108 protein-coding genes, 1 rRNA gene and 1 pseudogene (1 of these 110 cut by a window edge) are annotated in these 113,461 nt (G+C 60.8%); 56 read left to right on the top strand and 54 right to left on the bottom strand.

The features are described from left to right. Positions 1–881, bottom strand: partial view of a hypothetical protein gene (locus M5J06_RS08910; RefSeq protein WP_250224456.1) — the 5' end (the start) only. It extends 1,273 nt beyond the left edge of the window; 881 of the gene's 2,154 nt are visible here — the first part of the coding sequence; the start codon lies at positions 879–881; the stop codon falls past the left edge of the window. Continuing rightward, positions 878–1,462 (bottom strand): annotated as a pseudogene (locus M5J06_RS08905) (NUDIX hydrolase); the annotation flags it as partial. The gene M5J06_RS08910 and the pseudogene M5J06_RS08905, both read right to left, overlap by 4 nt. A 46-nt stretch (positions 1,463–1,508) precedes the next feature. Between M5J06_RS08905 and M5J06_RS08900 the strand changes: the two are divergent. From M5J06_RS08900 to M5J06_RS08885, 4 genes are read left to right on the top strand one after another with little or no spacing between them, the layout of a single operon-like run. Next, positions 1,509–2,942: a CCA tRNA nucleotidyltransferase gene (locus M5J06_RS08900; protein ID WP_070596428.1), complete on the top strand. Its 1,434-nt coding sequence runs from the start codon at positions 1,509–1,511 to the stop codon at positions 2,940–2,942. A 2-nt stretch (positions 2,943–2,944) separates the two neighbouring features. Next, complete coding sequence (locus M5J06_RS08895; protein WP_250224455.1) at positions 2,945–3,544, top strand: YqgE/AlgH family protein; 600 nt, start codon at positions 2,945–2,947, stop codon at positions 3,542–3,544. A 35-nt stretch (positions 3,545–3,579) separates the two neighbouring features. Continuing rightward, positions 3,580–4,281 carry an AzlC family ABC transporter permease gene (locus M5J06_RS08890; RefSeq protein WP_070565636.1) on the top strand — a complete coding sequence of 234 codons (702 nt, stop codon included), beginning with the start codon at positions 3,580–3,582 and terminating at the stop codon, positions 4,279–4,281. Beyond that, entirely contained in the window at positions 4,281–4,613 is a 333-nt protein-coding gene (locus tag M5J06_RS08885; protein ID WP_070565638.1) for a branched-chain amino acid transporter permease, read from the top strand. Before M5J06_RS08890 ends, M5J06_RS08885 begins: the two co-directional genes overlap by 1 nt. Here M5J06_RS08885 and M5J06_RS08880 read toward each other — a convergent pair. The 5 genes from M5J06_RS08880 to M5J06_RS08860 all read right to left on the bottom strand — a co-directional run bounded on the left by M5J06_RS08880 (position 4,610) and on the right by M5J06_RS08860 (position 7,297). Further along, a complete protein-coding gene (locus M5J06_RS08880) occupies positions 4,610–4,918 on the bottom strand; it encodes a hypothetical protein (protein WP_070521880.1) in 309 nt (102 codons plus the stop codon). The genes M5J06_RS08885 and M5J06_RS08880 overlap by 4 nt on opposite strands. 6 nt (positions 4,919–4,924) lie before the next feature. Continuing rightward, positions 4,925–5,884: a bile acid:sodium symporter family protein gene (locus M5J06_RS08875; protein ID WP_250224454.1), complete on the bottom strand. Its 960-nt coding sequence runs from the start codon at positions 5,882–5,884 to the stop codon at positions 4,925–4,927. 76 nt (positions 5,885–5,960) lie between these two features. After that, positions 5,961–6,332, bottom strand: coding sequence for a Rieske (2Fe-2S) protein (locus tag M5J06_RS08870; protein WP_070521874.1), 372 nt, complete (start codon positions 6,330–6,332; stop codon positions 5,961–5,963). A 52-nt stretch (positions 6,333–6,384) separates the two neighbouring features. Further along, positions 6,385–6,609, bottom strand: a complete 225-nt coding sequence (locus tag M5J06_RS08865) for a hypothetical protein (RefSeq protein WP_070563654.1) — start codon at positions 6,607–6,609, stop codon at positions 6,385–6,387. A gap of 223 nt (positions 6,610–6,832) precedes the next feature. Continuing rightward, the gene (locus M5J06_RS08860; protein ID WP_250224453.1) at positions 6,833–7,297 is read right to left on the bottom strand and encodes an SdpI family protein; all 465 of its coding nucleotides are present in this window, start codon (positions 7,295–7,297) and stop codon (positions 6,833–6,835) included. Positions 7,298–7,454: 157 nt separating this feature from the next. Between M5J06_RS08860 and M5J06_RS08855 the strand changes: the two genes are divergently transcribed. Further along, a complete protein-coding gene (locus M5J06_RS08855; RefSeq protein ID WP_070533630.1) occupies positions 7,455–8,690 on the top strand; it encodes a dicarboxylate/amino acid:cation symporter in 1,236 nt (411 codons plus the stop codon). A gap of 451 nt (positions 8,691–9,141) precedes the next feature. Continuing rightward, a complete protein-coding gene (locus M5J06_RS08850) occupies positions 9,142–10,260 on the top strand; it encodes an HNH endonuclease signature motif containing protein (RefSeq protein ID WP_250224452.1) in 1,119 nt (372 codons plus the stop codon). A gap of 225 nt (positions 10,261–10,485) precedes the next feature. On the opposite strand, the gene trpA is transcribed toward M5J06_RS08850, so the two are convergent. The 8 genes from trpA to M5J06_RS08810 form a co-directional block, all read right to left on the bottom strand. Further along, positions 10,486–11,316 carry a tryptophan synthase subunit alpha gene (gene trpA / locus M5J06_RS08845; protein WP_070563645.1) on the bottom strand — a complete coding sequence of 277 codons (831 nt, stop codon included), beginning with the start codon at positions 11,314–11,316 and terminating at the stop codon, positions 10,486–10,488. Then, on the bottom strand, positions 11,316–12,530 hold the full coding sequence (trpB, locus tag M5J06_RS08840) for a tryptophan synthase subunit beta (protein WP_250224451.1): 1,215 nt from the start codon (positions 12,528–12,530) through the stop codon (positions 11,316–11,318). The genes trpA and trpB overlap by 1 nt, the downstream gene beginning before the upstream one ends. Before the next feature lie 32 nt (positions 12,531–12,562). Continuing rightward, positions 12,563–13,945: a bifunctional indole-3-glycerol-phosphate synthase TrpC/phosphoribosylanthranilate isomerase TrpF gene (trpCF, locus tag M5J06_RS08835; RefSeq protein WP_250224450.1), complete on the bottom strand. Its 1,383-nt coding sequence runs from the start codon at positions 13,943–13,945 to the stop codon at positions 12,563–12,565. Further along, positions 13,923–14,960 (bottom strand): anthranilate phosphoribosyltransferase, encoded by a 1,038-nt coding sequence (gene trpD, locus M5J06_RS08830; RefSeq protein WP_070596446.1) that lies wholly within the window; start codon positions 14,958–14,960, stop codon positions 13,923–13,925. Before trpD ends, trpCF begins: the two co-directional genes overlap by 23 nt. Continuing rightward, the gene (locus M5J06_RS08825; protein WP_070596448.1) at positions 14,960–15,604 is read right to left on the bottom strand and encodes an anthranilate synthase component II; all 645 of its coding nucleotides are present in this window, start codon (positions 15,602–15,604) and stop codon (positions 14,960–14,962) included. Before M5J06_RS08825 ends, trpD begins: the two co-directional genes overlap by 1 nt. Further along, positions 15,601–17,100 (bottom strand): anthranilate synthase component 1, encoded by a 1,500-nt coding sequence (locus M5J06_RS08820; RefSeq protein ID WP_193634773.1) that lies wholly within the window; start codon positions 17,098–17,100, stop codon positions 15,601–15,603. Before M5J06_RS08820 ends, M5J06_RS08825 begins: the two co-directional genes overlap by 4 nt. A gap of 396 nt (positions 17,101–17,496) precedes the next feature. Beyond that, a complete protein-coding gene (locus tag M5J06_RS08815; RefSeq protein WP_239249208.1) occupies positions 17,497–19,347 on the bottom strand; it encodes an FAD-dependent monooxygenase in 1,851 nt (616 codons plus the stop codon). Positions 19,348–19,569: 222 nt separating this feature from the next. Then, positions 19,570–20,934, bottom strand: a complete 1,365-nt coding sequence (locus M5J06_RS08810; RefSeq protein ID WP_070596454.1) for an MFS transporter — start codon at positions 20,932–20,934, stop codon at positions 19,570–19,572. A gap of 124 nt (positions 20,935–21,058) precedes the next feature. On the opposite strand from M5J06_RS08810, the gene M5J06_RS08805 reads away from it, so the two are divergent. From M5J06_RS08805 to M5J06_RS08765, 9 genes are all read left to right on the top strand, one after another. Further along, positions 21,059–22,534 carry a fumarylacetoacetate hydrolase family protein gene (locus M5J06_RS08805; protein WP_250224449.1) on the top strand — a complete coding sequence of 492 codons (1,476 nt, stop codon included), beginning with the start codon at positions 21,059–21,061 and terminating at the stop codon, positions 22,532–22,534. Further along, the gene (locus M5J06_RS08800) at positions 22,531–23,193 is read left to right on the top strand and encodes a GntR family transcriptional regulator (protein WP_250224448.1); all 663 of its coding nucleotides are present in this window, start codon (positions 22,531–22,533) and stop codon (positions 23,191–23,193) included. Before M5J06_RS08805 ends, M5J06_RS08800 begins: the two co-directional genes overlap by 4 nt. 16 nt (positions 23,194–23,209) lie before the next feature. After that, the gene (hpaE, locus tag M5J06_RS08795; protein ID WP_070533651.1) at positions 23,210–24,724 is read left to right on the top strand and encodes a 5-carboxymethyl-2-hydroxymuconate semialdehyde dehydrogenase; all 1,515 of its coding nucleotides are present in this window, start codon (positions 23,210–23,212) and stop codon (positions 24,722–24,724) included. 47 nt (positions 24,725–24,771) lie between these two features. Further along, positions 24,772–25,848, top strand: a complete 1,077-nt coding sequence (gene hpaD, locus M5J06_RS08790; RefSeq protein WP_250224447.1) for a 3,4-dihydroxyphenylacetate 2,3-dioxygenase — start codon at positions 24,772–24,774, stop codon at positions 25,846–25,848. Positions 25,849–26,004: 156 nt separating this feature from the next. Next, the gene (gene hpaH, locus M5J06_RS08785; protein WP_046648741.1) at positions 26,005–26,790 is read left to right on the top strand and encodes a 2-oxo-hept-4-ene-1,7-dioate hydratase; all 786 of its coding nucleotides are present in this window, start codon (positions 26,005–26,007) and stop codon (positions 26,788–26,790) included. After that, entirely contained in the window at positions 26,775–27,560 is a 786-nt protein-coding gene (locus M5J06_RS08780) for an HpcH/HpaI aldolase family protein (protein WP_250224446.1), read from the top strand. The genes hpaH and M5J06_RS08780 overlap by 16 nt, the downstream gene beginning before the upstream one ends. Positions 27,561–27,569: 9 nt before the next feature. After that, positions 27,570–29,057 carry an NAD-dependent succinate-semialdehyde dehydrogenase gene (locus M5J06_RS08775; RefSeq protein WP_158396823.1) on the top strand — a complete coding sequence of 496 codons (1,488 nt, stop codon included), beginning with the start codon at positions 27,570–27,572 and terminating at the stop codon, positions 29,055–29,057. Between the two features lie 239 nt (positions 29,058–29,296). Next, the gene (locus tag M5J06_RS08770; protein WP_250224445.1) at positions 29,297–30,808 is read left to right on the top strand and encodes an APC family permease; all 1,512 of its coding nucleotides are present in this window, start codon (positions 29,297–29,299) and stop codon (positions 30,806–30,808) included. Between the two features lie 18 nt (positions 30,809–30,826). After that, positions 30,827–32,158: an NAD(P)/FAD-dependent oxidoreductase gene (locus M5J06_RS08765; RefSeq protein ID WP_102234305.1), complete on the top strand. Its 1,332-nt coding sequence runs from the start codon at positions 30,827–30,829 to the stop codon at positions 32,156–32,158. Here the strand turns inward: M5J06_RS08765 and M5J06_RS08760 are convergent. Further along, entirely contained in the window at positions 32,155–33,075 is a 921-nt protein-coding gene (locus M5J06_RS08760; RefSeq protein ID WP_102234306.1) for an AraC-like ligand-binding domain-containing protein, read from the bottom strand. The two genes, M5J06_RS08765 and M5J06_RS08760, sit on opposite strands and share 4 nt — an antisense overlap. A 151-nt stretch (positions 33,076–33,226) precedes the next feature. On the opposite strand from M5J06_RS08760, the gene M5J06_RS08755 reads away from it, so the two are divergent. The 3 genes from M5J06_RS08755 to M5J06_RS08745 are packed head-to-tail and all read left to right on the top strand — an operon-like array spanning position 33,227 to position 35,722. Next, a complete protein-coding gene (locus tag M5J06_RS08755) occupies positions 33,227–34,636 on the top strand; it encodes an aldehyde dehydrogenase family protein (protein WP_250224444.1) in 1,410 nt (469 codons plus the stop codon). A 30-nt stretch (positions 34,637–34,666) separates the two neighbouring features. Next, positions 34,667–34,930, top strand: a complete 264-nt coding sequence (locus M5J06_RS08750; protein ID WP_070524133.1) for a hypothetical protein — start codon at positions 34,667–34,669, stop codon at positions 34,928–34,930. A gap of 3 nt (positions 34,931–34,933) precedes the next feature. Then, positions 34,934–35,722, top strand: coding sequence for a zeta toxin family protein (locus M5J06_RS08745; protein WP_250224443.1), 789 nt, complete (start codon positions 34,934–34,936; stop codon positions 35,720–35,722). Positions 35,723–35,876: 154 nt separating this feature from the next. On the opposite strand, the gene M5J06_RS08740 is transcribed toward M5J06_RS08745, so the two are convergent. Next, entirely contained in the window at positions 35,877–37,769 is a 1,893-nt protein-coding gene (locus M5J06_RS08740; RefSeq protein WP_250224442.1) for a heavy metal translocating P-type ATPase, read from the bottom strand. Further along, positions 37,766–38,125, bottom strand: coding sequence for a Cd(II)/Pb(II)-sensing metalloregulatory transcriptional regulator CmtR (cmtR, locus tag M5J06_RS08735; protein ID WP_070510053.1), 360 nt, complete (start codon positions 38,123–38,125; stop codon positions 37,766–37,768). The genes M5J06_RS08740 and cmtR overlap by 4 nt, the downstream gene beginning before the upstream one ends. Before the next feature lie 490 nt (positions 38,126–38,615). Between cmtR and M5J06_RS08730 the strand changes: the two genes are divergently transcribed. Continuing rightward, a complete protein-coding gene (locus M5J06_RS08730; RefSeq protein WP_083279048.1) occupies positions 38,616–38,924 on the top strand; it encodes a HigA family addiction module antitoxin in 309 nt (102 codons plus the stop codon). 54 nt (positions 38,925–38,978) lie between these two features. Here M5J06_RS08730 and arfB read toward each other — a convergent pair whose 3' ends face one another. From arfB to M5J06_RS12525, 4 genes are all read right to left on the bottom strand, one after another. Next, positions 38,979–39,422, bottom strand: a complete 444-nt coding sequence (gene arfB, locus M5J06_RS08725) for an alternative ribosome rescue aminoacyl-tRNA hydrolase ArfB (protein WP_250224441.1) — start codon at positions 39,420–39,422, stop codon at positions 38,979–38,981. 31 nt (positions 39,423–39,453) lie between these two features. Then, the gene (locus M5J06_RS08720; protein ID WP_250224440.1) at positions 39,454–40,044 is read right to left on the bottom strand and encodes a putative glycolipid-binding domain-containing protein; all 591 of its coding nucleotides are present in this window, start codon (positions 40,042–40,044) and stop codon (positions 39,454–39,456) included. After that, positions 39,972–40,430: a Fic family protein gene (locus tag M5J06_RS12530; RefSeq protein ID WP_250224439.1), complete on the bottom strand. Its 459-nt coding sequence runs from the start codon at positions 40,428–40,430 to the stop codon at positions 39,972–39,974. Before M5J06_RS12530 ends, M5J06_RS08720 begins: the two co-directional genes overlap by 73 nt. 61 nt (positions 40,431–40,491) lie before the next feature. Beyond that, positions 40,492–40,779 (bottom strand): Fic/DOC family N-terminal domain-containing protein, encoded by a 288-nt coding sequence (locus tag M5J06_RS12525; protein ID WP_250224438.1) that lies wholly within the window; start codon positions 40,777–40,779, stop codon positions 40,492–40,494. 354 nt (positions 40,780–41,133) lie between these two features. On the opposite strand from M5J06_RS12525, the gene M5J06_RS08705 reads away from it, so the two are divergent. Further along, positions 41,134–42,693 (top strand): ATP-binding protein, encoded by a 1,560-nt coding sequence (locus tag M5J06_RS08705; RefSeq protein ID WP_070533674.1) that lies wholly within the window; start codon positions 41,134–41,136, stop codon positions 42,691–42,693. On the opposite strand, the gene M5J06_RS08700 is transcribed toward M5J06_RS08705, so the two are convergent. Together M5J06_RS08700 and M5J06_RS08695 are read right to left on the bottom strand one after the other, a co-directional pair. Next, on the bottom strand, positions 42,668–43,318 hold the full coding sequence (locus M5J06_RS08700) for an MOSC domain-containing protein (protein ID WP_250224437.1): 651 nt from the start codon (positions 43,316–43,318) through the stop codon (positions 42,668–42,670). The genes M5J06_RS08705 and M5J06_RS08700 overlap by 26 nt on opposite strands. A 29-nt stretch (positions 43,319–43,347) precedes the next feature. Next, entirely contained in the window at positions 43,348–45,879 is a 2,532-nt protein-coding gene (locus M5J06_RS08695; protein WP_250224436.1) for a hypothetical protein, read from the bottom strand. Between the two features lie 115 nt (positions 45,880–45,994). Between M5J06_RS08695 and M5J06_RS08690 the strand changes: the two genes are divergently transcribed. Both M5J06_RS08690 and M5J06_RS08685 read left to right on the top strand, forming a co-directional pair. Further along, on the top strand, positions 45,995–46,711 hold the full coding sequence (locus M5J06_RS08690) for a helix-turn-helix domain-containing protein (RefSeq protein WP_250224435.1): 717 nt from the start codon (positions 45,995–45,997) through the stop codon (positions 46,709–46,711). A gap of 24 nt (positions 46,712–46,735) precedes the next feature. Next, on the top strand, positions 46,736–47,449 hold the full coding sequence (locus tag M5J06_RS08685; RefSeq protein WP_250224434.1) for a Fic family protein: 714 nt from the start codon (positions 46,736–46,738) through the stop codon (positions 47,447–47,449). A 416-nt stretch (positions 47,450–47,865) separates the two neighbouring features. On the opposite strand, the gene M5J06_RS08680 is transcribed toward M5J06_RS08685, so the two are convergent. Next, positions 47,866–48,474, bottom strand: a complete 609-nt coding sequence (locus M5J06_RS08680) for a CueP family metal-binding protein (RefSeq protein WP_250224433.1) — start codon at positions 48,472–48,474, stop codon at positions 47,866–47,868. Between the two features lie 114 nt (positions 48,475–48,588). On the opposite strand from M5J06_RS08680, the gene M5J06_RS08675 reads away from it, so the two are divergent. Then, positions 48,589–48,978 (top strand): zinc ribbon domain-containing protein YjdM, encoded by a 390-nt coding sequence (locus M5J06_RS08675; protein WP_250224432.1) that lies wholly within the window; start codon positions 48,589–48,591, stop codon positions 48,976–48,978. Positions 48,979–49,008: 30 nt separating this feature from the next. On the opposite strand, the gene M5J06_RS08670 is transcribed toward M5J06_RS08675, so the two are convergent. After that, positions 49,009–49,392 carry a type II toxin-antitoxin system VapC family toxin gene (locus M5J06_RS08670; RefSeq protein WP_250224431.1) on the bottom strand — a complete coding sequence of 128 codons (384 nt, stop codon included), beginning with the start codon at positions 49,390–49,392 and terminating at the stop codon, positions 49,009–49,011. Beyond that, positions 49,392–49,664 carry a type II toxin-antitoxin system Phd/YefM family antitoxin gene (locus M5J06_RS08665; protein WP_250224430.1) on the bottom strand — a complete coding sequence of 91 codons (273 nt, stop codon included), beginning with the start codon at positions 49,662–49,664 and terminating at the stop codon, positions 49,392–49,394. Before M5J06_RS08665 ends, M5J06_RS08670 begins: the two co-directional genes overlap by 1 nt. Positions 49,665–49,892: 228 nt before the next feature. Here M5J06_RS08665 and leuS point away from each other — a divergent pair, with 228 nt between their 5' ends. Further along, a complete protein-coding gene (leuS, locus tag M5J06_RS08660) occupies positions 49,893–52,742 on the top strand; it encodes a leucine--tRNA ligase (protein WP_250224429.1) in 2,850 nt (949 codons plus the stop codon). 414 nt (positions 52,743–53,156) lie between these two features. On the opposite strand, the gene M5J06_RS08655 is transcribed toward leuS, so the two are convergent. The 3 genes from M5J06_RS08655 to paaZ all read right to left on the bottom strand — a co-directional run bounded on the left by M5J06_RS08655 (position 53,157) and on the right by paaZ (position 58,305). Continuing rightward, positions 53,157–54,440 carry a hypothetical protein gene (locus M5J06_RS08655; RefSeq protein WP_250224428.1) on the bottom strand — a complete coding sequence of 428 codons (1,284 nt, stop codon included), beginning with the start codon at positions 54,438–54,440 and terminating at the stop codon, positions 53,157–53,159. Positions 54,441–54,467: 27 nt separating this feature from the next. Then, the gene (locus tag M5J06_RS08650; protein ID WP_250224427.1) at positions 54,468–56,168 is read right to left on the bottom strand and encodes an FAD-binding dehydrogenase; all 1,701 of its coding nucleotides are present in this window, start codon (positions 56,166–56,168) and stop codon (positions 54,468–54,470) included. Positions 56,169–56,244: 76 nt separating this feature from the next. After that, positions 56,245–58,305, bottom strand: a complete 2,061-nt coding sequence (gene paaZ / locus M5J06_RS08645) for a phenylacetic acid degradation bifunctional protein PaaZ (RefSeq protein WP_070561863.1) — start codon at positions 58,303–58,305, stop codon at positions 56,245–56,247. 102 nt (positions 58,306–58,407) lie between these two features. Between paaZ and M5J06_RS08640 the strand changes: the two genes are divergently transcribed. The 7 genes from M5J06_RS08640 to M5J06_RS08610 all read left to right on the top strand — a co-directional run bounded on the left by M5J06_RS08640 (position 58,408) and on the right by M5J06_RS08610 (position 66,904). Further along, positions 58,408–58,818, top strand: coding sequence for a PaaI family thioesterase (locus M5J06_RS08640; RefSeq protein ID WP_070510093.1), 411 nt, complete (start codon positions 58,408–58,410; stop codon positions 58,816–58,818). Between the two features lie 276 nt (positions 58,819–59,094). Further along, entirely contained in the window at positions 59,095–59,190 is a 96-nt protein-coding gene (gene kdpF, locus M5J06_RS08635; protein WP_039672809.1) for a K(+)-transporting ATPase subunit F, read from the top strand. Further along, entirely contained in the window at positions 59,190–60,902 is a 1,713-nt protein-coding gene (gene kdpA / locus M5J06_RS08630; RefSeq protein ID WP_437177590.1) for a potassium-transporting ATPase subunit KdpA, read from the top strand. Before kdpF ends, kdpA begins: the two co-directional genes overlap by 1 nt. Beyond that, positions 60,899–62,968, top strand: coding sequence for a potassium-transporting ATPase subunit KdpB (gene kdpB, locus M5J06_RS08625; RefSeq protein WP_437177589.1), 2,070 nt, complete (start codon positions 60,899–60,901; stop codon positions 62,966–62,968). Before kdpA ends, kdpB begins: the two co-directional genes overlap by 4 nt. Positions 62,969–62,997: 29 nt before the next feature. Continuing rightward, positions 62,998–63,549, top strand: a complete 552-nt coding sequence (locus M5J06_RS08620; RefSeq protein ID WP_070561857.1) for a potassium-transporting ATPase subunit C — start codon at positions 62,998–63,000, stop codon at positions 63,547–63,549. Between the two features lie 23 nt (positions 63,550–63,572). Continuing rightward, positions 63,573–66,170, top strand: coding sequence for an ATP-binding protein (locus M5J06_RS08615; RefSeq protein WP_250224425.1), 2,598 nt, complete (start codon positions 63,573–63,575; stop codon positions 66,168–66,170). After that, on the top strand, positions 66,167–66,904 hold the full coding sequence (locus M5J06_RS08610; protein WP_070561854.1) for a response regulator: 738 nt from the start codon (positions 66,167–66,169) through the stop codon (positions 66,902–66,904). Before M5J06_RS08615 ends, M5J06_RS08610 begins: the two co-directional genes overlap by 4 nt. Here M5J06_RS08610 and M5J06_RS08605 read toward each other — a convergent pair. The 10 genes from M5J06_RS08605 to M5J06_RS08560 form a co-directional block, all read right to left on the bottom strand. After that, a complete protein-coding gene (locus M5J06_RS08605; protein ID WP_070561852.1) occupies positions 66,892–67,743 on the bottom strand; it encodes a 3-hydroxyacyl-CoA dehydrogenase family protein in 852 nt (283 codons plus the stop codon). The two genes, M5J06_RS08610 and M5J06_RS08605, sit on opposite strands and share 13 nt — an antisense overlap. Before the next feature lie 28 nt (positions 67,744–67,771). Beyond that, on the bottom strand, positions 67,772–68,539 hold the full coding sequence (locus M5J06_RS08600) for an enoyl-CoA hydratase/isomerase family protein (protein ID WP_250224424.1): 768 nt from the start codon (positions 68,537–68,539) through the stop codon (positions 67,772–67,774). Continuing rightward, positions 68,540–69,736 carry a thiolase family protein gene (locus M5J06_RS08595; protein ID WP_144014793.1) on the bottom strand — a complete coding sequence of 399 codons (1,197 nt, stop codon included), beginning with the start codon at positions 69,734–69,736 and terminating at the stop codon, positions 68,540–68,542. A 50-nt stretch (positions 69,737–69,786) separates the two neighbouring features. Next, complete coding sequence (locus M5J06_RS08590) at positions 69,787–70,563, bottom strand: enoyl-CoA hydratase/isomerase family protein (protein WP_239249183.1); 777 nt, start codon at positions 70,561–70,563, stop codon at positions 69,787–69,789. A gap of 11 nt (positions 70,564–70,574) precedes the next feature. Beyond that, positions 70,575–71,735, bottom strand: a complete 1,161-nt coding sequence (gene paaE / locus M5J06_RS08585; RefSeq protein ID WP_154736135.1) for a 1,2-phenylacetyl-CoA epoxidase subunit PaaE — start codon at positions 71,733–71,735, stop codon at positions 70,575–70,577. Continuing rightward, entirely contained in the window at positions 71,735–72,274 is a 540-nt protein-coding gene (paaD, locus tag M5J06_RS08580) for a 1,2-phenylacetyl-CoA epoxidase subunit PaaD (RefSeq protein ID WP_070561842.1), read from the bottom strand. The genes paaE and paaD overlap by 1 nt, the downstream gene beginning before the upstream one ends. Before the next feature lie 27 nt (positions 72,275–72,301). Then, a complete protein-coding gene (gene paaC / locus M5J06_RS08575; protein ID WP_070561840.1) occupies positions 72,302–73,138 on the bottom strand; it encodes a 1,2-phenylacetyl-CoA epoxidase subunit PaaC in 837 nt (278 codons plus the stop codon). Further along, positions 73,135–73,422, bottom strand: coding sequence for a 1,2-phenylacetyl-CoA epoxidase subunit PaaB (paaB, locus tag M5J06_RS08570; RefSeq protein WP_039672784.1), 288 nt, complete (start codon positions 73,420–73,422; stop codon positions 73,135–73,137). Before paaB ends, paaC begins: the two co-directional genes overlap by 4 nt. Positions 73,423–73,469: 47 nt before the next feature. Next, positions 73,470–74,456: a 1,2-phenylacetyl-CoA epoxidase subunit PaaA gene (paaA, locus tag M5J06_RS08565; protein WP_070561838.1), complete on the bottom strand. Its 987-nt coding sequence runs from the start codon at positions 74,454–74,456 to the stop codon at positions 73,470–73,472. Positions 74,457–74,607: 151 nt separating this feature from the next. After that, the gene (locus M5J06_RS08560) at positions 74,608–75,066 is read right to left on the bottom strand and encodes a hotdog fold thioesterase (protein ID WP_154736134.1); all 459 of its coding nucleotides are present in this window, start codon (positions 75,064–75,066) and stop codon (positions 74,608–74,610) included. Positions 75,067–75,169: 103 nt separating this feature from the next. Between M5J06_RS08560 and M5J06_RS08555 the strand changes: the two genes are divergently transcribed. The 5 genes from M5J06_RS08555 (at position 75,170) to metS (ending at position 80,918) form a co-directional block, all read left to right on the top strand. Then, the gene (locus tag M5J06_RS08555) at positions 75,170–75,799 is read left to right on the top strand and encodes a TetR/AcrR family transcriptional regulator (RefSeq protein WP_070561834.1); all 630 of its coding nucleotides are present in this window, start codon (positions 75,170–75,172) and stop codon (positions 75,797–75,799) included. Between the two features lie 336 nt (positions 75,800–76,135). Further along, positions 76,136–77,401, top strand: coding sequence for an AMP-binding protein (locus M5J06_RS08550; RefSeq protein ID WP_154736235.1), 1,266 nt, complete (start codon positions 76,136–76,138; stop codon positions 77,399–77,401). Between the two features lie 106 nt (positions 77,402–77,507). Next, positions 77,508–78,833: an MFS transporter gene (locus M5J06_RS08545; protein WP_070561830.1), complete on the top strand. Its 1,326-nt coding sequence runs from the start codon at positions 77,508–77,510 to the stop codon at positions 78,831–78,833. A gap of 275 nt (positions 78,834–79,108) precedes the next feature. Then, on the top strand, positions 79,109–80,728 hold the full coding sequence (locus M5J06_RS08540; RefSeq protein ID WP_250224423.1) for a sodium-dependent transporter: 1,620 nt from the start codon (positions 79,109–79,111) through the stop codon (positions 80,726–80,728). Between the two features lie 25 nt (positions 80,729–80,753). Next, positions 80,754–80,918 carry a methionine/alanine import NSS transporter subunit MetS gene (gene metS, locus M5J06_RS08535; RefSeq protein WP_154736132.1) on the top strand — a complete coding sequence of 55 codons (165 nt, stop codon included), beginning with the start codon at positions 80,754–80,756 and terminating at the stop codon, positions 80,916–80,918. A gap of 30 nt (positions 80,919–80,948) precedes the next feature. Here the strand turns inward: metS and M5J06_RS08530 are convergent, their stop codons facing one another. Then, the gene (locus M5J06_RS08530) at positions 80,949–81,914 is read right to left on the bottom strand and encodes an MDR family oxidoreductase (protein ID WP_250224422.1); all 966 of its coding nucleotides are present in this window, start codon (positions 81,912–81,914) and stop codon (positions 80,949–80,951) included. An 86-nt stretch (positions 81,915–82,000) separates the two neighbouring features. On the opposite strand from M5J06_RS08530, the gene M5J06_RS08525 reads away from it, so the two are divergent. Further along, positions 82,001–82,573, top strand: a complete 573-nt coding sequence (locus M5J06_RS08525; protein WP_250224421.1) for a VanZ family protein — start codon at positions 82,001–82,003, stop codon at positions 82,571–82,573. A gap of 3 nt (positions 82,574–82,576) precedes the next feature. On the opposite strand, the gene M5J06_RS08520 is transcribed toward M5J06_RS08525, so the two are convergent. From M5J06_RS08520 to M5J06_RS08510, 3 genes are read right to left on the bottom strand one after another with little or no spacing between them, the layout of a single operon-like run. Continuing rightward, positions 82,577–83,587, bottom strand: a complete 1,011-nt coding sequence (locus M5J06_RS08520) for an NAD(P)-binding domain-containing protein (RefSeq protein WP_250224420.1) — start codon at positions 83,585–83,587, stop codon at positions 82,577–82,579. Then, a complete protein-coding gene (locus tag M5J06_RS08515) occupies positions 83,588–84,208 on the bottom strand; it encodes a response regulator (protein WP_250224419.1) in 621 nt (206 codons plus the stop codon). It abuts the gene before it with no gap. Further along, positions 84,183–85,349, bottom strand: a complete 1,167-nt coding sequence (locus M5J06_RS08510; protein WP_239249165.1) for a sensor histidine kinase — start codon at positions 85,347–85,349, stop codon at positions 84,183–84,185. Before M5J06_RS08510 ends, M5J06_RS08515 begins: the two co-directional genes overlap by 26 nt. Before the next feature lie 115 nt (positions 85,350–85,464). Here M5J06_RS08510 and M5J06_RS08505 point away from each other — a divergent pair, with 115 nt between their 5' ends. Genes M5J06_RS08505 through M5J06_RS08495 form a run of 3 tightly spaced genes read left to right on the top strand, consistent with a single transcriptional unit; the run spans position 85,465 to position 87,985 of the window. Then, the gene (locus M5J06_RS08505) at positions 85,465–86,460 is read left to right on the top strand and encodes an ABC transporter permease (protein WP_250224418.1); all 996 of its coding nucleotides are present in this window, start codon (positions 85,465–85,467) and stop codon (positions 86,458–86,460) included. Continuing rightward, positions 86,460–87,107, top strand: a complete 648-nt coding sequence (locus M5J06_RS08500) for an ABC transporter ATP-binding protein (RefSeq protein WP_070745199.1) — start codon at positions 86,460–86,462, stop codon at positions 87,105–87,107. The genes M5J06_RS08505 and M5J06_RS08500 overlap by 1 nt, the downstream gene beginning before the upstream one ends. A 53-nt stretch (positions 87,108–87,160) precedes the next feature. Continuing rightward, on the top strand, positions 87,161–87,985 hold the full coding sequence (locus M5J06_RS08495; RefSeq protein ID WP_250224417.1) for a YwaF family protein: 825 nt from the start codon (positions 87,161–87,163) through the stop codon (positions 87,983–87,985). Positions 87,986–88,146: 161 nt separating this feature from the next. Here the strand turns inward: M5J06_RS08495 and M5J06_RS08490 are convergent, their stop codons facing one another. Both M5J06_RS08490 and M5J06_RS08485 read right to left on the bottom strand, forming a co-directional pair. Then, a complete protein-coding gene (locus M5J06_RS08490; RefSeq protein WP_250224416.1) occupies positions 88,147–89,745 on the bottom strand; it encodes an NAD(P)H-hydrate epimerase in 1,599 nt (532 codons plus the stop codon). 10 nt (positions 89,746–89,755) lie between these two features. Continuing rightward, positions 89,756–90,571, bottom strand: a complete 816-nt coding sequence (locus M5J06_RS08485; protein ID WP_250224415.1) for an Fpg/Nei family DNA glycosylase — start codon at positions 90,569–90,571, stop codon at positions 89,756–89,758. A 77-nt stretch (positions 90,572–90,648) separates the two neighbouring features. Here M5J06_RS08485 and M5J06_RS08480 point away from each other — a divergent pair, with 77 nt between their 5' ends. Both M5J06_RS08480 and trhO read left to right on the top strand, forming a co-directional pair. Next, positions 90,649–92,145 carry a DUF1846 domain-containing protein gene (locus M5J06_RS08480; RefSeq protein ID WP_070524200.1) on the top strand — a complete coding sequence of 499 codons (1,497 nt, stop codon included), beginning with the start codon at positions 90,649–90,651 and terminating at the stop codon, positions 92,143–92,145. Between the two features lie 53 nt (positions 92,146–92,198). Then, the gene (gene trhO, locus M5J06_RS08475; protein WP_070533722.1) at positions 92,199–93,128 is read left to right on the top strand and encodes an oxygen-dependent tRNA uridine(34) hydroxylase TrhO; all 930 of its coding nucleotides are present in this window, start codon (positions 92,199–92,201) and stop codon (positions 93,126–93,128) included. On the opposite strand, the gene M5J06_RS08470 is transcribed toward trhO, so the two are convergent. The 3 genes from M5J06_RS08470 to M5J06_RS08460 form a co-directional block, all read right to left on the bottom strand. Continuing rightward, positions 93,125–93,607 carry a hypothetical protein gene (locus M5J06_RS08470; protein ID WP_070561807.1) on the bottom strand — a complete coding sequence of 161 codons (483 nt, stop codon included), beginning with the start codon at positions 93,605–93,607 and terminating at the stop codon, positions 93,125–93,127. The two genes, trhO and M5J06_RS08470, sit on opposite strands and share 4 nt — an antisense overlap. 11 nt (positions 93,608–93,618) lie before the next feature. Further along, positions 93,619–94,602, bottom strand: a complete 984-nt coding sequence (locus M5J06_RS08465; RefSeq protein ID WP_154762696.1) for a universal stress protein — start codon at positions 94,600–94,602, stop codon at positions 93,619–93,621. A gap of 84 nt (positions 94,603–94,686) precedes the next feature. Continuing rightward, a complete protein-coding gene (locus M5J06_RS08460; protein ID WP_070524207.1) occupies positions 94,687–95,166 on the bottom strand; it encodes a MarR family winged helix-turn-helix transcriptional regulator in 480 nt (159 codons plus the stop codon). A gap of 170 nt (positions 95,167–95,336) precedes the next feature. Here M5J06_RS08460 and M5J06_RS08455 point away from each other — a divergent pair, with 170 nt between their 5' ends. The 8 genes from M5J06_RS08455 to dnaB all read left to right on the top strand — a co-directional run bounded on the left by M5J06_RS08455 (position 95,337) and on the right by dnaB (position 103,251). Continuing rightward, positions 95,337–95,696: a DUF5318 family protein gene (locus tag M5J06_RS08455; RefSeq protein ID WP_083312559.1), complete on the top strand. Its 360-nt coding sequence runs from the start codon at positions 95,337–95,339 to the stop codon at positions 95,694–95,696. Positions 95,697–95,772: 76 nt separating this feature from the next. Further along, the gene (locus tag M5J06_RS08450) at positions 95,773–97,998 is read left to right on the top strand and encodes a transglycosylase domain-containing protein (RefSeq protein ID WP_250224414.1); all 2,226 of its coding nucleotides are present in this window, start codon (positions 95,773–95,775) and stop codon (positions 97,996–97,998) included. 26 nt (positions 97,999–98,024) lie between these two features. Next, on the top strand, positions 98,025–99,416 hold the full coding sequence (locus tag M5J06_RS08445; protein ID WP_154762698.1) for a glycosyltransferase family 87 protein: 1,392 nt from the start codon (positions 98,025–98,027) through the stop codon (positions 99,414–99,416). Next, on the top strand, positions 99,413–99,595 hold the full coding sequence (locus M5J06_RS08440) for a hypothetical protein (protein WP_250224413.1): 183 nt from the start codon (positions 99,413–99,415) through the stop codon (positions 99,593–99,595). Before M5J06_RS08445 ends, M5J06_RS08440 begins: the two co-directional genes overlap by 4 nt. A 148-nt stretch (positions 99,596–99,743) precedes the next feature. Then, positions 99,744–100,034 (top strand): 30S ribosomal protein S6, encoded by a 291-nt coding sequence (gene rpsF / locus M5J06_RS08435; protein ID WP_180952128.1) that lies wholly within the window; start codon positions 99,744–99,746, stop codon positions 100,032–100,034. Between the two features lie 51 nt (positions 100,035–100,085). Further along, positions 100,086–100,676: a single-stranded DNA-binding protein gene (locus M5J06_RS08430; RefSeq protein ID WP_010187897.1), complete on the top strand. Its 591-nt coding sequence runs from the start codon at positions 100,086–100,088 to the stop codon at positions 100,674–100,676. Between the two features lie 46 nt (positions 100,677–100,722). Beyond that, entirely contained in the window at positions 100,723–101,175 is a 453-nt protein-coding gene (gene rplI, locus M5J06_RS08425) for a 50S ribosomal protein L9 (protein WP_070524218.1), read from the top strand. Between the two features lie 651 nt (positions 101,176–101,826). Beyond that, positions 101,827–103,251 carry a replicative DNA helicase gene (dnaB, locus tag M5J06_RS08420; RefSeq protein ID WP_010187892.1) on the top strand — a complete coding sequence of 475 codons (1,425 nt, stop codon included), beginning with the start codon at positions 101,827–101,829 and terminating at the stop codon, positions 103,249–103,251. Between the two features lies 1 nt (position 103,252). Here dnaB and M5J06_RS08415 read toward each other — a convergent pair whose 3' ends face one another. From M5J06_RS08415 to M5J06_RS08400, 4 genes are read right to left on the bottom strand one after another with little or no spacing between them, the layout of a single operon-like run. Further along, positions 103,253–103,717 carry a VanZ family protein gene (locus tag M5J06_RS08415; protein WP_250224412.1) on the bottom strand — a complete coding sequence of 155 codons (465 nt, stop codon included), beginning with the start codon at positions 103,715–103,717 and terminating at the stop codon, positions 103,253–103,255. Positions 103,718–103,745: 28 nt separating this feature from the next. After that, positions 103,746–105,080 (bottom strand): MFS transporter, encoded by a 1,335-nt coding sequence (locus M5J06_RS08410; RefSeq protein WP_250224411.1) that lies wholly within the window; start codon positions 105,078–105,080, stop codon positions 103,746–103,748. Between the two features lie 5 nt (positions 105,081–105,085). Further along, on the bottom strand, positions 105,086–107,263 hold the full coding sequence (locus M5J06_RS08405; protein ID WP_250224410.1) for a heavy metal translocating P-type ATPase: 2,178 nt from the start codon (positions 107,261–107,263) through the stop codon (positions 105,086–105,088). A gap of 5 nt (positions 107,264–107,268) precedes the next feature. After that, entirely contained in the window at positions 107,269–107,469 is a 201-nt protein-coding gene (locus M5J06_RS08400; protein ID WP_070563962.1) for a heavy-metal-associated domain-containing protein, read from the bottom strand. 147 nt (positions 107,470–107,616) lie between these two features. Between M5J06_RS08400 and trxA the strand changes: the two genes are divergently transcribed. Both trxA and M5J06_RS08390 read left to right on the top strand, forming a co-directional pair. Beyond that, the gene (gene trxA / locus M5J06_RS08395) at positions 107,617–107,982 is read left to right on the top strand and encodes a thioredoxin (RefSeq protein WP_154762700.1); all 366 of its coding nucleotides are present in this window, start codon (positions 107,617–107,619) and stop codon (positions 107,980–107,982) included. Between the two features lie 153 nt (positions 107,983–108,135). Further along, complete coding sequence (locus M5J06_RS08390) at positions 108,136–108,930, top strand: PspA/IM30 family protein (protein WP_230310813.1); 795 nt, start codon at positions 108,136–108,138, stop codon at positions 108,928–108,930. Positions 108,931–109,037: 107 nt separating this feature from the next. Here the strand turns inward: M5J06_RS08390 and M5J06_RS08385 are convergent, their stop codons facing one another. Further along, a complete protein-coding gene (locus M5J06_RS08385; protein WP_143335004.1) occupies positions 109,038–110,276 on the bottom strand; it encodes an NYN domain-containing protein in 1,239 nt (412 codons plus the stop codon). Between the two features lie 226 nt (positions 110,277–110,502). Between M5J06_RS08385 and M5J06_RS08380 the strand changes: the two genes are divergently transcribed. The 4 genes from M5J06_RS08380 to M5J06_RS08365 form a co-directional block, all read left to right on the top strand. Continuing rightward, entirely contained in the window at positions 110,503–110,877 is a 375-nt protein-coding gene (locus M5J06_RS08380; RefSeq protein WP_070533746.1) for a GntR family transcriptional regulator, read from the top strand. Next, complete coding sequence (locus M5J06_RS08375; RefSeq protein ID WP_193628664.1) at positions 110,874–111,674, top strand: ATP-binding cassette domain-containing protein; 801 nt, start codon at positions 110,874–110,876, stop codon at positions 111,672–111,674. The genes M5J06_RS08380 and M5J06_RS08375 overlap by 4 nt, the downstream gene beginning before the upstream one ends. Further along, positions 111,674–112,660: a hypothetical protein gene (locus M5J06_RS08370; protein WP_143335006.1), complete on the top strand. Its 987-nt coding sequence runs from the start codon at positions 111,674–111,676 to the stop codon at positions 112,658–112,660. Before M5J06_RS08375 ends, M5J06_RS08370 begins: the two co-directional genes overlap by 1 nt. Positions 112,661–113,252: 592 nt before the next feature. Beyond that, positions 113,253–113,461 (top strand): 16S ribosomal RNA (locus M5J06_RS08365); the annotation flags it as partial.

Genomic DNA, 113,461 nt, shown 5'->3' with positions numbered 1-113,461 from the left:
TTGCCGCGATCGGAATCGGCGCTGCTAAACCAGGAATCGCGCAGGCGCGTGGGGTGTTTGGCAGTAGAGGGGCGGGTCTCGTTGACGGTGTAGCCGGCGGACATGCGGTCGGCGGCGTCGACAAGCGCGGGGTCCAGGGCCACGCAGCCTGAACCGTGAAGATCATGCTGCAGGTAGGCGTCGAGCAGCTGATCGAGGCGCCCGCCCGGTGAGAGCTGTTCAGCGAGCTGCTCGCTTTCTAAGATGAGCTCCTCGCCGCCGGTATCTCCCGGCACGACGTCGACCTGGGCGGTCACGGGATAGATCAGTGAGAACTCGTGTTTGCTGTCGTCTTCTGCGTCGGGCGTCGGATCCTGATTTTCGCCCCTGAAATCCAGGATCGTCCGCTCTTCCGCAAAGCTCGCGGCCTGGCCGTCGCGGGTGCCAGTGAGAGTGAACAGCAGCGGGTAGGCGCCGGGATCGGTGATGGCCAGCGTGGAGTCATCTCCCAACGCGGTGGGGACCTCCACGGTTACGTCGCGGCTCTCCCCCGGCTCCAGTGCTCCTGCGCCGAGCGAAGTCCCATAATAAGGAAAGGATCCCGCAGCGAGCTCTTGGCGGGCCTCCGTCGTGGAGTTCACAGCATTGCTGCGCCGGGAGGTTATCTGCAAATCATCAACGGCGCTGTCCGTCGGGTTGTGGATGCGCAGCTGGACTTTAAGTGTCTCACCTACTCGCGCCTCCGTCGCGCTGAGCAAGCTGAGTTCGAGCTCATCGGGGCCGCGGGAGCCGAGCCAATAGTGGGAGTCGTTGCTCTCGGCGTCGGGAGTTTGTGCCTGGGCCACGGGGACGGCGCAGCCCACCGCCAGCGCCGTGATGGCAACCGCTGCGCGCCAACTCACCGCGGAGTCGCCTTTCCTGCGGCAGCTTCCTTTCGCGCGAGATCAGGGAGGAGGTCGTGGGCGATGCGCGCCAGCTTGCGCTCGTCGGCATAGGCCAGGTGCTCGATGAGCTCGGAGACCGGGATCCAGGACACCTCGGTGACCTCCGGGTCCTCGTCATTCATGATGCCGTCCACGAAACGCAGCAGGTGGTGGTGCACGGTCTTGTGAATGCGCACGCCATCGGAGACGAACCAATAATCAATCATGCCCAGGTCCGCGAAGACCTTGCCGTGGATTCCGGTTTCCTCCCATACTTCGCGCTCGGCGGTGAGTTCCTTGGCCTCGCCGTTTTCCACATGGCCCTTCGGCATGGACCACAGCAGGCGCCCGCGGCGGTCCAACCTGCCGATGAGTGCCACATAGATTTGGGACAGGTCGACGTTGCTGTCTTCGTCGACGGCCTCCGCCAATCCGGACACGACGAGTCCGCCTGCGGACGTCTCATCCCGCGTGGTCATGCGGTTGGTGGACGTGCGCTGGGGGCGTCCCGTGCGGTGGTTCCGGTGGCCCGCGCCCCGCCGGCGGCGGCGCTTGGACCCTGGCGTGTTCTTAGTCATCCCTGCTAATCGTAGTAGACTTCGATCCGTGAATTTTCAGGACACTCAGCTAATCGGCGTTCTTGCTCGCGCGGACGCCACCGTCGCCCAGCTCAGTGGCCTCCTCAGTGGCCTGGTGGAACGCTTCGCGCTTCACGACGCCCCCCTCTACCTCGTCGGCGGCTCCGTCCGCGATGCCCTGCTCGGCCGCCTGGGCAATGATCTCGACTTCACCACCCCGGCCCGGCCCGACGTGGTGTATTCGATTCTGGAGGAGTGGGCGGAAACCGTGTGGGATACCGGCATCGACTTCGGTACTGTCTCGGCGGCTTATAAGGGCCAGCAGATTGAGATCACCACCTTCCGCTCTGATAGCTACGACGGCGATTCCCGCAACCCCGAGGTGGTCTACGGTGACACGCTCGAGGGCGATCTCGTGCGCCGCGATTTCAAGGTCAACGCCATGGCCATCGAGCTGCGCCCGGACGGTACCCGCGAATTCCACGATCCGATGGGCGGGCTCGATGACCTGGCGAATCGCATCCTTGATACCCCGGATGCGCCGGAGATTTCCTTCCACGATGATCCTCTTCGCATGCTCCGCGCTGCGCGATTCGCGGCGCAGTTGGAGTTTGACGTCGCCCAGCGCGTGCGCGATGCCATGACAGACATGGCCGCTGAAATCCAGCGCATCACCGTGGAGCGCGTGCAGGTGGAGCTCAACAAGCTCATCTGCGGCACCGCGCCCTGGAAGGGTATTGACCTGCTCGTTGACTCAGGTATTGCGGACTATGTGTTTCCGGAGATCCCGGCATTGCGCATGGCCCCCGACGAGCACGCGCAGCACAAGGACGTGTACGCGCACTCGCTCACCGTGTTGCGCCAGGCCATGGAGCAGGAAGAGGACGGCCCCGACCTGATCCTGCGGTGGGCTGCCCTGCTTCATGACATTGGCAAGCCGGATACCCGCGACACTACCGACGGCAAGGTCAGCTTCCACCACCACGAGGTTGTTGGTGCGAAGCTCACCCGCAAGCGCCTGCGCAAGCTGAAGTTCCCCAAGGCCACGACCGAAGATATCGGCCAGCTGGTCTACCTGCACATGCGTTTCCACGGTTTCGGCGATGGTCAGTGGACCGATTCCGCCGTGCGCCGCTATGTCACCGATGCCGGCGATCTTCTCCCGCGCCTGCACAAACTTGTGCGCGCCGATTGCACCACCCGCAATGAGCGCAAGGCCCGCCGCCTCCAGCGCACGTATGACCAGCTGGAGGAACGCATCGCGGATATCGCGGCCAAGGAAGACCTCGCTCGCGTACGCCCTGATCTCGACGGCAACGAGATCATGGAGATCCTCGGCCTTGAACCCGGCCCGGAGGTCGGCCAGGCCTGGTCTTACCTCAAGGAGCTGCGCCTCGAAGAAGGCCCCTTGGAGCGCGAAGTTGCTATTGCGAAGCTGCGCGAGTGGTGGAATTCTAGATAGGGATGTACGCAGACAGACTTTTCAACGCCCTTGAGCGCAATGATCCCGCCCCTGGCCAGCTCCTCGTGGCGGCTCCCGACGTCCTCGCGCCCCAGTACAATCGCTCCGTCATCCTCATCACCGAGCAACATGCCGGGCGCACGTATGGAGTGGATCTGACCAAGCGTTCCGAGGTCGCGGTCTTCAACGTCATGCCGGAGTGGCTGCCTGTGGTGGCTAAGCCGCAGGCCCTCTACATCGGTGGTCCGCACGACCAGCAGGCGGCCATCGGCGTGGCGCTGACCAAGCAGGGCGTCGACATCGAGAAGCAGTCTTCGCTGAGCCGCCTCGCCCCACGTGTGGCACTCGTCGATCTGCGCGTGGGTCCCGATGCCGTCACCGAACTGGTTGAAGGTATGCGTTTTTTCGCCGGTCATTTCGAGTGGGGCCCGGGCGAACTCGATGAGGAAATCGATCGTGGTGAGTGGTACGTGGCCCCTGCGCTGCCCCAGGACGTGGTCTCCTCCGGATCGACAGATACGTGGTCAGACGTCATGCGCCGCCAAGCCATGCCCCTGCCGTTGTTTGCTACTTTCCCGCGTTATATCGATGAAGATAATTAGAGTTCCTCTCCGCCCTCTGCGCTAACATCTCTGCCATGCGTGCGGAGATCATCAAGGCAATACGGACCTGCATGCCCATCGCCGTGGGGGTGGTGCCGCTGGGCCTCGCCTTCGGCGTGCTCATGGTCCAGACCGGTTTCGACTGGTGGTGGACCCCCATCTTTTCCATCGTTATTTACGCTGGTTCGATGGAGTTCCTCGCCATTTCCATGGTGACCGGCGGCGTGACGCCCGCCGTTGCCGCGGTGACGGGTTTCATGGTGAACTTCCGCCACATCTTCTACGGGTTAACCTTTCCGCGCGATGAGATTCGGAATCGTTTCGGCCGCGCCTATTCCACGTACGCGCTGACCGACGAATCCTATGCCGTCCTTTCTGCCTTCCCCCGTGTTTCGCGCCCGAGTGGTGCATTTGTCTTCACCGTGCAGCTTTTCTGCCAGGTGCTGTGGGTTGTCTCGGGCATCATTGGTGCGCTGGCAGGCCAGGCTATTCCGCCCTCGGTGAAGGGTCTGGATTTCGCCCTCGTTGCCTTGTTCATTGTCCTAGCGATTGATTCCTTCCAGAACAACATGGATTACTCGCTTCCGCTGTCTGCTGCGGTCCTGGGTGTCCTCGCGGGCTGTCTGTTTCCAGGGCAGCTACTCATGGTGGCGCTGAGCGCCTACTTCCTGCTCTTGGTGGTGCGCTACCTCTCTCCTCGTGTCGACAGCGCGATGATTCTACGCAGGGAGTCCTAATGCCAGCTGGAGTAACCCTGCTCAGCATCCTCGCCGTGCTTATCCCCGTCGGGGTGGTGACGGTTGTTTTGCGCTGGCTTCCCTTCGCCTTTGTGAAGGCCCTAAAGGATGGCCAATTCATCAGCATGCTGGGCTTCACTATGCCCGTGGGTGTGATGACGGTCCTGGTGGTTTACACCTTGTTTAGTCAGACCCAAGACACGGGAAGCTTTGTGGCTCCCCTTGTAGGTGCCGCGGCTACTGCCCTGTTGCACCTGTGGCGCCGCAACTCCGGCTTGTCCATCTTCGGAGGCACCGCCGTGTACATGCTGTTGATGAACGTGGTGCTTTAAAAGTCCCCGTAGAGGGCGATGGCCTCTGTCCACAAGGAGTGGAACTGGAAGGCGTCGATAAGCTCGGCATTGATGTCGGGGAATGCGTCGTAGGTGTCGGGGTGTGGAACCACGCGCTGTGGGACCTCGGCATTGCCCACTGAGGTCTCCGGTGTCGCAGCGCCGACGATGGAGTCATTCGGAGCGAGGGCGATCATGCGCAGCATGGAGCAGGCCTCAGCGTTGATTTCCTCAAGCTCCGCGATGTGTGTGGCGGTGCCGACCTCCGGGATGGTCATGGTGGTGCGAACATAAAGCTTTTTCATGTGCTCTCACTCTACCCGGGCGTAGCGTGCCGCCATAGACGCGCAGATCATCAATTGGACCTGGTGGTAAATCATGAGAGGAAGGATGAGCAGCCCCAACGAGGTGCCGCCGGAGGCAAAAATCACCGAGGCCATGGGTAATCCGGTGGCCAGGGATTTCTTTGACCCGCAGAACTGAATAGCAATGGTGTCTTCTCTGTTGAACCCCAGCTTCTGGCTGACCGCCTTGGTGAGCCAGAGCATAAAGAAGACGAATGCTGTTGAGAAGACAATCTGAAACAGAATCTGCCATACGCTAATCGACGCCCAGATCCCGTCCACCATTCCCTTAGAAAAGGCCGCATAGACGACCATCGCGATGGAGCCTCGGTCCACCACTTTCGTGGCTTTGCTTGCCGCGAGTTTGCCCACCCATTTTCTGGTGAGCTGGCCGAGCACGAAAGGTAGGAGCAGAAGAACAGAAATCTCAAAGAAAACAGAGCTATCGATATGGATTCCGTTTCCTGCGCCCATCAGCGCCATGACTAGCAATGGTGTAAGCAAAACTCCAGCGAGGTTTGACGCAGACGCGGAGACGATTGCTCCTGGGACGTTTCCGCGGGCGATTGAGGTAAAGGCTACCGACGATTGCACTGTGGACGGTACAAGCGTGAGGTAGAGAATTCCCAAGTAAAGATCGTTTGGGATGAACGCGGTGAGCGGCCTGAGTGCGAGGCCGATGATTGGGTAGACCACAAAGGTAAACGCCAGAATAGTGAGATGGAGCTTCCAGTGTTTGATCCCGTTGATGGCTTCGCGCGTTGAGAGTCGGGCGCCGTAGAGGAAGAAGAGAAGGGCGATCGCTATATTCGTGAGGACATCGAAGCTGTCCGCAAAGCTTCCCCGCGCGGGAAAAACAATAGCGATTGCGACGGCGCACAGGATGAGGACGATGAGGGGGTCGAGTCGTTTAAGGCGCTCAATCATAGAAGAGAGTCTAGACGCCCCTCACGGTTTCACGTGAAACATCTTTTCAAACCCCCTGAGTCTCCGGGGATATCCATTAGGCGGAGACGTTTTTGACTGTTCCCCCGTTGTTTTCCACTCCGTACTCAGTGAGCGGTTTAGGGCTGGGGCCGCCGGTGACTTCGCCGCTGCTGAGGTCAAAGCTTGAGTAGTGGCTCGTGCACGTGGCGGTCAAGCCTTCAATCTTCGTGATGAGGGATCCCTGGTGTGGGCAGGTCTGTGAATATGCCTTGAACTCTCCCTCGGTGGGTTGAGCGAAGATCACCTTGTCCACAATGATGGCGGAGCCAACGGGGATTTCCGTCGCTGCGACTTCCGCGGAAGGCTCCTTGCCACAGGCGGCGAGGTAGGCCCCAGCAAAGGTAGTCGCAGTACCGAGCAGGAAAAGGCGGCGTGAACACGTAGTCATGTGGATTACTCTATCTGATTCAGCGGCTGTGTAGGGAGAGGACAATGTGCCGTTAGCTAAGTTTGCCGTCCCACACGGGAAGCTCCTCTTCCCTGCTGCCGCTGAAATCGTAGGCACCGTATGATGTGCCGACATCGCTATAGATCGTCCCAGCTTCGTTGTGTGCTCCGCGACGTTCTCCGGCGAGTGCATACGTGGCCCCCGCGCCGAGGATGCTGAGGCTGAGCGCTGTTGCAGCGACGAGCCGTAGCGCTTTAGTTTTGGTGCTCTTGGTCATGAACACGATCGTGCGCCGCCCGACTCCTGTTGTCACGTCACACTGCCGTGTTCCCACGTAATTGATGTTTAGCTCTCAGCGCTCGCACAGGACAAAGAAAGGTGGCCACACCAATGATCGGGTCTACCCGATGTTGTGCTGGCCATCTAAAATATAGTTTGTGATGAAATCATATGGGGACTTCTGTCTGCCCAGAATACGTCACTGTGCTTAAAAAGCCGCTCTAGTCTCGGCCCGTCTTGTCGGCGTGTTGTGCCGCGGCACGGATCGCGGAGACGTCGACAGCCGGCGCCTCTCCCCCGCAGCCGCCGTCGCCACAGTTGCAGGAATCGCCGCAACCATCGTCGTCTTTATGGGCTTGGTCCCACAGGTAGGCCGCGCGGGCACCCATGTTGGAGCCGATGGAGAGCGCGAGGATAGCTACGACGGCTGTGAGTGCGGGGATTAGCCACATCCAACCTTCGGCGCGAAGCGCGATAACGCCACCGAAAACGAGAGCGATGCCTCCCAGGAACCAGAACGGGCCCGCAATAGCGTGGGCGTTGTCCCATGCCTCCCGGGTTTTGCGGATCTCCGCGAGACGCAATCCAACAACACTGTTGCCGGGGAGTTTACGGAGTGTGGCAAGGACGCCGACGATGATGAGGACCGCGGCAAGGATGAGGAAGATGATTCCGACTACGAGCATGCGTCTAAGTCTATCCCGCCTCCTAGCTAGCGAGAAAGCTGGTTCAATTTATTCGTTTCGTGCTGTAATATACATTTCGTGTCGCTTGGTAGATAAATAAGCGTTTATCGCCGGGCGAGAAACTCGTAGTGGTATCAACCATAGAAAAGACTCAATCATGACATTCAAGAGTGTTCTCAACTCTCTGCTGTTCAAGATTATCGTAGCGATAGTCTTGGGCATCATAGTTAGCCAATTCGCCCCCGAGTGGTTCGGCAGGGCCTTCGCAACATACAACGGACTGTTCTCGAATTTTCTTGGCTTCTTCATCCCCATTCTGATTCTTGCTCTCGTGGCACCGGCAATCGCGGGCCTCGGGCGCGGTGCCGGCAAGTGGCTGGGTATTACTGCCGGAATTGCGTATGGTTCCACTATCGTGGCGGGCCTCGTTGCCTACGGTTTGACCCAGGTCCTGTACCCCACGTTGCTAGGTGGGCAGACGCTCAACACTGATGTGGCTGACATCGATGCCGGAGCGCTCGAGCCCTACTTCACCGTTGAGATGCCGGCTCCATTCGAAGTTATGACGGCGCTGCTGTTGTCCTTCTGCGTTGGCGTGGCGATGACCACTGTGAAATCCGACAACCTTTACGCGATTACTAAAGAATTTGAGAACGTCGTCATCAAGGTGATCTGGGGCTTTGTGATTCCCCTCCTGCCGTTCTATATCTTTGGCATGTTCCTATCCTTGGGTATGAATGGCAATATCGGGACGGTCCTCGTCGCCTTTGCCAAGGTTCTTTTGCTTGCGGTCCTCATGACGCTGGTTTACCTCGTGCTTCAATACATCATCGCCGGCGCAATTGCGGGTAAGAATCCATTCCGCGCATTGAAGAACATGGCACCGGCCTACTTCACCGCGTTGGGTACTTCCTCTTCGGCGGCGACGATTCCGGTGACGTTGGACGCCACGTTGAAGAACGGTATTACCAAGCCCGTTGCTGGCTTTGTCATCCCCCTCTGTGCGACCATTCACCTGTCAGGTTCGATGATCAAGCTGACGTTGTACGCCTTCGCGATTGTGTACATGGCAGATGGTATGGAAGCAGATTTGGGTAAGGCCTTGGGCTTCATCCTGCTTCTTGGAATCATGATGATCGCGGCCCCCGGTGTTCCGGGCGGTGCCGTGATGGTTGCTGTTGGTCTGTTGCAATCCAATATGGGCTTTGATGATTCGATGGTGGCACTGATGATTGCCGCTTACATCGCTATCGATTCCGTGGGTACGGCCGCGAACGTTACTGGCGACGGCGCTATCGCCATGATTGTTGACCGTTTCGCTCGTAATAAAATTGATGGATTGGAGGCCGAGGCCGACGCCTCTGCTGCCGACGAGGAGCTCAGCAAAGCTTAGGTTTCAAGCTTAGGTTTCACGTGAAACCCTGAGAGCTTCCCCCTCCCCTAGCTTGCGTTCCATTTCTGGTCTATACGTCTAGACCAATCAATTGGAAGGTTGGCTGCGGGAGGGGGATTTTTGTATGCCTTGTTGCCGACGTCGCGGGCCGCTCGGTCGTGCAAGGAGCTCCCCAAAAACTCCGCCGAAAACCGAAATGACTCTTGTGAGACGAGCTTAGAACAGGTATTCTGAAGGTGGGAGTGGGGGAAGCAATTATCCGGCTAATTTAGGGATGCAGCTCCCCATGGGAATCACAACAAATTCTTCAACCTCGGTACCTACTGCGTATTTTTCTCACTCAAACCCGCATGATCCAGAATGTATGGCGGGTCAACTCATGCGAAGAATAGAGTATGAGTTTTGGTCACGTGTCCAGCCACCGCTCGACGCAGATTCAGACACTGCATTTATGACCCTTGGTCAAAAGACGGGAAAGTCTCCGGCACATGTGGCGCGGAATGTCATGGGGCTTATTCGTCTCAGTGAATTGCCGAAGGTGAAGGCGATGCAAGACTCTGAATACCTACTCGATATGCAAGCCTTGGTTGCTATTGATCAAGTACTGGCAAAGCTGGGCAACCCTATTCCGTCAGTTATCTCAGAGATCGATAGTCAATTGGCGGCGTGGCTAACACCGACTAAACCCAACCATGTTTTTCCCAGCGCAGAAAAGATTCGGCGCAAGGTACGCGACATCGCTAAGGTCTTGGATGATTCGATCGCGTTCCGGGATAAGCGGAAGAAGAACCGGTATTCACTCCTCACCCGGGGAGAACGTGCCTCGATCGAGTTAGAGGTCGATAGCAACGTCGGCGTCGTAATCCACGAGACAATCAAGCTGGCTGCAAAGGAGCATGACGTCTCAATGGCGGATGCCTTAGTTCTCCTCATTACGGGCAAGATTCAGCCGGAGGCTGGAAAAGTTGTTGTGCATGAATTCAAAGCCACTGACGTGGAGGGAGCGCCGGTCTATGTTCAGGGACACGGCTGGACCGGTGAAGGAGTCCCAGCGTCGAGAACTGTGACGAGAGACTTTAGTGAAGCACCAGAACCGTGCGAAGGCTACCAGCCCTCAGATGTGACGCGAAAGTATGTCGAAGGGCGCGACGGGACCTGTCGGGCGCCTGGCTGTAATCGACCGGCGTGGACATGCCAACTGGACCACAGGATTAACTACGCCGATGGTGGCCCTACGCACCCATCTAACCTGGTTGCCCTTTGTCAGCACCACCACAACATGAAAACTGACGGACGGGCTTTCTATATCCTGGACCCAGTTACTGGTGATGTTGTCTGGTTGTTTGAGGACGGCACCTGGGCGGTGACTGAAGCAACCGGCCCTCTGGCCCCGGCGTCTAAGGTGTGGGCACGAACCGTCGCGGAAGACGTCATTGCTCACCGGCGGAAGATGCACGAAGAGGCCAAAGCCTTGAAGGTTGAGCTTGATGGCGGAGAGTTGGTCGAAGTCTTCGACAGGACGGACCCGGCGGATCGCTACTCGAACGCATCCGATGATATCCCCTTCTGAGGGCCAAGAGACTATCGCTGTTGGGGATTAGGGAATTAAGGAGGCTTTGGAAGGCACAGAAGGCGGCATTATTATTGATTGCTGGCTACAACGACGGTAGCCGATGGGCTTGTGCATATGGAACACGCGCTGTTTCACGTGAAACGACCCCTTCCATCGTGACGCGTGGTGGCGCACGACGTGATGGAAGAGGCCGAGGTGGGTCAGGATTGTTCGGGAAAGCGCTTAGCCAACGGCACGCTTGGTAGCAGCCTTCATCTTGGATACGAAGTCGGTGACTGCAGAGGCGAGTCCGTCGGTGGGCTTGTTGTTCTCGTCGAGGTGAGCGTCGACAATCTTCGTTAAAGCAGATCCGGTGATGGCCCCAGCTGCGCCAGCGGAGATGGCATCGGCGACATGCTGAGGGGTTGAGATCCCAAAGCCAAGGAGAATCGGTGCCCCACCAAAGCGTTTCACGTTGTTCACTACATCAACGAGCCCGCGGGTTTCCGATTCCTTCTCGGTGCCGGTGACGCCGTCGCGAGAGATTGCGTAAATGTAGCCCCTCGAGTATTGAGCCACGCCCTGGAGGGTCTGCTCCGAGGCTTGTGCCGGGGCGATGAAGATCGGGTCAATGCCGGCCTTGTCGGCGGCGGCGACGAAAGGTGCGCCTTCGCGGACGGGGACGTCGGGAAGCAAGATGCTATCAGCACCCGCTTCTTGAAACTCGGAGTAGAAGGTCTCCAACCCACGAGTGAAGGGAACATTGCCATAGATGAGCATGCCAATCGGAAGGTCTGGGAATTCGGCTCGAATCTGGCGGATTTGGGCGATGGCGGAATCAACCGTTGCCCCTCCTTCGAGCGCGCGGATGTGTGAGGCCTGAATGGTGGGACCGTCGGCAACAGGGTCCGAAAAGGGGACGCCGAGTTCGAGCGCATCGGCCCCGCCGGCGACGGCCGCGCGAACGATGTCGAGGGCAGTGTCTGGGTCGGGATCGCTCAACATGATGAAGGGAACGAAGGCCCCTTCATTGCGGGCGGCAAGGTTGGAGAAGAGTTTCTCGTATCGGCTCATTACTTGTCCTCCGTGATCTTGAATTCGGGGTGCGCGTCGAGGGTGCGGCGGACGTGGTCGATGTCTTTGTCGCCGCGCCCGGAAAGGGAAACGAGAATGGTGATGTCCTCATCTTTGCGCTTAAGCGCATAGGCCAGGGCGTGTGAGGATTCAAGGGCGGGAATGATGCCTTCGCGGCGGCTGAGGATCTGGAACGCTTCAAGTGCCTCCGCGTCGGTGATGCCGACATAGGTGGCGCGGCCCGTCTGCGCCAGGTGAGCATGCTGTGGACCGACGCCGGGGTAATCGAGGCCAGCGGAGATGGAATAGGACTCCTCTACTTGACCGTCGGCATTTCGCATGAGGTAGGAGCGGGCGCCGTGGAGGATGCCAATGGTTCCGTTGTTGATCGTGGCACCGTGGTGTCCGGAATCGAGGCCCTCTCCCCCAGGCTCGGCACCGACGAGTTCGACCGACTCCTCGTCGATGAAATCCGCGAACATGCCGATGGCATTGGAGCCGCCGCCGACGCAGGCGACGACCACGTCGGGAAGCCCGCCCGTGCGCTCAAGCATTTGGGCCTTGGCTTCCTCGGAAATCACCCTGTGGAACTCGCGGACAATCGTGGGGAAAGGATGGGGGCCGGCAGCGGTGCCGAGCAGGTAGTGGGATTCGTGGAACGTTGCGGTCCAATCGCGCAGCGCCTCATTAACGGCATCTTTGAGGGTGCCAGATCCGGAGTCCACCGGAACGACCTTCGCGCCCATGAGCTCCATGCGGTAGACATTGGGCTGTTGCCTCTCGACGTCTTTAGCGCCCATGTAAATGACGCATTCAAGATCGAGCAGCGCGCAGGCGAGCGCAGTCGCGGTCCCGTGCTGGCCCGCGCCGGTCTCAGCGATAATGCGGGTCTTTCCCATGCGCTTGGCCAAGAGCGCTTGGCCAATCACCTGGTTGGTCTTGTGGGCGCCGCCGTGGACGAGGTCCTCCCTCTTGAGGAAAATACGTGCCTTTCCACCGAGCTTGGTTGCCTCGGTGAGAGGGGTGGGACGGCCAAGATAGTCACGAAGATAGCTGGACAGTTCTTTGCGGAAGGCGGGATCGTTTTGCGCATCGACGAAGGCCTTCTCGAGTTGGTCGAGCGCGGGGATGAGAGACTCGGGAACAAATTGTCCGCCGAACTCGCCGAAATACGCGGGAAGGATGGTCTCCCTGGCGTCCTGTGGGTTAGTCATGGTGTTCCTTTTGGGTAGGTTTGGGTTAGGGGTTAATACGTAAAGTGACGAATGGTGTTGAAGGCCGTAGCGATGAGGGCGGTGTCCTTCCTGCCGTTAACTTCCACGCCGGAGTTGATGTCCAGTCCGGCTGTGCCAACGCCTAGCGCATCGTGAAGGTTGTCGGGTTTAAGGCCACCCGCGAGAAGTGCCTTTTCTTTGACGTTGTCGGGAATTGTTGACCAATCGAAGGAGTTACCCGTACCGCCGGCGCCAGAGTCGAGGATGAGCATGTCGGAGGCGTCGGCAAGCGAAGTGGCGAGCTCCGGGCCGTGCGGCGCTGTCATATCGATGGCGCGCCATACCTGCCGCTCCCCCGCTACCGCGCGGACGGACTCTATGAGTTGAAGTTCGGCGGATGTGCTTCCCTGGTAAGGGGCGTGGATCTGCAGGGCGGAGATGCCGTCGAAAGCGAGCTCCTCCCAGCCAGTGGTGCGGCGAGAGACCGCGACGTAGCTGAGATCGGGTTCGTGGGCGATGATGTCGAGCGCGGTTTCACGTGAAACATTGCGCGGCGATGCCTCTTCGAAGATAAGCCCGCCGTAGACTGCGCCGGCGGCGCGGGCGGCCTGAGCTGCAGACCACGCCGTAAGTCCGCAGACCTTATTGTGGCCATAGACAAGCTCGCGTGCAGCACGATCGATATCAGGCGTACCCGTGAGTTGGGAGCCGACAAGGAATGCGTTGGCATGAGACCCAAGGCGGCGCACAGTCTGATTGTTGCGGATGCCGGATTCCGAAACCACAACTTTGCCGGAGGGCACAAAGCGAGACAGGCGCTCGGACCGGGTGAGATCGATGCTGAGGTCGTGGAGGTTGCGGTTGTTAATGCCAATGACGTCCACGCCAAAGGCAGTGGCGCGCTCGACTTCGTCCTCAGTGATCGCCTCGGTGAGAACGTCGAGCCCAAGGGAATCTGCCAAATGTTTGAGCTCTGCATAGGTTTCATCGTCGACGATGGACATCATGAGCAGTATGGCGTCGGCGCCAAAGTAACGCGCGGCATACACCTGGATCGGATCGATAATGAAGTCTTTGCACAAGACCGGCAGGTGCGTGGACAGCGCCACGGTCTGCAAATGGTCATAGTCACCACCGAAACGGTCCGGTTCGCAGAGAACAGAGATGGCTGAGGCATAGCGCGAATATACGCGGGCGATGGCTCCCGGTTCATAATGCTCACGGATGAGGCCGAGTGACGGGGACGCGGACTTGCATTCCATGATGAAACGGTTGGTCCCGTTGAGCGCGTCGTAGAAGGAACGCTCGGAGCGCGGGAGAGCCGTGAGGTCCACGTGGGCGAGGCGCTCACGGATGGCTGGTAGATGCGTGCGGCGCTTGGCGACGATCCCCTCAAGCACGGTCGGCAGAGCCATAGTTCGCCTCCTCGTGCTTCTTCAGCCATGCGGCCACGGTGCCGTCCTGGATGAGTTGGTTGGCGTGCGCGACGCCCTCTTGGATGGAGTCGGTCGTGCCATTGAGATAGAACATCGCACCGGCGGTGGCGACGATCGCGTCGTGATGGGCCGGCTTGCCCGTACCGGCGAAGACCGCCCGGAGGGCCTTCGCGTTTTCTTCCCCGTTGCCGCCGGCAAGGTCGGTCAACTCGTGGCGGGAAATGCCGAGGTCTTCGGGGGTGAGCTCGTAGTGGCTAATGGTGCCGTCGCGAAGCTCCCAGACCTGGGTGGTGCCGTGAACGGCAATCTCATCGGTGCCAGCACCGTGGACCACGAGCGCGCGGGTGCGGCCGAGGTCCTTGAAGACCTCAGCGATGAGCTGGCCTTGCTCGGGGTTGGCTATGCCCATGATTTGGAACTCCGGGCGGCCGGGGCTCAGGAGCGGGCCCATGGTGTTGAAGAGAGTGGAGACGCCGAGGCCCTTGCGCACCGGTTGCACGTGGGCAACGGCAGGGTTGTAGGCCGGCGCAAAGAGGAAGGTGAAATTGGATGCCTCGAGCTGGCGGACTGCGCGCTCGGGATCGAGATCAAGCGGGATGCCGAGGGCTTCCAGGACGTCGGCTGAGCCAGACTTGGAGGAGACAGAGCGGTTGCCGTGCTTGACCATCTTGACCCCGCCGGCGGAGGCGACCAGCGATGCACCGGTGGTGACGTTGATGGTGTTGGCGCCGTCACCACCGGTTCCCGCGGTGTCCATGAGCCCCTTGCCAGTGACAGGGAAAGGCCGGCCGGCCTTGATGAAAGCGCGTGCCGCGCCGGCGACATCAGCGAAGGTCTCTCCGCGGGTGCGGATGTGGGTCAGGAGAGCGGCGATATGGATATCGTCATACTCCCCTACCGTCAGTGGGGTGAAGACCTCGATGGCTTGCTCCAAGGTCGGCTCTTGGATGTCGAGGAAGGCTTGCAATGTCGTCAGTGCCTTATTGTCAGTCATTACTTGGATCCTTCAATGGTGGGGTGAATAGAAAGTTGATTAATACACCGCTCGATCATGATTGGTCCCGTCGGCGTGAGGAGTGATTCTGGGTGGAACTGGAGGCCGAGAGCCATGCCGTCGAGTGTTTCTGCGGCCATGGTGACGGGACCAATGGCGGTCTCGGTCTCGGCGAGACTGCGCATCTGGGCGGGAACGTTCGCGCAACCTAAGGAGTGGTAACGCGCAACGGGGACGAGGCGCCCAACATAGTTCGGGTTATCGGGCTCGGAATCGGTGGTGAGACCCTGAAAGAGAGGGTGGCTGGCGCCGGCGTCGGTCAGCGTCATGGGTACGGAAGAACCGTGGACTGGGCCGCAGGGCTCGACGGTGCCGCCGAAGTGATCAAGGAGCGCCTGGAAGCCCAGGCAGATACCGAGCATGGGGATGCGGCCGAGGGTGGCGTCGATAAGCTGCATCATCGATCCGGCGTCGCGGGGATGACCCGGGCCGGGCGAGAGGATGATGATATCGGGCTGGGCGGCGAGGACCTCCTCCACGGGCACGATGTTGCGGAAGACGGTGGTGTTATAGCCGGCGAGGGCGTCGACGAGGTTGTAGACGAAGGAATCGTGGTTATCGATGAGGACGACGTGCGGATTCATCGGATGACCTCCAGAGATGCGTTGTGTGCCTGGGCGATGGCGCTGAGCACCGCGTAGGCTTTATGTACCGTTTCATCGGCCTCGGATTGTGGGACGGAATCGCGCACGACGCCCGCGCCGGCCTGGACGACGGCTGTGCCATCCTTGACGTAGGCGGAGCGGATGACGATGCAGTTGTCCATGGATCCATCGCCGCGCAGGTAGCCGATTGCTCCGCCGAAGGAGCCGCGGCGAGTACCTTCGGTTTCGCGGATGAGCTCCATCGCGCGCAATTTCGGCGCGCCGGTCAGCGTGCCCATGTTCATGCAGGCACGGTAGGCGTCGAGGGCATCGAAGTCCTCGTGCAGCGTCGCGACGACTCGGGAGACCAGGTGCATCACGCGCGAGTAGCGGTCCACTTGGAGCAGGTCGGCGACCTTTCTGGTGCCGGGGACGGCGACGCGAGCGAGGTCGTTGCGGGCCAGGTCCACCAGCATGATGTGCTCCGAGACCTCTTTGGAATCGGTGCGCATCTCGAGCTCATTGCGGATATCCAGCTCGTGGGTCGCACCGCGCGGACGGGTGCCGGCAACCGGGTAGAGCTGCACCTGCCGGTCAGAGGCCGTGTACTTCAGGTTGGACTCAGGGGACGCACCGAAGAGCTCGTGTTCCTCCCCGCGCAGGTAGAACATGTACGGCGAGGGGTTGGTCTCCCGCAGCGTGCGGTAGGCGGCGAAGGCATCGGGGCAGTCGAGGCTGAAGGCGCGGGAAGGAACGACCTGATAGATATCGCCGGCATGGACGTTGCCCTGGAGGCGCTCGACGTGGCGGCGGAAAGCAGCGTCATCGATGCTGGCGCGTGCGCTGATGGTCTCGCGCGGTGCCGGGGATTCTGGGGTGACGGGCTCGGTGGCAGCGGCACGGTCGAGCTCCCCTTCGAGCGCGCGCTTGTCGACGCCCCACCCCTCAATCTTTGCTCTCTTGGTGAGGTGGTCCACCGTGAGGACATGCTCGCCGACGAGAAACTCATAATCCGGATACGCGTTTGGGCCGTCCGGTACCGGTGGCAGTTCTTCGAACGTCGCGACGTAGTCGAAGGCGAATCCGCCACCAAGGAACGGGAGGGACTCGCCGGAGTAGAGCTGGCTGAACTGCAACGTGCGCAGAATATCGGCGGTGGAGGTGGCGCGGAGGCGGGCGCGCTCGTCGTGCTCGGTGGGGAGAGCGAAGCGGAAGGTGACGCTGCCTTCTGAGCTGTGGATGATCCGTGATTGGAAGTCCGCGCGGAGTTCGTCGATAAGAAGGTGACCCGATGGTGTCAACGCGGTGGCGGTGGCCTCCTGGCCCCGGCACACCACCTTGAGTGCGGCCTTGGTGATGGCGATGCACGTGAGGTTTTTCTTGGACTCGATGTCCGCGGACTCTAAGAGCAGGGAGTTCTGTGGGGTGGCGAGGGCATAAAAGAGTGCGCTGGCGTCGGATGTGTACCTGACCTCGCGTGTGGCTGTGTACGGCATATTCTGTCTTTCTTTAACGGTTTTGTGTGCTGCCGCGAGCTTCGCAAGAGAGCAAAACGCCGAAAAGCCCGCAGCTGCGGGCCTTAAATATGGGAGAACAACGAGGCCCGCGGGTTACGCGCGCCACCACCAAAGGTTAACTGTGTTCTTCATATCACTGACTCTAACACCGATACCTTCCGCCGTACAGATAATGCACTGGCGGGTACCCCCGTGGTGAGCGGATGGACGAGCTGAAGGGACCGATGCGTGAGTGTTTCACGTGAAACCTAGGTGCTGTACTTGGCGGTCCCAACCCCCTGTGTCCATGAGGGCGGTTTCGGCAAGGCGGCAAAAAGGGCCCGGCACGATGCCGGGCCCTGACACGTGTGAAGCTACGTGAGCTTGAGAGCGGAACTACTTGAGCTTGATGAGCGCGGAGGAGAAGTAGTCCTCGACCGCTGATGGATCATCGAGTGGGAGGACGGCACCGACGTACTGGTCCGGGCGAACGATGACGACGGCTCCGTAACGGGAAATGCCGCGGCCTTCAAAGATGTCCTTGTCCCCGGGGAGTGCGTTGAAGACGTTCTCCCAATTCGGAACATTGAACTTGCCGTTGCGGGGGCGGAAGAGAAGAGGGGCGTCGAGAATCTCGTAGTCGTGGTGGTTCGTCTGCTGGTAGATGGCCTTCACATCGAAGTAGGTATTCTCGTCAGCCCCTTCGGGGGTGAACTTGGCCAGGATGGGCCCGACCTTCTCGGCCCACTGGCTCAGCGTGGAGTCCTCGCCGGCCTTGGGGGCATCGGCGAAGGCGTAGATGCGGTAGCGGCCATCTGCGGTGTGCTGGTGGCCCAGGTGCTGAGGGTAGGCGTCGCAGCGGCGCAGGACCTCAAAGGACTTGAAGCGCTTGCCCACCGGGAAGCCGGAAGCCAGATCTTGGTGCTGGGTAGTGCCGACGATCAGGTTTTCCTCGTACTGCGTCATCATGCCGGCGGCGAACTCCTCCGCGGCAACGTAGTACTTCTCCACTGCCTCCGGATCATCGAGCTCCTCTGTCGGGGTGGCCATGAGGGTCGACCACTCGCGGTCGAAGTTGATGAGGTTCTGGGCGGCCGGCTGGCGCTCACCGTGGTACGTGCTGAGAAGCTCCTTCGGCGCGCGGCCGTCGAGGACGTGGCCGAGCTTCCATCCAATGTTGAAGCCATCCTGCATGGAGACGTTCATGCCCTGTCCCGCCTTTGCCGAGTGGGTATGGCAGGCGTCGCCGGTGAGGAAGACGCGTGGGTCGTCGTCGTTATCGTCGAAGGCGTCGACAAGGCGGTGGCCCACCTCGTAGACGGAATGCCACGCCACCATCTTGACGTCGACGAAATAGGGGGCGTAAATCTCGTTCGCCTTCTCGATGATCTTCTCAATCGGCGTGTTGCGGACCTTGTGGTTGTCATCCTCTGGCACCACGCCGAGATCGACGTACACGCGGCAGAGGTAGCCGCCCTCGCGCGGGATGTGGAGGATAGAACCGGCCTGGGAGTGGATGGCGCACTTGGTGCGCCAGTCCGGGAAATCGGTGTCAACGACAACGTCCATGACACCCCACGCGTGGTTAGCCTGGTCGCCCTTGAGCGAGCGGCCGATGGACTTGCGGACGCGTGACTTAGCGCCATCGCAACCGACGACGTACTTAGCGCGAACGTCGCGCGGGTTGCCGTCGACATCCTCGAGGTGCACCGTCACCGGGTATTCGCCCTCCCCTACCTCTAGGGAGACAAAATTCCAGCCATAGTCCGGGGTGATGCGGCCGGGCGCGCGGTGTGCATAGCGGGCGAAGTAATCCAACACACGGGCCTGGTTGACAATGAGGTGTGGGAATTCGGAGATTCCTTGTTCATCATCAACAGGGCAGGCACCGCGGACAATTTTGGAGCGATCATTCGGATCCGGGTTCCAGAAGGCCATCTCCGTGATTTCATAGGCCTCTTCCGTGATTTCCTTAGCAAAGCCAAAGGCCTGGAAGGTCTCTACGGAACGGGACTGGATGCCGTCGGCCTGGCCGAGCTCGAGGCGATGCGGGCGACGCTCAATGATGCGCGTATTGACGCTGGGAAACATCGCGAGCTGTGCCGCGGCGATCATGCCTGCGGGCCCGGAGCCCACAATGAGAACGTCTATTTCATCTGGAAGTTCAGAAGCGCGATCGACGCCGTACCCGGCGGGCTCGTGCACGCGGGGGTCTTCCGAAACGTAGCCATTGTGGTGGAACTGCACTGTGGACTCCTTAGTCAGCGGTTGTAATGAACGAGAACGAAGGGGTGGTGGGGGTAGCGGCCACTCCCCTACTGCCATGTGAGCTTTGCTCTTGAGGGTGGTGACTCAGTTCAAGGCGTCTCTGAGATGTGAGCTGGGTCTTAGAAGGGAATCATATATGATATGCCCGCCTCGCACAATGGCCCTTGCGAAACTGTGAGGGCTCATGTGGAGGGGCGTCGTCTAGCGCGGGCTGAAGATGAAGTGTCCTCGGGATTGCTCGGCCTCGTGTTCCGCGCCGAGCGCGATTCCCTTGCGCTCACGCAGGATGAAGGTGCAGATGAAGCCGACGATCGAAGCAGATACGAGGTAGCCCGACACCGCAAAAGTGGTACCAGTTGCCTCGACGAGCGAAGCGGCAATCATGGGGGCGAAGGCGCCGCCCAGGACCGAGCCGAGGGCATAGGTGATGGACACACCCGTGGCGCGAATCGAGGCGGGGAATAGTTCTGCGTACATCGCGGATTGCGCGCCGTAGGTCAGGCCCAGGCCCACGGTGAGGAAGAGGAGTGCGCCGTAGAGAAGCCCGAGGCTTCCGGTATTGACCAGTGGGAAGAGGGCGGCAGCGCCGATGCCCTGCAAGATGAATCCCAGGAGGTAGGTATTTCGGCGGCCGATGTAGTCCGAGATGAAACCGGCGAACAAAGTGGTCAAGGCCCACGAGAAGGCAGACACGGTCACGGCGTTGAGGACATCACCGCGGTCGAGTGCGACGGGGCCCTCCGGGTCGGTGGCGTAGCGCTGGATGTAGCCGCCCGTAGTCATGTATCCGACGGTGCCGTTGCCTGCGAAGACGAGCGCGGCGACCAGGACGAGCGGGGTGAACTTCTTAAACAGCGTGCCAATGGGGTTGGTGGCTTCTTCCTCTTCGCGTTCCGCGATCTCCGCGAACACCGGGGACTCGTCGACGCCCATGCGGATGAGGTAGCCCACCAAGACGAGGACGAAGGAGAGGAGGAAGGGAACGCGCCAGCCCCAGTCCATGAAGGCGTCGCCAGGCGCGATGGTGTTCATGATGGACAGCACGCCGGAGGAGAGCAGCAGGCCGGCGGGCACGCCGATCTGGGGGCCTGCGCCGTAGAGGCCGCGCTTGTCAGTCGGGGCGTGTTCCACTGCCATGAGCACCGCGGAGCCCCATTCGCCACCAGCAGAGATGCCCTGGATGATGCGCAAGGTGATGAGGAGAATCGGCGCCCAGATGCCGGCGGTTTCATAGGTTGGCAGAACGCCAATCAGGGTGGTTGCGCCGCCCATGGCGATGAGCGTGACCATGAGGACCACGCGGCGTCCGAAGCGGTCGGCAAAGTGCCCGGCCAGGAAGGCGCCGACCGGGCGGAACAGGAAGGACAAGCCAACGGTCAGGAAGGAGATGATGGTGGCCAGGCCGCCTTCGAGCGGACCGAACATGAGGTGGTTGAACACGAGTCCGGCCACTGCTGCATAGAGGAAGTAGTCGTACCACTCGATGGCGGTACCGATGGTCGTCGCGGCGACGACGCGGCGGCGTTCGGCCGTCGAAATTGTCGGCGTGACAGTTGCGTGCGACATAGTGAGATTCCTTTCGGCATGGGGTGTGCCATATACGGAAAAGCGTGTGAGTTGAACCACTTGCGGTGGTGCCAAGGATAATATACGATCTGGGCAAGGATTTGTTCACAATTAAGGATTCTTCATGGCTGTACCTGAGTTCTTGCCGGTTAAACCGGGCAAAATGATCGCTGTCCATGTGGCCTTTGAGTCCCGCGCGGCACAGCGCGGTCGCTGGCCCAAGACCCCGAGTTACTTCCTCAAGGCGACGAGCACGCTGGCTGAGTCGGACGGGGTAGTCGAGCGCCCCGAAGGAACCGAACTGTTGGCCTTCGAAGGCGAAATCGCACTCATCATCGGCACTCCGGCCCGCAACGTATCCCTCGAGGATGCGTGGAAGCACGTTGCCTACGTGACCGCCTCGAACGACATTGGCCTGTATGACTACAAGGTTCAGGACAAGGGCTCCAACACCCGTTCCAAGTCGCGCGATGGGTACACCCCCATTGGGCCGGAGCTTATCGACGCCCAGGGGATCGACCCCAAGGGCCTGCGCCTGCGCACGTGGGTCAATGGCGAGGTTGTTCAGGAGGGAACCTCGTCCGATGAAGACCTCATCTTCCCTCTCGCCCAGTTTGTTGCCGACCTTTCCCAGCACATGACACTGGAGACCGGTGACATCATCCTCACCGGCACCCCTGCTGGATCTTCCGTTATCGAGCCTGGTGACGTCGTGGAGGTTGAGGTCGACGTTCCAGGAGGCGTGAGCTCCGGCAAGCTGAAGACCACCGTGAAGGAAGTCCCCGCCTCCTTCGATCCGCAGCTGGGCAATCTGCCCTACGTTGACGATAAGCAGCGCGAGGATGCCTACGGTGACCGCGAATCTGCTGGCCTTCCCCCCAAGGATGAGGGCGGCCTCGACCCGGAGCTTAAGGCTGCTCTGGAGAAGGCCCCGACCGCCGGCCTATCCGCTCAGCTGCGCAAGCGCGGAATCAACCAATCCGTGATCGAAGGCGTGTACCCGCAAGCCAAGGGAACCAAGATGGTGGGCGTCGCCCGCACCTTGCGCTTCGTGGCTGGCCGTGAGGATCTGTTCAAGTCTCACGGGGGCGGCCTCAACGAGCAGAAGAAGGTCTTCGACACGGTCAAGGAGGGTGAGGTCATCGTCATCGAGGCTCGCCAGGAATCCGGTTCCGGAACGCTCGGTGACATTCTGGCGCTGCGCGCCAAGGTGCGCGGTGCTGCCGGCGTCGTGACCGATGGCGGCGTGCGCGACTACGAGGCCGTCAAGGAGATTGGCCTTCCCGTCTTCACCCAGGGCGCGCACCCCTGCGTTCTCGGACGCAAACACGTTCCGTGGGATAGCGACATCGCCGTCTCCTGCGGTAACGCCACCGTCCTTCCCGGTGACATCATCGTCGGCGACGATGACGGCGTCGTGGTGATTCCCCGCGACATCGCAGCCGAGGTTGCCGAGGCCGCTCTGGCCAAGGAGCACGAGGATGAGTGGGTTGCTACCCAGGTGGAGACGGGCGCCAGCTTGGATGGCCTCTTCCCGCCGACCGGAGCGAACAAGGAAGCCTACATCGCGTTCCGTGATGGAAAGGCGGGTGGTCAATGACGGAACCCGCGGCACCAGCTGGGGAGAGCAAGTCCCAGAAAGCCTATAACTGGATAAGTGAAAAGATTCGTACTCGCGAGTATGAACCTGGCTACCGTCTTGTGCTGGCAGCAATCGCGGATGATCTGGGCATCAGCGTGGTCCCCGTCCGCGAAGCTATTCGCCAGCTTGAGGCGGAAGGAATGGTCACCTACGAACGCAACGTCGGTGCCAGCGTGACCACCTACAATCGCGAGGCCTACTACGAATCCATGGACATCGTGGCCACGCTGGAAGCAAATGCCACGGCCCAATCCGCCCCGTATCTCGACGCGGAGGATATTGCCCGAGCGCGGGAGATTAACCAGCGCATGCGGGAGCTTGATGTCCATCACGATCCAGACGTATTTACCCAGCTCAACAAAGAATTTCATAGCGTTCTCTTTTCCAAGTGCCCGAACGAGAGGCTGAAGAACTTGGTGGTGGACCAATGGAAGCAATTGGAATACCACCGCGTCTCCACCTTTCGGTACGTGCCCGAGCGAGCCCAAGAGTCCACGCGCGAACACGAGCAATTGCTCAGCCTCATCGAGGCTGGCGCGGAACCCACCTACATAGAAAAGGTGGCCAGGCAACACAGACTGACCACCCTCAGCACCTATCGCAAGAAAAACAACTAAGGAGTGTAAACCACCCATGGCTACGAACAACGATGCAGCTAAGCCCACCGATCTCCCCGAGAAGATTCTTCATTACATCAACGGCGAGTTTGTCCCGTCGGTAGACGGCGATGAATTCGAGGTCCTGGATCCGGTCACTAACAAGCCCTACATCAAGGCTGCTTCCGGCAAGCCGGAAGACATCGAGAAGGCGGTGGCCGCAGCCAAGGATGCCTTTGAGAACGGCCCGTGGTCCAAGGCCCTGCCGCGCGAGCGCGCCCGCGTCTTGAACAAGATTGCGGACATCGTCGAAACACGCGCGGACAAGCTTGCCGCGTGGGAATCCTTCGACTCTGGCCTGCCTATTACCCAGGCCAACGGTCAGGCCAAGCGTGCAGCGGAGAACTTCCGCTTCTTCGCCGACTTGATCGTGGCGCAGGCTGACGACGCCTACAAAGTCCCGGGCCGCCAGATCAACTACGTTAACCGCAAGCCGATTGGTGTCGCGGGCCTGATCACCCCGTGGAACACCCCGTTCATGCTGGAGTCCTGGAAGCTCGCTCCGGCCATCGCTACCGGCAACTCCGTCGTCCTCAAGCCAGCCGAGTTCACTCCGCTTTCTGCGCAGCTGTGGGCAGGAATCTTTGAGGAGGCCGGCCTGCCGAAGGGCGTCTTCAACCTGGTCAACGGCTTCGGCGAGGAAGGCTATGCAGGTGACCCGCTGGTCAAGCACCCGGATGTTCCGCTGATTTCCTTCACTGGCGAGTCCCGCACCGGCCAGATCATCTTCGGCAACGCGGCTCCGCACCTCAAGGGCCTGTCGATGGAGCTGGGCGGCAAGTCCCCCGCCATCGTGTTCAGCGATGCCGACCTGGAGACCGCGATCGATGCTTGCATCTTCGGCGTCTTCTCCCTCAACGGTGAGCGTTGCACCGCCGGCTCCCGCATCCTGGTTCAGCGGGATATCTACGACGAGTTCGTGGAGCGCTACACCGCACAGGCTAAGCGCGTGAAGGTGGGCCTGCCCTCCGATCCGACCACCGAGGTTGGTGCCCTGGTACACCCGGAGCACTACGAAAAGGTCACCTCCTACATCGAGATCGGCAAGCAGGAGGCCACCCTGGCCGCCGGCGGCGAGCGCCCAGAAGGTTTCGAGGAAGGCAACTTTGTTCAGCCGACCGTCTTCGTTGACGTCAAGCCGGACGCCCGCATCTTCCAGGAAGAGATCTTCGGCCCCGTCGTGGCCATCACCCCGTTTGATACCGATGAGGAAGCACTCGAGCTGGCCAACAACACGAAGTACGGCCTTGCGGCCTATGTGTGGACCTCGGATCTGAAGCGCGCCCACAACTTCGCTCAGAACGTTGAGGCCGGCATGGTGTGGCTCAACTCCAATAACGTCCGTGACCTGCGCACCCCATTCGGCGGCGTCAAGGCCTCCGGCCTGGGCCACGAGGGCGGCTACCGCTCGATCGACTTCTACACCGACCAGCAGGCCGTTCACATCAACCTGGACAAGGTACACAACCCGGTCTTTGGCAAGCAGGACTAAGCCGTCCACTCTCTACTCCCCCACCACTAACTAACTAAGGAGCCATCATGGCTGACATTCAGGCCCCCGATATTCTGCGTTGTGCCTACATGGAGATCATCGTTACCGATCTCGCTGCTTCCCGAAAGTTCTACGTTGACACCCTCGGTCTTGTCGTCACCGAGGAGAACGAGAACGAAATCTACCTCCGCACTTACGAGGAGTTCATCCACCACAACCTCGTGCTGCGTCAGGGCCCTGTCGCTGCCGTCGCTGCGTTCTCCTTCCGCGTCCGTTCCCCGGAAGACCTGGACCTCGCGGAGGAATTCTACAAGGCGCGCGGCTGTGAGGTGCGCCGCAACAAGGATGGCTTTGTCAAGGGCATCGGTGATTCCGTCCGCGTCCAGGACCCGCTGGGCTTCCCGTACGAGTTCTTCTACGAGGTAGAGCACGTCGAGCGTCTTGCCTGGGCATACGACGCCCACATCCCTGGTGCGCTGGTACGCCTCGACCACTTCAACCAGATCACCCCGGACGTTCCTTCCGCTGTGAAGTACATGGAGGAGCTCGGCTTCCGCACCACCGAGGACATCCGCGATGAGGAGGGAACTGTTTACGCCGCATGGATGCGCCGTAAGCCGACGGTGCACGACACCGCCATGACCGGTGGCGATGGCCCGCGTATGCACCACATCGCGTTTGCTACCCACGAGAAGCACAACATCATCGCGATTTGTGACAAGTTGGGTGCGCTGCGCGAGTCCGACCGTATTGAGCGCGGCCCGGGCCGCCACGGTGTTTCCAACGCGTACTACCTGTACCTGCGTGACCCGGATGGGCACCGCGTAGAAATCTACACCCAGGACTACTACACCGGCGACCCGGATAACCCGGTCGTGACCTGGGATGTCCACGATAACCAGCGCCGCGACTGGTGGGGAACCCCGGTTGTTCCTTCTTGGTACCGCGATGGCTCCACGGTCCTCGACTTGGATGGAAACCCGGTGCCGCTGGTTGCCCGTGAGGATGAGTCCGAGCTGGAGGCCACCATTGGCGCGGATGGCTTCTCCTACACCCGCAAGGAAGATGCGGAGGAGATGCCGGAGTGGAAGCAAGGCGAGTACAAGCTGGGTAACCAGCTCTAAAACGGCCTAAGCACTCAGGTTGATTAACGTGGTCCCGCGGCGTCGATAATGCGCACATAACGCGGGGCCGCGTTGTCGTTTCACGTGAAACCGCAACGTTTAACAACCATTACAACACCACAGTCACGTTCAATAACACAGTAAGGAGCGAAATACATGCTGGATGAGAAACAGCACATCGCTATCGCAGATGAATTGGCGCAAGCCGAAAAGGACCGGTCGATGGTCCCGCTGCTGACCGCCCGTTTCCCGGAGATGAGCATTGAGGACTCCTACGCGGTGCAGCGCGAGTGGGTGCGCCGCGGCATCGAAGACGGGCGCCGTCTCGTCGGTCGTAAGATTGGCCTGACCTCCAAGGTTATGCAGGAGGCCACGGGAATCACCGAGCCGGACTACGGCGCAATCTTTGAAGACCAGGTTTATGAGAACGGCTCCACTATCGAGCACGCGCAGTTCTCCAACGTCCGCATCGAGGTTGAGCTGGCCTTCGTACTCAAGGAGGAGCTCAAGGGACCGAATTGCAGCATCTTCGACGTGCTGCGCGCTACTGAGTATGTCGTCCCTGCTCTGGAGATCCTCTCCTCCCGCATCGAGATGGAGGGACGCACCATTGTCGACACCATTTCGGATAACGCAGCCCTCGGCGCCATGATCTACGGCGGCAACCCGGTGGATCCCGCGGACGTCGACTTGCGCTGGGTGTCCGCGCTGCTCTACCGCAACGAGTCCATCGAAGATACGGGTGTGGCCGCGGCTGTGCTCAACCACCCGGCAATGGGCGTGGCTTGGCTTGCCAACAAGCTTCACGCGCACGGCGATAGCCTTGCCGCCGGTGACATCATCCTGGCCGGTTCCTTCACCAAGCCCATGTGGGTCGAACCGGGCGATACCGTCCATGCAGACTATGGAAAGTTGGGGTCCATCACATGCCGATTCCAGTAAAGCTGCCGCCCACTTTCGCGGACGTTCTTGCAAAGGCCGAGCAGCCGCTCGTTGGCGCATGGATCTGTTCCGGCTCGGAGGCTGCGGCGGAGATCATCGCCTCGGCTGGCTTTAGCTGGACGCTGATCGACGGCGAGCACTCGCCCTATGGCCTCGAAACCATCCTCTCTCTGCTGCGGGCTACCGACGCCTACGGCTTGACGCGCGTGGTCCGCGTGCCCGTGAATAACACGGCGCTTATCAAACAGTACCTTGACCTGGGTGTACAAAACTTGATGGTGCCCATGATTGATACCACCGAGGAAGCCGAAGCGGCCGTAGCGGCCATGCACTACCCTCCCCGCGGCGTGCGCGGCGTGGGCTCGGCGCTGGCCCGCTCCTCACGCTGGAACGGCGTGGAGAACTACCTCGCCAATGCCTCAGACACGGTGAGCCTCACGGTGCAGATTGAATCCGCCACTGCGGTGGAGAACGTGGAAGAGATCGTGGCCGTGGATGGAGTAGACAACATCTTCGTCGGCCCCTCGGATCTGGCGGCCTCCATGGGGCTGCTGGGTCAGCAGACCCATCCGGATGTGATCGAGGCGGTTAATCACACATTTGAGGCCGTGCGCGCTTCCGGAAAGAAGGTAGGCGTCAACGCCTTCAACCTTGAACAGGCCCAGAAATACATGGCTTCTGGTGCATCATTTGCCCTGGTTGGGGCGGATGTTCAACTTCTTTCGGGTGCGGCACGCCAACTGGCAGACAAATTCCATTTGGGAGGGTAAAAAAGAACCATGAGTGAAAACAACAAGGTCAATATTGACGAGCTGCTGGCCAAGGTTCCGACTGGCTTGCTGATTAACGGTGAATGGGTAGACGCCTCCGATGGCTCCACTTTCGATGTGGAAAACCCGGCGACCGGTGAGGTCATCGCTACCCTTGCTTCCGCTACTTCCGAGGATGCGAAGAAGGCTCTGGACGCCGCCTGCGCCGTGCAGGATGAGTGGGCACGCACGTCTACCCGCGAGCGTTCTAACCTGCTACGCCGTGCTTTTGACCTGGTGCAGGAGCGCAAGGACGAGTTCGCTGCGCTGATGACCCTGGAGATGGGCAAGCCGCTGGCGGAGTCCTACGGTGAGGTTACTTACGGCGCTGAGTACCTGCGCTGGTTCAGCGAGGAGGCCGTTCGTGACTACGGCCGTACCCTGCCGGCGCCGGAGGGCACCCTGCGCATGGTGACCCGTCGTAAGCCGGTGGGCCCGTGCTTGCTCATCACTCCGTGGAACTTCCCGCTGGCCATGGCTACCCGTAAGATTGCACCGGCCATCGCCGCTGGTTGCACCATGGTGGTTAAGCCGGCCAAGCTGACGCCGCTGACCACTCAGTACTTCGCACAGACCATGATTGATGCTGGCGTTCCGGCTGGCGTGGTCAACGTGGTCTCCGGTAAGTCTGCGTCTGCTATCTCCGAGCCGATCATGGCGGATTCTCGTCTGCGCAAGGTTTCCTTCACCGGCTCCACCCCGGTGGGCAAGACCCTGCTCAAGGCCGCTGCCGACAATGTCCTGCGTACCTCGATGGAGCTGGGCGGCAACGCTCCGTTCATCGTCTTTGAGGACGCCGACATTGACCAGGCCGTCGAGGGCGCAATGGGCGCCAAGATGCGCAACATCGGTGAGGCCTGCACCGCCGCCAACCGCTTCATCGTTCACGAGTCCATCGCTGATGAGTTCGCGGAGAAGTTCGCCAAGCGCATCGGTGAGCTCAAGGTGGGCAACGGCCTCGACGAGGGCGTTACCTGTGGTCCGCTCGTGGAGCAGAAGGCGCTGGATAACATCACCGCGCTTGTCGACGATGCCGTGGCCAAGGGCGCCAAGGCCCTCGTCGGTGGTAAGCCGGGTGAGGGCAAGGGTTACTTCTACGCCCCGACCGTTCTGACGAACGTTCCTCGTGATGCCCGCGTGGCACAGGAGGAGATCTTCGGCCCGATTGCTCCGATCCTGACCTTCTCCGATGAGAAGGAAGCAATTGAGATTGCTAACGACACCGAGTACGGATTGGCCTCCTACGTGTTTACCGAGGATTCGGACCGCATGTGGCGCATCGGTGACGGCCTTGAGTTCGGCCTCATGGGCTTCAATGCTGGCGTCATCTCCAACGCCGCTGCCCCATTCGGTGGCGTGAAGCAGTCCGGCATGGGCCGCGAGGGCGGCGCTGAGGGCCTGGACGAGTACACCTCGCTGCAGTACATCGCTATGCGCGACCCGTACGCGAATGCATAAATAGTGCATTAAATCCGCTGATAATGATGCTGGCACCTCCTTTGTGAGAGGTGCCAGCATTGTCTTTTGCGCATAGTATTCGCGCTGATGTGGTGTGACAGCACTCATAGACAAATCGTGATCACGCACAAACAACAATAACTCTGTGTGACGGGACACAATTGCTAACTACACACCGAGATGCGTTGGGCTCGCTCCAAGGCATCTCGGGCCGACATAGTTAGTAAGGAGGAGTTGGCGTGGACACATCGACGCAGTCACCAGTGCTACCCGCTCGAAACGTACAGCCCGGGCACCGGGCTCCCAACGACCAAGAGGGCGGCCTGGGCGCCGGGCGCCTAGGGACAACGTCGCTAGTCTTTATGATTATTGCGGCTTCCGCCCCCCTTACTGTGCTCGCGGGAGGAGTACCGACCAACTTTGCGGTATCTGGATTGTTGGGGGTCCCTTGGAGCTACTTAGCGCTTGGGATCATCCTCGTGTTCTTTGCAGTCGGGTACGGAATTATGAGTTCGAAGATTCAGAACTCAGGAGCCTTCTACGCCTATGTGTCAGAGGGGTTGGGCAACCGTCAAGGAATCGCAGCTGCAATTCTGGCCTTGGTTTCCTACAACATGATGCAAGTTGGTCTGTACGGGATCTTCGGTTTCTCCCTCGCCAATCTGATCAATGGTTGGTTCGGCACGAGCATTTCGTGGTGGATGGCGGCTTTGGTTGGCTGGCTTTTGGTAGCAGTCATGGGAGTCAGCAACGTCGACTTCTCGGCCAAGGTCTTGGGAGTTTTAGTAGCGCTTGAATTCCTCGTCGTTGCCGGTGTTTCTTTGTTGTCGCTAGGCGTTGCTCCCGAGGGAATCACCGCGGAGACGATGCGTCCAGGCCAGTTTTTCACTAACGGCATTGGCGTGCTTCTCGCTTTCGGAATCGCGGCCTTCATGGGCTTCGAGTCTGGTGCGATCTACTCGGAAGAAGCGCGAAATCCGGAGCGGACGGTTCCAAAGGCCACGTATATCGCTGTTGGAACTATTGCCCTTTTCTACGCCTTTTCGGCATGGGCATTTGCTCAGGGAGTGGGGCCGTCCGTCGTCATCGACAAGGCAACTGAGCTTGGTCCCGACCTAGTCTTCGTGTGGTTGGGCGACTATTCAGTGTTTGCTTCCAACATAGCGAACTGCTTGTTTGTAACCTCGCTTATTGCTGCTCTCGTGGCGTTCCATAACGCCGCAGCGCGATACTTTTTCTCCCTCGGGCGCTCACGCGTTCTTCCTAAGAAGTTCGCGACATCATCTGCTAAAGGCGCGCCTATAGCTGGGTCTCTTACCCAGACAACACTTGCAGTCGTTGTCGTGGCTGGCTTCGCAGTGGCTGGAAATGGGAGTGAAATGGGCGAGCTGTTCCCAGTTCTTACTCTCTTTACGTGGCTTACTAACGCGGCGGCATTTGGCCTGGTGTTCCTGCTCGCAGTGGTGAGTGTGTCCATCATGGTATGGCTCAACAAGCAAGAAAAAGGCTACAACCTATTCACTCGCATCATTGCACCGCTTGTGTCAGCTTGCGGACTCTCAGCTGTCTTCGTACTGGTGCTGATGAATTTCCCGCTCATGATTGGCGACACCGGCCCGGATGCCCTCGTGTGGGTAATGCCGGGAATCATCATCGCATCCGGAATCCTTGGCCTTGTCTGGGGCGAATACTTGAAACATAAGAAGCCGCATATCTACGCAGGTCTTCAAGACAATCTTGACCAAATCTAAAACTTGAGGAAGGCAATCATGGAAAAGAAGAATGTAATCGTCGTTGGTGCAGGATTCGCAGGTCTAACGGCAGCGCGCGAGTTGCAAACCGCTGGAATTGACTATCACATCGTGGAAGCACGCGACCGCATTGGTGGCCGTGCGTGGACGGATGACAGGCTCGGACGTCCGTTGGAGATCGGTGCAACCTGGGTGCACTGGCATCAGCCGCATGTCTGGTCCGAAATCACTCGTTATGGCCAGGACATTATCGCTTCGCCCGTTGTAGATACCGCCTACTGGTATGCCGGCGGAGAGCTGAAGTCTGGCACGGAGGCAGAAATGGATGCCAAATTGGCTCGGCCGATGGAGAAGATCTTCGAGAATTCTCGCGAATTCTTCCCAGAGCCGCACAAGCCGCTGCTTGTGCTGGATGAAAAATTCGGTGCATCCCAAGAGTTAAAGGATGCTTTCCTCGCTGCAGATCAGGCTGGAGTTCTTGACGCATTAGAAGACGGTGACTTCACACAAGAAGAAAAGGACTTGTGCAATGCTTACTGGTCGGCCGGGTACATCGGGTACCCAGAACAGGGCTCCTCTTTGATGGCCAAGCAGTGGGCAGCCTTGTGCGATCACCGTCTTTCCTTGGTGGATGAGCAAACGCTGCGATACAAGCTCGTCAATGGCATGCGGGGTATCTACGGCAACATTGCAAAAGATCTGACCGGAGAAATTCGTTTAAACACTGCGGTGACGGCGATTGAGCATGGAGAAGATTCAGCCACCGTTACATATGCGGACGGTACTTCCGAAACGGCAGACGCGGTGATTGTCACGGTTCCGGTCGGTGCGTTGGGGAACATTACGTTTACGCCAGGGCTGCCCGAGGGCGCGCAGAAGACTGTCGAGCAGAAATGGAACTCAACTGGTTTCAAGGCGTGGATCAAGATCAAGGGGCACCACAATATTTTCGGCTACGCGCCTCAGCCGGCCGTTGTGTCTGTGCTGCGTTCGGAGTACTTCGAAGATGACGACACGACCATTTGTGTCGCCTTCGGCTCCGATCACGAGAAGATTGATCTGGAAAGCATTGAGGATGCCCAAAAGGTCGTTGACCAGTGGCGCCCAGATCTTGAGGTTGTTGGTGTCACCGGTCATGACTGGGTAGCCGACGAGTACTCCGGCCAGGCCTGGGCCACACTGCGGCGAGGCCAGTTCACGGAGGGGTGGCACCACTTCCGCACTTCCACTTCCTCGTTGCACTTCGCAGGAGCCGATTGGGCTTCCGGTTGGCGTGGAGTGGTTGTTGATGGAGCCATCGAAACCGGAATCTCCACCGCACGCGAGGTCATCAATAAGCTGCGTGGTTAGTCGCTGGCCGCCGCTCGGTACGCACTCGGCGACTTGTGGAACTCCGCCTTGAAGATGCGTGAGAGGTGCGAGGGATCGTGCAGGCCATAGCGGGCGCTGATGTGGCTGATTGATTCCTCGGAGTGCCGCGGGTCGACGAGTTCTCTGCGGATGTGCTCTAGGCGCCTCGTTCTGATGTAGCTGCCTACAGAGAGGCCCTGTTCGGAGAACTTGGCGTGGAGGTGGCGCACTGATACGAAGAGTGCTTGGGCGATGGTGCTGGGGCCTAGGTCCGGGTCGCCCAAGTGCTTCTCGATGTAGGCGGTGGCCTGGTTGAACAGAAGTGTGCCTGCAGAGGGTTCGTCGGCGACGTCGGAGGCCAAGACTGACACCAGCATGGTCAGCGCCGAGCGGACTAGGGCCGTGGCATGCGGGCCCTTCAATAGGTCCAGGTTCTTGGCAAGCTGTTCAAAGAGGGGCACGGCCACCGCGCCGAGGCCGTGTGAGCGTGAGATCGGATTCGCGGTGAGGCGTTGGATCTGCGCGGGTGAGATGTCGAGGAAGCTCTGCGGGAAGTGAACAATGAGGGTGTTTTGTTCCTCCGGATAGCGCAGGGTGTAGGGCCGCTGGGTGACGTATAGCGCTAGGTCCCCTGGGCGAAGCTCGCAGGTTCGCCCGTCCTGGCTCATGGTTGAGGAGCCTGTGATCTGCAGACTGAGCTTGCAAAAAGGGACTTCGTCGGTGGAAACCTTGTATCGGTTCACGGTGTGCGGGGAGGTGTGCATATCGAAGAGGGATATGTCCCCCACCTTCGTTGAGCGCAGCGTGGCGTGAAAGGAAGAGGGGTCTTCGGCGTCCACGTCGAGTTGTCCAAAAGAATCGGATGACGCGGTGCGCCACGACGCGATATCGAAATGTTCAACGGCGGAGGAAGACATAACTGGAATCATATCGTGAGAACTGGCACATTTTTGGACAAATTGTGTGCACGCAGAGTCAAGACGACATGTGTGGTGCAGGTAACATCCTAAACAAAAGTATCTTTTGGGCTTTGCTCGCGGGGCCCTCGACTTCCTTGAAGGAGATCTCATGACTCAGTTCGCTACGTACGCTGATCTGCTCAACGCCATCACGGACGAGAATGGACGCGACATCCTCAACCCCGCCACAGGTGAGGTCGTTGGCCGCGCCCCAGAAAACACCGTAGAGGACCTCAACGCTGCAGTTGAGACCGCACGCGCGGCACAAAAGGACTTTGCCAAGCTGAGCGACGAAGAGCGCTGCGAGCTGCTCACCAAGGCCGCCGCCGCCATCGACGCCAACGCTGAAGCCCTCGTTGAGCTTCTCTCCCGTGAGCAGGGTAAGCCGCTCAACGGCCCGAACGCCCGCTTCGAGGTCGGCGCCTGCTCTGCGTGGCTGAATGCTACCGCCTCCTTCGAGCACCCCAACTACACGGCCGTTGATGATGACATCACCGCCACCGTTAACTACCGCCCACTCGGCGTCGTTGGAGCTATTGGCCCGTGGAACTGGCCGATGATGATCACCATCTGGCAGATTGCGCCGGCGCTGCGTATGGGTAACGCGGTCGTCGTCAAGCCCTCCGAGTACACCCCGCTTTCCGTACTGGGCCTGCTCAAGGTCGTGAACTCCGTGCTGCCGGAGGGCATCCTGCAGGTTGTCAGCGGCGCCGGTGAGGTTGGCGCGGCGCTGACCACTCACGAGGGCGTCGATAAGATCATGTTCACCGGTTCCACCGCCACCGGCAAGAAGATCGTGGAGGCCAGCGCCGACAACCTCACCCGCCTCACGCTGGAGCTCGGCGGCAACGATGCCGGCATCGTGCTGGATGATGCCGACCCGAAGGAGATCGCCGGCGACCTTTTCTGGGGCGCGTTCATCAACACCGGCCAGACCTGTGCGGCGATGAAGCGCGTGTACGTGCCGGAGTCGCTGTACGACGCCGTCTGCGAAGCCCTCATCGAGGTGGCCAAGGCCTCCCCGATGGGCGTGGGCCTGGAGGAAGAGAACGTGCTCGGCCCGCTGCAGAACAAGCAGCAGTTCGACATCGTGGACAAGCTCGTCAACGCCGCTAAGGACTCCGGCGCCCGCGTGCTGCTGGGCGGCGACCCGGACTACGACGCGCCGGGCTACTTCTACCCCACCACCCTGGTGGCGGATATCGACCCGGATAACCCGCTGGTCGTCGAGGAGCAGTTCGGTCCGGCACTGCCGATTATCAAGTACACCGACCTCGACTGGGCGATCGAGCAGGCCAACAAGCTGGACGTGGGCTTGGGCTCCTCCGTGTGGTCCTCCAACCGCGAGCGCGCTCTGGAAGTTGCTGCTCAGCTGGAGGCTGGCACCACCTGGATCAACAGCCACGGTGCCGTGGATCCGCGTGTGCCTTTCGGCGGTATCAAGTCCTCCGGCTACGGCGTGGAGTTCGGCACCGAGGGCCTCAAGGGCCTGGCCTACCCGCAGATCATCAACGGCTAAAACCGCCATGGCGCTGCTATTCTTAGCGCCATGAGCACCGCCAAAGTCCCGGAGATCGAGTACGCAGCCTTCGACGCCATGAAGGAGGTTGCGTCCTCGCTGAAAGCCGCCTACCTCACTAGGGCTGCTGAAGCAGGCAACGATGTTGAATCACAATGGTGGATTCGTCAGAATTGGCTGGTAGAGGACATAGTCAGTGGTGTTGATTCAACCGACATTGAAGCCATCCGCGCCGCTGCGGCTCTCTTTGCGCAGCGGCTTGAAGCCCTCTCCTCCGAGCACAAAGCGGCATAGCTTATGCTTTCCGCCGCTGATTTCCCCGTTGATCCACAAGTTATGGAGCAACGGCTAAAGACTCTGCAAGCCAGCTACTTTGGCCGATCGAATACTCACAGTCCGTCTGTTCCAGAAGTCATTTATGTGGCGGGGCAGCCAGCGTCAGGCAAATCAACGGCTATTGAATCTGTAAAGAATGGTCATGCGGTCCTTGATTCCGATGAGGTTCGGAAGCTGCACCCCGCCCTCGACGAGATCATGGAGCGCGACCCCCTGCGCATGGACGTGCTCACCAATGGACCGGTGCCCTATTGGATGTCCTCGCTGATTGAGTATGGCCGGCAGCACGGGCACTCTCTCATCATTGAGAACACGCTGTCCAACCCGGAATTCATCGCAGGAGAGATAGCCAAGTTTCGCTCCGCGGGTTTCCGCGTGAGGGTCGTGGGCTTGGCGGTGGCGCAGGAGGTCTCCAGGCTCGGTGTCGTCCAGCGCTACCTGGAGGCGCAGCGCGTGAGCCGCTATCCGCGCTGGACAAATGAGGTTTCCCACACGTCGGGCTTTAAGGCCATCGTCCCAGGGCTTCAAGCGATTGCCCCGCTTGTCGACGACCTCGAGATCCGCAGCCGCGATGGCCGCACTTTGAGCGGCATCGAGGATATTGAGGCTGAGCGCGCAACCTGGTTCGACTCCCCCGCTGTTCGGGCCGACTGGCGGGCCCGTTTTGACAGCTGTGACTTGAGTGGGCTTGAAGCTGAGAAGCTCACGCAAAACCTCGTGGCGGATGCAGAGCGTATCCGCGAACTTTAAGGCTGTGCCCGTTGAAATCTTAGGTTCACCCACAGTTCCCGTGCCTGCACGCATCGAGAAGGACCAGGTGGTGAACTCGAATGACTCGCCTGGTCCAACGTGTGTGTGCGTTCGGCGCGTGGTTTAACCCTTATAAGACTTGCCGGTTACAGCCTCAGCGTTTCGCTCGTGCAGCCCGCAGGCCGTTCAAGATCACGATGACTTCGGCTACTTCGTGTACCAAGACGACGGCGGCCAGGCCCAGTACACCGCTGATCGCCAGTGGCATCAACACGATGATGATGGCCAGAGACAGCACGATGTTTTGGTTGATGATCCTGCTGCCTCGGCGGGCGTGCTGCAGCGCCTGCGGGATCAGCCGGAGGTCGTGGCCAGTGAAGGCGACGTCAGCGGACTCGATCGCGGCGTCAGAGCCGGTTGCTCCCATCGCAATGCCCACCGTTGCGCCCGCCAGTGCCGGCGCGTCGTTGATGCCGTCGCCGATCATCGCCGTCGGCGTCTTGGAGGAGAGTTCGGCGACGATGCTTGCCTTGTCCTCCGGTCGCAGCTCGGCGCGCACGTCGTCGATTCCGGCGATTTCAGCCAGCGCCCGAGCGGTGCGAGTGTTATCACCGGTGAGCATGCTCACTTCCACGTCGTTGTCGTGCAGGGACTGCACGGCATCGGGCACCTCGGGCCGCAACTCGTCGCGCACTCCGATCGCCCCGGCGAGAGCGTCATCGACGGTGACTAGGACGCAGGTCTGGCCTTCGGACTCCATGCGCTCAACGTCCGCCTTCAGTGGCCCGGCGTCGATCCATCGAGGGCTGCCGACCAGCACCCGTCGGCCTTCGACGGTGCCGCCGATGCCATGACCGGCTTCCTCGCTGATATCCAAGGCGGTGGGCGCTTCGGGCTCCGCTGCCACGATCGCCGCGGCGAGGGGGTGCGTCGATTGCTGCTCAACCGCCGCCGCGAAGGAAAGCACCTGCGCCCGATCGAATCCTTCTGCCGGGACCACTCCGGTAACCTCGGGCTGGTTGCGGGTAAGGGTTCCGGTCTTGTCTACCGCTAGGTGACGGATGCCGCCGAGTCGCTCGAACGCCGCGCCGGACTTGATGACTACTCCGAACTGGCTGGCCGCGCCGATCGCGGCCACGACCGTCAGCGGCACGGAGATTGCCAGCGCGCACGGCGACGCTGCGACCAGGACCACCAGCGCACGGGTGATCCAAGTCTCGGGGTCGCCCAACAGCGAGCCGATCACGCCGACCAGCACCGCCAGGATCATCACCCCGGGCACGAGAGGTCGGGCAATCCGGTCGGCGATCCGGGCGCGGTCACCCTTCTCCGCCTGCGCCTGCTCGACGAGGTCGACGAGTGTGGTCAGCGAGTTGTCCGTTCCAGCTGCGGTCGTCTCGACCTCCAGCACACCGGCGGAGTTGATCGCTCCCGCGGGTACCTCGTCGCCGGGCGCAACCTCCTCCGGAATGGATTCTCCGGTGATCGCTGAGGTGTCAAGGCTGGAGCGTCCGGACCGAATGATGCCGTCCGTGGCGATCCGCTCCCCGGGGCGTACGACCATTAGCTCGCCAACCTCAAGGTCCTTCGCAGTGACCTCGGCCGTCGTACCGTCGCGCAGCACGGTCGCGGTTTGTGGTACCAGCTTCAACAGTGCCCGCAGTCCGCCTTGGGCTCGGTCCATCGCCTTGTCTTCAAGCGCCTCGGCGATCGAGTACAGGAACGCCAGCGCCGCGGCCTCTCCGACGAAACCAAGGATCACCGCGCCGACCGCGCTGATCGTCATAAGCAAACCAATGCCGAGCTTGCGCTTCGTGACAAGGTTCCGGATCGCTCCAGGTGCGAACGTGTAAGCGCCTAACAGCAGGCCAAGCCAATACAGTACCGTTGCGGGCGTCTCCAAGTCGGACCAGTCCAGCGCCAGTCCTGTAATGAGGGCTACGCCGGAGAAGATCGGTAGCAGTAGCTCGGGGTCCTTCCACCATGGCCGATCGAGCTCTTCGATCTCCGTGGCGGGTTCGTGTTCGCATCCACATGCTGAACTCATGCGTCCGTTCCTTTCTCGCCGCAGCCGGGCACCGAGCACTCATTGTCGATGCAGGGGGCATTCTCGTCGACGGCCAGCGTCGCGTTGACCAGCGCTTCGAGCGCCGCCGCGAGGTGCGGATCGGCAATTTCGTAGCGGGTCTTACGGCCCTCCGGCTCAGCGACGACGATGCCGCAATCGCGTAGGCAGGACAGGTGGTTCGAGACGTTCGAGCGAGTCAGATCCAAGCTTTGCGAAATCTCGGCCGGGTAGCCCGGACCGTCGAGTAGGGTCATCAGGATTCGGGAACGCGTCGGATCAGCCATGGCCCGGCCGAGCCGGTTCATAACGTCGAGGCGTGAAGCAATAGTCAGCATATGCTGAACAATACAACGTGTGCTGAACTATTCAAAATGCACTGAACTGACGGTTACGCGTAGGTCCTGCGACCTGCAGGAATTAGTCGATGGGATAGCAGATGACTGATCCGTTGTGGTTCGGCTGTCACCCAACGCGGGAGCGACGTGGGCGGCGAGGTTCTCCAGAATCTTCACGTTGACGTCCACGCCATCCCGCAAAACCTTTACGTGTTTCCATGCGCCCATATGTTCTCTGTGTGCTGACGTAATTACAGTTTTCTGATTGTTGCAGGCTAACGAGAAAGTAACTTTGCAACTACATACCGTGGAGTTCAAATTTAACGTGTAGCGTTATTGACGCTTCGCGTTATGGGGGATAGGGTCAAGCAGGATCCAGTCGTTCGCTGACAAGGACACTGAGCGTCTGTGGAATCGAGAGCGGATTCCCCCGGGAAACCGGCTCGAGGCGTTGAAAGGTGATCGGCGGGGACAGAGGAGGTTGAGATCGTTGACTACCACTGACAAGCTCCCTCCGGTTCACCCCGGTGAGATCCTCATGGAGGACTTTCTCAAGGAAATGGGGATCACCCAGCACAAGCTCGCCGTCTCCATTGGCGTTCCGCCCCGCCGGATCAACGAGATTGTCCACGGAAAGCGGGCTGTAACCGCGGACACTGCTCTTCGCTTGGCTAAGTTCTTCGGAATGAGCCCCCAGTTCTGGCTCGGGTTACAGGCTCAATATGACTTGGACGTGGCGGAAGACAAGATCCTCTCGGAAATCGAGCGGATTCAACCGGTCCAAGCTGTCTCAGCGTAGCGGTTACCCGAACCAGGTCCGTCTGCGTGAGGATATGCACGCGGATGGTTCGAACTAGGGAATTTGGGGCCGCCGTCGCGTGGACTTGAGTTCCGAGCGCCGCTTTTTCGCTTCGAGACGGCGTCGCACCGAGCTCTGCGTCGGCTTGGTCCTGCGCCGCGGAGGAGGAGGCGGAGCGAGCGCCTCGCGCAAGAGGGCGGCCATGCGACCTCGTGCCTCGGCGCGGTTGCGTACCTGCAATCGCTGGGTCGATGCGGTAACGGTAAAGACGGTGCCGTCTAGGCGGTGCTCGTGGTTGTGGAGGACGCGGCGACGCTGGGCGTCGGAAAGCGATGAGCACGTAGCGATATCGACGGAAAGCTGCACTTTGCTGTCCGTAGTATTGACGCCTTGGCCGCCTGGTCCCGACGACTTCGCGAACCGCTCCGTCAGGTCGGCGGCGACGATGACCAGACCCCCGGGGATCCCTGGGCCAGGCGCGATGGTCAGGTCGTTCATACCGCCCAGCTTAGTTAGAGATGTTTCCGGATCAGACCCGCCGTGCGAGATCAGGGTAGTGTACGACCACTCCGTCACCGTCGACCTCCAACTCGACGTCGACTCCCCGTGTTCCGCTTTCGTATCGGACAGTTTCAGCATCGACGGAGCTGTAGTACTGGTCTGATTCGATCACCTGGAGGGACGGCATATCAATCCAAGCCATGATCAGCTGCGTTTTCGGAACCTGAGTCTCAAGCAGCGTCAAGCGACGAATGGGCATTGTGTTGGTGAGAGGGCACAGGCCGAGATCGCAATCGAGTGCGGCTTTCAGGTCGGCTGACTGGACGATACCGGGGGAGGGCAGATCTTCAGGCTGGGCGCCCTCTTCATTGGTTTCCGCCGACCACACGCCTTGCTCGGACCTAAACAGCTCGAGGCTTCGCCCCCATCCGTCGCCTTCAACGTTCACCGACACACGTTCGGTCACCCAGTTCTCCGCGGCGCGCAGCTCCCACGTGGCCTCGTATCCATCGCCGTATTGCACTCCGGAAGCGGTCAAACCGGCTCCTAAAAAATGAACTGCGGCCTCGTTCCGGATGAGGGGAGTCTCGACATGCTCCCACTTATACGTGCGCTCCATGGTGAGGGTTTTACCACGCTCGATGGTGCGAAAAGGCAGGTAGCTTTCGATTTGGACCACGTACCGAGGACGAGGCTTACCGGCAGAATGGTGTATTCAGTAAGTCCGCGACGCAGAAGAATCCCATGGATGAGAGCACGGCCCACACGGCCGTTGCCGTCTGCAAATGGGTGAATCGTTTCGAACTGAGCGTGAGCAATCGCGGCTTGGATGAGAGCACCGTGCGAAGCACCGTCGAGGTAAAGGCACAGGTCTTCAACGAGGTCACGGACTAGGCGTGGGGGCGCTGGGATGAACTCGGCCCCAATGGGTGTGTGGTTACTTCCACCGATCCAGTTTTGAATAGTCCGAAGTCCAGTGGGAATGGAGCCCTTCTCCCCTATCAACTCTCTTTGAAGCTTTTCGAGAAGCTCGACAAAGATTGTCGGTTCGGTGGCAAAGCTCTTCTCAATGGAACGCAGAACGGTAAGGTTGCGGGCAACCTCTTCCGCGCTTTTCCTTAAAGCCGCGGACTTCCTTAAAGCCGCGGACTTCCTCCTTTTGGGCGAGTTCCGCGAGGACAACCTTGTCGACGTTGGGCGCAATACCTTCAATGCGTGAGGAAGAAATCGCCTCAGAACGCATGAGTAAGCGGGCCACAGACTCCAACTGGCCAGAAGCAGCATGACGGTTGAGATCCAAGATCTCTCGCTCGATACGTGCTGCCCGGCTGGTGAGCTCTGGGGAAAACTCCATGCCTTACTTACAAAATGGTCAGGGACATAGACCTAAAAAGGGCCTCCGGCCTTATCGCGCCGGGGAATGCCGGAGCCTGATTCGGGGATCCAGCTCTCGGTAACGTAGTGAGGCTTGTAGAGGCTATCCATTCGTCAGACAGCAAATGAGTGGTTGGATAACTCTTATCCAACCACTCATTGCGGTTTATGCGCTAGATAAAGCTTAAACATACGGGGTTTCAGGGCCATAATTTGGCCTCAATGAGAATGTCAATGACACCTCAATGGGAAGATCAATGAGAACTCTTGTCATTGAAGAGGAATGAAGTTAGCATTGAGCCGTCATTGTTAACATTGAGGGCGGGTATTCATCGTGAACAATTGGTCCGAGAATCAGCTGAGAGAGCTATTGGCTGAGCTTGAGTTGCGCGGCGGTGATTCAACAACAGTCGAGGTCAAAACCGCTCAAGGGGGCATTCCGGACTCTCTACCGCAGACATTGTGTGCGTTCGCAAACATGCCGAGTGGCGGCCTTATCATTCTCGGTGTCAATGAGAAGGAAGGATTCATTGTCACTGGCATTGAGAATCCTTCGGAGATGGAGGCTGCTCTGGCCTCGCAGGCGCGTCATGCCATCACCCCTCCAGTCACAGTGCATACCGACAGTGTGGCAATAGATGGCACGCATGTCGTGATTGCGGAGGTTACGGGTCTTCCGATTATTGATAAGCCTGCTATCTACAGGGGAGAAGCGTATCTTCGAATGGCTGATGGGGACTACCGTATGAGTGCCTCGGAGCTGCGCATGATGGACGTGGCAAAGCTGCATGCCGAAGAGGCAGTGTCCTATGACACGACGATTGTGGAAGGCACGAGCCTTGCAGACCTAGATAGCGACGTGGTGCAAGATTTCTTGGTTCAGGCGCGGAAAAAGAATCGGCGACTATCGGGACTTACTCAAGATGAGGACGTCTTACGGGCGCTAGCGGTGACGACCGCGACTGGAGAGCTGACGCTTGCTGGCCTGTATGCGCTGGGTTTCTATCCCCAAGGGCATTTTCCCTCCTTAGCAGTAACGGTGGCGCAAAGGCTACCAAATGGTTCGAAGCACGGGCGAGTGTTGGGGTTGGAGACCTTTGAGGGGCCCGTTCCGGTGCTGTTGAACTCGGTAATGGGATGGGTAAGGCAACGTTTAGCCGCCGTACGGCGATATCGAGAGGACGGATCAATGGTGGAAGTTCCTGAACTTCCCCTTCCGGCCATTCGAGAGGCCGTGGCTAATGCATTGGTGCACCGTGATCTTGGGCCAAATACGTTGGGTGCGGGTAAATCGATTGATGTCCGCCTATTACCGGACAAGATGGTTATCTCCAGTCCAGGAGGCCTACGGGATCTGACGGTTGAACAGCTCAAGTCGAGAGATCTGGCGCGCCAGGAGATTAACCAGCGGCTCTATAGACTGTGCCGATATCTCAAAGCAGACGATGGCTCTTTTGTTATTGAGGGCGAAGGCGGCGGCGTGCAGCTCATGCTGGATGCCGCGCGAGAGCAAGGACTACCGGAGCCTGACCTGATAGATTCTGGCGTGCAATTTACGGTGAAAATGTGGCGGCCGGACACTCGTGGAGAGGCCCGTATCTGGGAGCCACTACGCAAGGAGGAATCAGGCACCGGCCCGGAACGACGAGTGGATGCACCAGTGACCTTGGAACGCCTGGGTGTTAACGCCCCGCGCGTAGCGGAGGCGCTGCGTACGGCGGCACAACCGCTGTCTATCGGCGAAATAGAAACAGCCACAAACCTTACTCGAGCGCAGGTCCGATATGCGCTGAAGTCACTGGTGAAGGCACGATTCGTGCGTATGGATGGCACGCGCGGTTCACAAGCGACAACCTATGAATGGCTAGCTAACCGCGGGGCTGCAGACGCTTAACCAGCTGATCGTGGTGAACGGGGGCGAGGCAGCCGGCGTCGACGACGCGCCGGGCTAGGTCCTTGTCCCCCATCTTGGCGGCGAAGGCCATGCCCATGGTGATGTCATGGTCGGGGCGGCCGATGAGCGTGATCTCATCGCCGGGATTGATGCGGCCCGGCTCGATGATGCGCAGGTAGGAGCCGCAATCGCCGCGCTCAGTAAAGGACTTAAGCCAGCCGGGCTCGTCCATCCAGCCGGAGAAGGTGGCGCAAGGCTGGCGCGGGATAGAGACTTCGAGCACGCACTCCCCCACCTGAATGCGCTGGTTGATGAGTATATTCGGCCAGGAAATCCCCTCGGTGGTGAGGTTCTCCCCAAAGTAGCCGTCACGCAGAACGCGGTTGAGCGTGCCCTCCCAGTAGTCAAGCTCCTCGCGGGCATAGGCGTAGACGGCTTTCTCGGCGCCGCCGTGGTGAGCGTGGTCACCGATGGAATCCCCCACCACGCCGGAGCCGTCACCGTAGGCGGGCCCGGGGACCTCCAAGTCCAGGAAGGGGCGCGGCTGCTTATCGATGCCCGTGTACTCGTGCCGCCCGTGCGGCTCGGGGCGGCGGACAGCGACGTTCGTGGAGATAACTTTCATGCTCACTCATTGTGGCACACCTCACGCGCTTATACGTCGCGATCGCGGAAGAGAGCTTCGGCGGTCACGAGGTCGTAGAAGAAGAGGCGGGGGGCGAGGGGGAGGACGTCGGCAAGCATAGGCATGTCCTCCTTGAGCAGGGGGCTTTCCATGATGATGTCGTTCGCCGCGGCGCGAGACGCCAGTGCGAAGGCATAAGAGATGTAGGGCATCCACGCAGCGGCATTGAGCTCATCAGCCGTGTTTCCGCTGGCAAAGGCGCCCAGCGCGATAAGGGTGTGGCTGACGGACATGTCAACGCCCGCGTTTTGTACCAGCGAGGCCAGTGCCGTGGCGTCCTTGCGCAGGTGCTCGATGGTGCCCAGCGCATCGAGTGCGCCGTTGTTGGCAAAGCACTCGCGCAGCGCGGCGACGCGGCCAGCCTCCCCCATCAGGTCATCGACGGGCGGTGTGGGGCTGTGAATGGTCGCAGCATTCAGCAGCATCGGGCGGGTCAGGCCATCGGCGCCGGATTCGCGCACGGCGTTCAGCTCCGCGTTCTCGCTGGCGGAAGGATCGAGCAGGAGATCCAGGTAGCTATCGGCGCTCGACTCGGCGGTGGGCTCCAGCGGCGAGTGGAACAAGCGCGTGCGCGCGAGCGAGCGGGCCTGCTGGTTCACGCTAACGCCAGTGCGCGCTAGGGCGTGGAGCGCGTCCTCCGGTTGGGCGCGAAGGCGATCAATCGTGCTGTCGAACATCGCCTGCAGCTTCGGGTTCGGGCTGCGCTGCGAGAGCACGTGAAGCGCGCGGAAGGTGCCCCACAGCTGTTCCGGAGTCCAGTCCTTTGAGGCCAGAGCTGCGGGAGAGCCTTCCGGCGTGATCACGATGGAGGCGCTGGAGGGGCGAGCGGGGGCGGCGAGGTTGGAGTCGGCGCGGAGCTCGCGGACGTCGACAAGCAATGAGCCCTGCTCAGCGAGGTCGGCGGGCAGTTCGAAGCCGTCTTCGGTTGCGGTGAGCTGGGTCGGTGCAACTGTTGGTTCAGCCAATGGCCAGGCCCAACCCACTACTTCTGCCGGTGGCTCAGCGTTCTGTTCGATGACAATGTTGGCATCGGCATCGAGAAGGCCGCGGCTGACGAAGGGGGACTTGCGGACGGTGGCCAGCGCCGCATAGATCAAGCTGGTGGATGCGGAAGCCTCGTACTCGACGATGCGCCGCTCCAAGCTGCGGGCCTGGTGGGCCGCGCGCTCCTCCGCTGGAAGGGAATCCAGGTAGTCCTCATAGGACAGTGTGGACCACATGAGGAAAAGCTCTGCCGTTGGCTGCTTGCGCACGGCGTTGGCCAGCGCGGCGTTGGGGACGGCGAGGCTGGTGACCGCCTGCGTCGTCTTTGAGGTGCGCGCCAGTTCCTTGATTTTCTGCCGGCCGTCGATGGTGACGAACTTCGCCAGCGGCAGTGGGCGCGGCGAGTGGACGGTGAACATGTCATCCTGATCGAGCTGGCCGGCGAAAATAACCGGTTTATCGGAATGCTCAGTGGGTTCCAAGCCGATGCGCTTGACGCGGCTAAACAAGGCCTCGGGCCAAACATCGAATTCCAGCTCATAGCCGGCCTCACTGGCTACGACCTCGCGGCGAGAGACCTCGGTGTCCTCGAGGGTGCGTAGTCCCTTCTCCAGCGCGATGGGCTTCTTTGGCGGAGAGGCCAGCGTGTAGCTGAAGGTTGAGTGCGCACCGAGGGCGTCGATGATGCGGAAATCCATGCCGCGCGGGCCGTCGTTGGTGGCGCGCATGTGGAGGCCCTCGGCGAGGGAGATGAAGCGGACGTCGACAAGCTGCTCGTCGTGCCACAGCGACACCTTGTAGCGGCCCACCCACGGGTCTTCGTAGAGGTCACCCGGGAAAGGTTCGGCGATGCCTGCGTCGAAGGTCTGCTCCGAAATCTCCTCCTGTTCGCCGCCGAGGGGCGCGTAGGTGAGATCGATGCGCCACTCCCCTTCCGCAATGAGGTGCACGCGCGGCGATTTGGTGAACACGGGCTCGTTGTCGAGGCCCCGGGCGTTGGGCAGGATGGCGACGTCAAAGTCCCACTCGAAATCGCCGTGCTTGGCGACGTCCACCGGCTCCCTCTGCGGCACCCTGACCTGATCCGGCAGCGGGCCCGCTTCCCAGCCGGCCCAGATGCCGAGGGGCTCAGCGGCCTCCAGCGTGCCCTGCGGCGCGATGAGCGTGGTGCGGTCATAGACGATAAACGGCGCCTCATCGGTGATGCCGGTAAAGGTGACGGTCTCGATGAGGTCCTCGTCGCCATCGCGCAGGGTGACTTCGATGCGGGTAAAAGGCCCAGGGATGCCGACTTCCAGCGGCTCTTCGGTGGCGAATTCGCGCACTGAGTGCGGGCGGTCGATGAAATGAGACTTGACCACCCACCGCGGATCCGTCAGGTCTGCCTCTGGGTAGGTAGCGGGCAGCTCCAGCATGAGGATGTTGCTGCCCCGGCGCAGTGAAATCCGGGGGCCCTGCTCGACGATGTCAGTAGTGACCACAGGTGTTGTGGGAAGTGAATAAATCTCCGCGCTCATTTGCCTCATCATAGGACACAGCGGGGTGCGGTTGCCATGTTGCTGGTAGACGGCCTTGTTGTCCTATGTGCAGGACAGGTGTCCTAAAGATAGGACAGATGGCTATAGTGGGGCTATGGACGCACTACAACTCCTCAAGAAAAGCCCGCTGAGCCTTAGTGAAATCTCGCGGCGCTCGGGAGTGTCACGAAATACGCTCAATCTGTGGTTGCGTGGGGCAGCTCAACCGAGTTTGGCCGGGTTGGACAAGGTAATGCGCGTGCTCGGATACGAGGTTTCCGTACAGGTGCACCGCATGAGCGATGCCGCCGCCGCGACAGCCGCCCGAGTTCTCCTGGGGGAGCTCAGCAGCGAAGAACCAGACGTTAAAGCCTGGATTGACCGCTTCGTGCAGTGGGGCGACGCTCCGGCCGGCGGCGGTAGCTACCGGGCTCTTATGGAACGGGCCGCGTGGGCGTCCAATCCTTATGGCCGCCAGGGTGCTCTCCATTTTTTACCGGCGAATCCCATAACGCTTGCCTCAGCGGTTGATGCGAGCGGGCAACCGTGGGCGATGTCGGGAGCATGTGCAGCTCAACGAGTCGCGGGGCAGATCGCTGGTGCAGGAGAACCTCAATCAACATTGATCTGGTGCACAAATCCAGCAGAGATCGTGCCTTCGTTGCCCACGCGGATTCGTGCCAGTGCTGAGCCCGTATCCGGAGGGATCACCCTCGTGCCAGTGGCTGGTGAAGAGCTCACGGGCGCAACAAAAGAATCAGGAATACACTACGTATCACCGCATCAACTTGCTATTGATGTGTGCGCAGAAAACTATGTGGGAGGGGCATAGGTGATGAGAAGAGCGACGAGCCGAGTGAGCTGGGAGCACCACGAGCGACCTCACATTGTGGAGTTGGGGACCGAGCGCGCGTTATTTCGACTCACCAAGCAACTTCCTGACTTGGTGTGGAATGCCGCCGCGCTGGAAGGAAACACTTTCACCCTCCCGGAAGTTCGAACCCTGCTAGATGGCATCACTGTGGGCGGAAAGGCACTTGCTGAACAGCAACAGATCTTGGACTTGTCAGAAGCTTTCAACCTGCTCCACGAGCTGGTCCTCAAAGAGGAATGTGCGGTGGATAAAGCCACCAGTAACGCACTCCATGCCGTGCTAGCAAGGAACGAGGCCCTGGACGCTGGTCTTTTCCGTGGTGAAGGCCATGTGGAGGGAGATGGCGGTGGAGTGCGGCTCATGGATGGCGGGTTCATCCCTTTCGACCCTGCTGATGAATTGGGTGAAGCTCATGCCGATTTGCTGGTCTCCCTTCAAGGGCTTGAAAACCCAGTCGAGCAAGCGTTGGCCTATTTCTGCTCTGCCACGCGTAGCCAGTTTTACTTCGATGGAAACAAGCGAACCGCACGGCTTGTGGCGTCAGGCCTCTTGATGAGCAATGGCTACGCAGCACTTAATATCCCTAATGCGAGAAGGCTGGAATTCAACCTTGCCCTCGATGAACTGTTCCGATCCGATGACGCCACGACGCTGATGGATTTCCTGTACGACTGCCTAGAGGAGTCCTCCCAGTAAGCGCAGTCGGCCCTCCGCTTCCGAAGCGGAGGGCCTACGTGGGGGCTGAATGCTCAGCGCATCCTTTAGTGCATAGTGCTGTAGTGCTTAGCGGAACATCTTCTGCAGAGCGGAGAAGTCAGCCTTGACCACGCCGACAGACTGCAGGAATGCGGCGATGGCGCCGAGCAGGGCAGCCACAACGCCTGCGCCCAAGAAGCCGGCGCCGACGGGGTGGCGTGGCTAAAAGGAACAGAGTTGACGACACCAGCGGACTTGTTGTGGTCAATTGCCTGCTCGGAGATTTCTTCAGGGAGTGGCCGTATGGGGACTTGCCCAGAACACCGTTGACGTCGGCAAGCACTGCGTGGACACCATAAAACGACAAACGGTGAACCCCAGGAGGTGGGATTCACCGTGGTGAATGAATGAGCGGATTAGGCCATCTGCAGGGTGGTTATGCAGGTTGCGCCCTCCTCGGAGGTGTCCAGTGGGACCTCGCCGGTCTTGCCGTCCTGTTCGATGGTGATGGTGCCCTTTTTGTCGGCGGGCAGCCAGTAGCCAATGAAGCCGTTGTCGAACGTCGTCGTGTCCTCGTTGACCAGCTCGTTTCCTTCATCATCCGTGATGGTGACATGGATGTCTTCCTTGCCGAGCTCACCAGTGCAGGTGGTCAGGGAGTGGTTGAAGCAGTCATGGGTCTGGGTCATGTACGGCGCGATGGAGACGTAGAACTTGTCCTCCGGCAGCGGCAGGGAGGCCTGACCCTGTTCAGTAGCGAGGATGAGCTCGTTCGGGCGCACGGATGCGAGGAGATCGCTATTGCGCTCGTCCTTGGACTGGCGGTCCAGCTTGTCCACAATTTCCTGGCCATCCAACCCTTCGAGATCGAACTCGGCGAGGATCTCCTCGGCAGGCACCTGTTGGATGTCAGTGCTGGAAGCGGCGCTTTTCGAGGCTTCGCTCGGTACGGGGCTCTCCGTGGAGCAGGCGGACAGGGTGATGGCTGCGGCGCAGGCGGCAGCAAGAGAAATGAGGCGTTTCATAAGTCTTCCGAATAGGTCCGATTGTGTTGACCCAAGCCTATACCCCACCGGGGTATCAATCAAAGAAATGAGAGAAGGATCATCTTTTTGCGCTACGCAGGCTAAACTTTCCATATGTCTGATACTTCGGCCGCAATTTTGCCGCCCTGCCCCGAATGCTCCTCCGAGTACACCTACGAGATGCCGCCGCTTATCGTCTGCCCGGAGTGCGCGCACGAGTTCTCCGCCGACGCTGCCGGTGCTGACAGCGATTCGGCCGCGGAGGCAGCCGCCCTCACCATCGTCGACTCCGTGGGCAATGCGCTTGCCGACGGCGACACGGTCACCATCACCAAAACCCTTAAGGTCAAGGGCGTTCAGCAGCCACTCAAGGCTGGCACGAAGGTGCGTGGTATCCGCCTCAACGTCGATGTCGGCACCGGCCAGGAAGACCACAACATCGATTGCCGGATTGATGGTTTTGGCGCGATGAAGCTCAAGCCTGCTGTGGTGAAGAAGGTTTAGCGAAACCTCTATGACCGTTATTGGTGGTTGTCACTGTGGCGAGGGAAGAACAGTAAAACCTTGAGACTGAGCAGCGGCGTGGAGCTGTTTGTCGTAGGTGAAAAAGGTCAGGGTGAGACCGGCGTCACGGAGGAGGCAGGCGCTTGCAAGGTGGATAGCATCCAGGGAACGAACGCCGGTCAGCGAGCACGCTCGGCGAATGACCTCATCGCTGATGCCAACTTTGGAGACCCCTTCCGTGATCTTCAGGTAACCCGTGCCGGTGAGGCCACTGCGCTGCCACACTTTAGATAACTCGATGTCAATGAGCGCAGAGGAAAATAGCTGCTGGTCTTCAAGGAGTGCAGCGACTTCAGAGCTTTCGCGTTCGGGCAAGGCCAACTTCGCTAGTGCCGAAGTATCGACGTAGATCATCACAAGCGGTCTTCCCTATCCAGTAGCGATACAACGTCTGTCCCAGAAGGCAGATAGTCTGTGGTGCTTGGCCGTGAGTAAGGCTTCGGGTTGTGGCTCAAGATTCCGGCAGCTACTAACTGCTCCACGGGGCTATCTAGAGATGAAATGGGAACAACGCGAGCAATGGGCCGATTGCGGTCAGTGATGACCACGCTTTGACCTGTAGCGGCTACTTCGCGAACGATGTGGCCAGAACGCTGGTTGAGTTCGCGCAAAGAAATGTTGGTCATCGCAACAACCGCCTTTCCTGATTATCTGCTAGAAGTGTGCCTTCTCATTCATTGACTGGTGAACCTTGGATAGCAAAATGTAGAACAGTAGAACAATGGTGATTTTAGTGGCGATGCCTAGGGAGAACAAGGGGGCGTCGCCAGTAGCGTGACCGTGCTGCGAAAAAGGACGCGGTCTAGCTGGGGCTAACTGGGGTGATGTCCGTGCGGTGACTACACTGTCAAAGCATGACTAACCCGAGCGATAACACCACCCACCGCTACACGCCGGAGCTCGCCGCGCAGATTGAAAAGGCCTGGCAGCAGTACTGGAAGGACAACGGCACGTTCAACGCGCCGAACCCAGTCGGTCCGCTCGCGGAGGAGGGTAAGGAGCTTCCCGCGGAGAAGCTGAACATCCAGGACATGTTCCCCTACCCTTCGGGAGCAGGCCTTCACGTGGGCCACCCGCTGGGCTATATCGCTACGGATACCTACGCGCGTTATCAACGCATGCTGGGCAAGAACGTCCTGCACACGTTGGGTTATGACGCCTTTGGCCTGCCGGCGGAGCAGTACGCCATCCAGACGGGTACGCACCCGCGCACCACGACGGAGGCGAATATCAAGAACATGCGCCGCCAGCTGGGCATTCTGGGCTTAGGCCACGATCCGCGCCGCTCCGTGGAGTCCACCGACCCTTCCTTCTTTAAGTGGACGCAGTGGATCTTCCTGCAGATTTATAACTCCTGGTTTGATGAAGAGCAGCAGAAGGCGCGCCCGATCTCTGAGCTCATCAAGGAGCTTGAGGTAGGCAAGCGCACCACCAAGGACGGCCGCTACTACGCGGATCTCAGCAAGGAAGAGCAGCGCCACGCGCTCGACGAATTCCGTCTAGTGTACCTGTCCAACTCCACCGTGAACTGGTGCCCGGGCCTGGGCACGGTGCTGGCTAATGAGGAGGTCACCGCGGAGGGCAAGTCCGAGCGCGGAAACTTCCCGGTCTTCCGCAAAAACCTGCGTCAGTGGATGATGCGCATTACCGCCTACTCCGACCGCCTGCTCGATGACCTGGAGCTTCTGGATTGGCCGGAGAAGGTCAAGTCCATGCAGCGCAACTGGATTGGCCGCTCCCGCGGCGCGGAGGTCACCTTCCACGCTGAGGGCTACAACATCGACGTCTTCACCACCCGCCCGGATACTCTCTTCGGTGCGGAGTACGTGGTGCTGGCCCCGGAGCACGAGCTTGTCGACGCCCTCCTCTCCCCCATCCCTTATGACGATGATGTGGATGAGCGCTGGACCTTCGGTCATGATGATCCGAAGGAGGCCGTGGAGGCCTACCGCGCGTCCATCGCCGCGAAGTCCGACCTGGAGCGCCAGGAGAACAAGGAAAAGACCGGTGTCTTCCTGGGTACCTATGCCACCAACCCGGTCAACGGCAAGCAGGTGCCGATCTTCATCGCAGACTACGTCCTGACCGGCTACGGCACCGGCGCCATCATGGCGGTCCCGGCGCACGATACGCGTGACTATGAGTTCGCCACGGTCTTTGGGCTGCCGATTACTGAAGTGGTTGCTGGCGGCGACATCACCAAGGAGGCGTACACGGAGTCCGGCAAGGCCGTAAACTCCGCCAACGATTCCCTGGACATCAACGGTATGTCCAAGGATGAGGCCATCGCCGCCATCATTCCGTGGCTGGAGGAACAAGGAGTAGGCCGCGAGAAGATCCAGTACAAGCTGCGTGACTGGCTGTTTGCCCGCCAGCGCTACTGGGGCGAGCCCTTCCCCATCGTCTACGACGAGGCCGGCCAGGCCTACCCGCTGCCGGAGTCGATGTTGCCCATCGAGCTGCCTGAGGTGGAAGATTACAAGCCGGTGGCCTTCGATCCGGATGATGCCGATTCCTCCCCGCAGCCGCCGCTGGCCAAGGCCCGCGAGTGGGTTGAGGTGGAGCTGGACCTGGGTCTTGGGGATGGCCCCAAGACGTACTACCGCGACACCAACGTCATGCCGCAGTGGGCAGGTTCGTCCTGGTACCAGCTGCGCTACATCGATCCGACGAACGATGAAGTCTTCTGCGATCTGGAGAATGAGCGCTACTGGACGGGCCCGCGTACAGAAGAGCACGGCGCCAACGATCCGGGCGGCGTTGACCTCTACGTCGGTGGCGTTGAGCACGCTGTGCTGCACCTGCTCTACTCGCGCTTCTGGCACAAGGTGCTCTTTGACCTGGGCTTTGTAAGCTCCAAGGAGCCCTACCGCCGCCTGTACAACCAGGGCTACATCCAGGCCTACGCGTACACGGATTCCCGCGGTGTCTACGTCCCGGCCGCCGAGGTAGTAGAACGCGATGGCGCGTTCTACTACGGGGATGAGAAGGTCAACCAGGAGTACGGCAAGATGGGCAAGTCCCTGAAGAATGCCGTGGCCCCGGATGACATCTGCAACGACTATGGTGCCGATACCCTGCGCGTGTACGAGATGTCCATGGGCCCGCTGGATACCTCCCGCCCGTGGGCGACCAAGGACGTGGTGGGCGCGCAGCGCTTCCTGCAGCGCCTGTGGCGCTTGGCTATCGATGAGAACTCCGGCGAGCTGTCCACGACGGACGCCGCGCTTTCCGACGATGACCTGAAGCAGCTCAACCGCACCATCGCCGGCGTGCGTGACGACTATGAGAACCTGCGCCTCAACACCGTCGTGGCCAAGCTCATCGAGTACGTCAACTACCTGACCAAGACCTACCCGAAGGGAGCGCCGCGCGCGGCCGTTGAGCCGGTAGCGCAGCTGGTCTCCCCTGTTGCCCCGCACATTGCGGAGGAGCTGTGGAAGCGCTTCGGTCACGAGGAGACCATTACTTACGAGTCCTTCCCGGAGTTCGATGAGAAGTACCTCGTCGACGATGAGATTGAGGTTCCGGTACAGATCAACGGCAAGGTCAAGGCCCGCGTCATGGTGCCCGCCGATGCCGACCAAGCCACCGTCGTGGGCGTGGCAAAGAGCGATGAGCGCATCGCCGAGCTGACCGCCGGCAAGAACGTGGTCAAGGAGATTTACGTCCCGGGCCGCATGGTCAACCTGGTGGTGAAGTAAAACCAACGTGGCTCCGTTAGATGGCGGCCGCAACTGCCCTAGTTGACGAAACCAGCGCCCTTCCAGCGAAGGATCGTGGGGAAAATTGTCAGTTAGGGCAGTTTTGCGCCTAGGCGTGTACCTTCGTCACTCCCCTCGCAGCGCGCAACGTCTGCGTGCCTCCATTGACATGCAGGAGGCAACTGACAAAAGGCGTCTTACAAAAGGCATCAGTCAAATGGCATTTTCGCGACCAAAAACGCCATTTACTCAGTGCAGATGGCGTTTTTAGACCCAAAGATGCCTTTTACCAGATGCCTTTTGCAGGACGCCTTCCTGACCTAGGCGGATTTAGTGCGCAACAATCCCACCTCACCGCCGAACAACACCAGGGAGCAGTGTTATGAGTGTCGTCTACATGGTCGCGGCTTGGAGCTAATCCAGCTCTTGGTTCAGCTCCTCGCGCACCTTGGTGATGATCGCGCCGAGGAAGCCCTCGCACCCATCGGTGATCATGGGAAACGTGGAATCATCCTCAAGGACGCCCAGCGTGAAGAGCAGGTCGCGGGTGATGGCGTGCGTGTAGTCGTATTCCGGGTTGAACTCCCACTCGCCGCGGAATAAATGGACTAGTTCGAAGGACAGTTGAGGAATGCCCTCCGGTTCGGCGTAGGCATAAGGAATGTTGTTCAGGACGACCTGCGTTGCCCAAAGCGGATCGCTCATGGCCTTGCGGCCATACTTGGTGAGCTTGATATCCGTCGTCGTGGTCTTGATCCAATCCAAGTCCGTCAAGAAACCCCGCAAGTTCAGCAGCGGCTGGTGGTAGTCCTCGCGCTTGACCTCATCAAAATCATTGGGGCTATTTAGTCCCTCCTTGAGGCGCGCGACGGCCGCCTGCTTGAGGTAGCCGGCCCCGGTCAGGCGTGGATATTCCTCGATGACCTCGAGGTATTCGCGTATACGCTGGCCTACGTGGAGGGCGGTGGCGTCGTCAAGCGCCGGCAGCTCATAGTCGGGGCGCAGCTCCGGGTAGGCTTCGTGGATGTCCGCGCGCCATTGTTTCAGCAGCTCCGGGGACGGCACGGGGATGTCCTCGAAGGGTGTGGAGCGGAAGGGATCGAGCGGGAGATCCCCAGGAAGCGCGGGCTTGGTGCCGCCCTCGAGGTTGGCGGCCTCCGTGCCCATGGTGGCCAGGCGCTGTGCCACTGCTGGCGGGAAGAACGTGGTGAGGCGTTGGTGGATTTGGTCCAGTGTGTAGTTGGGGAAGAGCGCGAAGATGCGCTCCATACTATCCGTGGGCACGGCCATGTAGGCCATGGTGGCCTGGACATCGAGGACCACCTTGAACATCGCCTCGGCACTTCCGAGGTCACTCATCAGATCGGGGCCCTCACCAGCGATAAGCGCGGGAAGGCCCATGACGACGCGCGAACTATCGGCCACGCTGATGCTGATATTCCAGGCGCCGTCCGAGGGGTGGTAGTGCGCTACCTCCCGGAAATTCTCGAAAAAGTCCTGGTCAATGATGCTGAGGACGTCGATTGGCGTGCCTTCCTCACCCACGAGGATTCCCGGATGAGAGGGCTCGAGGCCCAACGCGGCGTGAACGATGATCATCATCTCGCCCACGGTGAGTTCCGCGGGGGCGGCGACGAAGCGGGACGTGGTGAAGAAGGGATTCTCCACGTCGATGCGGACGTTCCTAGCGAGGTTCATAGTGACCGACAGTATTAGAAAACCGTGCTAGCCGCGCGCCAACGCTTCGCCCACACGCTTGCCAGAGTGGATGCATCCGCCGAGGAAGGTGCCCTCCAGCGCATTCTTGCCGTGCATGCCGCCGCCACCGAAACCGGAGGCCTCACCGCAGGCGTAAAGGCCGGGGAGTACCGTGCCATCGGGATTGAGGCACTGGCCATCGAGGTTGGTCTCCAGGCCACCGAGCGTCTTGCGGGTGAGGAACTTCAGGCGCACCGCGATGAGCGGGCCCTTGGATTCATCGAGGATGCGGTGCGGGGGAGCCACGCGGATGAGTTTGTCGCCTAAGAAGCCGCGGGCGACGCGCAGGTAGTTGACTTGGGCGTCCTTGCTGAAGGGATTGTCCAGCTGAGAATCGCGGTCTTCCAGGACTTTTTGAAGTTGGGCCAGATCAATGGTGGGGGAGCCCTCTGGAGAAATCTGGTTCATTCCGGCGACGAGATCCTCCAGGTTGTCTTCCACGATCCAGTCGATACCGTTGTCCATGAAGGCCTTGACGGCTACGTGCGTGCCCGGGCCCAGCTTGCCGGCAAGCTTCTTGAATTCCTTATCCGTCAGATCCGGGTTCTGCTCCGAGCCGGAGAAGATGAACTCCTTGTCCACGATGGCCTTGTTGAGCACGAACCAGGAATAGCCGTGGCCGGTCTGGCCAATGTGGGCGAGTGCGGCCAGGTTATCGGTGCCGGGGAAGAGGGTGGTGGGCAGGCGGTTTCCTTCGGCGTCGAGCCACAGCGCCGAGGGTCCGGGGATGATGCGGATGCCGTGGCCGGGCCAGATGGAATTCCAGTTGGTCATGCCCTCGGTGTAGGCCCACATGCGGTCGGTGTTGACCACGGAGGCACCGGCCTGCTGGGCGATGTCGATGCCGCGGCCGTCGACATGCGCGGGAACACCCGTGACCAGCTCCTTCGGGCATTCGCCCCAACGCTCAGTGGGCCACATCTTGCGTACCTTCTCCAGGTTGCCGCCGATGCCGCCGGTGGCGATGACCACGGCGGAGCCGCGGAGCTCAAAGTGCTTGACGACGTCCCTCGGACTCGCCTCACCACGCGCCTGGCTGGTGGGGGAGAGGACGCTGCCGCGCACGCCGACGACGCGGGGACTGCCAGTGTCGTCGTTGTCGACGACGAGCTCGTCCACCCGGTGGCGGAAGTGGAATTCTACCTGGCCTTGTTCTTCTGCTTTAAGGAGTGGTTCGCGGAAGACGCGCACGACCTCTGGGCCCGTGCCCCAGGTGAGGTGGAAGCGCGGCACGGAGTTGCCGTGGCCGGAGGCATCCCCGGAACCGCGCTCGGCCCAGCCGATGGTGGGGAGGACGTTGAGGCCCAAGGACTTGAGGTAGCCGCGCTTTTCATTGGCGGCGAAGCGCACGTATTCGCGGCCCCATTTCTCGCCCCAGTAGTCGTGCCGGTCATCCTCGGTCACCGGGTCATAGTCGGCAGAGTTGGTCCAGTCCCGCCACGCCAACTCTTCGGAGTCCTTGACCCGCATCATGGATTGTTCGGGAGAATTGACATAGAACAGCCCGCCGAGTGACCAAAAAGCCTGCCCGCCGAGGTTATTGCGGTTTTCTTGTTCAAGGAAGATGACGTGCTTGCCGCCCTTGAGGGCCTCATAGCCGGCGACCATGCCGGCGAGGCCGCTGCCGACGATGATGATGGAATTCTCATCCGAAGTAGTTTCTTTCATGACAGTAATGATAAAAGAAACTAGCCTCGATTGTGTGACTTGGCTCGCAGCTTCGGTTTTAAGCAGAGAGCGTGCGCTAGGCGTAGGTCGTGTTGACCTTCTCCACGAGGGTGAGGACGTCGTAGGTCGCCACAATCTCATCCTCCTGGTTGTAGAGCACGGCGTCCCAGCAGACCTCACCGTAATCATCGGTGACGCGCGGGGTGATGCGCTTGGCGGTCAGCTCTACGCGGATGGAATCGTCATAGGTCACCGGCGTGATGAAGCGCAGGTTCTCCAGGCCGTAGTTAGCCAGGACCGGGCCCGGTGCCGGCTCCACGAAGAGTCCAGCTGCCCAGGAGACCAGCAGGTAACCGTGTGCGACGCGGCGCGGGAAGAAGGGGTTGGCGGTGGCGGCCTCCTCATCCGTGTGGGCGTAGAAGGTATCGCCGGTCTTCTCTGCGAACTCGAGGATCTCTTCGAGGGAGACGTGGCGCAGATCAGAGGCGAACTGGTCACCGATCTGCAGTGTTGCCAGGTCCTTGCGGAAGGGGTGGGTGCCCTGGCCACTGTCGACGTCCGCGCGGGTGACGCGCTGCACGGCGGCGCCGCGGTGCCACTGGCCGGTGATGGCGGTGAGGTGATCCGGGGTTCCCTGAACTGCGGTGCGCTGCATGTAATGCAGGATGCCGCGCACACCACCCAGCTCCTCGCCGCCACCGGCGCGGCCCGGCCCGCCGTGCACGAGGTGCGGAAGGGGAGAGCCGTGGCCGGTGGAGGTCTTCGCATCATCGCGGTCGAGGAAGTGCAGGCGGCCGTGGTGGGCGGCGATGCCGAGGGCATATTCGCGGGCGAGCTGGGGATCGTGCGTAATAACGGAGGCGACCAATGAGCCGGAGCCCAGGGCGGCGAGCTCGACAGCCTCGGCGGGGGAGTCGTAGCCCAGGAAGGAGACGACGGGGCCGAAGGCCTCGGTGTCGTGGACGGCCTGGGCACGGTTATCGGCAAAGCGCAGGATAGTGGGGTTAAAGAAGGCGCCCTCGGCCTCCTCTCCGCCGTAGGCAACCTCACCGCCGCCTGCCTTGAGCTTCTCGACGGCCTCCGCGACGTCCGCCTTCTGATCCGCGGAGACCAGCGGGCCCATGGTGGCGGAGGCATCACGCGGATCGCCCACGACGACCTTGTCGCGCAGGCGTGCGCTGAGGGCTTCGATGGTGGCGTCGACAAGCGCATGCGGGACGATGGCGCGGCGGATGGCTGTACACTTCTGGCCCGCCTTCGAGGTCATCTCGCCGAAGACCGCCTTGACGAAGGCATCGAATTCCGGGGAATCCGCGGTAACATCTGCGCCGAGGATGGCGGCATTGAGGGAGTCCGCCTCCGCGCTGAACTGGATGCCACCCTCGATGACGTTGCGGTGTGCGCGCAGGGTATTCGCGGTGTCGGCGGAGCCGGTGAAGGCCACGTGATCGCGGTAATCCAGGTGATCTAGCAGGTCGCGGGCGGAGCCGGAGATGAGCTGCAGGCTGCCCTCCGGAAGAATTCCGGAATCGATCATGAGGCGCACGCAGGCCGCGGTGATGTAGCCGGTGGGCGTAGCGGGCTTAACAATGGAAGGCACGCCCGCGATGAAAGCCGGGGCGAACTTTTCCAGCATGCCCCAGACGGGGAAGTTGAAGGCGTTGATCTGCACCGCGACGCCGGGGATGGAGGTGTAGATGTGGCGGCCAATGAAGGAGCCGTCCTTGGAAAAGACCTCCGCCTCACCATCCGGCATGACGGTGCAGTTGGGCATCTCGCGGCGGCCCTTCGAGGAGAAGGTGAACATGGTGGAAATGCCGCCGTCGATATCGACGAAATTATCGCGCTTGTTAGCGCCGGCCTTGTTGGCCAGTTCGTAGAGCTCTTCGCGGTGATCTTGGAGATAGATCGCCAGCTCCTTGAGCTTGAGGGCGCGCTCGTGGAAGGTGAGCTTCTGTAGCCCTTCGCGCCCGGTGCTGCGGGCGTAATCGATAGCGCCGGCGATGTCGAGGCCTTCGGCGCTAACTAGGGCGACGACATCCCCGGTGGAGGCGTCGTGCACGTCCGCAACGCGCGAAGGGTTGTCCGGGGTGAGCCACTGGCCGGAGAGATAGCTGGGGACGAGGGCTTCAGTCATAGCGAAAAGTTTGGCCTTTCCATTAGTTTCCGAACGGTTGGTCAGTAAATACAGGCTAGTATAGTCTGCGTCACATTTCTAGGATTAAGTAAGGAGCACGGCATGGCCGCAGAGGTATGGAAGATTCAGTTGGGTGAGCTGGACAAGAAGATGGGCGTAGAAATCCTGGAAGAGTCAGCCGAGCGGGTGGTGGCCACCATGCCGGTTGAGGGCAACACCCAATCCTTCGGGCTGCTTCACGGCGGCGCGATGGCCTGTATCGCTGAGGCCGTCGGCAGCTGGGCGGCGGTGATTCACGCCTCGACGCTGGGCAAGGTCGCTGTCGGCGTGGACATCAACGCGACGCACCACGCCTCCGGGCGCTCGGGTCAGGTCACGGCGACGGCCACCGCTATCAAGCTGGGTAAGACGCTGTGCTCCCACGAGATCGTCATTACAGATGACGAGGGGAGGAGACTGTGCACGGCGCGTATCACGAATGCGTTGATTTCCCCTAAAGCGGAAGGGAAGTAAGGGAGTCCGTAAATAAAGCGTAAAAATCGGGGTCAAGGGGTGTAAAGATGCCGCAAATAACCCGTAGGTCTAGGGGGGAGCGGGCCTAACGTCAATGCTCGGCAGGTGCTCACCAGCACCGGCGCTCGATGCTCTGGGGCACCGGGCACACCTTGTATTGCTTTCACCCAAGGGGGTCTCTCCCACATGTTGGACATTCTGGTCATCGTGATCGTGGTCCTTACATTTAGCGCTCCCTCCGCCATCAACGAGTTTATGGACGGAGACGCGTAAATCATGAACACCATCACAGCGGTTATCGGGCTCATTATTGTTGTCGCGCTCGTGGCCTATCTCATCATTTCTCTTATTGACCCGGAGCGTTTCGCATGATCGCCAGCATTGTGGCGGTAGCACCGCAGTACCTCGCCCTCTTTGCCCTTCTAGCGGCGGCTTATGTGCCGCTTGGTAACTGGATGGCTCGTACCTATACCTCTGAAAAAGACTGGGCTGTCGAGCGCCTCATATACAGAATTTTGCGGGTTGACCCCAACCGGGGCCATAACGCCAAGAACTACACTCGTGCGCTGCTGGGCTTCAGCCTGGCCTCCGTCTTGGTTCTTTACGCAGTGCAGCGGCTCCAAGCAGTGCTGCCAAGCTTTGGCAACGCCCGCGAAGACGCAGTGGAGCCGTGGATGGCCTTCAACACTGCGGCCTCCTTTACTTCCAACACCAACTGGCAGTCCTATTCCGGCGAAGACACCCTGACCAATGCTTCGCAGATGCTGGGCCTGACCGTACAAAACTTTGCCTCGGCTGCTGTGGGCATGTGCGTGGCTGTTGCGTTGATCCGTGGCATCGGCCACCTGGGTTACCAGCGCGACGTGGCGGCAACGCAGGATGGTCAGAAGCTCATAGGTAACTTCTGGGTGGACCTCACCCGTGGTCTGGTTCGCATCCTGCTTCCCCTGTCACTCATTATTTCCACCGTGCTCATCCTTGGCGGAACCATGCAAACCTTTGGATCCAACCTGGTCACTGACTCTGGCGTGGATATCTCCCGTGCTCCTGTGGCCAGCCAAGAAGCTATTAAGCTGCTGGGCACCAACGGTGGTGGCATCTTCGGAGCTAACTCGGCGCACCCGTTTGAGAATCCAACGGGCTTTACCAACCTGGTGGAGATCTTCTCCCTGCTCGTCATCTCTTTCTGCATGATTCGCACGTACGGCGTGATGCTTAAATCGCAGAAGCACGCGTGGACGCTGCTCGGCGTTGCCGGTGGTCTGTGGACCGTGATGGTTGTCCTAGTGACCTGGGCACAGCACACCCTCGTCGGCGGTGCTTCCCAGTTGGCAGGCGCCAACATGGAAGGTATCGAACAGCGCCTTGGCATTGACGCTTCGGCATTGTTCGCCGTGTCCACCACGGGTACCTCGACGGGTGCGGTGGACTCCATGCACGATAGCTATTCCCCGCTGGGCGGCGGCTTGCTCATCCTCAACATGCTGCTGGGTGAGATCGCTCCAGGCGGTGTGGGCACTGGCCTCTATGGCCTCTTGATTGTGGCCATCCTAGCAGTGTTCATCGGTGGTCTCCTGGTAGGCCGCACACCGGAGTTTATGGGCAACAAGATTGGACGCAAGGAAATTTCGGCAGTCAGCCTCTACATCCTCACCATGCCGGTTCTAGTCCTCGTGGGCGTCGGAGCCTCCGTGGCGCAGCGCAAACTCGTGGAAGCTTCAGCGACCAACTTCGGTGCGCCGGGCACGGCTGATAATGCCCACAGCCTGTCGGAAGTTCTCTACGCCTTTACCTCGGCGGCGAATAACAACGGTTCTGCTTTTGCCGGACTGACGGTGACTGAGCCCTGGTGGCAGATCACTTTGGGCTTGGCCATGCTGTTGGGCCGCTTCCTGCCCATCGTCTTCGCCCTTTACCTAGCCGGAAGCCTGGCAGGACAGAAGCGCCAGGCCACCACCGCAGGCAGCTTACCCACCTCCGGCATCACCTTCTCCCTGTTGACCATCGGCGTCATCCTGCTGGTCGCAGCACTCACCTTCTTCCCCGTCCTCACCCTGGGTCCCATTTCGGAGGCACTATCATGACAACCCCTACCATGACCGCTGAGCAGGTCAAGGCTCCTCGCACAAAGACTGCGGACCAAAACAGCGGTCTTGCCGCTGCGGCGCTGAAGGCGCTGCCGAGCAAAATGTCCCCGCTTGCCCAAGCACGCAACCCCGTGATGTTCGTCGTGTGGGTCGGCGCCGCACTGACTACGGTGTGGTCCATCATCAACCCCAGCTTCTATGGATGGGTCGTGACTATATGGCTGTGGTTCACTATCGCCTTCGCGGCCTTTGCGGAGGCTTATGCCGAAGGCCGCGGAAAGGCCCAGGCCGACAGCCTGCGCTCTGTGCGTGATGATGCTACTGCCAACCTCATAACGGACTCCGGCATTGAGGTGGTCCCTGCGTCTGAGCTCACGAGAGGATCTATCGTGCGAGTGGAGGCCGGAGAGACCATCCCGGGTGACGGTGACGTCATCGAAGGCGCCGCTACCGTCGACGAGTCTGCTATCACGGGTGAATCGGCTCCCGTCGTCCGCGAGGCCGGCGGTGACCGCTGTGCCGTGACTGGCGGCACTGTGGTGCTCTCTGACTCCATCAAGGTCAAGATCACCTCTGAACCGGGTTCCACCTTTGTGGACACGATGATTGCTCTGGTGGAAGGAGCCGAACGCCGCAAGACTCCGAATGAGATTGCGCTGAGCATCCTGCTCTCCACGCTGACCATCCTCTTCCTCATCGCCGTGACGGCTTTGGCTCCCATGGGTTTGTTCACCGGCGCTGAGTTGTCCCCGCTGTCCCTCGTCGCGCTGCTGGTATGCCTCATCCCGACGACCATCGCCGCACTGCTATCCGCCGTGGGTATCGCCGGCATGAACCGCCTCGTTCGCCACAACGTTCTGGCCACTTCCGGCCGTGCGGTGGAAGCAGCCGGTGACGTCGCCACGCTTCTTATGGATAAGACCGGCACCATCACGTACGGCAACCGCCAGGCCACGGGCCTGATCGTGGCTTCGGGTGTGAACGAACGTGAAGCTGCAGAGATTGCACGCATTTCTTCCCTGGCGGATGAAACCCCGGAGGGCCGCTCCATCGTCTCCTGGTTGACGGAGAACTACTCTCTGTCTAGCGAGGGCGACGCGGAAGCTCGGAAGGCTGAAGTCATCCCGTTCAGCGCTTCTACCAGGATGTCTGGTCTCGACCTGGCTAACAGAAAGCTGCGCAAGGGCGCGGGCGACGCCGTGCGAAAGTGGGTAACTGAGGCAGGCGGCGCGTGGCCGCAAGAGATCGAGGATTCAGTAACCCAGATTGCGCAAGACGGCGGCACCCCGCTGCCAGTTGCCGTGGAAGAATCCGATGGCAGCCGCAAGGTGATCGCGGTGGTGCAGCTGAGTGACGTCGTCAAGCCCGGCATGGCCGAGCGTTTCGCCGAGCTGCGCCAGATGGGTATCAAAACCATCATGGTCACCGGCGACAACCCGCTGACCGCCGCGGCCATTGCTAAGGAAGCCGGTGTCGATGACTACATCGCCGAGGCCACCCCGGAAGATAAGCTCGCCCGCATCCGCGAAGAACAGGCGCAAGGCCGCATGGTGGCCATGACCGGTGACGGCACCAACGACGCCCCGGCCCTGGCGCAGGCGGATGTGGGAGTAGCCATGAACACTGGTACCTCCGCGGCGAAGGAAGCCGCCAACATGGTGGACCTGGACTCTGATCCGACGAAGCTTATCGACGTCGTTCGCATTGGTAAGCAGCTGCTGATCACCCGTGGTGCGTTGACCACCTTCTCCTTGGCCAACGACTTGGCAAAGTACTTCGCCATCCTGCCGGCGCTCTTCTCCGCGCAGTTGCCGCACTTGGAACGCCTCAACATCATGCACCTGCATTCGCCTGAGTCCGCCATCGTGTCTGCGGTGATCTTTAACGCGCTCATCATCGTCGCGCTCATCCCCTTGGCGCTCAAGGGCGTGTCGTATAAGCCAGCCTCCGCGTCCTCCCTGTTGCGCCGCAACCTCGGTATTTGGGGACTAGGCGGCGTGATTACCCCGTTCATTGGCATCTGGCTCATTGACCAGGTCGTCTCCCTCCTCCCAGGCCTCTAAAGAGAACCTGCAAAGAAAAAGGAAGAACAATGCGTGTTTATCTGCGTAACCTCATTGCCGGTTTTGTCGCCGTGCTGCTCTGCGTCGTAGCACTCGGCATGGTCTATCCGGCGGCTGTGTGGGCCATTTCCCGCATCACACCGCAGTCCGCCGACGGCAATCTCATCTACCAAGGAGAGTGCCTCGTGGGCTCTACCCAAATCCAAGACGGGGTGAGCGAGGGCCCCTACTTCTTCCCTCGCGCCGAGGGAATGAGTAACTACGGTACGAGCAGCACGGAGCTGGAGAAGAACATCCAGGAACGCCGCGCCGCTATTGCCCAGCGGGAAGGCGTAAGCGAAGACCGTGTGCCTGCCGACGCCGTCACGGGCTCCGGTTCCGGAGTGGATTCCGGTATCAGCCCCGTGTACGCCGAGCTGCAAGCTCCGCGTGTGGCTCGGGAGCAGGGCATCAGCGTGGAAGAGATGGAAAAGCTCATCGCCGAGAACACGGAGCATGCCAGCCTCGGGTTTCTAGGCGAAGACACGGTCAATGTGACAACTCTCAATATGTCGTTGCCCACGCCTACTCCCTGTTCATAAAGATCAGCTCATAAGATGAAGCAATGTTGACCGAAGCAACTGCGCCGTCCTCGCGCACCAAACGCGGCACCTTGAAGATTTTGTTGGGCGCCGCTCCCGGCGCGGGCAAAACCTGCGCCATGCTTAGTGAGGCGCACACGCTGATTAACCAAGGCCGTGACGTTGTCGTCGGCATTGTGGAAGACCACGGTCGCGCATATACGAAAGCCTTGTGCGAGGGTTTGGAGATCATTCCGCGACGCACCGTTGACGGTCTGTCCGCCGGGGAGTTGGATACCTTTGCGGTCATCACGCGGAAACCTGACATTGTCCTTGTCGATGAGTTTGCCCACTCCAATCCTCGCGACGAAGAGCACGAGAAGCGCTGGGAAGACATCGAAGAGATTCTGGATGCCGGAATCGACGTTATCTCGACTCTCAATATCCAGCATCTGGAGAGCCTCAACGATGTTGTTAAGCAGATTACTGGCATCGCACCGCAGGAAACCGTGCCGGATGAGGTAGTGCGTGCTGCGAATGAAATCGAGTTGGTCGACGTCTCCCCGCAGCTTCTGCGCACCCGGCTTAGCGACGGACACGTGTACCGCGAAGCACGCATCGAACCTGCACTCAACAACTACTTCCGCGTGGGAAACCTCACCGCGTTGCGCGAGTTGGCACTGCTCTGGCTGGCAGATCAGGTTGATGAAGCACTCATTACGTATCGCTCGGATCAAAAAATCACCGATACGTGGGAAGCACGTGAGCGGGTAGTTGTGGCCATCCAAAACGTTGCCCATGCTGAGACCCTGATCCGGCGCGGGCGGCGCATCGCGACGAAATCTTCGGCGGAACTGCATGTGGTCCACGTCGTTTTTGGTGATTCCTTCACGTCGCGTTCCTCTTCGGTGGCGGGATCGGCGCAACAACTTGCCCGGCTGCAGACCCTGGCCCACGATGTGGGTGCGCGGCTGCACCAGGTTACTGGGGACTCCGTGCCGGAAGCTCTGCTCAACTTTGCGCGAAGCGTCAACGCTACCCAGCTTGTTGTCGGGGTGTCGCCGCGGCGGCGTTTCGGCGTGCACTGGCACAGCACGGTAGCAGAGACAGTACTGCGCGAATCCGGCTCGATTGACTGCCACCTTGTCAATCTTCCCCCGGAAAAGCCGCTTCCGCTCACACGTATGCTGCATCCTTTCCGGCCCTTCCCGCAGCGTGCAATCGCGTGGCTTAGTTCAGCGTTGGCCTTCGTCGGACTCACTGCGTTGTTAGTGCAGGCTGACGGCCAGGACTTGGGAACAGGTACCTGTTCTGCGTTCTACTTTGCACTCATTCTGTTTGTCAGTTTGGTGGGTGGCCTGTGGCCGGCCGTGGTGGTGGCGGTGGCTTCCGGTTTGGCGGTCAATTGGTTTTTCACCGAGCCAATCCATACCTTCGACATCGCCGATCCCGCTAACGCTGTCATCGCCGTGGTCATGGTGGCTATCGCTCTGGCAGTCGGCATTCTTGTGCGCCGCGCCAAGATTGAGCGGGCGAATGCAGCTGTGGCTGCGCGTGATGCTGAGCTGCTTACGGTGTTTTCCCGTGCCGCGTTGAATCGCCGAGCGGATTCCTCCCCGAAAGATGCCGTGATGCGCAAGGTGGGGGAGGCATTCAATTGTCGTCGAGCGGAGCTGTTGGATGACAACGGTGACGTCCTTGCCACCTGGCGCGCAGTTAGCCCCGAGCGCACCTCGAGGCACCTTCATATTCCCGAGAAAGTGCGCCATGAACAGACAGTGGACACCGTTGTGGCGAGCGAAGATGGGACGGTTCAGCTTCGTCTTGCGGGCCCGACTCTGTCTGCCCGGGATCGTGGCCTTGTCACCGTGGTCGCGGGCTATCTCGCGGGTATTGTTCGCCGCGAAAAGCTTTCTGCTGAGGCCGCGCGCGCTGATGCGATAGCCGCTGCAGACGAGCTGCGGCGAGCGCTGCTGTCGAGTGTGAGCCACGATTTGCGTACTCCGTTGGCAACGGCCAAGTTGGCGGTGTCGTCATTGCGTAATGCCGACATTGAATTCACTCCCGAGGACCAAGATATGCTTTTGGCAGAAACTGCGGCGAGCATCGAGGAACTCACCGGGTTGGTCACCAATTTGTTGGATTACTCCCGGCTTACCGCTGGAGCAATCACCGCTCGCCACGACGTCGTCGAGGTGGCAGAGGTGGCTCATCGTGCCATCGCTTCCTGCGCCTTTGGGCATTCCCCGGAGCAAATTGGGCGCATCCATTTGGACCCTAGTGTGCGTGGAGTTACGTGCTGCGCGGATGCAGCCCTCATGGAGCGTGTCTTGGCCAATCTCTTTGATAACGCCCTGCGTTATGCGCCGACTGGCCAGGTGAGGATGAGTGCTCAGACTATCGCCGAACAGGTGGAACTGATTGTCGGCGATGAAGGACCGGGTATCCCGCCGGAGAAACAGAAGGAACTGTTCCAGGCGTTTCAGCGTTTGGGTGATACCAGCAACGACAACGGAGTGGGCCTTGGCCTTTCTGTTGTTCAAGGCTTTGTGGAGGCCATGGGCGGTAGCATCGAGGTAGCTGCCACCCCGGGCGCAACCTTTATTTTGCGGTTTCCCGTCGCGGGAGGAGAACAAAAATGACGACGAAGAAAACTAGCATCGCCATCGTGGACGATGACCCGCGTCTGCTCAACACACTGAGCATTAATTTCAAGGCTCGGGGCTACGAGGTTCACCCAGCACGTACAGGTGCTGAGGGACTGCAGGTGGTGTCACAGCAGCAGCCAGACGTAGTCATCTTGGACATGGGGTTACCGGATATGGACGGAACCGTCGTGTTGGAAGGAATCCGCGGATGGTCTGCAGTACCGGTGATCATCTTGACGGCACGCTCTGATCCGCTGTTCAGCGCCGCAGCTCTCGACCGCGGCGCGGACGACTACGTCACCAAGCCCTTCTCTATGGAGGAGCTTCTGGCCCGCGTGCGCGTGGCGCTAAGACATGGTAGCCCACAGAGTCCAGTGAGGCGCACTGAGACCGCTGTGGTACGCGCCGGGGACGTTCTGATCGACGTTCCGCGCCATTCCATCACTAAAGACGGTGAGCCGCTGCACCTGACCCCCACCGAGTGGGGCGTGCTCACCACGTTGCTTCGCGCCCACGGCGGCTTGGTACGCAAAGAGGATCTGCTTTCTGAAATCTGGGGTCCAGGCTTTGAGGGGCAGGGGCACTACCTGCGTATTTACACCTCCCAGTTGCGCCGCAAGCTAGAGGATGACCCAGCTAATCCCGCCTTCCTCCTCACGGAGCCCGGCTTGGGGTACCGCTTCGTGGTGCCAGAGCCGGGCGCGGGAGGGAGTGGCTACTCGGAGTAGTTGTAGAAGCCCTTGCCGGACTTGCGGCCCAGCTCGCCGCGCGCGACCATGTCGCGCATGAGCTGCGGCGGGCTAAAGCGCTCACCCAGCTGGGATTCAAGGTATTCGGCGATGCCGAGGCGCACATCCAGGCCCACGATATCGGTCAGCTCCAGCGGGCCGATGGGGAACTTGTAGCCCAGCACCATGGCGTTGTCGATATCGCGCGGTGAGGCCACGCCTTCCTCCACCATGCGGATAGCCTCAAGCGCGATGGCCACGCCGAGACGAGAGGAAGCGAAGCCAGGGGCATCCTTGACCACTACGGCGGTCTTACCCAGGCCCTCGACCCAGCCCTTGGCGGTGTCCACGAGCGCTTCCGGGGTGGACTCGGCAATAACCACTTCCACCAGCTTGGAGGCCGGGACCGGGTTGAAGAAGTGCAGGCCGATGACGTCGTTGGGGATGCTTTCCGCCAACTGGGATACCGACAGCGAGGAGGTATTGGTGGCGACGACGGCCTGCGGGGCCGCCTCAGCAATATCCCTAAAGGCGGCCACCTTGAGATCCATCGACTCCGGAACTGCTTCAATCACGAGGTCGAAGCCAGCAAAGGCGGAGGCAGTGGTGGACAAGCTGAGACGCTCATCCCAGGATTCGAAGGTTCCTTCCGCGCCGCGGTCGAGGGAGCCGCGGATGGCCTTGTGCACGCGCTCGCGGGCGGCGGCCACGGCGTCATCGTTGATATCCACCACGGTCACGGACGCGCCGGCGGCCAGGAAGGCGTGAGCGATGCCTGCGCCCATACGGCCGCCGCCGAGCACGCCGACCTTGGCAGGAACCTGCAGTACTGAGGACATGAGTTGAATCTCCTTGTGAGTGGAAGGTTTATTTCTTGCGGTCCAGGAAGGCCTGCATCCGCTCAAACTTGGCGGGGGACTCAAAGAGCACAGCCTGGGCGATGTTATCCACCGCTGGGTGCGCAGCATCTGGCATGGCGATGAGCTGCTTGGTCAGGCGTACGGCGAGCGGGTCTTGCTTGGCAATGCGCCCGGCTAGTTCCAGGGCGCCGTCGACAAGCGCATCCGGCTCGTGCAGCTCGCTGACCAGGTGGTTGGCCAGCGCCTCCTCGCCGTTGAGGATGCGTCCAGCCAGCAGAATCTCCTTCGCCAGCGGGGTGCCCACGCACTCCTTGAGGCGCCAGGTAGCACCCGCGGCGGCAGCGATGCCCAATCCGGCCTCGGGCTGCCCAAACTTGGCAAAGGGCGTGGACACGCGGAAGTCGGCCGCCAAGGCCAGCTCGAGACCGCCACCGAGAGCGTAGCCATCTACCGCCGCGATGACGGGGGCAGGCAGTGAGGCGATGCGGTGGAAGATGCCGGAGTTGATGCCGCGGAGGGCGTCCTCGCGACGGCGCTCACGAAGCTGCGCGATGTCCGCCCCGGAGGCGAAGATGCCGCGAGGGCCCTTCGGGGTGTCCACGGTGCAGCCGGTGATGATGAGGATGCGCGGATCGGATTCGAGTTGCGCGCAGAGCTCGTGGAACTCCGTCACCATCTGCTCATCGATGGCGTTGCGTACCTTGGGGCGGTTGAGCTTGGCGATGACAATCTCGTCGTTCTCGCCACGCGTCGAAATCTCAATGGCAGTAGTCATCTACACCCTCTCAATCGCAATCGCGGTGCCCTGGCCCACGCCCACGCACATGGTGGCGATGCCGCGGCGCAGTCCGTCCGTTTCCAGGCGGTTGAGCAGGGTCAACGTGATGCGGGAACCGGAGGACCCCAGCGGGTGGCCCAGCGCGATGGCGCCTCCCCAGGCGTTGACCTTGTCCTCGTCCAAGCCCAGCTCGCGGATGCAGGCCAGTGACTGAGTGGCAAAAGCTTCGTTGAGCTCGACGGCGTCCACGCTGTCGAGCTCCCAGCCGGCGCGCTCCAGCACGTCGCGGGTCGCCGGGATGGGGCCCGTGCCCATGATCTCTGGGCGCACACCGCGCGCGGAGTTGGCCACCACGCGGGCGCGGGCGGTCAGGTTGTGCTTCTTGAGGGCTTCTTCGGAAGCGACAATGACGCAGGAGGCGCCGTCGTTGAGCGAGGAGGCGTTGCCCGCCGTGGTGACATCTCCCAGGGAGGTCACCGGGCGCAGCTTGGCCAGAACCTCCATCGTGGTGCCCGGGCGGGGGCCTTCATCGGTATCGACCACGGTGACGTTGCCCTTGCGGTCAGTGACCTCGACGGGCACGATCTCCCGGGCGAATTTGCCGGCTTCGATAGCAACGAGCGCGCGCTCCTGGGAACGCACGGCGAAGGCGTCGGCTTCCTCGCGGCTAATGCCGAAGACATTGGCCACTTCCTCGGCGGTCTCCGGCATGGAGTAGGTCATCTTCTCCTGCTCCGCGAACTTCGGGTTGGCAAAGCGCCAGCCAATGGAGGTATCGAAGGCTTGGCCTGGCTTGGCAAAAGGCTTGTTCGGCTTCTCCATGACCCAGGGAGCGCGGGACATGGACTCGACGCCGCCGGCGATGACGATATCTGCTTGGCCGGATTCCACGAGGGCAGTGGCCAGGGCAATCGAGGACATACCTGACGCGCACAGGCGGTTGACTGTAATGCCCGGAACGGTGTCCGGGAACCCGGCGAGCAGCCAGGACATGCGGGCAACGTTGCGGTTCTCCTCACCGGCGCCGTTGGCGTTGCCGATGATGACTTCATCCACTGCGGAGGGGTCGAGGCCAGCCTCCTCCACCGTCTTCTTGATGGCGGTGGCCATGAGGTCATCTGGGCGAACCGAGGACAGTGCGCCGCCATAGCGGCCCACGGGGGTGCGGAAGCCGGATACCAGGTATGCAGTCATGTGATTCCTTAGCTGTTGTAGCTGTTGTGTGGTGTAGAAGGTCGTGAGGTCTAGCGTCCGTGGAAGACCGGCGGGCGCTTCTCGTTGAAAGCAGCGAAGCCTTCGTAGTAGTCCTCGGTATTGCAGAGCTTTCCCTGGGCAACGTTTTCGGCATCGACGCTGGCCCACAGCCCAGTGCCGTTATCGCGGATGTCCTGGACCAGGGTGCGGCTGGTGAGGAAAGCTTGGGTGGCGCCGTGGGCTGCGCGCTTGGCGACGTCCCGAGTGAACCCCAGCAGCTCCTCTGCCGGGATGGCGCGGGAGAAGAGCCCCGCGCGCACTGCCTCCGCGCCGGAGATGAGATCGCCGGTGATGATGAGGTCCATCGCGCGGTGCGTTCCTAGACGTTCGACGAAGAGGGAGTGCCCGCCCGAATCCAGGGTGGCGCCCAGGTTGGCAAACGGGGAGCCGAACTTGGCGTCTTCGGCGACGTACACGACGTCACAGGCCAAGACGAGGCCGAGGCCTACGCCCAGGCAGGGCCCGTGCACGGCGGCGAAGGTGGGGGCGGGGAAGTTATCGATCTTCTTGAGCACCGGGGTAACCACGCCCGCGAGGTATGCGGTGGCGTCGTCTTCGCGCGGGTTGAGCCCCTTGATGTTGCGGCCGGCGCAAAAGCCCTTGCCTTCGCCGCGCAGTATGAGCGCGCGGGGGCTAAGCTGCGCGGCCTCATCGAGGGAGCGGGAGAGCTCGGCGAGGTCTTCTTCCGCGAGGGAATTGAGGGCCTTGGGGTTGTTGAGTACGAGCTCGACGACTCCGGCTTCGGCGTCGTGATGCAGGTCGATCATGTGTGTTACTCCTAGGCGTCAAAGTCGAGGACGATGTTCGGCGTGGTGGGGCGCGACTGGCAGGTCAGGATGTAGCCGGCCTTGACCTCATCGGCCTCCAGCGCGTAGTTCTCCGCCATGTCGACCTCGCCCTCGACCAGCTTGGCGCGGCAGGTGCCGCACACGCCGCCGGCGCAGGCGAAGGGGACGTCGGAACGCACACGCAAGGCGGCGTTGAGCAGAGACTCATTGGCAGAGACCGGGGATTCAACGGAGCCGGAGAGACCATCGAGCTGGAAGTTGATGGTGACGTTATCGCCTTCCGGATCGACCTCCACGTGGCGGCCAGCCTGGTTCTGGTCTCCGGAGGGCTTGCCGGTGGTAAACAGCTCGTAGCGCACGTCCTTCTCACCTACGTCACGGCTGGCCAGCTCGTCGCGGACCAGCTGCACCAGCTCGAAGGGGCCGCAGAGGAACCATTCGTCGACGGTGTCCGTGCGCACGACGTTATCCAGTAGAGTCTGGAGTTTTTCAGCATCGATGCGCCCAGAAAACAGCGGATTGACGCGCTGCTCGCGGGACAGGACGTGGTGCACGGCAAAGCGGGTAGGGAACTTGTCCTTGAGGTCACCGATCTCCTCGGCGAACATGACGTCGCCGCCGCCCTTGTTGGCAAAGATGAGCTCAAATGTGGTGTCGGGGGAGGTATGGAGCACGGTCTGGGCGATGGCCATGATCGGCGTGATGCCGGAGCCCGCTGCAATGGCCACGAGGTGTGGGTTCTCTAGCTTCTCCAGCTCTTCGCGCACGGCCTCGGGGTTGTTGAGACCGGTGAGGTGGGTCTTTGAGGTGAACGCGCCCTGCGGGTTCATCACGTCCATGGTGTCGCCGGGCTTCAGGGTGTCGTTGGCCCACGTGGAGAACACGCCACCGCGGTCACGCTTAATGGCGACGCGCAGGATACCGTCGCGTGGCACATCGCAGATGGAATAGGAGCGGCGGACTTCGCGGCCGTCGATAGTCGCCCGCAGGGCAACGTACTGGCCGGGGATGTAGTCATAGTCGTCTTGCAGCTCCGGAGGGATGGCGAAGGAAACCTCCACGGAGTCCTTAGTCAATGCGCGCACGTCGGACACGGTCAGGGTGTTGAACGTGGCCTTCTTTTTTGCGGGGGCAGACGGGGTCGTGGTCATTAGTGCACCTTGAAGTAGTCGAAGGGTTCCAAGCAGTCCTGGCAGTTGTAGAGGGCCTTGCAGGACGTGGAACCGAATTGGGCAAGCTTACGAGTGCGGCGGGAGCCACAGTGGGGGCATTCGATGGTCGGCGGCGGTCCAAGCGTTAGCGGGATGGGACCTTCTGGCGTGGCCCGGGTTTTCCCGGAGGGAGGGGCAATGCCATAGTCCTTGAGGTTTTGCCGGCCGGTCTCCGTCATCCAGTCGGTAGACCACGCGGGCTGGAGCACGAGGTCAACGCGTACCTTGGCGTAGCCGGCATCCGTCAATGCTTTGGTGATGTCCGTCGTGATGTGCTCCATGGCGGGGCATCCGGAATAGGTCGGGGTAATCGTGGCCACCGCGGTGTCGCCTTCGAGGCGAGCACCTCTCAGGATCCCAAGGTCAGCGATGGAAATGACAGGGATTTCCGGATCGGGCACCTCGGCGGCGACGTCCCACACGTGGGCGTCGTCAGGCTGCGTGGGGCGCAGCGGGTGGGATTTGTCTGTGATGGACACGATGAAACCTTGGTCCTTTCCTTTTCTTTACCAGGTCGCGCCGGGGTGCTGGCGCGCCAAGGACTGCATCTCTGCGAGGATGTAGCCGCGGTGCTCGGAGAAGCGTCCAGTGCGTTGCCCGGAGCGCGCCTGCTTGACGTCCGGGATGGCTAGGCCAGCCTTGTCCAGGACATAGGCGATGCGCTCATCGAACTGCGCGCGCAGGCTGGAAGGAAGAACAGCGATGCCTTCTGCCGCGAGTTTCTCGTGGAGCGGGAGGTCCTCGAAAAGCTCGTCGAGGTAGGGCCACATGTACATCAGGCCCTCCGTGATCCGGCGGTGGGATTCCTCGGTACCGAGACCAAGACGCAGAATCCACTGGTTGGCGTGGTCGATGTGGTACTCAACTTCCTTGATAGCCTTGGCCGCGATAGCTGCCAGCGTCTCATCCTTCGACTCCAGCAGGGCGGTGTAGAGCCCGTATTGGTAATAGGAAAAGAGCAGCTGGCGGGCGATGGTGTAGCCGAAGTCCCCGTTCTCCTGTTCGACGAGGCGCGCGGAGCGGAACTCCTCCTCGTTACGGAAGTAGGCCAAGTCATCCTCGGTCTTGCCCCATGCGGTACCGGCGTAGGTTAGCAGGAAGCGGGCATGCCCGATGAGATCGAGGGCGATGTTGCCCAGTGCGATGTCCTCTTCCATCTCTGGTGCTCGCGAAATCCACCAGCCCAGGCGCTGGGCCAAGATGAGGGCGTCATCGCCCAACATGAGGGCATAGCGTGCGGTGTCCTCGGGGGCGACTGCGCCGGAAGCGGCGATGTCTTCTGCGGTGATGCCGTTGCCCTGCGATTGCTTCGTCGCAGAATCGGCGGCTGCAAATCCGGTCACAGGTGCGGCACTCCTTCCGACTTGTCGTAGTAGGTGGCGTGGCGGTAGCTCTTACCCTGCGGGGATTCGAAGAATCCGCCCTTGGAGTCGGGGTCGGAGGAGGCGATGGCTTCGCTGGGCACGACCCAGACGGAGGTACCTTCGTTGCGCCGGGTGTAGAGATCGCGGGCATTGCGCAGGGCCATCGTGGCATCCGGTGCATGCAGCGAGCCGGCGTGGACGTGGGAGAGGCCGCGGGAGGAACGTACGAAGACCTCCCACATGGGCCAGTTAGAGCTAGACATGGAATTTTCCTTAAAGTGTCGAGGCTGGTTGGGCGGTGTGCTTGGGCTTAGGCGATAAGCGAGGTATCAGCCGAGTGGTGCTTCTCCGCGTAGGCCGCGGCGGCTTCGCGGACCCAGGCGCCGTCGGCATGTGCTTGGCGACGCCGCTGCATCCTCTGCACATTGCAGGGACCCTCGCCCTTGATGACGGCCTTGAATTCGGACCAGTCGAGCTCGCCGAAGTCATAGTGGCCGCGCTCCTCGTTCCACTTCAGGTCTGGGTCTTCGAAGTGCAGGCCAAGGGCCTCGGCCTGCGGAACGATCATGTCCACGAAGCGCTGGCGCAGCTCGTCGTTGGAAAAGCGCTTGATGTTCCATGCCATGGACTGCTTGGAGTTGGGGGAGTCATCGTCCGGTGGGCCGAACATCTGCAGTGCCGGCCCGTAGAAGCGGTTGATGGCTTCCTGCGCCATCTGCTTCTGCTCGGGCGTTCCGTGGGAAAGCTCGTAGAGGATCTCCCAGCCCTGGCGCTGGTGGAAGGACTCTTCCTTACAGATGCGAACCATGGCGCGGCCATAGGGTGCGTAGGAAGCACGGCAGAGCGGAACCTGGTTGCAGATGGCGGCGCCATCCACCAGCCAGCCGATGGCTCCGATGTCGGCCCACGTGCGCGCCGGGTAGTTGAAGATGGAGGAGTACTTGGCGGTGCCGTCGAGCAGCTGCTGCACCAGCTCGTCGCGCGGCGTGCCCAAGGTCTCCGCGGCGGAGTAGAGGTAGAGGCCGTGGCCGGCCTCGTCCTGCACCTTCGCCATGAGGATGGCCTTGCGCTTAAGTGACGGTGCGCGGGTAATCCAGTTGGCCTCCGGCTGCATGCCGATGATTTCGGAGTGTGCGTGCTGGGAAATCTGGCGCGTCAAGGTCTTACGGTAGGCGGCCGGCATCCAGTCGGTGGGCTCGATGCGGGAGTCTTCGGCGATGAGCTCGTCGAAGTGCTGCTGTGCTTGTGCGTCATCCGCGGCCGGGACGGCGGCGAGTGTCTTTTCTGATGGGGTCATGGGAGGAATCGTTCCCTCTCTGCTCAGTGTCGGCTCGGTGATACTTACTGACTGGTTGGTCAGTATATGGGGCAGGTGTGAGCTATGTCAACCATGTTTGTGAGCTGTGCCCTATTTTCGAACGAATCGCTGCTAGGTCTGTAGCTGGGCTTTAGGAGTTACGGTTCTGCGGCTTAGCGGGAAGAACGCGAAATGTGCCGCGGAATTCGGCGATGGGCTTTCCCTTGATGCTGAGGGTGACATCGACGACGCCATTGCGTCCCCAGGCTTGGCGGGTTATCCCGACGCCATCAACGACGTCCCCTTCGAAGGCGGGGGCGATGTAGTGGATTGAGTTGTGCGCGGCGACGGCCAACTCGCCACCGGAGTTGCAGGCGCCGGCGAAGATGGAATCGGCGAACATGTACAGATAGCCACCTTGCGCTGTGCCATGCCCATTGCACATCTCTGGGCGGATGGTGAAGTGGCCTTCGCATTTGCCGAGGTCCAACGTGGTGATTCTCGCGCCAATTTCCGCAGTGGCTCGGTCGTCATCGAACATGGCGCGCACGTGGGTAAACTCGGGGCCTTCGGCGACGCCGGGGGCGAGGATGGGGTGTTCGGTGCTCATGGGAATTCCTCCTTGGGAAGGGCCTTCCGCAGCGCTACCGAGGGAGCGGGTAAAGGGGTGTGGTGGCTCACTAGTCTAACGGCGCCCGGGGCTCTCTGCTTGAATGGACTGCGTGAATAAAGAGAAGTCCATCGCTCAGGGCGCGGTCCGTGGCCGCCCCGGCTACTCCCGTGAAGATGTCATTCGTGCAGCTGTCCGCGCTTTTACTGCCCGCGGTTACGACGCCACGTCGATGGATAACGTGGCGAGTGAATTGGGGATCTCCAAGTCTGCGCTCTATCACCACATTTCTTCGAAGGAAGAGATCCTGGAGCTCACGGTGGTCCAGGCGCTGAAACGGTTGGAAGCGGTTGCGGAGGAGATGGCGGCGGCCGATCTCTCGGCGGGGGAGAAGGTACGTGGGCTGCTGCGTGGCTCGATTGAGGTGCTGTGCTCTGACCCGAAGTCCGTTGCGCTCTTGCTCCGGTTGCGGGGTAACTCCGAGGTGGAGCGCTCCGCGCTTGAGCGCCGTCGGGTGTTGACGCGTTCTGTGATTCCGCTGGTGGAGGAAGCCCAGGAGGAGGGTGCTATCCGCTCCGACATTGAAGCCCCGCTGTTGACGCGCATGATTTTTGGAATGATCAACTCGACGTCCGATTGGTACGAGCCGGAAGGGCGAATCGATGCCGAGGAGCTGGCCAACACGTTTGAAAGTGTTGTTTTCAGCGGCCTAGCGCCGCACGCAATGAAGTAGCTCCGAACCTGCGTTTCGCCCCGGCGTTGTCGCTCAATTCGGGGGTGGGGGCTTCTTTTGCGTGTGAAACCGCCGTGGCCTGCATAGATGTGCCGTGGTTCAAAAACTTGGTGTAAATGTGTTGTCTATCACCGCTGTGGTCTGTAGTGTACGTCACAAGACTTACCTAACCGAACGGTAAGTAAGTATCGCACGTGTTGTGCGTTGTCCCAGCTAACCAACTTCTTGCAGCACTTTCGAGGGAGCTTAAAGGGTGTGGTTCCCCTCTCCTCGAAATGAAAGGCAAATGACGTGACCGCAACGTTTGACATTTTCTCCGACCACCACGGCCCCCAGATGGGTATTGAGTACGCTTCCCGAGATGAAATCATCGCGCTGCAGACCGCACGCGCGAAGAATGAGCTGCGCCACGCGTACTACAACGTCCCGCACTACCGCCGCGCGTTTGATGAGAAGGGTGTTCACCCGGATGACTTCAAGGAGCTGTCGGACTTTGCGCAGTTCCCGTTCACGGATAAAGAAACTCTCCGTGCGGAATACCCCTTCGGAATGTTTGCCGTAGGCCAGAACCAGATTTCGCGCATTCACGCTTCTTCCGGTACCACCGGACGCCCGACTGTCGTGGGCTATACCGAAAACGACGTGCGCATTTGGGCGGAGCTCGTAGCTCGTTCGCTGCGCGCAGGTGGCCTGCGAAAGAGCGATAAGGTGCAGATTACGTTCGGCTATGGTCTTTTTACTGGCGGCCTGGGTGCCCACTATGGCGTTGAAGCCTTGGGTGCTACGGCAATTCCTACCTCCGGTGGCCAGACGGAGCGTCAGATTCAGATCATGCAGGACTTCCAGCCGGACGCGATTCTGGGCACCCCGTCCTACGTGCTCAACCTCCTTGACCGCATGCGTAAGGAAGGCCTGGACCCGCGCGAATCCTCCCTGCGCGCCGGCGTCTTTGGCGCTGAGCCCTGGAGCGAGGGAATGCGTCGCGAGCTCGAGGAAGGCTTCGGTATCACGGCCACCGATATCTACGGCCTCTCCGAGGTGATGGGCCCTGGCGTGGCTCAGGAGTGTGTTGAGACCAAGGACGGACTGACCGTTTGGGAAGACCACTTCTATCCAGAGATTATCGATCCTGACACCCTTCAGCCGGTGCCGGACGGCGAGTACGGCGAGTTGGTCATCTCCTCCCTGACGAAGGAGGCCTTCCCGATCATCCGCTACCGCACCCACGACATCACCCGCTTGCTCCCGGGCACTGCGCGTTCGATGCGTCGAATCGACCGCATTTCCGCTCGTAACGATGACATGATCATCCTGCGCGGCGTGAACTGCTTCCCGTCACAGTTCGAAGAGATTATCACCGAGGACCGCGTGCTGCGCCCGCGCTACCAGTGTGTGCTGAGCAAGCGTGGCCGCATGGACCACCTCACCCTAGTGGTTGAGCACTCCTCGGAGGCAACCCCTGATCAGGTCGACGCTTCTGCCCAGTGGCTGAAGAAACAGATCAAGGAGCGCATCGGCATCACCGTAGGTGTGGAAATCACTGACCATGTCGATTGCGGTGAGGGCAAGGCAAAGAGGATCGTCGACAACCGCGATAAGTAGTCCGTTCTCGGCCCTTCCGGCGCGTCTTAGCTCAGTATTTGTCCCTTTTTCACTGGCTTAACTGTATCCACCGTGCTTCTGCACCCATAGAGAAAAGAATCCCACTATGTCTGCACCAGTCACCCAACAGCCTGCCCAAGGGCCGGGAATCACAACAGAGCACAAGCGTGTGCTCGCCGGCTCGATGGTCGGCACCACCATTGAGTGGTTCGACTTCTTCATTTACGCCCAGGCCGCCGGCCTGATCTTTGCCACCCAGTACTTCGATCCGGTCTCCAATGAAAGCGCCTCGCTCGCGCAGATCATCTCCTGGGCGTCGCTGGGCATCTCCTTCCTCTTCCGCCCACTCGGTGCAATTCTGGCCGGCCACTTGGGTGACAGGCTTGGCCGCAAGCCGGTGCTTGTGGTCACGTTGGTTGGCATGGGTCTGGCCACGATGTTGATGGGTGTGCTGCCGACCTATGCATCCATCGGCATGGCGGCGCCCATTTTGTTGGTGGTCCTGCGCATCCTTCAAGGCCTTTCTGCAGGCGGTGAATGGGGCGGCGCAGCGATGCTGTCGGTGGAACACGCACCGCAAGGAAAGCGAGGACTGTTTGGCGCTTTCCCGCAGGTGGGCGTGCCTCTTGGTATGTTCCTTGCCACCATTTTCATGCTGGTCCTCTCCACTGTCCTGACCCCAGAGCAGTTCGTTGCATGGGGTTGGCGCATTCCATTTCTGTCTTCTGTGGTGCTCATTGTCCTCGGCTACCTCATTCGCCGAGCGGTAGAAGAGTCCCCGGCTTTCGCGGAAATGGAAGAGCTGAAGGAAAAGTCCTCCGCACCGCTGGCAGTCCTGTTCAAGGGGCACTTGGGAACCGTGATCAAGTGCGCGCTCATCTTTGCCGCTAACAACGCTATCGGCTACTTCGTCATCGCCTACTTCACTGCTTATGGCACGAAGGTCGTGGGCTATACGCGCCCGCAAGCCCTAGCCGTTGCCCTTATCGCGTCTGTCGGTTGGTTCTTCGGAACGCTGTACTTTGGCCACCTGTCTGACAAGATTGGGCGCCGTACGACATTCATTGGTGGTTACATCGTCTTGGCGCTCTACATCACCCCGGTATTCCTTGCGGTCGATTCCGGCAATGTCATGCTTTTCGGCGCGGCCGTGTTCCTCCTTGGCGTCATCTTGGGCGCGAGCTATGGCCCGCAATCGGCGATGTACGCGGAGATGTTCCCGGTGAAGGTGCGCCTGTCAGGCGTGTCCATCGGCTATGCCTTCGGCTCCATTATCGGTGGTGCTTTCGCCCCGATGATCGCGGAGATGCTTTACACGAAGTTTGAGACCTCCATGGCTATCGCGGCTTATGGCGTCGCGATTTCGATTGTCTCCCTCATCGGTGTGCTCGCCGTTCCCAAGGGGATTCAAGACCGCGATCTGCACGTATAGTCGCGCGGCTTCTTCCCCCGTTACCCTTCATCGCTTAGCTTCCTCCCGGACCCCATCGTTTCGGGCAGGGGATAGGCGTTGAGGGGTTTGTCGGTTTTGGGCTCCTGACCATGGGGTTGGGGTGGGCTAGATGCCAAGAAATAAAAACTCAAAACGGTACCTATAGGTTGGCAGGTAGGCTAAGATTCTCGCTAATACTCGTCGTACGCGGCCCGTATAAACAATTCCTGCGGTCTTGCTCGTGCGCGATATTTGCTCAAGAAGAAAGTTCTCTCATGACCACATCAACCCCGCACAAGACTCGCTCAACGCGCGATACCTTCAATACGCGCTTTGTCTTCCTCATGGCTGCTATCGGCTCCGCCGTTGGCCTGGGTAACATCTGGCGCTTCCCGTATGTTGCCTATGACAACGGTGGCGGTGCCTTCCTCATCCCGTACATGGTTGCCCTGCTCACCGCCGGTATTCCCATCCTGTGGTTCGACCTGGCTATTGGTCACCGCTTCCGTGGTTCCGCGCCGCTGGCCTTCCGACGCATCAGCAGCCGCTGGGAGGGAATCGGCTGGTTCAAGGTCGGCGTGAACTTCTTCATCGCCATCTACTACGCCGCCATCATTGCCTGGGCGGCGCTCTACACCGTTAAGTCCGTGACCCAGGCATGGGGCGATGATCCTGCGGAGTACTTCATGGGTGACTTCCTCCAAGCTGAGCCGGAGGCAACCTACTCCGGGCACATCGTCCCGTCCATCCTTGGCGTCATGATCCTCGTGTGGATCGTCTGCATTGCCACGCTGGCCACGAGCATCAATGAGGGCATCGGCAAGCTGACCTCTATCTTCCTGCCTGTCCTGGCCGTCATGTTCATCATCCTGGTCATCCGTGCCTTCTTCCTCGACGGCGCCGCCGAGGGCCTCAACGCCTTCTTCACCCCGGACTGGTCCGTGCTGAGCAACCCGTCGGTGTGGATCGCCGCCTACGGGCAGATCTTCTTCTCCTTGTCCATTGGCTTCGGCATCATGATTACCTACGCCTCCTACCTCAAGCCGCGTACCAACCTCACCAACACCGGTCTGGTTACGGCCTTTGCTAATTCCTCTTTCGAGGTGCTGGCCGGCATCGGCGTCTTCGCCACCCTGGGCTACATGGCCGCCCAGCAGGGCGTGGCTGTGGATGAGGTGGCATCCTCCGGCATCGGCCTAGCCTTCATTGCGTTCCCGACGATCATCAACCTCATGCCGCTCGGCGGACTGTTCGGCGTTCTCTTCTTCGGCTCCCTCTTCCTGGCCGGCGTGACCTCGCTGATTTCCATCATGGAAGTCGTCGTCTCCGCCGTGGCAGATAAGTTCAACATCTCTCGCCGCGTTTCCGCCATCACCGTAGGCGGCACCATGGCTGTGGTGTCGTGTGTTCTTTTCTCCACGTCCTCGGGCCTGGTCACGCTGGACATCATGGATAAGTTCACCAACAACCTGGGCATCGTCTTCGGCTCTATTTGTGCCCTGGTGGTCGTCGGCTGGGTCACCGGCCGCCGCCGCGAGATTCAGCAGCACCTCAACGCCGTGTCGCAGTTTAAGGTCGGTGGCTTCTGGCAGTTCCTGACTTTCATCGCCACCCCGCTGCTGCTGGTCTACTTCCTCGTTAACGAAATCCTCACCATTGCCCGTGAGGGCTATGAAGGCTACTCCTCTACCCAGATTGGCCTCTTTGGCTGGGCGGTGCTGGGTCTCATCCTGCTTGCTAGTTTCCTCATGCCGCTGGTGGCCTTCCGCGGGAACAAGTACCTCGATGGCATGGAGACCTCGGACTACGGCGTTCCCGTAGGTGGGCGCCCAGCCGGCACCCCGAACCCGCTTGCCACGGCTAACACCGCTACACAAACCGCGGATGACAAGTAACGAGTATTAGGAAAGGTCAACGACAATGACTACAAGCGCAATCCTGCTCTTCATCCTCTTCGTCGTCGTCATCTGGGGCGGACTGGTGATCTCCTCTATTTGGCTGGCCCGCAGCGACGATGACACCACGGGCGAGCTGGGCAATGCCCTCGGCACAGACGACGAATCCCTGTCCCACCGCGTGCACTAAACGGCGGGACGCGGTGAGCTCTGCGTCGGCCTAAATCTCGACCACCGTGCGCCCGTGGCGGGAGCCGGCGCGTAGCTCGGTGGCTGCGGTGGCGACGTCGGAAAGCGCCACCGTTTCCGTGATCGAGTTCAGCATGTTGAGGTCGAGGTGTTCGTCGAGAAGCTGCCAGGCCGCCTCGCGCACCTCGCGGGGCGCGTCGACGGAGTTACCGCCGGCCAGCACGATGCCGCGCAAGATGAACGGCAGCACCGAAGCGGGAAGATCCGGGCCGGCCGCCATACCGGTGGCCGCAACCACACCACCCCAGCGCACCTGCGCCAGCACGTTGGCCAGGACGGTGGAGCCGGCGGTGTCAATCGCGCCGTCGTACAGCGCCTTCTGCAGCGGGCGGCCGGTCTCCGACAACTCCGCGCGGTCCAGAACGTGATCTGCGCCGAGTGCGGTGAGGTAGTCCGACTGAGAATCCACGCGGCCGGTCACGGCGGTGACCTCGTAGCCAGCGGACTTGAGCAGCTGGACCGCGACGGAGCCCACGCCGCCAGTGGCGCCGGTGACCAAGATATGGCCCTGTGTCGTGCCGTGCGCGCGCAGCTGGTTCACGCAGATAGCGGCGGTGTAGCCGGCCGTGCCAATCGCGGCGGCATCGTGTGCGCTGAAGCGCTGGGGCACGGGGATGGTGGCCTCTGCATTGACGCGCTGGCGGGTGGTGTAGCCGCCATGGCGGAATTCGCCCAAGCCATCGCCGCAGGCGACCACAAGCTGGCCGGGGCTCAAGCGAGAATCAGAAGTTTCCGCCACGGTACCCACCACATCGATGCCGGGGACGAGGGGATCGATGCGCATGACCCCCTTATCGCCCTGCAAGGCCATGGCGTCCTTGTAATTGAGGGAAGAAAACTGCACATCCACGACCGTGTCACCTTCCCCGAGCAAGGGCTGCTCTTGGAAGGAATGGCTTATTCCAGACTCCGTGCGAGTGACAATAAGTGTGCTCATGGGCACTATCGTACAGAGGATGTGAAGCAGCGTTTTCCGGCTAATGCTTCAGCCAGCGTCCAGAGAACATCGTTAGGGTGAAGCGCATGACTGGGATTAAAGCTCAACACCCGCGCAATAGGCTGCGGCCCGCGCCGGATCCGTATCGGCACCAGCTTCGTGATTCCTTCCTAGTCGCGGCCCTGTCCTTGGTGGTCGTGATGCTGGCGACGGTGGGCAAGCCATTCATGGACATCCCAGGCGTGGTTGACGGCTCCGCGCATGCCGTGCGCCAGGTGAACACCCAGCTCTTAGGCGGTTTTGAGAACTCTTCCGTGTGGTACGGCGGGTGGACCGACCTCGTGGGAAATATCGCTCTCTTCATGCCGCTGGGCGCGGCGCTCTACGTAGCGGGACGCAACCTGTCGGGTATTAAATGGGGCCTGGGCGGGGCGATGCTCATCGGCCTGATGGTCAGCCTGTGCATAGAAAGCGCCCAGTATATCTTTGCCCTGGGCTTTAGCGATGTCGATGACCTTCTATACAACACCGTGGGTTCTGTTCTCGGCGCCGTACTCATGGCGCGCTTGGGGCGCGAAGGGCAGACAAAGATTCTGCGGCGCCTGGGATTCCTCCTTGCGCTGGCAGCGGTGGTGCTCCTCGCTTTGGTGGTGCTGTAGTACTTAGCTGGGCGTACGCACGAGCTTGGCGACGTCCCCCGCCACCCGCCGCGCATAGGGTGAGACACCAGTAATCGTGGCCGAGCCCGGGCCCGTCCACGAGCCATAGCCCACGGGGAAGAAACCTTCCACCGTGGGCTTTCCTTCTGCCAGCAGCCCGGGGAAGGGGCGCAAGGCCGGCCGGAAGCCGGTGGCCCAGATGAGATCGCTAAAGCCCTCGCGGTTGAGCTCCTCGAGTGAGGAGAACATGCCGGTGGCGTTCAGAATCCCACTATCGCGGGCTTTGAGCACTGGCGGGACCATGACGATATCCCCCAGTTCTGTTTCGGGGCCCGGGTCCGGCTCGCCCCGCAGCTTGGCCAGCATTCGCTGACGGTTGCGGCTAAAGAGCACGCGCCCGTCTACATCATCCGGCATCCAGCGCGGAGGGTGCGCGGTAAACCACGTGGTGTCCACGCCGGCGAGGGCGAGCTCGGCGGCAATCTGCGCGCCGGAATTACCAGCACCGACAACGGCTACAGGATTGTTGTGGCCGCGCTCTAAGAAAGGACCGCACCCCGGGTAGTTCGCCGTGTGCCATTGGCGCCCCTGAAATTCACCGGGGTAGAAGGGGATAAAGGGCGCGGACCATGTGCCCGTCGCGGCCACGACGGTGCGGGCACGGAACTCACCGTGGGTGGTGAGGAGGCGGAAGCGGGAGGCGTCGTCAAGCACGCGCTCCACCGCCACCCCGTGCCGGACCGGCAGGTCATAGCGCTGCTCATAACGGGTGAGGTAGTCCACCACGTGGGAAGCCGGCGGGAAGCCCGGGTAGGAGGGCATGGGCCAGCCGGGCAGGGTGGAGGACTGAGCATCGCTAAAGAGCGTGAGTGAATCCCACACGTGCTGCCAAGCTCCGCCGGGGGAGGGGTTGGCGTCGAGGATGAGGAAGTCGAGCTTCTGGCGGCGCAGGTAGTAGCCGGTGGCCAGGCCGGATTGGCCGCCACCCACCACGATGCAATCGTAGGTATGCATCTATTGGATGAGCTTTCGCTCGCGGGCGGCGGAGACGGCTGCGGTGCGGGTTTCCACGCCGAGCTTCTGATAGACGTGGATGAGGTGGGTTTTGACCGTGGCCTCGGAGATGAAAAGCCGCTGGGCAATCTGCTTGTTGGATGCCCCCGTGGACAACGCTTGCAGGATCTCCAGCTCGCGGGGAGACAGCGCGGTTTCCGGCTGCGCCAAGCGCTCCGCCAGGAGGTTCGTGACTTCAGGCGCCAAGGTCCGCTTGCCCGCGGCGGTGTCGAGCACCGCGGCGTGCAGGGTGTCCTCGGGGGCGTCCTTGAGCAGGTAGCCCAACGCGCCTGCCTCCACGGCGGCCAGGATATCCGCCTGCGTGTCATAGGTGGTCAGTATGAGCACCGGGGGCCCATCGAGCTCGCGCACGCGCCGGGTGGCGGCGATGCCGTCAACATCCGGCATCTGAATATCGCAGACGACCACGTCAATGTGGGGAGCATCAGCATCCGCCAGCTTTTCGACGGCCGAGCCATCGGAGCCTTCCAACACCACCTCGATATCGGGGAAAGCGTTTAGAATCGCGCGCAGCCCGGCGCGGACCACGGGGTGATCATCGATGAGCATCACGTTGACCATTGCTGCTGCCTCCTGTTGGGATTCGCACCGCGAGCGCGGTGCCGGCGGGTGATGATTCTACTTGGACGCTGCCGCCGACGCTGCGAACACGCTGCTCCAGGCCGGTGAGCCCGAAGCCGCGTGGGCCCTCGATGCCGCGGCCGTTATCGACGACATCCAGGGTGATCTCATCTGTGAAGGAGCCGAGGGTGACCACGGCTTGGTCGGCGTCGGCGTGTTTCATGACATTGGTCAGCCCTTCGCGCGCGGCGCGCAGAATGACATGGGAAAACTCGGCGGGGACGTCGGCGCTGCCGGTGAGCTTGAGCCCGAAGCGGGTGCGCAGCCCGAGCCCTTTGGCCTGGGCTTGGAGCTCATCCACGAGTGCGCGCAGTTCCTTATCGATGGAGGAGGCGGGGGCCGCGAGCTCCTTGACGAAGCGCCGAGCCTCGGCCAGGTTGTCCTGGGCCACCTTCTCAATGAGCGCGAGCTGCTCGGTGACGTCCTGTTGCGTGGAGGTGTTCTTGGCGGCGCGGCTGAGCAGGACGATGGAGGAAAGACCCTGCGCCACGGTGTCGTGGATTTCGCGGGAGAGTCGCTCCCGCTCCTCGAGGCGCCCGGCTTGGTGCTCGCTGGCGGCGAGCTCTTCCTGGGTATCACGCAGCTGCTTGGCGACGGCCTCGTGGTGCGCCGCCTCCGCCTGAACCCGGCGGGCGGCGTGATAGACGGCCACGGCGAAGCAGGTGCCGATGAACGGGCCGATGGCCGCGGCCGCGGTCCAGAATTGCGGGTGGATCCACGCGGGGACGAAGGCGGCCACGGCCCACAGGACCACGCTGGCGAGAATGCCCGGCCAGAAGGGCAGTGCATGGATGAAGACGAAGACCAGCGGGAATTCGAGCCACATGAAGTCTTGGGCGTGCACCATGAGGCCGATCCACAACAGGCATAGGGCGGCGAGCCAGAGGGTGGTGGGGACGGGGCGGGTAATGGTGCGGGAACCGAAGATGACGAAACACGTGTAGACCACTGCGAGTGCGATGGAGAGGCCGAGGACGCGGGCGTCGAGGCGCTCATCGGCCCAGGCGCGGAGCACTCCAAACACGAGGAGGAAGCCGAACATGGCATGCAGGCCTACGGTCCACAGTTTGTTGCTCATCATCACGAGGCACCAGCCTATCGCCTAGGTGGGGGAGCGCGAATCAACCAACCGGTTGAGTAGAGGTTCAACTGGCTACCCGATTACTTTCAGCGCCCGCACACGCAGGATAAATAGTATGTTCCTGGCATTGAGAGAGATAGTCACCGCCCGCGGTCGGTTCTTCCTGATCGGCGGCGTCGTGGCTCTAATTACGTTGTTGCTCGTTATGTTGTCCGGCCTGACCCAAGGCCTGTCCAAGCAAAATACCTCCGCACTCGAGGCACTTGGGGAGGAAAATCCTTATGTGACCTTCTCGACGGAAGATCCCTCCTTCACCGAGTCGGAGATCTTCGCCGAGGACGTTCCCGCCTCTGGTATTCCGCTGGGCACCTCCCAAACCAAGCTGGAGGGCCACGGCGGCGTGGCGGTTATCGGCCTGCCCGCCGGCACCCAGATCCCCGGCTCCAGCACCGTGATTCCGGAGGAAGGCATGGTCTTGAGCCAATCCATCGACGAAGATATGAATGCGCCCTCCCGGGGCACCCTCGGCGGCGTGGACCTGGATGTGAACACGGTGGTCGAGGATGAGTATTACTCCCATTCCCCGGTGGTGTGGGTCTCCACCGAAACCTGGCAGAAGGTCTCCCATTCCCCCGAGGACATGGTGGGCGTGGCCGTGCTTTCCCAGGAGCCGACCGACGCCTCCGTGTCCATGGGCAAGGCCCTGTCCGGCCTGCCGGCCTATAGCTCGGAGCGCGGTTCCCTGCTGACCATGCAGGCCTTCCTCTACGGCATCTCCGCGCTGGTCACCATCGCCTTCCTGAGCATCTGGACCATCCAGCGCACCCGTGACCTGTCCATCCTGCGCGCCCTTGGTGCCAGCGTGAAGTACCTGCTCAAGGATGCTATTGCGCAGGCCGCCATCATCCTGGCGATTGGCGTTGGGGTGGGCGCGCTCGTCGGCTGGCTGCTGGGCCTGGCCGCCCAAGGTGCTGTGCCCTTCGAGGTCTCCGCCATGACCGTCATCGTCCCCGCGCTCGGCATCTGGCTGCTCGGCATCGCCGGTGCCTTCCTGGCCACCCGCCGCGTTTCCAAGATCAACCCGCTCGACGCCCTAGGAGGCAACGCCTAATGACTACCACCGTTACTCCCGCCCTGTCACTGCGCGACATCGTGGTGACCTACCCCGACGGCCAGTCCCGCACAACTGCGCTCGACGGCGTGAGCCTAGACGTTAAGCCCGGCGGGCTCACCGCCGTGATTGGTGAGTCCGGTTCCGGTAAATCCACCCTGCTCTCCGTGGCCGCTGGACTTATCGAGCCGGACTCCGGATCCGTTGAGATGCACGGCACCCGCGGGCTCATCTTCCAGCAAGCCAACCTGTTGGCAGCCCTGACTGCGCGCGAGCAGCTGCTCATCATTGACCACATGGAGGGCCGCAAGCCCCGCGGTGACCGGGCTGACGAGCTGCTCAGCTTCGTGGGCTTGGAGGGCTTTGGCAACCGCCGCATGAACCAGCTCTCCGGTGGGCAGCGCCAACGCGTCAACATTGCGCGTGCGCTCATGGGCCAGCCTTCCGTGCTGCTTGCTGATGAGCCAACCTCCGCCTTGGACTCCAAGCTCTCCCGCGAGATTGCCAAGTTGCTACGTGGTGTCACCGATGACTTCGATACCGCAACTCTGTTCATCACGCACGACCGCAGCCTGCTCGACTATGCCGACAACGTGGTCGAGGTCAAGGATGGAAAGCTCTCCGAATATTCCGAGCTAGCCGCGTAAGAACCCGCTCATCTCTCACATGTTCATACAAAGGGGTAAATTATTACCCCGTTATGATTCGACCCCGCAAACCCCGAGTAAGCCCGACTGACTACCCGCGCATGCAGCAGTGGACCGCATTGCATGCGCTTATGTTGAGCATCACCGTGGTGGCCTGCGGGGTCTTTATCGTCGCTGCCCGCAGAATCAAGGGAACCTCCCGCGAGACCTTCATCCGCCGGATGGTGGGCTGGGCCTTGCTGGTGGCGGGTACTGCGTGGACGGTTATCTCCCTGGATCCGAAGCAATTCGATATCCGCGAGTCTTTGCCTTTGCATCTGTGCGATGTGCTGCGCCCTATCCTGGCGCTGGGGCTCATTACCGGCAACGAACATGCCCTGACCTTGACCTACTTCTGGGGCATCATCCTCAACCCGCAGGCCATCATTACCCCGGATGTCATCTACTACTTCTCCCCGCGCTGGCTGCGGTTTGGTACCTATTGGTTCTTCCACATCGTGGCCCTTGCTGTTCCGCTAGCGCTGACCTTTGGTTTGGGCTACCGGCCGACGTGGAAGGGCTATCGCTTCGCCGTGAAGGTCACCCCTGTATGGATGGCCACCGCCATGGCGGTCAATGCGAAGACCGACGGCAATTATGGCTTCCTTAACCACGCGCCGGGAAGCCCCTCTATCATCAACCTGCTGGGACCCTGGCCCGGCTACATCGCGGCAGAGACTCTCGCCGTCGCAGCAGCATGGGCGGGGATGACGTGGCCCTGGGAGAACACTTCGCTGCGCCGCGGCACGGTGGCGGTGGGGCCACGCGGGCTCATACGCAAGTCCGTCGGTACCGCGTCCGGGATCCTGCGCCGGGCCACGGTACGTTTTCGTAAATAGTGGCCCGCGAACCGCGAAATTCGAGGGCTTCGTTGCGAAAACGTACCCACACGGTGGTGGCTAGGTACGGATCGATCAAATAAGGTCCCAGATCTTCGAATTTCTGGGGTGCTATTTGATCGAAACGTACCTTGCTGCGGAGCTAGCGCCGGGCCACGGAGCTAGCGTTGCGCGTTGAGGAGCCGCGCAATGGCTTGTGGGATGGCTGCCGCGATCTGGGACGCAGAACAGGGTGCGAAGCCCTCGGGGGTCTCGGCCGCGATGGCCGCCGCATGCGCGTGGATGGCGCCGGCGTGGAGGACCTCGGTGATGGTTTGGGCGGTGGTCGCGGCGGCGGTTTCGGTGGAGGTTTCGGCGAAGAGCTGGGCCATGACCGCGCCGAGGATGCCGGAGAGCACGTCCCCGGAGCCCGGGGTCGCGGCAAAAGAGTGACCGGCATTGAAGGAATAGAGCGGCTGGCCCGGGGCGGTAATTCGGGTGAGACGGCCTTTGAGCAGGATGATGCTGTCCAACTCTTCGGCTAGCTCGTGGAGGGCAGCGCCCCACCCAGCAGACGCATCGGGCGTAGAGCTGAAGGCGGCCTCGTAGAGGCGGCTGAACTCGCCTTCATGCGGGGTGAGGATGGTCATCGGGTGCTCGGTAGCTTTCTGGCGCAGGGAGGTGTTGCGCGCCAAAAGTGTCAGGGCGTCGGCATCGAGAACGGTGGGCAGGTCCTGCGCTAGCACCTTGCGCAGTTCGGTGGCCGCCGCTGCATCGGTACCGCGGCCGGGACCCACGACCCAGGCCTGGGCCTGACCGGCGGAGGACACATCGGGATGGCAGACCAGCTCGGGCAGAAGAGAAGTGATCGAGTTATCGCCGATGAACCGCACCATCGAGGGCGTGGCGCGCACCGCCGCGGTAGCGCAGAGGATTCCCGCACCCGGGTAGGTGCCGCTTCCGGCGGCCAGGGCAACGACGCCGCCGGAGTACTTATCGGAGCGCGCGCTCGGTGTGGGATCAACGATGGGGCCAGTGCAGCCAACTGGCCGGGGGCGGGAAGCGCGCCCGCCCGGCAGATCGAGTTCGCCCGATTGCCACGCAAAGGGCGTCGGCACGGAGGGCTCGTGGGCGATGAATGCCGCTGGTTCATCGAGTTCGGCGAGGGTCTCAGCGAAAGAAGGCGCGCCGGGCAAGAAGAGATCGGAGACCACAACCTGTCCGCATTCGCCGGCCAGCGCGTGGCCGAGGCGCGGCGAGCCAAAGGTGACGGTGACATCAGCGTGGACGGCATCCGCGGCGCAGACTCCCGTGTCGGCATCGACGCCGGTGGGCATGTCGACGGCTAAGACTGTAGCCCCGGCAGAAGTGGCGCGGCGGTAGAGGGACAGGGCTGCACCGGAGAGGCCCCGGGCGGAGCCGAGGCCGGCGATGGCGTCAATGACCAGCGCGGTACCAGTAGGGACCTCGCCGGGGGAGAGGACCGTGCCACCGGCGGCACGGAACGCGGCGAGGGCCTCCTCGTGGCAGCGGTCCGGCACCAGAGCGTGGACCGTAACCCCGCGTGAGGCCAGCTCCGCCCCGGCAAAAAGCCCGTCCCCGCCGTTGCCGCCGGAACCAGCGAGTATGAGCACCGCACCGGGGCGAGCCTCCAGCATCACCGAAGCAGCGTCTGCCACCGCCGCGGCGGCCAGCTTCATAAGCTGATCCTCATGAGACTGCTGTTTCAGCAGGCGCTTTTCAGCGGCACGGACGGTGGCAACGGTATAAGCGGGACGCATAACCCACACCCTAGCGCGCGGGTTGGCAGGTAGGGCACCAAAAGAGGTTGCGGCCCTGCATGACCTGCTCCCGGATTTCGGTGCCGCACACATGGCACGGCAGCCCGGCGCGGCGGTAGACATAGACCTCGCCGCCGTGGTCATCCTTGCGCGGCTCGCGGCCCATGGCCTCCGGTGTATGCGCGGGGCGGACCGTATCGATGCGGCCGTGCTCGACGCCATAGTCCATGAGCTCCACCAGGTCCGACCAGATGGCATCGAACTCCGCTCGGTCGAGCTGGTTGCCCGGGATGAAGGGGGAGAGCCCTTGGCGGAATAGGGCTTCTGCGCGGTAGATATTGCCCACACCAGCAAAGAGGCCTTGGTCCATGAGCATCGCGCCGATGCTGCGCCGCGAGGCATGCACGCGGGCCCACAGCGCATCAGGGTTGGCATCTGTGCGGAGCGGATCTTGGCCCACCTTCGCCACCTTGGCCTTGTACTCCTCCTCCGTAATGAGTGTGCAGAACTGCGGGCCGCGCAGGTTGGCGGCCATCGTTCCGTTATCGATGCGCAGCCGGATTTGCCCCCACACATCAGCGGAAGGCTCAAAGCGCAGGGACCCAATGAGCCCCAAATGGATGTAAATCACGTGGCGCGGGTTATCCGCATCGAAGTGGAGGAAGAGGTGCTTACCAAAGGCTTCGGCGAGGGAGAGGGGTGAGGCGTCGACAAGCGCGGCCTCCGCAGCAAACCTGCCCTGGGGGCTGCTCACAGCCAGCGGCGCGCCGCGAAAGTCCGCATTGAGTGTCCGAGCAAGGCGGTGAATAACGTGTCCCTCAGGCATGTCAGGAAGTCTACGCGGGGGCAGTGCTGCTGTAGACTTTCCGGGTACTACCCGTTGAACGGAAGGGCCTAAATACTATGGGGCGCGCAATCGGTTTTGACCGTGAAAAATACATTGAGCTGCAGTCGGAGCACATCAACGCTCGACGCAAAGAAATCGGCGGGAAGCTTTACCTGGAAATGGGTGGCAAGCTTTTCGATGACATGCATGCCTCCCGCGTGCTGCCCGGTTTCACCCCGGATAACAAGATTGCGATGCTCGAGCGCATCAAAGATGACGTAGAAATCCTCGTCTGCATCAACGCCAAGGACATCGAGCGCCAAAAGATGCGCGGTGACCTGGGGATCCTCTACGAGGACGATGTGCTGCGGCTTGTCGACGTCTTCCGGGGTCGCGGCTTCCTTGTCAACAACATCGTCATGACGCAGCTCGAGGACGGCAACAGCCAGGCGGAGGCCTTCATCGAGCGCCTCGAGCGCCTGGGGCTGACGGTGGCACGTCACCGCGTTATCCCGGGCTACCCCGCCAACATCGACCTCATCGTCTCCGAGGAGGGGTTGGGCAAGAATGACTACGTGGAGACCACCCGTGACCTTGTGGTGGTCACCGCGCCGGGGCCGGGCTCTGGCAAGCTGGCTACCGCGCTATCGCAGGTCTACCACGAGAACGTGCGCGGCGTGCAGGCGGGCTACGCCAAGTTTGAGACCTTCCCCATCTGGAACCTCCCGCTGGATCACCCGGTGAACCTGGCCTACGAGGCCGCCACGGTGGACCTCAACGACGCCAACGTCATCGACCACTTCCACCTCTCCGCGCACGGCGAATCCACGGTGAACTACAATCGCGACGTCGAGGCTTTCCCGCTGCTGAAGTCCCTGCTGGAGCGCCTGACCGGCACCGTTCCCTACCAGTCCCCGACGGACATGGGCGTGAACATGGTGGGCTTCTGCATCACCGACGACGAGGTCTGCCGCGAGGCCTCCCGGCAGGAAATCATCCGTCGCTACTTCAAGACTTTGGTGGAGGAGGCCCGCAACGGCCTCGACTCCACGCAGTCCGAGCGTGCCGCCGTGGTCATGGCGAAGGCCGGCATCAAATCCACCGACCGCCCGGTGGTGCTCCCGGCACGTCAGAAGGCGGAGGAGACCGACGGCCCGGCGTCCGCGCTGCAGCTTCACGACGGCACCATCATCACCGGCCGCACCTCCCCACTTCTGGGCTGCTCGGCGGCCACCTTGCTCAATGCACTCAAGCACCTGGCGGGCATCGACGATGACCTGCACCTGCTCTCGCCGGAATCCATCGAGCCGATCCAGACGCTGAAGACCAAGCACCTGGGTTCGCAGAACCCGCGCCTGCACACGGACGAGGTGCTCATCGCATTGTCGGTATCGGCGGCGAAGGACGAGAACGCCCGCCGCGCGCTCGACGCGCTGAAGGAACTCGAGGGCTGCGATGTCCACACCACCACCATTTTGGGTTCCGTGGATGAGGGCATCTTCCGCAACCTGGGTGTCCTGGTGACCTCCGATCCAGTCTTTGCCCGCAAGAGCGCGCTGTACCAGAAGCGCTAAGACTCCACCGAAAAATTGGGGATCTTGCCATTAGCAGGCCTAGACTTGCGGGCGTGACTATTGGCAAGATTCTCCTCTACTACTGCTTTACTCCCATTGAGGACCCCACCGCGATCATGCTGTGGCAGCGTAACCTCTGCGAGAAGCTCGGGCTGAAGGGCCGCATCCTCATTTCGGAGCACGGCATCAACGGCACCGTGGGCGGGGACATGGAGGCCTGCAAGCGCTACGTGCGCGAAACCCGCGAGTACCCGGGCTTCAAGAAGATGGAGTTCAAGTGGTCCGAGGGCGGTGCGGAGGATTTCCCGCGCCTCTCGGTTAAGGTGCGCGATGAGATCGTGGCCTTCGGCGCGCCGGGTGAGCTCAAGGTGGATGAGAACGGCGTCATCGGCGGCGGCGTTCACCTCAAACCCGAAGAGGTCAACAAGCTAGTAGAAGAGCGCGGCGAGGAGGTCGTCTTCTTCGACGGACGCAATGCCATGGAGGCGGAAATCGGCAAGTTTAAGAATGCCGTGGTGCCGGACGTGCGCACGACGCATGACTTCATCGCCGAAATCGAGTCCGGAAAATATGACTGGATGAAGGACAAGCCCGTGGTCTCCTACTGCACGGGCGGCATCCGTTGCGAAATCCTCTCAGCGCTGATGAAGAACAGAGGCTTCAACGAGGTCTATCAAATCGACGGCGGCATTGTGCGCTACGGCGAAAAGTACGGCAACGATGGCCTGTGGGAAGGCTCGATGTACGTCTTTGACAAGCGCATGCACCACGAGTTTGGCCAGGGCCTAGAGGATCCGGGCTTCATTCAGCTCGGCCACTGTGTGCATTGCGGGGCGGGAACCAACACGTTCCATAACTGCATCAACGAGGACACGTGCCGTAAGCAGGTGCTCATCTGCGATGACTGCATCCAGCATGTGGAAACACAGCACTGTGGGCGGCCGGATTGCGCCGAGGTGGCAGCTGCCCAGGCGCAGGGCTAGTTTTCGATAACCGGGGCGAGCAGGATCTGGATATCGTTGATGCACCAGATCATGAAGTTGCCGGCCATGACCCAGAAGATGGCCATCCAACCGCGCCAGCGCACATAGGCCTTGAGCTTGCGCACCATGATGACGGCGCAGCCGATCATGCCGATGAAGGGGATGATTAGCGTCGTCGTGGCGAACACGGTGCGCTGGGTCCTCGTGCAGAGCCAGGCGGCATACTCGGCGCGGAGGCAGTCGGTCGTGGTTCCGGCGACCTTAAAGATCCCCGCGAGGAGGAGCGCATACAGCGCTGAGCCGATAAGGATGGCAATCATAAACCACAGCGCTTGGCGCGAGGAGCGGCGGTTGGCTTCGGCGACGGCGAGGGGATCGGGTTCGTCGGCAAGCTCGTCAAATGTGCGGGGCTCGGGGCGAGGCAGGTTCGTATAGTCCGCGTCGGACGTGAGATCGTTTTCGGGGTGCTCAGCTGCCATGGTCTGCCAGTCTAACGCGCTTCGGTGGTGTAGGTGCTGGGGCAGACCAGCACGGGCACACCCAGATGCGGGAGCAGCTCGGTGGCGGTGCTGCCGATGAAGACGCGCTCGATGGGGCCCATGGGGTCGGAGCCTAAGCAGAGGAGGTCGCCCTTCTTCCACTTCAGCGAGTCCACTGCGCCGGACCAGCCATGGCCGCTGCCGATGGCCGTCGTGACCGAAAGCTCGGGGTAGGCATCCGCGATGAAATCGTGGGCCCGGTCCAACAACGAAAGCGAGTGCTCGCGCCAATTGGGGGCATCGGAAGGAAAGGTGGGGGAGTATTCGAGGGGGACGTCGACAAGCCCCTTGGCTGAAAACGCCAGGATGCGCAGGGGGATACCGCCGCGCTGCGCAATGCAGGCCGCATGCATGAGGGCGGGATCATCGGCGCTGCCAAGATCGGTGAAAGCAAAATTAATGCGGGTGATGCCGTGCTTAGACAGCTTGATGCCGCGCGGAGTCAAGCCCACCGGGAGTGGCGCATAATGCAAAAGCGCATCGGCGGTAGAGCCCGAGAAGAAACGGCCCTTGGGTGCGGATTGGTTTGCGCCGAGGAGGATGACGCTTGCGTTGAATTCCTTGGCCGCCTCCTCCAAGAGCTGCGGGCGCGAGGGCCCTGCGATGAGAACGGAGACGTTCTTATCGAGCTGGGACTTGTCTACCCCTGCCGCGTTCAACGCCTGTTTGACGGCCCGCTCGCAGGCGGCGCGCTCTTTCTTGAACCACTTTTTGTAGGAACCGGTGAGCTTGCTGAGCGACGTCACGGTGAGTGGTTGCGAAATAGTAGATACCACGCGGATCTGAACGGGCGTGGAACGCGCGATCCACGCGGCAAACTCGATAGCTTCCGTGCCGGTGGAGCTGGGGCTCCACGAAACAAGGACGCGGAGCGGAGGGACCGTGGCGTCTGGGGAGCACTGTCCTTCCGCGGGGTGTGAAGAATTCTTAGCCATTCATCAAAAGGTTCGGGGTCGTTTTCTTCATTATCGGCCCTTCACGCCTTAAAATAAAAATCCGCTCTACCGGCGCTTTTTGGTCTATTTTCCTTCCATGATTGGCCGATAGACATCGGCCAGTTTGGAGATCAGGTTAACCAGGGAGTTGGCATCCTTGATGTCGTCCGGATCGAGCCAACGCAGGATCTCCGCCAAAGCCGCCGCACGCTGGCGAGAGACGATGGTCAGCTCGGATTCGCCGAGCTGGGTAAGGGCGACGAGCACACCGCGGCGGTCCTTCTCGTCGCGGTGGCGTTCCACGAAACCTTGGCGTTCCAATTGGTACAGTGCGTTGGAGGCGGTAGGCATCCGGATGAGCTCTGCCTGGGCGATGGTGCTCACGCGCGAAGGGCCGCGCATGCGCAGCTGGTTCATGATGGAGACCTGCGACGTGGTGAGGGATGTGCCCTCTGTCGTGCGCTGGAAAATGAGCATGAGTTTGTTGAGCGCGGGCTGGATCTGGCGGGCGACTTCCAGGGCATCCTCGTAAGGGATGGGGGATTCGATAGTTTCTTCACTCATGGAAAATAAGTGTAGCTAGTAATTTCGCGGAGCGGTAGTTAGCCGATTAAAAAATTTGGTTTCCCACCGCGAAGCACTATGAAAGGGTCTAGATTGTTGACGCCGCCGGCACTACACTGTCCGGCGTGAATTCTCCGTCAAAGGCAGAGTCTGCAAAGACAAGGTCCGCAGTGGCCTACCGCAACGAAGTCTCTTATGAATGGGAGCGTGCACAGCATCTGCGCGAGCTTCGCGCGGGAAAGGTGACGCGGGAAGAGCTATGTGATGCCGACTTTCTCCTTCGCGCGGCGGCGGAACACCATGGCGTCGACATGCGCAAGCCGTGCCCGGTGTGCGGTTCAGACATGCGGCTGACCCGTTGGGTTTATGGAGATGCTTTAAAACGCCGGGCGGGAAGTGCGCGGAGCGCTGCGGAAATTGCGGACATGGCCGCTGAAGGGCTGGAATTTACCGTGCATTTTGTGGAAGTGTGTCCGGCGTGCCGCTGGAATCATCTGCTTCGAGCTGCCACGGTCTATGCTCTAGGGTAGTTTTGGCTTCCCAGTTCACGCCGGTAAGCTGCATGTATTTACAGTTTCTGTACAGGATTGATGAGGACACGGATCAGTGACCGAAAAGGAAACCTCCGGGCGAAAGTCAGGTAATCGCAGGAAGAGCACCTCGCGGAGCGCTCAGCGTTCGTCCGGCCGCAAGCGCCGCTGGCCGTGGATCGTGCTGGCTGTTTTGTTTGTACTAGTGGGCATTCCTGCCCTGCTCTTCGGCTACGCGTATACGCAATACGACGTCCCCGGGCCCAAGGAGCTGCAGCCGAGCCAGATCTCCACCATCGTCGCCGGCGATGGTGAAACTCAGTTGGCCAAGCTCGTTCCGCCGGAAGGTAACCGCCGTCAGGTGACGTTGGAAGAGATCCCGGATTATGTGGAGGACTCGGTCCTCGCTGCCGAGGACCGTGAGTTCTGGACGAACTCGGGCTTTTCCTTCACTGGTCTGGGCCGCGCCGTCTTGGGCAAGCTCACGGGTGATAGCACCGCCGGTGGTGGTTCCACCATCACCCAGCAATACGTGAAGAACACTCTGGTGGGTGACGAATACTCCTACGTCCGCAAGATCCGTGAGCTCATCTATTCGGTGAAGATGACCAATGAGTGGGCCAAAGAGGACATCCTGAACGCCTACCTCAACACCGTCTATTTCGGCCGCAATGCCTACGGCATCGAGGCTGCCTCCAATGCCTACTTCAATAAGGACGCCAAGGACCTCACCGTGGAGGAAGGCGCCATGCTCGCCGGCCTCATCCAGTCCCCATCGGTCTTGGATCCGTGGGTGGATGAGGAACGCTCGCAGAACCGCTGGAACTACGTCATGGATGGCCTGGTTGAGATGGGCGATCTGGATGCGGCTGAGCGGTCCCAGATGGCTTTCCCGGAGACCCGTGATCCCAGCGAATACTCCGCCTACACCGAGGCACCCGGTGCTTATGGGCACATCAAGAACCAGGTCACTGATGAACTGGCGCGTGTGGGTATTACCGAGGACCAGCTGGCCACCGGCGGCCTCAAGGTGACCACCACCATTGACATGACCGTGCAAAACGCGTCAACCGACGCTGCCCACGAGCAGCTTGGAGTGCTGCAGGAGGACGCCCGCGCCGCCGCCGTGACCATCGACCCAGCAACGGGTGCTGTGCGCGGCTACTTCGGCGGGGATGATGCCAATGGTTGGGACTACGCCAACTCTCCGTTGCAGACCGGTTCGGTCTTCAAGATCATGGCGTTGGCAGCGGCCCTCCAGCAGGGCATCGATCTCAATACTTATTACTCCTCGGCGCCCTACCAGCTGCCAGGATCGCAGATCGTGACCAACGTGGGCGGCGGTTGCGGCAGCTGCAGCATCGCCGAAGCGCTGAAGAATTCCTATAACACCTCCTTCTTGCGCCTCCAGGATGACCTGGAAAACAAGATGCAGGACACCGCGGACATGGCGCATGCGTTGGGCGTTGCGCGCAGCCTGCCGGGGATTGAAAAGACCCTGACGGAGAACGGCGGTACGCCGTACGAAGGCATCGTGCTGGGCCAGTACCAATCGCGCCCGCTCGACATGGCGACGGCTATGGCTACCTTGACCAACCAAGGTATATGGCACCAGCCGCACTTCGTGCAGAAGGTTGAAAACGCCAACGGCGAAATTCTGTATGAGAACCCGACCGACGGCGGTGAGCGCCGTGTCTCCGCCAACGTGGCTAATAACGTTATTTCTGCGATGCAGCCAATTGCCGCATGGTCGAATGGCGCGCTAGCTGGCGGGCGCCCGTCTGCGTCTAAGACTGGTACCACCCAGCTGGGTGACACCGGTCAGAACAAAGATGCGTGGATGGTCGGTTCCACGCCGCAGCTCGCTACAGCAGTGTGGGTAGGCACGGCCGACAACACCTCCGCGATTTTCAATCAGTGGGGCGGCATCATGTACGGCTCGGACGCACCGACGAAGATCTGGAAGGCCATCTTGGATACCTCTCTGGCTAATGCTGAGCAGCAGACCTTCCCGCAGGCCTATCCGATCAACTACGGCGTCGGCAGCTGGGGTTCGGGCTATGTCTATGACCCGAGCCAGACCACGACGTGGGACCAGACCCCGGCAAGCCCGGAGGGCGAAGCCGCTGAGGGCGAGGGCGAGGCAAAACCAGAGGAAGGCCAACACCATGAGGAGGGGCATGGTGATGCCCCGGCGCAGCCGGCCCAGCCTGAGCAACCGGCTCAGCCCGCCGACCCTGAGGTCCCCTCGCTGGATGAGATTCTCAATGGAGATGGCCTCGACCAACTACTTGGCCAATAGGAGACTGATCCCTGGTGAGCCAACACATGACTTCTCAGCTAGTCCCTCTCTCTTCTGAGTCGATGGCCCGCGGCGCCGTCGACGCCCTGGGCGGGTCGACGGGGCGTTTTGCTCGCTCGGCCCACTCCGGGTGGTGGACTCCACTGCGAGTGATCATCACGCTGGCGTGGACATTCCTGGCGTTTGGGTTCTTGAGTAAGGCAACCTGTGCCGGTAGTCGCAAGGGCGAGGATGGCCTCATTAGCCTGAATTGGGACGGTAACCGTCAGTACACGTCCTTCTGCTACAACGACATCATCCCGCTCTACGGGGGCCGTGGACTAGACCAGCCGGGCTTCCCCTATGCCTATTCCTGGGTTGAGGGGGATATCACGCGCTACATGGAGTACCCGGTGTTGGCCGGCATGTTCCAGGGTGCCGTCGGTTGGCTGGCGCGCACCACCTATCCGGCCGTCGAGTGGATTGGGATTGCCGATGTCAGCTGGTACTTCGGGCTGACCGCGCTCATCATGTCCCTCGTGTGGGTAGGCACCGTGGTTATGGTCTTCCAGCTCACGGGCAACCGGGCGTGGGACACCGTCCTCATGGCAGCTAGCCCCCTCGTGGTCATGCATGCCTTTACCAATTGGGACATCCCGTCGGTGGCGTTCATGGTCGGCGCCCTGCTTGCGGTGACCAAGCGTAAGAACTGGCTCGCCGGCATCCTCATCGGGCTCGGCACGGCCTTTAAGCTGTGGCCCCTGTTTATTCTGGGGGCCTTTCTGGTGCTGGCTATCCGCAACAAGCGCTGGTCGCCGTTCATCAAGATGTTCGTGGCAACTATTGCGACGTGGCTCGTGGTGAACCTTCCCGTGGCGGTGGCCTACCCCGAAGCTTGGCGCGAATTCTTCCGGCTCAACCAAGAGCGTGGGGCGGAGTGGACCACGATCTACGCACTCCTGACTCGCGTTACGAACGTGAGCTTTGAGGCCGAATTCCTCAACACCTTCTCCCTCGTGGCCTTCCTTGTGAGCTGCGCAGCAATCGCCGTCATGGGGCTTAAAACCCCGCGTGCGCCGCGGGTGGCTGAGATGATCTACCTCATCATCATGGCCTTCCTTATCTTCAATAAGGTGTGGTCGCCGCAATACTCGCTGTGGCTCATTGTCCCGGCGCTCTTGGCGCTGCCACGGTGGCGCCTCATCTTTAGCTGGGCGCTTGCCGACGCCCTCCTCTGGCCCATCCTCACCTGGCACATGCTCGGTTCGGAGAACAAGGGCCTGCCGCACGAGATGCTGGACATCGCGGTGATCACCCGGGATGGTTTCATCATCGCCATCGGCGTGCTCATCATCCGTCAGATGTGGGGCAAGTCGGAAGACAAGGTTCGTGCCGCGCACGGTGGCAGGGATCCACTGGCGGGGGACTTTGCGCGATGACCATAACAATCGTGGGCATCATCTCCATCACGATAGGTTTCTTGTGCGTATTGGGTGCCTATTACCTGTTTCAGCGTTCTGAAGACCGAACCTGGCCCATCATGCTGGGGTTGCTGGCTCTGCTTTTCCTTACGGTGATACCTGTGAGTTCGGCAATCTTCGTCGCCGCGACTCACTAGGGGGCGGCCGAGGAGACAAGGGATTTCCTTTTCCGCCGGTCAGTGCGGTACTGTGTGAGGGTTGCTTGACGCAACAGACCCTCCTGCCATATCCGCAAAGGTGATATGGCCGATACCAATTACTAGACCATAGGAGGTGATGAGGTCCGTGCGTCACTACGAAGTCATGATCATTCTGGATCCCAATCAGGATGAGCGCACCGTAACCCCGTCCCTAGACAAGTTCCTCGAAGCAATCCGCAAGGATGGCGGCAAAGTCGAAAAGGTTGACGTGTGGGGCAAGCGCCGTCTTGCATACCCGATCAACAAGAAGGAAGAGGGCATCTACGCAGTCGTGGATCTGGAGTGCGAATCCCACTCCGTTCTCGAGCTCGATCGCCGTCTGAACCTGAACGACTCCATTCTGCGTACCAAGGTTCTGCGCACCGACAGCAAATAGCGGATACTGGGTTTCGAGCAATTCACGTAACCGATATTAAGGAGTAAAGACATGGCTCAGGGAGATACCAATATCACGGTCGTTGGCAACATTGTCGCCGACCCGGAACTGCGCTTCACCCCGGCGGGTGCCGCAGTGGCAAATTTCCGTGTTGCCTCCACCCCGCGTCGCTATAATCAGCAGACTTCCCAGTGGGAGGATGGCGAGGCCATGTTCCTCACCTGCAACGTGTGGCGCCAAGCCGCAGAAAACGTTGCGGAGACCCTGACCAAGGGCATGCGCGTTATTGTTACTGGCCGTTTGCGTCAGCGCTCTTACCAGACTCGTGAGGGCGAGAACCGTACTGTCTTTGAGATCGAGGTCGATGAGGTCGGCCCGTCCCTGCGTTATGCAACCGCTCAGGTAAACCGCAAGTCCGGCAACGGTGGCGGAAACTATGGCGGCGGCCAGCAGCAGGGTGGTGCTAACTACGGCGGCGGCAACCAAGGCGGTTTCTCCGGAAACCAGGGTGGTTTCTCTGGAAACCAATCCCAGTCTTCTGCCCCGCAGCAGTCCCAGCAGTCGGCTCCGAGCAACGATCCGTGGAATTCGGCACCCCAAGCGGGAAGCTTCGGTGGTGCGGATGCAGAACCCCCGTTCTAAGACTGTCACGCAAGTATTCATTTAACTCAATTGAAAGGCAGGGATCATGAAGCTGATCCTCACCGCTGCCGTTGAGAACCTCGGCGCCCCCGGCGAAATTGTAGAGGTTAAGGACGGCTACGGACGTAACTACCTGCTTCCGCGCGGCCTGGCAATCGTTGCCACCCGCGGCGCTGAGAAGCAGATCGAGGGCATCAAGCGTGCCCAGGAAGCTCGCGCAATCCGCGACCTGGACCATGCACGCGAGATCCGTACCCAGCTGGAGGAGCTCAAGGACGTCAATGTCCCCGTGAAGACCTCCGAGTCCGGCAAGCTCTTCGGCTCCGTGTCCGCAGAGGACATCGTGAAGGCCGTTGCCGCCGCTGGCGGCCCGAAGCTGGACAAGCGCATCGTTGTGCTTCCCAAGGGCCTGGTCAAGAAGACCGGCAACTACCAAGTCGAGCTGAAGCTGCACGCTGACGTTATCGGCAAGGTGAACTTCTCGGTCGTCGCTGCCTAAGAACTAAGGCGCACGACGGTCACCCTCCGTCCAGCCGCGTGTGAGGCGCGGCGATGGTACGCAGGTAAGTGACCCACAGACAACAGCAAGGTTTAAGGCCGTGCTCCTCCCACTATGTGAGGTGGTGGAAGGTGCACGGCCTTTGGCCGTTTTCTAGGCATGTGGGTTGGCGGATCGTCGTCAAGCAGGGCAAGCAGGGCATGTGGATAACTCGCGGAACCTGTGGATAAACCTGTGTGCAGTTTACAGTGAGTTTACTCACGCCGCCTTTTGTTAACCCGCAGGTAGCGCCGATTTCGGGTTGAAGGCCCTACTTTTTCACGGATTTTGTGCCTATATTCACACCTCCAAAAACATGCGCTGACCTGCGGTAATTATCTTCGCTGGTCACGGGCTTGCAGAGTTATCCACAGGCCTGACCTCGTGCTTTGCGGAGCCTTCGTTGGCTGAGCTGGTAATTCCACAGGGATCTGTGGATAACTGTGGGAGTTATGCCCAAGGGGCAGTGTCCATTGCCTCGGCTACACTGTTGTGTACTACGCGCGGTTGCCGCTTGGCACTGCCTTAAAGCCTGGCCGTCCGGCGCGGATAGAAGCTGAGATTTTCAGGGGCGGTCAGGGTGGGATCGATGAACGGTGGGATTGATGGACAATGACTAATGCCAGTTTTGATGACGATCAGGTTCCACCGCCGCCTGAACCGGTAGAGGAGGAACCCCGCCGCTCCTACCGTCAGGAGGAGCCGAAGCGTTACGGCGAATTCCGCCAGCCACCCGCGGACCGGGAAGCGGAGCAGGGCGTTCTTGGCGCTATGCTCTTGAGCCCGAACACGGTGATGGAGGTCATTGAAGAGCTAGAGCCGGAGGATTTTTACTACCCCGCGCACACGCTCATCTATCAGGCCATGATTGACCTCTATGCCGCGGGCACCGATATTGATGCGGTGATTGTGGCGGCTCGGCTCGATCGCTACAACAACCTCGAGCGGGTCGGCGGTGCGCCTTACCTGCACACCCTGCTGGCCACGGTGCCGACCGCCGCTAACGCTCGCTACTACGCGGAGATCGTGGCGGAAAAGGCGGTGTTGCGCAAGCTGGTCGACGCCGGAACCAGAGTAGTGCAGCTCGGCTTTCAAGGCTCCGAGGACATGGAGATCGAATCGGTTCTGGACCGCGCCCAGCAGGAAGTCTTCGCGGTGGCGCAAAAGAAGACCACCGAGGACTACCGGGCACTGAGCGATCTTATCGATCCCACTATCGACGAACTCGCCGCCCTGCAGCAAAACGGTGTGGAATCGGGCGTGCCCACCGGATTCATCGACTTGGATAACCTGACCAATGGCTTGCGCGCCGGTCAGATGATTATCGTCGCCGCCCGCCCTGGCGTGGGTAAGTCAACGTTGGCCATGGACTTCATGCGCTCGGCATCTCTCCAGCACAACAAGACCTCCGTGGTGTTCTCCTTGGAGATGTCCGCCTCAGAGATCGTCATGCGCTTGCTGTCGGCGGAGGCGGAAGTGAAGCTGTCGGATATGCGCGGTGGGCGCGTATCGACTGAGGACTGGGCAAAGATCGATGACACCCTCAACCGCATCCAGGATGCGCCCCTGTTCATCGATGATTCCCCGAACCTCACCATGATGGAGATTCGCTCGAAAGCCCGCCGCCTCAAGCAGCAGCACGGTCTTGATCTCATCGTGCTGGACTACATGCAGCTGATGTCCTCGGGTAAGAAGGTGGAGTCCCGCCAGCAAGAGGTTTCGGAGTTTTCCCGCCAGCTCAAGCTGTTGGCCAAGGAGCTCGAGGTCCCGCTCATCGCGATTTCCCAGCTGAACCGTGGCCCGGAGTCCCGTACCGACAAGAAGCCGCAGCTGGCGGATCTGCGTGAGTCCGGCTCGCTAGAGCAGGACGCCGACATGGTTATGCTCCTGTATCGCCCAGACTCACAGGACCGCGATGATCCCCGCGCCGGTGAGGCGGACATCATCTTGGCCAAGCACCGTGGCGGCCCGATTGACACAGTGAAGGTGGCGCACCAGCTGCACTACTCCAAGTTCGTCAACATGGCGCATGGTTAAATCACAGGTCCACCACGGCGTTGGGGTCACCCAACCGTGGGCCGAGAATGACTAAGACTAGGAAGACGGCTGCTGCGGCGAGCGCGAGCCACCGCCACACGGGGAAGAAGCGCTCGCCACACAGCCGGGCGAATGCCGCGCCGATCAGCGCGCCGAGCGTATTGAAGATGAGGTCATCGATATCGGTGCGCCCCAGGGCGAAGGCGTACTGTGCTGTCTCCAGCGCCAGGCTCAGCGCGAAGCCCCACGCGGCCGTGGCCTTGAGTGAACGGCGCATGCTGAAGACGAGCATGCCGAAGGGAATGAAGAAGGCGGTATTGCCCGCGTACTCAAAGAGCGGGCCGAACCACGTTCCGCCGGAAAACTCATCGAGCGGCACCAAGCGCAGATCGCGGACCCGCTGGTTCTCCGGCTTCCAGAGGTAGCCGATCTGAAAGAAGGACTTCAGCGTAGTCAGCGCGACCATGACCGCGACCCACGCGCCAAGGGCGACCCTATTGAGCAAGGGTCCTACCCTTGAATTCTGGCAGGGTCAGCGCCGCGACAGCGGCGATGCCAAAGGCTGCCGCAAAGAGTACGAAGAGCCAGCCCGTGCCCGCCACCGCGATGAGCGGCGGAACGATGAGCGGCGCCAAGATGGATGCGAGCCTGCCGAAGCCGGCGGCAGCACCCGTACCGCGCCCGCGCAGCGCGGTGGGATAGAGCTCGGGACCGATGGCGTACAAAGCACCCCACGCGCCCAAGTTGAAGAAGGACAGCAAACAACCGGCCAGGATGATCGTGGCCTCAGTGCTGGCAAAGCCATAGAGACCTGCGGAAAGCGCGGAGCCCACGAGGAAGGTAGCCAGCGTGGTGCGGCGCCCCCAAACCTCGATGAGCCAGGCCGCGGCGGCGTAGCCAGGCAGCTGAGCCAGGGTGATAATCAGCGTGAAACTGAAGGACTTCACCAAAGAGAAACCATCAGCGACCAGCAGCGAAGGAATCCAGATGAAGGCGCCATAGTAGGACAGGTTGACGCAGAACCAGATGGTCCACAACGCGAGAGTGCGCCCGCGCAGGGACGGCGACCAGATGCTGGCGGCGGTGACGTCTTCCTCGGAGTAGGTCGGTGCCGGGGTCGTGCGGTCGATGTCCGTCGAGTCCACCTCTGCCTCAAAGGAGGCGACGATCTCCTCTGCCTCCTCGTGGCGGCCTTTCGACTCCAGGAAGCGCACTGATTCAGGCAAGTGAAGGCGTACATAGAGGGCGTAGAGCGCGGGCACCATGCCGAGCGCGAGTGCCCAGCGCCAGCCGCTTTCCGACGCCCCCACAACAAACGTTCCAACTACCGCGGCCAGGATCCAGCCCACCGCCCAGAAGGCCTCCAGCAAGACCACCATGCGCCCGCGGACCTTGAGTGGGGCGAACTCGGAAATCAACGTGGAGGCCACCGGCAGCTCGGCGCCCAGGCCGAGACCGATGAAGAAGCGCAGGACGATGAGAAGCGTGAGGCCCGTCGCCAGGGCGGAAGCACCCGTGGCGAGGCCATAGACCAGCAGGGTCAAGGCAAAGACGTGGCGGCGGCCGAACTTATCGGCCAAAAGGCCGCCAAAGGTAGCACCTAAGGCCATGCCGATGAAGCCCACGGACGCCAGCCATGAGGATTGGGTCGGCGTGATTCCCCAGTGCACGGCCAAAGCGGCCATGATGAAGGAGATGAGGCCCACGTCCATGGCGTCGAGCGCCCAGCCAATGCCAGAGCCGAAGAGGAGACGTTTGTGTTTGCCGGTGACGGGAAGGCGGTCGAGCCTCTCCGTGCGAGAGATAGAGCGATGATCAAGACGATTCATGCAGGCTAAGCATACTCTGCGGAGCGAAAGCTTTTCAGGCGCAAAGAATTACTGACTACAAAAACCGAACTCAACGCCATGGCTATACCCGCGAAAAGGGGGTTGAGCAGGCCAAAAGCGGCAACAGGTAGAAGAATAATATTATAGGCGAAGGCCCAAAATAGGTTGCCTTTGATGATGCGCAGGGTAGCGCGCGCAAGCCGTACGGCATCGGCCACAGAGCGCAGGTCGTTATTCATCACCGTGATATCAGAGGCCTCGATGGCGACATCAGCCCCAGCACCCATCGCGATGCCGAGGTCCGCCTGTGCGAGTGCCGCGGCGTCGTTCACGCCATCGCCCACCATGGCCACGGTCCGTCCCCGATCCTGCAGTCGAGCGATAGTGTCTACTTTGTCGGCGGGCATGACCTCCGCTGTCACGTTGGCTTCATCAATGCCAACGGCTCGCGCCACTGCGTGTGCTGCACCGGTGTTGTCGCCCGTGAGCAGATGGGGCGTGAGGCCTAGGTCCTGGAGGGCGGAGATGGCGGCGGCTGCGGACTCCTTAACGCGGTCCTGTAGCTCGATGGTCCCCACCACGGCATCCGCCACGTAGACGCCGACCTGCGTCCCGGTGCCGTCGTAGCCCGCAGGCGGGCGTCCCACCCGCACGCGGGTACCTTCAACGGTTGCTTCGATCCCTTGGCCCGCTAGCTCGTGGAAGTCCTCGGCCGTGGGGGTTTCGCCGTCGTAAGCCGCGCGGATGGCTCGCGCGATGGGGTGCTCGGAGCCCTGCTCCGCGGCGGCCGCAAGACGGAGAACCTCCTGCTCTGAGTGCCCCGCAGTGGCCTGAACCGCCGCTACTGACATCTGGCCTTCGGTGATGGTGCCCGTCTTATCTAGAACGATGGTGTCGATCTGGCGGGTCGATTCGAGGATCTCCGGGCCCTTGATGAGGATTCCCAGTTCGGCGCCGCGCCCGGTGCCCACGAGGATTGCGGTGGGCGTCGCCAAGCCCATGGCGCAAGGGCACGCAATGATGAGGACGGAGACGGCGGCCACGAAGGCCGGGGCAACTCCGCCGACCCACAGGTGCGCTAAGAGCGCGAGGATAGCGATGCCGATGACGATGGGCACGAAGACAGCGGCGATGCGGTCGGCGAGGCGCTGCACTGGGGCCTTCGAGGTCTGGGCTGCGGTGACGAGCGCGCCCATCTGGGCAAGGACGGTGTCGGAGCCGACGCGGGTGGCGCGCACCTCAAGCCGCCCGGAGGCGTTGATGGTTGCGCCCGTCACCGTGCTGCCGGGTGAAACCTCAACCGGCAACGATTCGCCGGTGAGCAGGGATTCATCTACGGCGGAATGTCCGTTGAGGACCACACCATCGGTGGCGATCTTCTCGCCGGGGCGAACCACAAAAATATCGCCCTCGTGAAGGTCACCGATGGGTATGCGGGTTTCAGTATCGCCGCGCAGCACCGTGGCCTCTTTAGCGCCCATGGTGAGCAGCGTGGTGAGAGCCTCGGAGGAGCGGCCCTTTGCCTTGAGCTCAAACCAGCGCCCAAGCAGCAGGAACGTAATGACCATCCCCACTGATTCGAGGTAAATGTGGTCCATCTGCGCGTCATTGGAACGCAGCGTCATATGCATGGTCATGCCGGGCATGCCGGCGTTGCCGAAGAAGAGCGCGTAGAGCGACCAGCCAAAGGCGGCGGTGGTGCCCAACGTGATGAGCGTGTCCATCGTGGCGGCGCCGTGCTTCAGGTTGGCCCACGTGGCGCGGTGGAAGGGCGCGCCTCCGATGACGTAGACGAGCGTTGTGAGTACCAGGCAGGCCCACTGCCAGTTCTGGAATTGGAGGGCCGGGACCATGGAGAGGAGCATCACGGGCAGCGAGAGTGCCGCAGAGACGAGCGTGCGCTGCAGGATGTCGGAAGCCTCACCCTCACGGGCGTCCTCCGCCGTGCTTGCCGACGCCTCCCCCTCATCACTCACCGTAAAAGCCCCGTAGCCTGCGCCTTCGACGACGTCGATGAGATCGGCAGGGGTTGTTGTGGCTGGGTCGTAGCTCACGGAGGCAGATTCCGTGGCGAAGTTGACTGTGGCTTCGACGTTGTCGAGCTTGTTGAGCTTGCGTTCAACCCGGGATGAGCAGGAGGTACAGGTCATCCCGGTGATACCGAGGGTGAGGCTGGTAGTCATGATGCTTAGGCCAACTCGTAGCCGGCTTCGGCGATGGCGGCGGCGACCTGGTCATCGCTAAAGCCCTCACCAGTCACGGTGACGGCGCCGGTGGTGTGGTCAGCGGTGACGTCGGTGACGCCCTTGATCTCCGAGATTTCTTCCTTCACGGAGAGTTCGCAGTGGCCGCAGGTCATGCCGTTAACGGTGTAGGTGGTGGTGCTCATGGTCGTGATCAGACTCCTTAAGTAGTGGGTAGATACACCGTTGAGCGTATACCCCCTAGGGGTATAGGTGCAAGGAATAATTGAGCCTTGTGTACCGTTGAGAGTTGAAAGAACCTACAAATTTCCCCGAAACAGATAGGAAGAGACATGGCAACGATTGACATCACTGAAGAGACGTTCCAGGAGACCATCTCCGGCGATGGCATCACCCTCGTGGATGCCTGGGCGGAATGGTGCGGTCCGTGCAAGCGCTTCGGCCCGGTCTTTGAGAAGGCATCCGAGGAGCACCCTGATGCCACCTTTGCCAAGTTGGATACCGAGGCAAACGAGGATCTGGCTGCGAAGCTGCAAATTAACTCCATCCCGACGTTGATGGTTTTCCGTGACGGCATCTTGGTTTTCCGCGAGTCGGGTGCATTGCCGCCGGCAGCCCTGGAAGATCTCATTAGCCAGGTCAAGGCTCTCGATATGGATGAGGTCCGCGCCCAGGTGGAGAGCCAGCAGGCCGAATAATTCCGGATAGTTCTTCTGAAAAGGCGGTCGAGATGGACCGCTGCGCGCTTTCCTGTGAGTATCGCTACACTCGCAGGAAAGCGTCTTTACATATAAAGCACTAACGAGCGCTGCATTGATTACTGCTGCAGGAACCACTAAGGAGTGAACGCGATGGCAAACCCATTCAGCAAAGGTTGGAAGTATGTGATGGCTTCTTTCGATCAGAAGATCGATGAGAACGCTGATCCCAAGGTCCAAATCCAGCAGGCCGTGGAAGGTGCAAAGGAACAGCACCGCCAGATTTCCGAGCACGCAGCGGAGATTATCGGCCGCAAAACGCAGCTGGAAATGCAGCTTAACCGCCTAGTGAAGACTCAGAAGGACTACCAGGATCAGACGCGCCGGGCCTTGGAGTTGGCGGACGCTTCCGAGGATCCGCAGAAGGCCGCCGAGTACAACCAGGCAGCGGAGGTTGTGGCGAGCCAGCTGGTTGCCGTAGAAAATGAGCTGGCGAATCTGAAGTCCCAGCACGAGGCTGCCGCGCAAGCGGCGGAGCAGGCAAAGGCCCAGCAACAGCAGTCGGAGGCCCGACTGAAGGAGCAGCTCGCGCAGGTGGACCAGTTGCTGTCCCAAGCCGATCAGGCGGCGATGCAGGAGAAGAACGCTGAGGCTCTGGACTCCATGAATGAGCTCAAGCCGGATGACTCGACGCCTACGATGGATTCGGTACGCGCCAAGATTGAGAAGCGCTACGCTGATGCGCTCGGCGCCCAGGAGCTGCACCAGGCAGCTGGTGGTAGCCGGATTCAGGAGATTTCGGCGGCGGGCCACGATATGGCCGCTATGTCCCGCTTGGATGAGATCCGCGCCGAGATGGCCAAGAACAAGGAGCTGGAAGGCTCGGCGTCGACAGGTGCCGAGGAGCTCGAGGCCGGCGCCGAAGCCAAGGACGCTGAGGATAAGTAGTAGCCAGCGCGAAAAAGGGACCTTCTGGAGCAGGCCGCATTCTGCGGCCAGGGGATTTCACCCCCACGCTCCAAAAGGTCCCTTTATCTATGGTTCGCAGTGATGCTCTAGCTGTCTTGGCGGCGGATATTGATAAGCACGCCGCGGATGCCGGAGTGGAAGCCATCGCGGAGGTTCACGCGCTGGGTTTCGGTGAGCGTGTACTCGTGCAGAGTCTCGCAGGCGAACTGTAGCAGCGGACGGTCGATCTCCGGCGGCAGACCGCCGCCGGAAAGGAGATGGGCTTGGTCGCGCTGATCGGCGCTCGCGGCGTTGTCGAACCACCACGAGGCATATTGCTGCCCCACGTCAAAGGGGGACTGGAAGCCGGCGGAGCTCCACACTTCCTCGGGGAGGGGAACATACTTAGAGCGCAGCTTGCGGCGCGGCGCCATCATCGACGGCTTGGGCGCGGCCGGTTTGGGGGCAGGCTTCGGGGCTTCGGAGCCAGTTTCCTCTTCTGCGTCCGCGGGCTTCTGATCCGCGGCGCTGGGCTTTGTGGCTTGTTCGCCGCAGGGGGCGGGCTCCTCTTCGTCGGCGGGGGCGCTCGGTGCTGCCGACTCTGGGTGCGAGGCGGTGGCAGCCACGTCTTGCGCCGCGGCGGAAGGTGTTGCCGGCCCAGGCTTTGGCGCAGAGGGGAAGGCAGCTTGTGCTTCGGTAGGTTCGTCGCACTCTGGGGCGTCCTCGGTGGCGGAATCGCTAGCGTCTTCGCTTCCTTCTCCGGTGCTCTGGGGCTCGCGGATGGTCGGCGGCAGCGGGCCTTCAAGGACCTCGAGCTCCATCGCGTCGGCGAAGTCCTCCCGCGGATCGAGGATCGTGGTGGAGTCGCAGGCATGGCGCAGAGCTGAAGACATGGAGTCCCAACCGAAGCCATAAAGGTGCACGCGCACACCGTTGTTCACGGCTTCCTGGACCCCGGGAATCATGTCTGCGTCGCCGGAGACCAAGACGAAATCCGTGACTTGGCCCTTCATGGCGGAAACGATCATATCGGCGACGAGGCGGGTGTCCACGGCTTTCTGGGTTCGCCGTTCGCCCCATTCGATGAGTTGACCGGTGCGCAATTGGACGCCATCGCAGACCCGCAGCGCTCGCTGGTAACGGTGGGGGCCGGTATCGGGGATTCCGTCGTACCAGTATTGGCGGTGGATGGGGTTGCCTACTTGGTTCTCAATCATGGAACCAAGGGAGCTGACTACTTCGGGTAAATCAATCTCTAGCTGGGCGCGGGCCCCCGTCTCCCAAGAGTTATAAAAGCTGGCCAGTAGGTATGACGTGTCAACGAAGACAAGTGTTCGTTCAAGCATGGCTCCTAAATTCCGTTCTATTTCTTCTAACTAATTTTCTAGGGTCACTTCTGTGAGATCTTCCAGCCTAGGGCCGGTGTAGTCCAGTGTGCCCCATTAGTCACAAAACGTCGATAACCCCGAGGAAATTCCCAGGTCAATGGCGTTGCCCAAGGGGGGGCTTGTGAGAGATCCGGTGTGGTTATATGGTTAGTTACATGAGTAACCAACCAACGAGGAGGCCGGCATGGACAACTCTGCCCAGCCGCTCTTCCGGCAGATAGCGGTGCTCATCGAGGACGCCATTATTGAGGGCACTCTCGCCGAGGGTGCGCAGGCGCCATCCACTAATGAACTTGCCGCCTTTCATAGCATCAACCCCGCCACTGCCCGCAAGGGGCTGACCCTCCTCGTAGATCTAGGAATCCTGGAAAAGCGCAGGGGGATAGGAATGTTTGTCACCTCAGGTGCAGCCGAGAAGATCCGCGCGCGGCGTCGCCAAGAATTCGCGGCCGAGTACGCCGCGCCGCTTATCGACGAAGCCGTGCACCTGGGCTACACCCGCCAGCAACTCCACGACCTCATCGACCTTGTCGCAGAAAGCCGAGGACTCTACTCATGATTTCCACTCCGCACTTCACCTTCAGCGACGGCCTTACGCACGGCCTCGTCGGCCCCAATGGCATTGGCAAAACCACCTTGATGCGTAAAATCGCCGGTCAGCTGAATGCTTCCGGCATCACCGTCGATGGTGACAAGCCTTACGACAATGAAAAAGTCCTCAACAAGATCGTCCTCATGGGCATAGACAACCCACTGCCTGAAGGTTGGAACGTGAAGAAAATCTTCACCGTGGCAAGTCTGCGCTGGTCCACCTGGAACAAGACGCGCGCTGAGGAGCTGGTTGAGCGCTTCGAGCTGCCGATGAAGAACTACTCGGGCCTCTCCCGCGGGCAAAAGTCCGCAGCGAGCTTCATTGTTGCGGTGGCCTCGGGGGTGCCGTACATGCTTCTCGACGAACCCTACCTCGGCCTTGACGCCGCTAAGCGGGAGGTTTTCTATGACGTCCTGCGCGAGGAGCATGGTCGCACCATTATCGTCTCCACCCATCACCTCAACGAGCTGTCCGGTTTGCTTGATACCGTAGCCCTGATGGGGGAGAACCCCTTGTCCGGCCCCATCGATGAGTTTATCGAGGGCGTCGTCCAGCTCACCGGCTCTGCCGAAGCCCTCGACCGCGCGTTGGGGCGCTTGCAGCTCCCGGTGCTCGAGCGCGAAACCTCCGCCGTGGCGGACCGCGCGCTTGTCGACGCCCGCCCCAACCACACCGCCAACGTCTTTGCCATGGCTCAGGAAATGGGGCTTCGCGCCACCGAGGTATCCCTCGAAAAGGCAGTTCTGGCATTGGGGGAGGCGTGATGAAGCTGTATAGGCATATGGCGCTGAGCTGGAATAGCCTCTTCTTTGCCCTGTGGATCGTCGTCTTGCCGGTGATCGGGATGGGCAGCGGGCGAGGTTGGGCCATCGGCTACTCACTCTTTATGGTGCTTACGGTCTATCTATCCCAGCCTGATTTCTCCCGCTATCTCACCTTTGGCCTCAGCACGCGTATATGGAACGGGCACCGGCGCATCAATGCCACCCTGACGCTTTTGTTGATTCTTGTTAGCGCGCCCTTCGCCTTTCCGTGGTGGACTCTCATCGCGCCGGCGCTCATGTGGGCAGTATGCATGGCCAAGCGCTTCGAGCCATCACGACTGACCACTAGCTCCCTCATCGTAGGTAGCGATGGTGATTCTTCGACGGGCTGGTTCTCAGCGTCCCCGGTTTCGCAAGTTGTGGTGCGCCCCCAAATCCGCGCCTGGATGTGGACGGCGATCGGCTTCGCCCTCGCGATCGCGGTGAATCTCGTGTTGATCAAGCTGTGGGATACCGGCGTGGGCATCGTGGGTGTCATTGTTACGTTGATTGTCCTGCCGCTAGTTGCTGATTCAATCCGCAGCTCACTCAAAGATGCAGTGGCCTTTGGACTGCCGCGCGGTGTGTGGGCCAAGGTCACTTTGCTGTGCACGGCAATCCCCGTGGTCCTATCGGTCTTGGCCGATCTTGTATCCATGATGTGGACCGGCAATCCAGCCGGATTCACCATCGTGTGTCTTGCAACGACGTCACTACTTTTAACTTTCGCCATTACCGACAAACTGACGTGGCTCTACACCACTGCGCTAGCGGGAGTAATCGCCGCGCTGTTCATAGCGTGGCTTATCAATCCCAGCGTTGCGATGGGGTGGGCGCTCACAGGGATGGCAATCATCTACGTCGTGTGGGTAGCCGTATATCCCCGGATGGCGAAGAGGACCAACGTGTTTAGCCCGGGGCTCATGGGCTGGTTTGGGGCACGCTGAGAGCCGGCCAATGTCTGCCTAAAAAGCCTGTCTTTGTGCACTTCAAGAAGGGGCAAAAACCTTCATTGAAGTGCATATTTGTGTTTTATCAAGGCCGTGTGTAACTTTATATGAGTCAGCGCGACCGACAGCGCCCCACAGGAACTGAGGTTCTTGGAGAGAGGCGGTAGGAAAACAGGCCCTGACAACAAATATTTTCTTTACTCGCAGTACTGCGTACCGCCAAAGGCGTTCCGTATGGCTGTGTGGTGACGATGTCTGAGAACTCAATAGTGTGCCAATGTACTTTTTGTGTTGGTTGGTTTTATTCATTTTGGCCGTGATGCATTGTATGTGTGTTGTGGTTGGTGTATGCCGGATGGCGCTTTTCCTTTAGCGGCGTCATTGTAAATAACATAAGTTGTTTGGGCGTAAATGATTTAAAATCTTCTAACTAGGCCAACTCCTTTTATATCCCCGTCGGGTTGGGGGTTGGTTTCGAGATTTTTTCTTTATGTAATTTTTGGATAGCCAGTTCAGGTGATGCTGCTTTTTGTGGTGTTGTTTGTTGTGGTTTGTCTTTTTGTCTAGGTTTGGGCTTTTCACGGCCTTTTTTGTGGAGAGTTTGATCCTGGCTCAGGACGAACGCTGGCGGCGTGCTTAACACATGCAAGTCGAACGGAAAGGCCTCAGCTTGCTGGGGTACTCGAGTGGCGAACGGGTGAGTAACACGTGGGTGATCTGCCTTGCACTCTGGGATAAGCTTGGGAAACTGGGTCTAATACCGGATATGAACTGCCTTTAGTGTGGTGGTTGGAAAGT

The organism is Corynebacterium intestinale (genome assembly GCF_023574125.1).
Lineage (GTDB): Bacteria > Actinomycetota > Actinomycetes > Mycobacteriales > Mycobacteriaceae > Corynebacterium > Corynebacterium hesseae.
This window is presented reverse-complemented; position numbering and strand designations above follow the sequence as displayed.

Bases quoted from the DNA above. Each gene is read 5' to 3' on its own strand.
- M5J06_RS08405 (WP_250224410.1), bottom strand. From the start codon at position 107,263: ATGACTACCAGCCTCACCCTCGGTATCACCGGGATGACCTGTACCTCC.
- M5J06_RS08375 (WP_193628664.1), top strand. From the start codon at position 110,874: ATGATTTCCACTCCGCACTTCACCTTCAGCGACGGCCTTACGCACGGC.
- M5J06_RS08560 (WP_154736134.1), bottom strand. From the start codon at position 75,066: ATGAGCACCGAACACCCCATCCTCGCCCCCGGCGTCGCCGAAGGCCCC.
- M5J06_RS08490 (WP_250224416.1), bottom strand. From the start codon at position 89,745: ATGCGTCCCGCTTATACCGTTGCCACCGTCCGTGCCGCTGAAAAGCGC.
- M5J06_RS08550 (WP_154736235.1), top strand. From the start codon at position 76,136: ATGGGTATTGAGTACGCTTCCCGAGATGAAATCATCGCGCTGCAGACC.
- M5J06_RS08620 (WP_070561857.1), top strand. From the start codon at position 62,998: ATGCGTGTTTATCTGCGTAACCTCATTGCCGGTTTTGTCGCCGTGCTG.
- trpA (WP_070563645.1), bottom strand. From the start codon at position 11,316: ATGAGCCGATACGAGAAACTCTTCTCCAACCTTGCCGCCCGCAATGAA.
- hpaE (WP_070533651.1), top strand. From the start codon at position 23,210: ATGGCTACGAACAACGATGCAGCTAAGCCCACCGATCTCCCCGAGAAG.
- M5J06_RS08515 (WP_250224419.1), bottom strand. From the start codon at position 84,208: ATGGTCAACGTGATGCTCATCGATGATCACCCCGTGGTCCGCGCCGGG.
- M5J06_RS08615 (WP_250224425.1), top strand. From the start codon at position 63,573: ATGTTGACCGAAGCAACTGCGCCGTCCTCGCGCACCAAACGCGGCACC.
- M5J06_RS08700 (WP_250224437.1), bottom strand. From the start codon at position 43,318: ATGAAAGTTATCTCCACGAACGTCGCTGTCCGCCGCCCCGAGCCGCAC.
- M5J06_RS08750 (WP_070524133.1), top strand. From the start codon at position 34,667: ATGAGCACCGCCAAAGTCCCGGAGATCGAGTACGCAGCCTTCGACGCC.
- M5J06_RS08495 (WP_250224417.1), top strand. From the start codon at position 87,161: ATGATTCGACCCCGCAAACCCCGAGTAAGCCCGACTGACTACCCGCGC.
- M5J06_RS08440 (WP_250224413.1), top strand. From the start codon at position 99,413: ATGACCATAACAATCGTGGGCATCATCTCCATCACGATAGGTTTCTTG.
- M5J06_RS08485 (WP_250224415.1), bottom strand. From the start codon at position 90,571: ATGCCTGAGGGACACGTTATTCACCGCCTTGCTCGGACACTCAATGCG.
- M5J06_RS08670 (WP_250224431.1), bottom strand. From the start codon at position 49,392: ATGATCTACGTCGATACTTCGGCACTAGCGAAGTTGGCCTTGCCCGAA.
- M5J06_RS08755 (WP_250224444.1), top strand. From the start codon at position 33,227: ATGACTCAGTTCGCTACGTACGCTGATCTGCTCAACGCCATCACGGAC.
- M5J06_RS08465 (WP_154762696.1), bottom strand. From the start codon at position 94,602: ATGGCTAAGAATTCTTCACACCCCGCGGAAGGACAGTGCTCCCCAGAC.
- M5J06_RS08855 (WP_070533630.1), top strand. From the start codon at position 7,455: ATGACATTCAAGAGTGTTCTCAACTCTCTGCTGTTCAAGATTATCGTA.
- M5J06_RS08810 (WP_070596454.1), bottom strand. From the start codon at position 20,934: ATGTCGCACGCAACTGTCACGCCGACAATTTCGACGGCCGAACGCCGC.
- M5J06_RS08470 (WP_070561807.1), bottom strand. From the start codon at position 93,607: ATGGCAGCTGAGCACCCCGAAAACGATCTCACGTCCGACGCGGACTAT.
- paaB (WP_039672784.1), bottom strand. From the start codon at position 73,422: ATGTCTAGCTCTAACTGGCCCATGTGGGAGGTCTTCGTACGTTCCTCC.
- hpaH (WP_046648741.1), top strand. From the start codon at position 26,005: ATGCTGGATGAGAAACAGCACATCGCTATCGCAGATGAATTGGCGCAA.
- trpD (WP_070596446.1), bottom strand. From the start codon at position 14,960: ATGACTGACAATAAGGCACTGACGACATTGCAAGCCTTCCTCGACATC.
- M5J06_RS08675 (WP_250224432.1), top strand. From the start codon at position 48,589: ATGTCTGATACTTCGGCCGCAATTTTGCCGCCCTGCCCCGAATGCTCC.
- M5J06_RS08895 (WP_250224455.1), top strand. From the start codon at position 2,945: ATGTACGCAGACAGACTTTTCAACGCCCTTGAGCGCAATGATCCCGCC.
- M5J06_RS08520 (WP_250224420.1), bottom strand. From the start codon at position 83,587: ATGCATACCTACGATTGCATCGTGGTGGGTGGCGGCCAATCCGGCCTG.
- M5J06_RS08775 (WP_158396823.1), top strand. From the start codon at position 27,570: ATGAGTGAAAACAACAAGGTCAATATTGACGAGCTGCTGGCCAAGGTT.
- M5J06_RS08480 (WP_070524200.1), top strand. From the start codon at position 90,649: ATGGGGCGCGCAATCGGTTTTGACCGTGAAAAATACATTGAGCTGCAG.
- M5J06_RS08445 (WP_154762698.1), top strand. From the start codon at position 98,025: ATGACTTCTCAGCTAGTCCCTCTCTCTTCTGAGTCGATGGCCCGCGGC.
- M5J06_RS08415 (WP_250224412.1), bottom strand. From the start codon at position 103,717: ATGGTCGCGCTGACTACGCTGAAGTCCTTCTTTCAGATCGGCTACCTC.
- M5J06_RS08745 (WP_250224443.1), top strand. From the start codon at position 34,934: ATGCTTTCCGCCGCTGATTTCCCCGTTGATCCACAAGTTATGGAGCAA.
- M5J06_RS08590 (WP_239249183.1), bottom strand. From the start codon at position 70,563: ATGATCGACCTGCATCACGACGCCGAAGCCGGAGTCGTCGAGCTCGTA.
- M5J06_RS08800 (WP_250224448.1), top strand. From the start codon at position 22,531: ATGACGGAACCCGCGGCACCAGCTGGGGAGAGCAAGTCCCAGAAAGCC.
- M5J06_RS08885 (WP_070565638.1), top strand. From the start codon at position 4,281: ATGCCAGCTGGAGTAACCCTGCTCAGCATCCTCGCCGTGCTTATCCCC.
- M5J06_RS08720 (WP_250224440.1), bottom strand. From the start codon at position 40,044: ATGGAGCGCACGTATAAGTGGGAGCATGTCGAGACTCCCCTCATCCGG.
- M5J06_RS08430 (WP_010187897.1), top strand. From the start codon at position 100,086: ATGGCTCAGGGAGATACCAATATCACGGTCGTTGGCAACATTGTCGCC.
- M5J06_RS08595 (WP_144014793.1), bottom strand. From the start codon at position 69,736: ATGACTGCATACCTGGTATCCGGCTTCCGCACCCCCGTGGGCCGCTAT.
- kdpB (WP_437177589.1), top strand. From the start codon at position 60,899: ATGACAACCCCTACCATGACCGCTGAGCAGGTCAAGGCTCCTCGCACA.
- M5J06_RS08540 (WP_250224423.1), top strand. From the start codon at position 79,109: ATGACCACATCAACCCCGCACAAGACTCGCTCAACGCGCGATACCTTC.
- leuS (WP_250224429.1), top strand. From the start codon at position 49,893: ATGACTAACCCGAGCGATAACACCACCCACCGCTACACGCCGGAGCTC.
- M5J06_RS08765 (WP_102234305.1), top strand. From the start codon at position 30,827: ATGGAAAAGAAGAATGTAATCGTCGTTGGTGCAGGATTCGCAGGTCTA.
- dnaB (WP_010187892.1), top strand. From the start codon at position 101,827: ATGACTAATGCCAGTTTTGATGACGATCAGGTTCCACCGCCGCCTGAA.
- M5J06_RS08640 (WP_070510093.1), top strand. From the start codon at position 58,408: ATGGCCGCAGAGGTATGGAAGATTCAGTTGGGTGAGCTGGACAAGAAG.
- M5J06_RS12525 (WP_250224438.1), bottom strand. From the start codon at position 40,779: ATGGAGTTTTCCCCAGAGCTCACCAGCCGGGCAGCACGTATCGAGCGA.
- M5J06_RS08875 (WP_250224454.1), bottom strand. From the start codon at position 5,884: ATGATTGAGCGCCTTAAACGACTCGACCCCCTCATCGTCCTCATCCTG.
- arfB (WP_250224441.1), bottom strand. From the start codon at position 39,422: ATGAACGACCTGACCATCGCGCCTGGCCCAGGGATCCCCGGGGGTCTG.
- M5J06_RS08385 (WP_143335004.1), bottom strand. From the start codon at position 110,276: ATGCTTGAACGAACACTTGTCTTCGTTGACACGTCATACCTACTGGCC.
- cmtR (WP_070510053.1), bottom strand. From the start codon at position 38,125: ATGCTGACTATTGCTTCACGCCTCGACGTTATGAACCGGCTCGGCCGG.
- M5J06_RS08505 (WP_250224418.1), top strand. From the start codon at position 85,465: ATGTTCCTGGCATTGAGAGAGATAGTCACCGCCCGCGGTCGGTTCTTC.
- rplI (WP_070524218.1), top strand. From the start codon at position 100,723: ATGAAGCTGATCCTCACCGCTGCCGTTGAGAACCTCGGCGCCCCCGGC.
- M5J06_RS08850 (WP_250224452.1), top strand. From the start codon at position 9,142: ATGACCCTTGGTCAAAAGACGGGAAAGTCTCCGGCACATGTGGCGCGG.
- M5J06_RS08410 (WP_250224411.1), bottom strand. From the start codon at position 105,080: ATGAATCGTCTTGATCATCGCTCTATCTCTCGCACGGAGAGGCTCGAC.
- M5J06_RS08760 (WP_102234306.1), bottom strand. From the start codon at position 33,075: ATGTCTTCCTCCGCCGTTGAACATTTCGATATCGCGTCGTGGCGCACC.
- M5J06_RS08400 (WP_070563962.1), bottom strand. From the start codon at position 107,469: ATGAGCACCACCACCTACACCGTTAACGGCATGACCTGCGGCCACTGC.
- trpCF (WP_250224450.1), bottom strand. From the start codon at position 13,945: ATGGCTCTGCCGACCGTGCTTGAGGGGATCGTCGCCAAGCGCCGCACG.
- M5J06_RS08610 (WP_070561854.1), top strand. From the start codon at position 66,167: ATGACGACGAAGAAAACTAGCATCGCCATCGTGGACGATGACCCGCGT.
- M5J06_RS08690 (WP_250224435.1), top strand. From the start codon at position 45,995: ATGGACGCACTACAACTCCTCAAGAAAAGCCCGCTGAGCCTTAGTGAA.
- M5J06_RS08780 (WP_250224446.1), top strand. From the start codon at position 26,775: ATGCCGATTCCAGTAAAGCTGCCGCCCACTTTCGCGGACGTTCTTGCA.
- M5J06_RS08890 (WP_070565636.1), top strand. From the start codon at position 3,580: ATGCGTGCGGAGATCATCAAGGCAATACGGACCTGCATGCCCATCGCC.
- M5J06_RS08525 (WP_250224421.1), top strand. From the start codon at position 82,001: ATGACTGGGATTAAAGCTCAACACCCGCGCAATAGGCTGCGGCCCGCG.
- M5J06_RS08370 (WP_143335006.1), top strand. From the start codon at position 111,674: ATGAAGCTGTATAGGCATATGGCGCTGAGCTGGAATAGCCTCTTCTTT.
- paaE (WP_154736135.1), bottom strand. From the start codon at position 71,735: ATGACCACGACCCCGTCTGCCCCCGCAAAAAAGAAGGCCACGTTCAAC.
- M5J06_RS08380 (WP_070533746.1), top strand. From the start codon at position 110,503: ATGGACAACTCTGCCCAGCCGCTCTTCCGGCAGATAGCGGTGCTCATC.
- M5J06_RS08650 (WP_250224427.1), bottom strand. From the start codon at position 56,168: ATGAAAGAAACTACTTCGGATGAGAATTCCATCATCATCGTCGGCAGC.
- paaA (WP_070561838.1), bottom strand. From the start codon at position 74,456: ATGACCCCATCAGAAAAGACACTCGCCGCCGTCCCGGCCGCGGATGAC.
- trpB (WP_250224451.1), bottom strand. From the start codon at position 12,530: ATGACTAACCCACAGGACGCCAGGGAGACCATCCTTCCCGCGTATTTC.
- M5J06_RS08460 (WP_070524207.1), bottom strand. From the start codon at position 95,166: ATGAGTGAAGAAACTATCGAATCCCCCATCCCTTACGAGGATGCCCTG.
- M5J06_RS08825 (WP_070596448.1), bottom strand. From the start codon at position 15,604: ATGAATCCGCACGTCGTCCTCATCGATAACCACGATTCCTTCGTCTAC.
- M5J06_RS08880 (WP_070521880.1), bottom strand. From the start codon at position 4,918: ATGAAAAAGCTTTATGTTCGCACCACCATGACCATCCCGGAGGTCGGC.
- M5J06_RS08600 (WP_250224424.1), bottom strand. From the start codon at position 68,539: ATGACTACTGCCATTGAGATTTCGACGCGTGGCGAGAACGACGAGATT.
- M5J06_RS08390 (WP_230310813.1), top strand. From the start codon at position 108,136: ATGGCAAACCCATTCAGCAAAGGTTGGAAGTATGTGATGGCTTCTTTC.
- metS (WP_154736132.1), top strand. From the start codon at position 80,754: ATGACTACAAGCGCAATCCTGCTCTTCATCCTCTTCGTCGTCGTCATC.
- M5J06_RS08530 (WP_250224422.1), bottom strand. From the start codon at position 81,914: ATGAGCACACTTATTGTCACTCGCACGGAGTCTGGAATAAGCCATTCC.
- M5J06_RS08860 (WP_250224453.1), bottom strand. From the start codon at position 7,297: ATGCTCGTAGTCGGAATCATCTTCCTCATCCTTGCCGCGGTCCTCATC.
- paaZ (WP_070561863.1), bottom strand. From the start codon at position 58,305: ATGACTGAAGCCCTCGTCCCCAGCTATCTCTCCGGCCAGTGGCTCACC.
- hpaD (WP_250224447.1), top strand. From the start codon at position 24,772: ATGGCTGACATTCAGGCCCCCGATATTCTGCGTTGTGCCTACATGGAG.
- M5J06_RS08805 (WP_250224449.1), top strand. From the start codon at position 21,059: ATGGCTGTACCTGAGTTCTTGCCGGTTAAACCGGGCAAAATGATCGCT.
- M5J06_RS08500 (WP_070745199.1), top strand. From the start codon at position 86,460: ATGACTACCACCGTTACTCCCGCCCTGTCACTGCGCGACATCGTGGTG.
- kdpF (WP_039672809.1), top strand. From the start codon at position 59,095: ATGAACACCATCACAGCGGTTATCGGGCTCATTATTGTTGTCGCGCTC.
- M5J06_RS08865 (WP_070563654.1), bottom strand. From the start codon at position 6,609: ATGACCAAGAGCACCAAAACTAAAGCGCTACGGCTCGTCGCTGCAACA.
- M5J06_RS08665 (WP_250224430.1), bottom strand. From the start codon at position 49,664: ATGACCAACATTTCTTTGCGCGAACTCAACCAGCGTTCTGGCCACATC.
- M5J06_RS08510 (WP_239249165.1), bottom strand. From the start codon at position 85,349: ATGATGAGCAACAAACTGTGGACCGTAGGCCTGCATGCCATGTTCGGC.
- M5J06_RS08820 (WP_193634773.1), bottom strand. From the start codon at position 17,100: ATGCCGTACACAGCCACACGCGAGGTCAGGTACACATCCGACGCCAGC.
- trxA (WP_154762700.1), top strand. From the start codon at position 107,617: ATGGCAACGATTGACATCACTGAAGAGACGTTCCAGGAGACCATCTCC.
- M5J06_RS08740 (WP_250224442.1), bottom strand. From the start codon at position 37,769: ATGAGTTCAGCATGTGGATGCGAACACGAACCCGCCACGGAGATCGAA.
- M5J06_RS08680 (WP_250224433.1), bottom strand. From the start codon at position 48,474: ATGAAACGCCTCATTTCTCTTGCTGCCGCCTGCGCCGCAGCCATCACC.
- M5J06_RS08870 (WP_070521874.1), bottom strand. From the start codon at position 6,332: ATGACTACGTGTTCACGCCGCCTTTTCCTGCTCGGTACTGCGACTACC.
- M5J06_RS08605 (WP_070561852.1), bottom strand. From the start codon at position 67,743: ATGTCCTCAGTACTGCAGGTTCCTGCCAAGGTCGGCGTGCTCGGCGGC.
- M5J06_RS08555 (WP_070561834.1), top strand. From the start codon at position 75,170: ATGGACTGCGTGAATAAAGAGAAGTCCATCGCTCAGGGCGCGGTCCGT.
- M5J06_RS08545 (WP_070561830.1), top strand. From the start codon at position 77,508: ATGTCTGCACCAGTCACCCAACAGCCTGCCCAAGGGCCGGGAATCACA.
- M5J06_RS08655 (WP_250224428.1), bottom strand. From the start codon at position 54,440: ATGAACCTCGCTAGGAACGTCCGCATCGACGTGGAGAATCCCTTCTTC.
- M5J06_RS08695 (WP_250224436.1), bottom strand. From the start codon at position 45,879: ATGAGCGCGGAGATTTATTCACTTCCCACAACACCTGTGGTCACTACT.